Consider the following 115,343-nt stretch of genomic DNA (forward strand, 5'->3'; position numbering starts at 1 on the left):
GCCTGAAGAACTCCCATCATCGCAGGTCACAAGGCACTTCCTCGTTTCAAGAAGACTTATCCACAGACATCGAATCGGTGGATCAAGGCTAAGGCTGCGACCACTGCGGTCACCGTTGGGCTGTTGAGAAACGACACGGCACCAGTTTGACGAATGTCGGAGGTCGGCGGAACGGCTTTGGGCTGGAGCTGCCTTGGCGCGAGTGATCATGGCCCCTTACGCTGGCCCGCGGATCGGGCAGGCTTGTGGACCTGCCCGTTAGTGCCCGATGTGGGGCCATGATCTTCGAGGCTCGCGCCAAGGTGGCTGCCTAAAGCCGTGGAGCCGACCGCCCCAGCCACGACGTGTTCTGACCTCATGCACTCTGTGCCTGCCTTTTGGGCGGGAGCGGGCGGCCGGCGGTGCCGAGCGGGGCGGAGACATGAGCGCGGGCGCCGCCGGCCGCCCGCGCCCGCCCGGAGGAGCGGTAGCGACGACGGGTGCTTGATGAGGTAGAGAAACCCGTAACAGGCTTTAGCTTGTCCGGGCCAGAGCGGTCAGGTGATCGAGGTATTCACGGCCAGTCGGCTCGGCGGCGAAGTCCCGATTGACGATGGCTGCAAGCTCGCGACTGACCATGAGCAGGGACGGCAGAGACTGCCGGTCGCCCTTCAAGGCCCACTCGCCGTAGTTCACGGCCTGGTCCAAGTCGCCCTGCCTAGCTGCCACCACGCCGAGAGTGATCCTCGCCTCCGCCATGCGCATTGGTGATCGCTCGGACCCGTCAAAGTCTGTGCCCGCCCGGATCACCTCGTGGGCAAGGTTCTCAGCGAACCGGTCCTCGCCAAGCAGCCGGTAGCAGTCCATGGCATAGAAGTCGAACTTCGCCGGGTCCACCACGAAGTGGTGATCGAGGTTTTCGGGGTACGGCATTCCCTCGAGGAGCTTTCGGCCTCGGTCTAGCGCCACCTCGGTCTGTCGCCGGTCACCCAGCCTGGCCCACCCCTTCGCCTCCTGGGCGGCGAGCTGTACGGCTACGCCATGCGAGGGAGCCGCCTCCGTACCGGCCTGCGAGGCAGCGAGGATTCCGCGGTAGTCGCCCGTCGTCAGTGCGAACCAGGCTCGCATCTCGTGAGCCCAACCGGCGATCTCTGAGTTACCGGCTTCATGGGCTAAAGACAGGGCCGCCTTTCGCGTGCTTTCGGCTGCCGCCCGGTCGCCCATGTCGTACTCGACGCACCCGATCAGGAGCGCGAGCCAACCAGACAGGGTGAGAACTTCGCGGTGCTGTGCGAGCGTGAGCCGCTGGGACTGGAGCCCGGCGACTCGCTTGAGCCACTGCCTGCCCTCGGCGGCGAGCTGGTCGCCTGGCAGGTACGGGTACTCGGAGCACAGTCGATCGGTCGTGATCCGGAGTGCCTCAAGCGTGGCGTTGTCGACGTCGGACGCCTGCAACCTGCTGATGATGTCGAGCGTTTCCATGCCGCTGACAGCAACGATCTCGGCGTTCCCGTCTCGCTGCCCGGCTACCGGGAAGATCGCGTGAGTGACGGTGCCGAAGGTGGCGGCGATGATCGGCTTGTAGAAATCGCTCGGCATGACCTCGCCGGACTCCCAGCGCTTCCACTGCCGCACCATGCTGGGGCCTTCCGGCAGGGGTTTCGGCGCGTGTGCCCGCAGCGCGGCCACCACTTCGGCCTGCGACCACTGCCGGGCCTCGCGCTCTGAGGAAAGCCGCCGTGCCCATGCTGGCCGTTCGTCACTCATGTGCTGCCCTCCCGTCGGGTGCCTGCCTTCGAGTCTGGCATTTAGACAGCTGGTGACACGGGGGGTGACAGGGGGTTGGCACCAAGGCTGTCCCCCGTTGACACCACGCCTGTCCCTAGTGCATCCAAGGCTCGCCACGCATGGTGGATCACCAGTCAGGCACTGCTCGGGAACTGGGCGCGCTTCTCCAACTCGGCTACTCGGGCAGCAAGTTGCTGAATCTCGGAGTGGATAGCGTTGATCTCATCTCGGTTAATCGGCCCGTCGGCATTCTGCCCGGCTTCGCCAGCACTCGGCGGGGACTGCACGAAGTACCCCCGAGTCGGAACCGAGACGATCACGCCCTCATCAGCGAGCACCTTGAGCGCGTTGCCCACCGTCACCGTGGTGACCTTGAACCGGTCGGCCAGCTCGCGCAACGAAGCTAGCCGGTGCCCCGCTGGCAGCGCTGCGATCTCTTCGCGCAGGGCGTCGGCGATCTGCACTTTCTTGGGCCTGGGGTCGTGGGCTTCAACCGTCATGCGCCGAGAGTACCGAGCATGGCGACATAGCACAGCCTATGACGCACTATCTCTTGTGATCTAGTCTGCTATATAGCAAGCTAAGTCATGCGGCCAACGGCCGTACTCCGGAGGGCGACGCACCTACCGCCAAGCAAGCCGCCGCCCTCCTTCGTCCCCGAAGGGAGCCTCCATCATGCCTGCGACGACCGCTGAGCACACGTCGCCTCTCGTCCCGGCTTTAACGCCGTCCGACCCGTTGACTTCTTCCGACCCGGTCGCGCACCTCTCGAATCAGGAACGGGCCGTGGCGCTGTATGCCTCGGACATGCCGCTCCGCTTCCTGATGCGCCGCGGTGACGAAACCACGGTGCTGGCCTGGATCCTCCAGGGCGTCGCCCGGCTCGGCCTCGCTGAGGTCCACCGCTCGGCCGCCTACGCCTACGGCTACCGGCTGCTCTGGCTGGCCGACTTGACCACGCAGGAACAGGACCAGGCCCACCAGCGCCGGTTCCCCAACCAGCGACGGTGGGACCGCGCCGAACGCCTCGCCTCGTGCTTCACGGTCTGGACCGATTACCCCATGACCCAGGCCGCCAAGGATCGGGCGCGCCACCCGGACGTGGAGGGCGCCTGCCGCTGCGGTGGTACTGGCTGGATCGGCGAGTGCCTCGACCCGGACGACCCGACCACGCGCATGGCGCGCAACTGCCCCGGACACAACCCTGAGGGGCGTGTCGTCCCGCGTCCGGGGGTGGCCCGATGAGTGCCGCCGCTGTCGTGCCGCTGACTGATCGTCCCCGTCCTGCTGCGCAGCCTCCGGCGAAGTGCTCGGATAGGTCACCGCTGGCCCAGACTCGGGCGGCGCGGGGTTGGTCTCAGCTTCAGGTGATCCGGTCACTGGCGCTGCTGGCTGAGCACTGGGGCTGGCAGATCGCCTCCGAAGGCTCGTTGAAGGTCCAGCTCTCCCGCTGGGAGAACGGCGCCAATGAGCCGAGTCCGACCTATCAGGTGCTGCTCTGCGCGGTGCTGCGGGCCACCCCGGCAGAGCTGGGCTTTGGTCGTGCTGCTCGCCCGGCGGCTCCGCTTCCCGGTGAGGACGTGGCCTCACTCGCTGACCGCGTACAGGCCCTGGAAGCCCTGGTAGTCCAGCTCTCCGTTCGGCTTGGGGCGGTGAGCGCGTGACGGTCTTCCCCGTCCCCCCGGAGGCCGTGGCCGGTGCTGCGGCCTCCATGGGCACCGACCCGCTGACCCTGGCCGACCTGCTGCGGGTCGCGAACGCGCCCGGTTTTGACCGCTGGCAGGAACAGATCCGGCGTACTGGAGGCTGCGCGAACCCCATCCGCTTGATGGGCCAGACGGTCACCAGGGACGCCCGGACCGGTGACGTCCTGTACTCCTACTCGACCGAGCACGAGCCGGGCGGATGCCTCCGGGTGGCCTGCGGCAACCGGCGTGCCTCCCGCTGCCCGGCCTGCGCCTGGACCTACGCCGGGGACGTCTACCACCTGATCCGCGCCGGGATCACCGGTGATCCCCGCATGGGCATCCCCGGCGAGATCCGCCAGCACCCCGGCGTGTTCGCCACCCTCACCGCGCCCTCGTTCGGCCCGGTCCACAACCGCCCCGACACCGGGCGCTGCCGCTGCGGCACCCAGCACGCTCCCGACGACCCGGCCCTGGGAACCGCGCTGGATCCGGAGCGGTACGACTACGCCGGGGCGGTGCTGTGGAACAACCACGCCGGGGACCTGTGGCGGCGCTTCACCATCTACCTGCGCCGTGAGATCGCTGCCCGTGCGGGCCTGACCCAGACGGCCATGAAGGAGGTGTGCCGGGTCTCCTTCGGCAAGGTCGCCGAGTTCCAGAAGCGGGGCGCGGTGCACTTCCACGCCGTGATCCGCCTGGACGGTCCGGCCGGACCCGAGGATGCGCCCCCGGCCTGGGCGACAGTCGCTCTCCTGGACGACGCGATCCGTGCCGCCGCCGCTCGGGTCGCCGTACCGGTGCCCGCCGCCGGCACTTTCCCCGCGCGGGTCCTGCGCTGGGGTTCCCAAGTTGACGTGCAGGCCATCGGCGGCATGGACGGTGTCGAGCTGACCGATCAGGCGGTGGCCTCCTACGTCGCCAAGTACGCCACTAAAGCGGCCGAGACGACCGAGACGGTAGACCGCCGCATCGGGGAGCTCTCGGAGCTGGACAAGCTGAACATGCCCCCGCACACCCGTCGCCTGATCGAAGCCTGCCGGGCGCTCGATGACGCCTACCCCGACCGGCTGCTGTGGCGGTGGGCTCACATGCTCGGCTTCCGCGGCCACTTCATGACCAAGTCACGGGCCTACTCCACCACCCTGACCGAACGGCGCCAGGTCCGCGCCGACTACCGCGCCCGGCAAGAACGCCGCGAACGCGGGCTTCCGGAAGACCTCGACGACACGGAGGGCACCACGCTGGTTCTCGCTCATTGGACGTACGCCGGACAGGGTCACACCCCCGGCGAATCCTGGCTCGCCGCATCCATCGCCCGGGAGCTCCGCCTCAACCGCGAGACGGCCCGCGAAGCCCTCGCCGACTGGCCCGAGCAGGACGACTGGGAGGTGTGCGCATGAGGCGCTTGCCTGACCAGTACCTGACCCCGGAAGACCTCGTGGTCATGCTCCGCCTGCCCAGCGTCGAGACCGTCTATCAGTGGCGGCGTAAGGGCATCGGCCCCCGTGGCTTCCGCGTGGGGCGACACCTCCGCTTCGACCCCGAGGACGTTCGCGCCTGGGTCGAGTCCTTGATGGAAGGGGTCGCCTGATGGCCGGACACATCCAAGATCGCTGGTACAAGACCGAGGCTGGGCCGGACGGCAAGCCGCGCAAGGTCAAGACCGACCGCCACGGCGTCGGGTTGCGCTATCGCGCTCGCTACGTCGGCCCGGACGGTACCGAGAAGTCCAAGAGCTTCCCGGACAAGCAGAAGCGCAAGGCGGAACAGTGGCTGGCCAACGTCGAGGCCGACATGTCGCGCGGCGACTACGTCGACCCCGACGCAGGCAAGGTCACCTTTGAGCAGTACGCGACGGAGTGGATGACCACGCAGATCACGGACCCTCTGACACGGGAGTCCGTGGAGAGCCGCCTACGGCTTCACGCGATCCCGTACCTGGGCACGCGACCCATGGGTTCGTTCACGCCCTCGCATCTGCGGCTCTGGCTGCGGACCCTGGAAGACCGGGGGCTCTCTGCTGGCTACCGGCGCGGCATCTTCGCGCACGTCTCAACGGTCTTCACGGCTGCGGTGGAGGATCGGATCATCCGTACGAACCCGTGCAGTGCCCGCTCCGTGCGGGCACCCCGTCTGGAGCCTCGCAAGGTCAAACCCTGGCCAGCGGAACGGGTCAAGGCGGTTCGCTCGGAGCTGCCGGAGCGCTACCAGGCCCTCGTGAACGTTGCCGCCGGATGCGGCCTGCGTCAGGGCGAGGTCTTCGGCCTGGCCGTGGAAGACGTGGACTTCCTCGGGGGAGTGGTGCACGTTGTACGGCAGGTCAAGCTGCTGCGGTTACATCGGCCAGTGTTCGCGCCACCGAAGGGAGGCAAGGAGCGTGATGTTCCTCTGCCTGAGTCCGTCGCCTTCGCGCTGGCCGGTCACCTGAAGCGGTACCCGGCCACAAGGATCACGTTGCCCTGGAAGACGCTCGACGGTCCGCCCGTCACCGCATCCTTGATCTTCACCGGTCCCATGGGCCTGGCCCTGGACCGGAACCGCTTCAACGACCGCGTATGGCGGCCAGCACTTCGAGCTGCGGGCGTCGAGACCGGGCGGGACAACGGCATGCACGCCCTGAGGCACTTCTATGCCTCGGTGCTCCTGGACGCGGGGGAGAGCGTCAAGGCGCTCAGTGAGTACCTGGGCCACCACGACCCCGGCTTCACGCTGCGTACGTACACGCACCTCATGCCGTCGAGTGAGACCCGAACCCGGGCCGCCGTTGACCGCGTCTTCGAGGATGATGCACCTGCGGACGACGGCCCAGAGACGGCCCAGGGAGGTTCCTAGGTCCCTGACCTGCGGTTATCTCAGTAGCCGAAGTCCTGCGTCCACCAGGGGCCGCCGGAGCCGAAGTGCACTCCGACGCCCAGCGTCGTGAAGTCGCAGTTCAGTATGTTCGCCCGGTGGCCGGGGCTGTTCATCCAGGCGTCCATGACGTCCTGCGGGCTCGCCTGGCCGCGGGCTATGTTCTCGCCGCCCAGGTCCGTTATGCCGAGCACGGCCGCCCGCTGCCACGGATCCTTGCCGTCGGGGTCGGTGTGGTCGAAGAAGTTCCGCGCGGCCATGTCCTCGCTGAACGCCTCCGCCAGCTTGCGCAGCGGGCCGTTCGGGGTCACCGGTGAGCAGCCCACCTTGGCCCGCTCCTGGTTGACCAGCTTGATCACCTCGGCCGCGGCGGCGGCCTCGGAGGTCACCTTCTGGGACGGGATCGTCACCGGCGCCGTCGTGGGCTCCTGTGAGGGCGGCGCGGCCGTGGCCGTGGCCCCCGTCGCCGTGGGGGACGGTGTCCGCGGAGGCTGGGTCGTCGGCGCCGAGGAGGATGCCGGGGGAGTGGAGGCAGTCGCGGTCGCGGCCGGCGTGGGCGAGCGGTCGGCGTCACGGCTGGTGGACGAGGACCCGCGGGAGTCCGCGGTGCCGCTGGTGCCGCCCTGCTGGGTGGCGAAGCCCGACGGAGTGGTGCCGCCGGCCTGCACATCACCGGGGTCACCGCTCACCGAGAAGTGGTTGCCACCGGGCAGCACCCCGGTGGCGACCGCCACGGTGCCCAGCGCCACGGCGGCGGAGACGCCCAGCAGGCCCGTGCGCACCGGCGTCGGGGCCTTCTTCCTGCGGTGTGAGCGGGTCGCGCGCCGCTCGGCCTCCAGGACCGCGGCGAAGCCGTAGAGGTTCTCCGGGCCGTAGCGCTCCGGCGGAATGTCGTAGCTCTCTGTGACCCTCTTGGCGCGGCCCCCCGTGGCGGCGCGTCCGGCGGCGGAGCGTCGGTGGCGTCCCATTGCTGGCCTTCCTGGTCTTGCGGTCGGCGCAACTCACACGATCGTGTGAGTTTCACGTGAGAGTTATGGGTGGGGACGGTACCGCATCGCGCACGGGGCGGATGTGCCGGGAGGGACATTGGCCGGTTAGCGTGCACCCATGAACGACGACGCACGGCTGGTCGCGTGGGTGCGCGGACGTGTCCAAGGGGTGGGTTTCCGCTGGTTCACCCGGGCCAAGGCGCTGGAGATCGGCGACCTGAGTGGTTTTGCTCTCAATCTGGACGACGGACGGGTCCAGGTGGTCGCCGAGGGGCCCCGGAAGGGGTGCGAGCGCCTGCTGGAGTGGCTCCGGGGCGACGACACACCCGGGCGTGTGGACGGAGTCACTGAGATTTGGGACACGCCTCGCGGCGGCTACGACGGCTTCGCGATCCGCTGAGCCGGGCCCCGAAGACCCCCGCCGTGGAGGGCAGGGACGTGCCACCGGCATCTGCCCGGAGCGGAAAGGTGCTGGTGGTTGCCAAGAACCGCTTGCCGTGGCAGGCTCCGCGGGTAAGAGTGATCTCCACGCCCGCAGGGGCCCGCAGGAGCCGCAGCGCCGCCCGTTCAGGGCCGCGCGCCCCCGGGTTGCCCGCCATCGCAGGGCGTGATCGTGTTGACCGTCAAACTTTTTGGTGAGACGCTGAAAGCCCCGCGCACCTTAGCTGTTTGGCATGGAAGAACGGCGTAGAACTCACCATGCCGGGCACCGCGGGTGCGAAAATCCCTCACGACCCACACCGCATCGGTCGGTCACTCAGTGTGGAGGACCATCCATCATGGCAAAGGCGCTTCTCGGTTACGTCGGCGGCTCCGACCCGCGACTCCTCGCCGAGATGCGACGGCTTCAGCAGCGCGTCCAGGAACTCGAAGCCGAGCTCGTACGGATCCAGGCGGAGAACGACGCGCTGTCGACGGCTGCCGCTCACGAAAGGCTCATGGAGAGCGTCGACGCACACCAGGCGGAGCCTGCGCTCACCTGATCACTGCATCACGCCACGGCACCAGCAGTGGTCGGGCTGCCCGTACCCACCGCTGAAGTTGTCAGAGTTGCAAGGGACGCTTCGGCGTCCCTTCTTTCTTGCCCCCGCGTCGTTCGCGCCCCCGCGCACCCCCTCGCTGTCTTTAACGGATGGTGTGCCCTGCCCGTTCAGGGGCGAAACCGCGGGTTCATGGAGTGAGACAGAGGCGGGCGGTAGAGTCCGGCGGCGTGCACCTCAAGGCCCTGACCCTCCGCGGCTTCAAGTCGTTCGCCTCGGCGACCACGCTCCGGTTCGAGCCGGGCATCACGTGCGTCGTCGGCCCGAACGGCTCGGGCAAGTCCAATGTCGTGGACGCGCTCAGCTGGGTCATGGGCGAACAGGGAGCCAAGTCGCTGCGCGGCGGCAAGATGGAGGACGTCATCTTCGCCGGCACCACCGGGCGCCCGCCGCTCGGCCGCGCCGAGGTGTCCCTGACCATCGACAACTCCGACGGTGCCCTCCCGATCGAGTACTCCGAGGTCACCATCACGCGGATCATGTTCCGCAACGGCGGCAGCGAGTACCAGATCAACGGCGACACCTGCCGCCTCCTCGACATCCAGGAACTCCTGTCCGACTCCGGCATCGGCCGCGAGATGCACGTGATCGTGGGCCAGGGCCAGCTCGACTCCGTGCTGCACGCCGACCCCATGGGCCGCCGCGCCTTCATCGAGGAGGCCGCGGGCGTCCTCAAGCACCGCAAGCGCAAGGAGAAGGCGCTCAGGAAGCTGGACGCCATGCAGGCGAACCTCGCCCGCGTCCAGGACCTCGCCGACGAACTGCGCCGCCAGCTGAAACCGCTGGGCCGGCAGGCGGCGGTGGCCCGCCGGGCGGCCGTGATCCAGGCGGACCTGCGCGACGCCCGGCTGCGCCTGCTGGCCGACGACCTCGTACGGTTCCGGGAGGCACTCAAGGCCGAGATCGCCGACGAGGCCGCGCTCAAGGAACGCAAGGAGGCCGCCGAGGCCGAGCTGAAGAGGGCACTGCAGCGTGAGGCGCTCCTGGAGGACGAGGTACGCCGGCTGACGCCGCGTCTGCAGCGGGCCCAGCAGACCTGGTACGAGCTGTCACAGCTCGCGGAGCGGGTGCGCGGCACCGTCTCGCTGGCCGACGCCCGGGTCAAGAGCGCCACCACGCAGCCCCCGGAGGAGCGGCGCGGACGCGATCCCGAGGACATGGAGCGCGAGGCCGCCCGCATCCGCGAGCAGGAGGCCGAGCTGGAGGCGGCCCTGGAGGCCGCCGAGCGCGCACTGGAGGACACGGTCGCGCACCGGGCCGAGCTGGAGCGCGAACTGGCGCTCGAGGAACGGCGCCTGAAGGACGTGGCGCGCGCCATCGCGGACCGGCGTGAAGGGCTCGCCCGGCTCAGCGGCCAGGTGGGCGCCGCCCGTTCACGCGCGGCCGCCGCCCAGGCCGAGATCGACCGGCTGGCCGCCGCGCGCGACGAGGCACAGCAGCGCGCCGTCGCCGCCCAGGAGGAGTACGAGACTCTCAAGGCCGAGGTCGACGGGCTGGACGCGGGCGACGCGGACCTGGCCGAGCGGCACGAGACGGCCAAGGCCGCGCTCGCCGAGGCGGAGGCCGCCCTCACGGCCGCACGCGAGGCGATCACGGCGGCGGAACGGGCGCGCGCCGCGACCCAGGCCCGGCATGACGCCCTGGCCATGGGCCTGCGCCGCAAGGACGGCACGGGCGCCCTGCTGGAGGCGAAGGGCCGCCTGGCCGGCCTGCTCGGTCCGGCCGCGGAACTGCTGACCGTGACCCCGGGCCATGAGGCCGCCCTCGCGGCGGCCTTCGGCACGGCGGCGGACGCCCTCGCGGTGACGGACCCGGCCTCGGCGGCCGACGCCCTTCGCCTGCTGCGCAAGCAGGACGGGGGACGGGCGGCGCTGCTGGTCGCGGGGGCACCTCAGGAGCCGGCGGGCGTGGGTGACAGCGGCGGTGCCGACGGGCACCCCTTCGCCGCCGATCTCGTCCGCGGCCCCGCCGGCCTGATGCCCGCCGTACGCCGGCTGCTGCGCGGCATCGTCGTCGTGGGCACGCTGGAGGACGCCGAGGAGCTGGTCGGGGTGCGCCCCGAGCTGACGGCCGTCACCGCCGAGGGCGATCTCCTCGGAGCGCACTTCGCGCACGGGGGGTCCGCCGGGGCGCCCAGCCTGCTGGAGGTGCAGGCCTCCGTCGACGAGGCCGCCGCCGAGCTGGAGGAACTCGCCGCGCGGTGCGAGGAGTTGGCCGAGGCGCAGCGGCTCGCGGGGGAGCGGCGCAAGGAGTGTGCCGCGCGCGTCGAGGAGCTGGGGGAGCGGCGGCGGGCGGCCGAGCGGGAGAAGTCCCAGGTCGCCCAGCAGCTGGGCCGGCTCGCCGGGCAGGCGCGGGGGGCCGCCGGGGAGGCCGAGCGCAGCGTCGCCGCCGCCGCGCGCGCCCAGGAGGCGCTCGAGGTGGCCCTGCAGGAGGTCGAGGAACTCGCCGAGCGGCTCGCCGTCGCCGAGGAGATGCCGGCCGAGGAGGAGCCCGACACCTCCGTACGCGACCGCCTCGCCGCCGACGGCGCCAACGCGCGGCAGACCGAGATGGAGGCCCGCCTCCAGGTCCGCACCCACGAGGAACGCGTCAAGGGACTGGCCGGACGCGCCGACTCCCTGGACCGGGCCGCCCGCGCCGAACGTGAGGCACGCGCGCGTGCCGAGCAGCGGCGGGCCCGGCTGCGCCACGAGGCGGCCGTCGCCGAGGCCGTCGCCTCCGGCGCCCGGCAGCTCCTCGCCCATGTCGAGGTCTCCCTCAGCCGGGCGGAGGCCGAGCGAGCCGCCGCCGAGGCGGTCAAGGCACGCCGGGAGGAGGAGCTGGCGGCGGCCCGCACGCACGGCCGCGACCTCAAGGCCGAGTTGGACAAGCTCACCGACTCCGTCCACCGCGGCGAGGTGCTCGGCGCCGAGAAGCGGCTGCGCATAGAGCAGCTGGAGAGCAGGGCGCTGGAGGAGCTGGGCGTCGAGCCGACGGTCCTGGTCACCGAGTACGGCCCCGACCAGCTCGTACCGCCGTCCCCGCCTGCGGAGGGCGAACAACTGCCCGAGGACCCTGACCATCCGCGCAACCGGCCCCGCCCGTTCGTGCGCGCCGAGCAGGAGAAGCGGCTCAAGGCCGCCGAACGCGCCTACCAGCAGCTCGGCAAGGTCAACCCGCTCGCCCTGGAGGAGTTCGCCGCGCTGGAGGAGCGCCACAAGTTCCTCAGTGAGCAGCTCGACGACCTGAAGAAGACCCGCGCCGACCTGCTTCAGGTGGTGAAGGAGGTCGACGAGCGCGTCGAGCAGGTGTTCACCGAGGCCTATCGGGACACGGCCCGCGAGTTCGAGGGCGTCTTCAGCAGGCTGTTCCCCGGCGGCGAGGGCCGGCTGCTCCTGACCGACCCGGACAACATGCTCACCACGGGCGTGGACGTCGAGGCGCGGCCCCCGGGCAAGAAGGTCAAGCGGCTCTCCCTGCTCTCCGGCGGAGAGCGGTCGCTGACGGCCGTCGCCCTGCTGGTGTCGATCTTCAAGGCCCGGCCCAGCCCGTTCTACGTGATGGACGAGGTCGAGGCGGCACTCGACGACACCAACCTGCAGCGGTTGATCCGCATCATGCAGGAGCTGCAGGAGACCTCACAGCTCATCGTGATCACGCACCAGAAGCGGACGATGGAGGTCGCCGACGCGCTGTACGGCGTCTCCATGCAGGGCGACGGTGTGTCGAAGGTCATCTCTCAGCGGCTCCGCTAGGCGACTGCCCTCTACACCAGTTGCTACCTGCACGTCTTCACATCTTCAACACTTGAACACAATCCTTCGTTCGCATGCCTCCTACGTCACAGACTCGCGCTATTGACTTCGAAACTTGAAGGCATAGTCTCTGCAACGTTGCTTTTACCTTCAGATATGAGCGGCGTTAACGAGTGCTCCCCGGGTACTTGACACGCCACCCATACCCGAAAGGGCCCAGCCCACCCCCGGCAGCGTTGCCGGTGGCCCGAGGAGTTACACGTTGACCAGCACAGCGCAGGCATCAAGGACAGGAGCCGGTACGGCTCACCCCGATCATCTCGGGCACGTCATCTTCATCGCGGCGGCGGCCGCGATGGGCGGCTTCCTCTTCGGCTACGACAGCTCCGTGATCAACGGCGCCGTCGAGGCCATCCGGGACCGCTACGACATCGGCTCCGCAGCGCTGGCCCAGGTCATCGCCATCGCCCTGATCGGCTGTGCCGTCGGCGCCGCCACCGCCGGGCGCATAGCCGACCGCCTCGGCCGCATCCGGGTGATGCAGATCGCGGCGGTTCTCTTCGTCGTCAGCGCGGTCGGCTCCGCTCTGCCTTTCGCGCTGTGGGACTTCGCCCTCTGGCGCGTCATCGGCGGCTTCGCCATCGGCATGGCCTCCGTGATCGGCCCCGCCTACATCGCCGAGGTCGCCCCGCCCGCCTACCGCGGCCGGCTCGGCTCCTTCCAGCAGGCCGCGATCGTCGTAGGCATCGCCATCTCCCAGCTGGTCAACTGGGGCCTGCTCAACGCCGCCGGCGGCGACCAGCGCGGCAAGCTGATGGGCCTGGAGGCCTGGCAGGTCATGCTCGGCGTCATGGTCGTGCCGGCCGTCCTGTACGGCCTGCTCTCCTTCGCCATCCCCGAGTCCCCCCGCTTCCTGCTCTCCGTCGGCAAGCGTGAGCGCGCCCGGGAGATCCTCGCCGAGGTCGAGGGCCAGGGCACCGACCTCGACGCCCGCGTCGCCGAGATCGAGCACGCCATGAAGAGCGAGCACAAGTCCAGCTTCAAGGACCTGCTCGGCGGCGGCTTCTTCTTCAAGCCCATCGTCTGGATCGGTATCGGCCTGTCGGTCTTCCAGCAGTTCGTCGGCATCAACGTCGCGTTCTACTACTCCTCGACGCTGTGGCAGTCGGTCGGCGTCGACCCGACGGACTCGTTCTTCTACTCCTTCACCACCTCGATCATCAACATCGTCGGCACCGTGATCGCGATGATCTTCGTGGACCGCGTCGGCCGCAAGCCGCTCGCGCTCATCGGCTCCATCGGCATGGCCGTCGGTCTCGCACTGGAGGCCTGGGCGTTCTCGTTCCACCTGGTCGACGGCAAGCTGCCGAGCACCCAGGGCTGGGTCGCCCTGATCGCCGCCCACGTGTTCGTCCTCTTCTTCGCGCTGTCCTGGGGCGTGGTCGTCTGGGTCATGCTCGGCGAGATGTTCCCGAACCGGATCCGCGCCGCAGCGCTCGGCGTGGCCGCCGCCGCCCAGTGGATCGCCAACTGGGCCATCACCGCGAGCTTCCCCTCGCTGGCCGACTGGAACCTGTCCGGCACCTACGTGATCTACACGGTCTTCGCCGCGCTCTCCATCCCGTTCGTCCTGAAGTTCGTGAAGGAGACGAAGGGCAAGGCGCTGGAGGAGATGGGCTGAGCCTGACAAAGGCTCCTCGAACTCGAGGAGAAGGGCCAAGTCCCCGCTGCCCCTCTCCTCGGACCCTGCCGCCGCCCGGCTCGGCCACTGTCCGAGCCGGGCGGCGGTGTTCTGCCGGCCCCCTGTGCACGAGGCTCAGCTCTCCAGCCCGGGGAGCACCCGCTCGCAGAACAGATGCAGGCTGCGCCAGCCCTCGTCCACCGGCATCCCGCCGGCCAGCGGATGCAGGACGTGGCTGTCCGGCCCCAGGCTCAGGCACTCCTCGGGCGTCACGATCCGGTACACGCCTTCCGCCCGCAGCTCCTCCACCGTCGTGGCCGCCGACCTGACCGCCGAGCGGACGCCACGGCCGCCGGACTGCCAGGACGCGTACGTCCGCGCCTCGTGCAGGAAGTGCCTGCCGTACCGGGCCCACGCCCGGTCCGGATCCTCCGCGAGGTGCAGCAGCGGCGTCCGCTCGGCGGGCATCATCGTCCAGCCCTGCCTGCCGTACTCCGCCAGCCGCTCCCTGTAGTAGGCCTCCAGCTCCGGCAGGTGCGCGCTCGGGAAGAACGGCAGACCCAGCCGGGCCGCGCGGCGGGCCGCCGCCTTCGAGGAGCCGCCGACCAGCAACAGGGGGTGCGGCCGGGTGTACGGGCGCGGGGTGACCCGTACGGTACGGCCCCGGTAGGCGAACTCCTCGCCGGTCCACGCCCTCAGCACCGTCTCCAGCAGCTCGTCCTGGAGCCTTCCGCGCCGCTCGAAGTCGACACCGAAACAGGCGTACTCCTCGGGCCGGTACCCGATCCCGGCGACGGTCACCAGCCGGCCGCCGCTGACCAGGTCGAGAACGGCGATGTCCTCGGCCAGCCGGAGCGGGTCGTGCAGCGGCCCGATCACCGCCGAGACGGTGACCGCGAGCCGCCGGGTCGCGCCGAGCACGGCACCGGCGAAGACGAACGGCGACGGCAGCCAGTTGTTCACCGCCCCGTGGTGCTCCTCCGTCTGCACGGTGGTGATCCCCCGGTCGTCGGCGTACGCGGCCATCTCCACCGCGGCCCGGTATCGGGCACCCAGCGAGACCGGGGTCGCCCCGGGCTCGACGAGGTTGAACCGTACGACCGTGACGGCCATGACAGGGCCCCCTTCGCCTTCGCCGGGCGGGTGTGCGGGGGGACGTTAGCTGAGGGAGCGTCAGACAACCAGGGGCGTGCAGCCCCGGAGCCGCCGCCGAACGGGGCGGTGCCCGGTCGCGCATACTGGACCCGTTATGGAAACCGTCATCCTTGCTGTAGTCATCGCCGTGGTCGTGCTCGGCGCGCTCGGCGGGCTCATCGTCGGCAGCCGGCGCCGGAAGCCGCTGCCCCCGCCGCCCCCGACGACGCCCGACATCACCGCCCCTCCGGCCGAGCCGCACGTCGGCGACGAGGCCGAGACGCCGCGCGACGAAGAGCGCCGGACGATAGAGGAGGTGGATCTTCCGGGCGGTGGTGCTCCCGTCGCCGTCGAGGAGCCGCCCCTCGTCGAGGCGCCCCCGATCGAGATCCCCGAGCCCACCGCTGGCCGTCTGGTCCGCCTGCGCGCCCGTCTGTCCCGTTCGCAGAACGCGCTCGGCAAGGGACTCCTCACCCTCCTGTCCAGGGAGCACCTCGACGACGAGACCTGGGAGGAGATCGAGGACACGCTGCTCACCGCCGACGTCGGCGTGCAGCCCACCCAGGAGCTGGTCGAGCGGCTGCGCGAGCGCGTCAAGGTGCTCGGCACCCGCACGCCCCAGGAGCTGCGCGGTCTGCTGCGCGAGGAGCTGCTCACGCTGGTCGGTACCGACATGGACCGCACCGTCCGCACCGAGCCCGAGTCCAGCAAGCCCGGCATCGTGATGGTCGTGGGCGTCAACGGCACCGGCAAGACCACCACCACCGGCAAGCTGGCCCGGGTTCTGGTGGCCGACGGTCGCACCGTCGTCCTCGGCGCCGCCGACACCTTCCGCGCCGCCGCCGCCGACCAGCTGCAGACCTGGGGCGAGCGGGTCGGCGCCTACACCGTGCGCGGGCCGGAGGGCGGCGACCCGGCCTCCGTGGCGTTCGACGCGGTGAAGGAAGGCAAGGAGATGGGCTACGACGTCGTGCTCATCGACACCGCCGGCCGCCTGCACACCAAGACCGGCCTCATGGACGAGCTCGGCAAGGTCAAGCGCGTCGTGGAGAAGCACGCCCCGCTCGACGAGGTGCTGCTCGTCCTGGACGCCACGACCGGGCAGAACGGTCTCGTCCAGGCCCGCGTCTTCGCCGAGGTCGTGGACATCACCGGCATCGTGCTGACCAAGCTCGACGGCACGGCCAAGGGCGGCATCGTGGTGGCGGTCCAGCGGGAGCTGGGCGTACCGGTGAAGCTGATCGGACTCGGCGAGGGTGCCGACGACCTGGCGCCGTTCGAGCCGGAAGCGTTCGTGGATGCGCTTATCGGGGACTGAGCGCGCCGCCGCACGCGGCGCGTGCGTGACCGTACGGAAGAAGGGCCCCGTTCCAAGGTGCAGCTGGAACGGGGCCCTTCCGTATGGGGGGAGCCCCTCTTCTCCGTATCGGTTTCCCCGTGTCGGTGGAGCCGGGCCCTCTCGAATCGGCCGACCTAGACGCGTGAGCGATGCGCCACATACGCCAGCGTGCCGATCAGCAGGCGCGCCGCCGGGGGTCTCGTCGCCGAATCCAGGGCGGGCGAGCGGAGCCAGCGGACCGGGCCGAGGCCGCCGCGGTCCGAGGGCGGGGCCGTGATGTACGCGCCGGGGCCGAGGGCGTGGAGGTCGAGGGCGGTGTCGTCCCACGCCATCCGGTACAGCAGGTCGGGCAGCTCGGCGGCGGACCCCGGGGTGACGAAGAAGTGCGCGCGGCCCTCCGGCGTCGCCGTGACCGGGCCGAGCGGCAGACCCATGCGCTCCAGCCGGACCAGGGCGCGCCGCCCCGCCGACTCGGCGACCTCGATCACGTCGAACGCCCGGCCGACCGGCAGCATCACCGCGGCGCCCGGCGTCTCGGCCCAGGTCTCGGTCACCTCGTCGAGTGTCGCGCCGGCGCCCACGACGGGCGCGAAGTCCAGTGGGTGCGCGCCGGGCGCGCCGCAGTCCGCCTTGCCGCAGGAGCACTGCCCGGCGACCGCCCGTGCGCCGGGCACCACGTCCCAGCCCCACAGTCCGGTGTACTCGGCCACGGCCGTGCACTCCGACGAGCGGCCCCGGCGCCGCGCACCGGAGCGGATGTCGCGGATGCCCCGCGTGCCGCCGATAGTGAAGCCCATGCCCCCTCCAACGGGTCCAGCGCGCCGATGGTTACGCCATGAGAGCGGAATGTGACTCTGAGTTCCCAGTCGTCGGTCGTCTCCGCGGGGTTCCGCGCAGCGCCCGGTTGCATCCCGGGGTGGTGTGCGGTCCGTGCGCGCCGGTGAGTGCACGCCTCCACCCGATTCCGGCTGTCATGTGTCAAGTGAATCGTGCGGAGCCCGCCCTGGGTTCATTCGAAGGGGTGGCGAATGGTGGCGTTTCTGTGTACGCCATGGCTGGACGGGTGACCGTGAGACTACTTTGAGTGCACGGTTCCTGGGAATGGATGCGCTCGTGGGTATGCCGGAGGCAAGTCGGTTCCCGTCCGACGGCTGAGAACCGACGGACGCGGGGCCGTGGGCACCGGCATTCTGGTAGTGCTTGGCGCGCACAGCGACAAGTGGTCTGAGGGATGGGGGCGTTCCAGTGGGCGGCAGTGACGGAAGCGCAGCGAACGCTGACAAGCGCCCCAATGAGCTGCTCACCTCGTGGTTCGTGCGCAGCGGCTGGTCGAAGGGTGAGCTGGCGCGTCAAGTGAACCGCCGGGCACGCCAGTTGGGAGCGAACCACATCTCCACGGACACCTCCCGGGTGCGCCGCTGGCTCGACGGGGAGAACCCGCGCGAGCCGATCCCGCGGATCCTGTCGGAGTTGTTCTCCGAGCGCTTCGGCTGCGTCGTCGCGGTCGAGGACCTCGGACTGCGCCCCGCCCACCAGTCACCCTCGGTGTCCGGGATCGACCTGCCCTGGACGGGCCCGCAGACCGTGGCCATGATCAGCGAGTTCTCGCGCAGCGACCTGATGCTGGCGCGGCGCGGCTTCCTCGGAACCTCGCTGGTCCTGTCCGCGGGCCCGTCCCTCATCGAGCCCGTGCAGCGCTGGCTGGTGCCGAGCCCCACCTCCCCGCGCGAGGGCACCCCGCCCGCCTCGCCGTCCGGGCGCGCCCGCGGCCGGCTCTCCCAGCCCGAGCTGGACCTCCTCGAGGCCACCACCGTGATGTTCCGCAAGTGGGACGCCCAGTGCGGCGGCGGGCTGCGCCGCAAGGCGGTCGTCGGCCAGTTGCACGAGGTCACCGACCTGCTGCAGGAACCGCAGCCCGAGGCCACCGCCAAGCGCCTGTTCAAGGTCGCCGCCGAACTGGCCGAACTGGCCGGTTGGATGAGCTACGACGTCGGACTGCAGCCCACCGCGCAGAAGTACTTCGTGCTCGCCCTGCACGCCGCCAAGGAGGCGGGCGACAAGCCGCTCGGCTCGTACGTCCTCTCCAGCATGAGCCGCCAGATGATCCACCTGGGCCGGCCCGAGGACGCCCTGGAACTCATCCACCTCGCCCAGTACGGCAGCCGTGACTGCGCGAGCCCGCGCACCCAGGCGATGCTGTATGCGATGGAGGCACGCGCCTACGCCAACATGGGGCAGCCCGGCAGGTGCAAGCGTGCCGTCCGGATGGCCGAGGACACCTTCGCCGACGCCGAGGACTGGGACGAGCCGGAGCCCGACTGGATCCGCTTCTTCTCCGAGGCCGAGCTGTACGCGGAGAACTCCCACTCCTTCCGTGACCTCGCCTACGTCGCGGGCCGCAGTCCCACCTACGCCTCCCTGGCCGAACCCCTGATGCGGAAGGCCGTCGACCGGTTCGCCGAGGACACCGAGCATCAGCGGTCGTACGCGCTCAATCTCATCGGCATGGCCACCGTGCATCTCCTCCAGCGTGAACCCGAGCAGAGCGCGGTGCTCACCAAGCGGGCCCTGGAGGTCGCCAAAAAGGTGCGCTCGGAACGTGTCAACACTCGTATTCGAAAAACCGTCGACACGGCTGTACGCGATTTCGGTGATCTCACGGAGATCGTCGAACTCACCGACCACCTCGCCACCCACCTGCCCGAGACCGCCGAAGCGGTCTGAACCCTCCCAGGGCCCCAGGATCCCAGAGGCCAAGGGGCCCCGAGGACTCCGGCCGCGGCCGCCATCCCGAACCGCCCGACTCGGCTCCCCCCATGCCAGGTCATCGGATGGCTGCCGCGGCCGGGCTGTTTTTTGCGCCTGAACCGGCGCCGCTCTAGTGGCGGTGGTTGCTCGCCGTGGGGGTTGCTCAATTGACGGTCGCGGGTTCATTCGGCCGATGGTTGCGGCGCCCATCATCTGAAGGTTGCGCCACGATAACGATCAGCGCGACCGACATCCGGCGGTTCATCAACGCGTAACACGCCGGGCGCCTTCGTCACTGCGGTGAAACATCGAGGGGCTTCCACCGAAACGGCGCTGCGTCAATCTCGTGGCCCATAACCCCCACGCCCTCATGACCGGACCGCTCTCCGGCTTCGCCCGCACGGGGCCGTACCAACCGACTAGGAGACGCCGATGGCACCAGCCGCCATCACGCTTGCGGCGGACGCACCCAAGCTGTCGTCCGCCAACACAGGTTTCATGCTCATCGCTTCCGCCCTGGTGCTGATCATGACCCCGGGCCTGGCCTTCTTCTACGGAGGCATGGTCCGCGTCAAGAGCACCCTGAACATGCTGATGATGAGCTTCATCAGCATGGGCATCATCACCATTCTGTGGGTGCTCTACGGCTTCTCCCTCGCCTTCGGTACGAACAACAGCTTCATCGGCTGGGACTCCGACTGGTTCGGCCTCCACAAGATCGGTCTGACGGAACTCTGGCCCGGCTACACCATCCCGATCTTCGTGTTCATGGTCTTCCAGATGATGTTCGCGATCATCACGCCGGCCCTGATAAGCGGCGCCCTCGCCGACCGTGTGAAGTTCTCGGCCTGGTCGCTCTTCATCGCGCTGTGGCTCACGATCGTCTACGTCCCGGTCGCCCACTGGGTCTGGGGCTCCGACGGCTGGGCCTTCAAGCTCGGTGTGATCGACTTCGCCGGTGGTACCGCGGTCCACATCAACGCCGGTGCGGCGGCGCTCGGCGTGATCCTCGTCATCGGCAAGCGCGTCGGCTTCAAGAAGGACCCGATGCGTCCGCACAGCCTTCCGCTGGTCATGCTCGGCGCGGGTCTGCTGTGGTTCGGCTGGTTCGGCTTCAACGCGGGCTCCTGGCTCGGCAACGACGACGGCGTCGGCGCGCTGATGTTCGTCAACACGCAGGTCGCGACGGCCGCCGCCATGCTGGCCTGGCTCGCCTACGAGAAGATCCGCCACGGCGCGTTCACCACGCTGGGAGCCGCCTCCGGCGCGGTCGCCGGTCTGGTGGCGATCACCCCGTCCGGTGGTGCGGTCTCCCCGCTCGGCGCGATCGCCGTCGGTGCCATCGCCGGTGTCGCCTGCGCCGCGGCCGTGGGCCTGAAGTTCAAGTTCGGCTACGACGACTCCCTCGATGTCGTCGGCGTCCACATGGTCGGCGGCATCATCGGCTCCCTGCTGATCGGCTTCTTCGCCACCGGCAAGGGCCAGTCCACCGCCACGGGCGTCTTCTACGGGGACCACAGCTTCACCCAGCTGTGGAAGCAGTGCGCCGGTGTCGGCGCGGTCCTCGCCTACTCCCTGGTCGTCTCCGCGGTCCTCGCCTTCCTCCTCGACAAGACGATCGGTATGCGGGTCACCGAGGACGAGGAGGTCTCGGGCATCGACCAGGCCGAGCACGCCGAGACCGCATACGACTTCAGCGGCGCTGGTGGCGGTGTCATGGGGACCGCCGCCTCGGCTCTGGCCGCCACGGAGACCAGGAAGGTGGACGCATGAGGCTCATCACCGCCGTCGTCAAGCCGCACCGGCTCGACGAGATCAAGGAGGCCCTGCAGGCCTTCGGGGTCCATGGACTGACGGTCACGGAAGCGAGCGGCTACGGTCGGCAGCGGGGACACACCGAGGTCTACCGCGGCGCCGAGTACACGGTCGACCTGGTACCCAAGATCCGTATCGAGGTGCTGGCCGAGGACGACGACGCCGAACAGCTCATCGAGGTCATCGTCAAGGCGGCCCGCACCGGCAAGATCGGTGACGGCAAGGTCTGGTCCATCCCGGTCGAGACGGCCGTACGGGTCCGGACCGGCGAGCGCGGACCCGACGCGCTCTAGACACGCACGGAACAGGAGTCGCTGGGTGACGAGTACGGACGTACGTACGGAAGCAGAGGGCTCGGGACCCAGCGGCTACGCGGCGGCCCGGCTGCGCCTCCTCACGGAGGGGGTGCAGTCCGGGCCGCCGCGCCGTGCCGCCCTGTCCGACCTGACGGACGGCTGGCTCGCGGAGCTGTTCGCCGCGGGCGCCGAGGGAGTGCGCGGCGTGTCCCTGGTCGCCGTCGGCGGTTACGGCCGCGGCGAGCTGTCCCCGCGCAGCGACCTCGACCTGCTCCTGCTGCACGACGGGAGCGACAGCAAGGCGGTCGCCGCCCTCGCCGACCGCATCTGGTACCCCGTGTGGGACCTCGGCCTGGCCCTCGACCACTCCGTGCGCACCCCGGCGGAGGCCCGCAAGACCGCCGGCGAGGACCTCAAGGTGCAGCTCGGCCTGCTGGACGCCCGGCACCTGGCGGGCGACCTCGGGCTCACCGCGGGACTGAGGACGGCCGTGCTGGCCGACTGGCGCAACCAGGCGCCCAAACGTCTCCCCGAACTCCAGCAGCTGTGCGCCGAGCGGGCCGAGCGGCAGGGTGAGCTGCAGTACCTGCTGGAACCGGACCTCAAGGAGGCCCGGGGCGGGCTGCGCGACGCAACGGCCCTGCGCGCGGTCGCCGCCTCCTGGCTCGCGGACGCCCCGCGCGAGGGACTGGCCGAGGCCCGGCGCCGGCTCCTCGACGTACGCGACGCGCTGCATCTGACCACCGGGCGCGCCACCGACCGGCTGGCCCTCCAGGAGCAGGACCAGGTCGCCACCGAGCTGGGCCTGCTGGACGCCGACACGCTGCTGCGGCAGGTGTACGAGGCGGCGCGCCTGATCTCGTACGCCAGTGATGTCACCTGGCGTGAAGTGGGGCGCGTGCTGCGTTCGCGCGCCGTGCGGCCGAGGCTGCGCGCCATGCTCGGTGGCGGAAAACCGGTCGCCGAGCGGTCCCCCCTGGCCGAGGGCGTGGTGGAACAGGACGGCGAAGTCGTCCTCGCGCGCGCCGCACGCCCCGAACGCGACCCCGTGCTCCCGCTGCGCGCCGCCGCTGCCGCCGCCCAGGCGGGCCTCCCGCTCTCCCTGCACGCCGTACGGCGCATGGCCACCAACGTGCGCCCCCTTCCCACGCCCTGGCCCGCCGAGGCGCGCGAACAGCTCGTGACCCTGCTGGGCTCCGGCCGTCCCACCGTCGAGGTCTGGGAGGCCCTGGAGGCCGAGGGACTGATCACCCGTCTGCTGCCCGACTGGGAGCGGGTGCGCTGCCGTCCCCAGCGCAACGCCGTGCACCTGTGGACCGTCGACCGGCACCTGATCGAGACGGCCGTACGCGCCTCGGAGCTGACCCGCCGCGTGGGCCGCCCCGACCTCCTCCTGGTCGCCGCCCTCCTGCACGACATCGGCAAGGGCTGGCCCGGCGACCACTCCGTCGCAGGCGAGATCATCGCGCGCGACGTGGCCGGGCGCATCGGCTTCGACCGCGACGACGTCGCCGTCCTCGCCACCCTCGTACGCCACCACCTGCTCCTCGTCGAGACCGCGACCCGGCGCGACCTGGAGGACCCGGCCACCGTCAGTTCGGTCGCCGAAGCCGTCGGCTCACAGAGCACCCTGGAGCTGCTGCACGCCCTCACCGAGGCCGACGCACTCGCCACCGGGCCCGCGGCCTGGTCGACCTGGCGCAGCGCGCTCGTGACCGACCTGGTGAAACGGGTCTCCGCGGTGCTGGCCGGCGACGAGCCCGACGACCCCGAGGCCGCCACGCCCACCGCCGAGCAGGAACGGCTCGCCGTCGAGGCGTACCGCACCGGCGGTCCGGTCCTGGCACTGCGCGCACAGACCGAGCCGCCCGCCGAGGAACCGTCCGGCGAACCCGAACCCCTCGGTGTGGAACTCCTCATCGCCGTACCGGACCAGCCGGGCGTGCTGCCCGCCGTGTCCGGGGTGCTCGCCGTGCACCGCCTCACCGTCCGCACCGCCGAGCTGCGCGCCCTGGACCTGCCGGACGGCATGGACGGCTCGGTGCTGCTGCTCGACTGGAGGGTCGCGGCGGAGTACGGCTCCCTGCCCCAGGCGGCCCGGCTGCGCGCCGACCTCGTACGCGCCCTGGACGGCTCCCTGGACATCTCGGCCCGCCTCGCGGAACGCGACGCGGCCTACCCGCGCCGTCGGGGCGTGGTGCCCCCGCCGCCGCGCGTGACGGTCGCCTCCGCGGCCTCCCGCCACGCCACGGTGATCGAGGTCCGTGCCCAGGACGCACCGGGGCTGCTGTTCCGGATCGGGCGGGCACTGGAGAAGGCGGGGGTGCGGGTGCGCAGCGCCCACGTCTCCACGCTGGGGGCCAACGCCGTGGACGCCTTCTACGTGACGACGGGCACGGGCGCACCGTTGCCGGCGCAGGACGCGGTGTCGGTGGCACGGGCCCTGGAGGAGACGCTGCGGGGGTGAGGCCGGCGGGCGGGGACGTTTTCCTCGCGCGGCCGGATACCCTGGAGGGCAGCCCAAGACGACCCCGACCCCGAGGACCGACGCCGCCGTGTTCGACACCCTCTCCGACCGCCTTAGCGCGACTTTCAAAAGCCTCCGCGGAAAAGGCAGGCTCTCCGAGGCGGACATCGACGCCACGGCGCGTGAGATCCGCATCGCGCTCCTCGAAGCCGACGTGGCCCTGCCCGTGGTCCGCTCCTTCATCAAGAACGTCAAGGAGCGCGCCCTCGGCGCCGAGGTCTCCCGGGCGCTGAACCCCGCCCAGCAGGTCCTCAAGATCGTCAACGACGAGCTGGTCACCATCCTCGGCGGCGAGACCCGCCGCCTCCGCTTCGCCAAGCAGCCCCCGACCGTCATCATGCTCGCGGGTCTGCAGGGTGCCGGTAAGACCACGCTCGCGGGCAAGCTCGGCAAGTGGCTCAAGGAGCAGGGGCACTCCCCGCTCCTGGTCGCCGCCGACCTCCAGCGCCCGAACGCGGTCAACCAGCTCAGCGTCGTCGCCGAGCGTGCCGGCGTCGCGGTCTACGCACCGGAGCCGGGCAACGGCGTCGGCGACCCGGTCAAGGTCGCCAAGGACTCCATCGACCACGCCAAGCAGAAGGTCCACGACATCGTGATCGTGGACACCGCGGGCCGCCTCGGCATCGACCAGGAGATGATGCAGCAGGCCGCGGACATCCGGGACGCGGTCTCGCCGGACGAGATCCTGTTCGTCGTCGACGCCATGATCGGTCAGGACGCCGTGAACACCGCGGAGGCCTTCCGCGACGGCGTCGGCTTCGACGGCGTGGTGCTCTCCAAGCTCGACGGTGACGCCCGTGGCGGTGCGGCCCTGTCGATCCGGCAGATCACCGGCAAGCCGATCATGTTCGCGTCGAACGGCGAGAAGCTCGACGACTTCGACGCCTTCCACCCGGACCGGATGGCCTCCCGCATCCTCGACATGGGTGACCTGCTCACCCTGATCGAGCAGGCGGAGAAGACGTTCAGCCAGGAAGAGGCCGAGAAGATGGCCTCCAAGCTGGCGTCCAAGAAGGGCCAGGACTTCACCCTGGACGACTTCCTGGCCCAGATGGAGCAGGTCAGGAAGATGGGCTCCATCTCCAAGCTGCTCGGGATGCTGCCGGGCATGGGCCAGATCAAGGACCAGATCAACAGCATCGACGAGCGCGACGTCGACCGCACCGCCGCGATCATCAAGTCGATGACCCCGGGCGAGCGCCAGGACCCGACCATCATCAACGGCTCGCGCCGCGCCCGTATCGCCAAGGGTTCCGGTGTCGAGGTCAGCGCGGTGAAGAACCTCGTCGAGCGGTTCTTCGAGGCCCGCAAGATGATGTCCCGCATGGCCCAGGGCGGCGGTATGCCCGGCATGCCGGGGATCCCGGGCATGGGCGGCGGCCCCGGCCGCGCCAAGAAGCAGCAGAAGAAGGCCAAGGGCAAGCAGCGCTCCGGCAACCCGATGAAGCGCAAGCAGCAGGAACAGGAGGAGGCCGCACGCCGCGCCGCCGCGGCGCAGAGCGGGGGCGCCTTCGGCCTGCCGCAGCAGAGCGGCCAGGAGTTCGAGCTGCCGGACGAGTTCAAGAAGTTCATGGGCTGACCCGCGTTCGACGCGTACGCCGGGGCGCCCCTCCGAGGAGGGGCGCCCCGGCGTCGTCTAGGGGATGCGGGCGATCAGGTAGCGGAAGACGTTCGGCATCCACACCGTGCCGTCCGCACGCCGGTGCGGATGCAGCGCCTCCGCCAGCTCCTTGTCGACCTGCTCCTGATCCGTCGCGTCGATCGCGGCGTCGAACAACCCCGTCGACAGCATCCCCCGCAGCGCGCTGCCCATGTCGGCGTACCCGAACGGGCATGCGACCCGCCCCGACCCGTCCGGCCTGAGCCCGCAGCGCCACGCGGCCTCCTCCAGGTCGTCGCGCCGGGCCGGCCGCCAACGGCCCCCGCCGCGTTCCGGATCGGCCAGTTTGGCGGCGACCCGCAGGACGGACGCGGTGCTGCACCGCTCCGGCGGACCCCATCCGGCGAGCACCACGGGCGTCCCGCGCTCCGTGAACGGCGCCACCGCCACCAACTGCTCCTCGAGGGTCTCGGCGTCACCGGCCGCACAGCCGATCGGCTCGAACGCGGTCACCAGGTTGTACGCCGGCTCATCGGGTGCGGGCGCCGCGTCCCGTGGGCGGCCCTCCACGATCCGGGCACCGGCACACGCGCGCGTGCCCCACGGCGCGGGCCCCAGCCGCTCGCGCGCGAGCGCCAGCCGTTCGCACGCCCCGCAGTCCACGCCGGTGACCGACGCGCCCCGGGAGGCGGCCATCAGCAGGGCCAGACCCGTACCGCAGCCGAGCCCCAGCAGCCGCGTCCCGGAACCCACTTCCAGCCGCTCGTAGACGGCCTCGTAGAGCGGCACCAGCATCCGCTCCTGAATCTCCGCCCAGTCACGCGCGCGTGCACCCCGGTCCACGCGAGGAACCGCGCCCGCGTGGGAAAGGTGCTGCCGCACGGGCGTAGGTGTCATCGAAAGCGCCCCAATCCGCCGTGAGTTGCCGCTGTCTGACGATGCCGTCCCCCGTGACGTGCCCTCGCACTCGGCCCCCGTGGCCCCCGTATGGCCTCCGTATGCCAGGAAACTCCGCGCCCGTCGTGGCGTCCAGGGGTCGTGGGGTACTCGGTGCGCGCCGTCCGCGCGCCCCTGGTCCGCCCCCGGGCGAGAAATATTCACCCGGCACACGGGTGCCCCCGTACCATCGCGCCACGGCAAGGGCACCCGTTCTCACGCCCCGTGTCGAGGACTTTCCCCGTTGGTATCAGGACGTCGTGAACAAGGCCGAACTGGCGGACAACGGGCCGGTGCGCGGGACCATGGTGATCCGACCGTACGGGTAACGGCTGTGGGAGCGGATGCAGCAGGAGATGGCCGTGCTCGGGGAGGACGGCGAGGCGGGGCTGGCCGAGCACTCGGTGACCGTACGGTGTCTGGTCGCCCGAGGACGGGTCGGTTCCCGACGCCGACGACGCACCCGGTAACGTCGCCGTCGTGGCGCGCGCTTATTGAGATGACCGGTCGGTGGGTCAAGAGCGGCCGAAACGCCTCTTGCGCATTCGAGGACCACAGCAGCCCCGGCGTGCGGAGTTCCTCTACGCGCCGGGCCGTAGGCGTCGCTACGCACCACCTTGGGATGAGCTGTGAGGCTTCTCCGCAGTTCGGCGCACCCGCCCTCGTCAGGACGCATCAGCGGCAACTGACGGGTACGTGCAAATTATTTGGGATGCCCCGGAATAGGAACACGGGGGGCCTCAGGCTCGTTGTCATTACGTGAGCACGACACCACCTGTTCTCGCCGCAGAGCTGGCGCAGGCGTGGGCCGACATTCAGCGGTACCACCCCGAGCTGCCCGATCTTGCCGCGCCCGAGTCACTGATCGGGGAGTCGTCGTCCGCCTGCGGGCACGAACTCTCCTTCGAACGACTGCTGCATGAGGCAGTCCACGGCATCGCCGCCGCGCGCGGAGTACGCGACACCTCCCGTGCCGGCCGCTACCACAACCGCAGATTCCTCGCGATCGCCGAGGAGCTGGGCCTGGACCACCCCGAGGAGCCGCACCCGAGCAGCGGCTTCTCCCTGGTCACGCTCAACCCCGAGGCGAAGCGGCGCTACCGCCCGACGATCGAGCGGCTCCAGCGCGCGCTCAAGGCCCACTCGCAGGCGACGGCCGCCGACACGGCCCGCACGTTCCGGGGCCCGGCCGCCCGCCACGGCTCCTCCGGGGGCGGCGTCCGCGTCAAGGCGGTCTGCGACTGCGGGCGCAACGTGCGAGTGGTCCCCTCGGTCCTGGCCCAGGCCCCGATCGTGTGCGGCGGCTGCGGAAAACCGTTCCGCATCCCGGAGCCGGTGGGAGCGGCGGCAAGCTGAGCCGACGGCTGCTCGTGGCGGCCGTACCTCACTTGCCCGCAGGCATCCGTGAGCGCCGGGTGGTGTGACCAACGCCCGGGGGACCCCGGCGCCGGGTGCCTCTTCGGCATGCCCGCGCACGTGCACACCGCCCCCTCGGCCATGAGCGACCCGCCGGGTATGGCACAATGGCTAGCTGTACTCGACAGCCGCACAGGACCCCTCTCTCCTCCGGCTGACGCGTCCATCGGGCACTCGGGTACCGCAACCCCACGCGGCCACTTCGCCGTGCCCAACCACGTCAAATCCAGGAGAACCCACTCCCGTGGCAGTCAAGATCAAGCTGAAGCGTCTGGGCAAGATCCGTTCGCCTCACTACCGCATCGTCGTCGCCGACTCCCGCACCCGCCGTGACGGCCGGGCGATCGAGGAGATCGGCAAGTACCACCCGACGTACAACCCGTCGGTGATCGAGGTCGACGCCGAGCGCGCGGCGTACTGGCTCTCCGTCGGCGCTCAGCCGACCGAGCCCGTGCTCGCCATCCTCAAGAAGACCGGCGACTGGCAGAAGTTCAAGGGCGAGCCCGCCCCGGCGCCGCTGCTGCAGCCGGAGACCAAGGCCGCGCGTCCGTCGTTCGAGGCCATCAGCGGCGAGGACGAGGGCAAGGGCGAGGCGATCACCCAGAAGAAGAAGGCCGAGAAGAAGGACGAGGCCCCGGCCGAGTCCTCTGCGTCTGAGTCGACCGAGGCCTGAGCATGCTCGAGGAGGCTCTCGAGCACCTCGTGAAGGGCATCGTCGACAACCCTGACGATGTGCAGGTGGCCTCGCGCAACCTGCGTCGCGGGCGTGTGCTCGAGGTCCGGGTCCACCCCGACGACCTCGGCAAGGTGATCGGCCGCAACGGCCGCACCGCACGTGCTCTGCGCACCGTCGTGGGCGCCATCGGCGGCCGCGGCGTCCGGGTCGACCTCGTCGACGTGGACAACGTCCGCTGAACCAACGCAGCACCGGCTCGGGCCGGGGAGGGCCACTGGGCCGTCCCCGGCCCGTAGTCGTATGACAGGAGATCAAGCACAGTGCAGCTGGTAGTCGCACGGATCGGCCGCGCCCACGGGGTCAGGGGCGAGGTCACCGTGGAGGTCCGTACCGATGAGCCGGAACTCAGGCTCGCACCCGGCGCCGTACTGGCCACCGACCCCGCCTCCGCCGGGCCGCTGACCATCGAGACGGGCCGGGTCCACAGCGGCCGCCTGCTCCTGCGCTTCGAGGGCGTGAGGGACCGCAACGCCGCAGAGGCGCTGCGCAACACCCTGCTGATCGCGGAGGTCGACCCCGACGAACTGCCCGAGGGCGAGGACGAGTACTACGACCACCAGCTCATCGACCTGGACGTGGTGACCGAGGACGGCGTCGAGGTCGGCCGCATCACCGAGATCTCGCACCTGCCCACGCAGGACCTGTTCGTGGTGGAGCGTGCGGACGGGACCGAGGTGCTCATCCCGTTCGTGTCGGAGATCGTCACCGAGATCGACCTCGAGGAGCAGCGGGCGATCATCGATCCGCCGCCGGGACTGATCGACGACAGGGCCGAGATCGTGTCCTCCCGAGAAGAGGCGTAATGCGGCTCGACGTCGTCACGATCTTCCCCGAGTACCTGGAACCGCTGAACGTCTCCCTCGTCGGCAAGGCGCGCGCGCGTGGGCAGCTCGACGTCCATGTGCACGACCTGCGGTCCTGGACGTACGACCGGCACAACACCGTCGACGACACGCCGTACGGCGGCGGCCCCGGCATGGTGATGAAGACCGAGCCCTGGGGCGATGCCCTGGACGAGATACTCGCCGACGGCTACGAGACCGGCTCCCACGAGCCCGCGCTGATCGTGCCGACCCCCAGCGGCCGCCCCTTCGCCCAGAAGCTCGCCGTCGAACTCTCCGAGCGCCCGTGGCTGATCTTCACTCCCGCCCGCTACGAGGGCATCGACCGCCGCGTCGTCGACGAGTACGCCACCCGGATGCCGGTGTACGAGGTGTCCATCGGCGACTACGTCCTCGCCGGCGGCGAGGCGGCCGTCCTCGTCATCACCGAGGCGGTGGCCCGGCTGCTGCCCGGCGTCCTCGGCAACGCCGAGTCCCACCGGGACGACTCCTTCGCGCCCGGCGCGATGGCCAACCTCCTCGAGGGCCCCGTCTACACCAAGCCGCCCGCCTGGCGCGACCGGAGCATCCCCGAGGTGCTGCTCAGCGGCCATCACGGGAAGATCGCCCGCTGGCGCCGCGACGAGGCCCTGAAGCGCACGACGGCCAACCGGCCCGACCTGATCGAGCGCTGCGACCCCGCCGCCTTCGACAAGAAGGACCGCGAGATGCTGTCCATCCTGGGCTGGGCACCGGACCCGGACGGCAAGCCCTACGGCCGATTTTGGCGCAGGCCGGACGGCATGGAAGAATAGTGCGCTGTTGCCCGCCGTCCGGCGTGCGCCCCTGCCACAGGGGGACACGACGCCCGCCCCGACGACGGCCACCACTCTCTTACCGAAAAACTACGTACCGCCGATGACCTGTGGCATCGGCGAAGAAAGCAGACGAAATGTCTCACCTGCTCGACACCGTCGACGCCGCGTCGCTGCGCTCCGACATCCCGGCCTTCCGTCCCGGCGACACGGTCAACGTCCACGTCCGCGTCATCGAGGGCAACCGCTCCCGTGTGCAGCAGTTCAAGGGCGTCGTGATCCGCCGCCAGGGCTCCGGCGTGCGCGAGACCTTCACGGTCCGCAAGGTCTCCTTCTCCGTCGGCGTCGAGCGCACCTTCCCGGTGCACACCCCGATCGTCGAGAAGATCGAGCTCGTCACCAAGGGTGACGTCCGTCGCGCCAAGCTGTACTACCTGCGCGACCTGCGCGGCAAGGCCGCGAAGATCAAGGAGAAGCGCGAGAACTGAGCGCCTGAGGGAGTTCACAAGCGGGCCGGATAGCATCTGGCCCCGATGGACACCGAAGCACAGCAGGAGCGCGGCCGCTCCTCCCACCCCGCTCAGCCCGAGGAGACCTCGGACACAGGGGGGCCGGAGGAGCGGTCGCGCTTTGCGTTGCTGTCCCGGGTCGCCGACCGGCTGCCCGGTGGCCGGATCACCCTCACCGTGCTGGTCTGCCTGCTGTTCCTCCTCACCCTCGGCACGTTTGTGACGCAGCCGTTCGACATACCGAGCGGTTCCATGGAGCGCGGATTGAGGATCGGGGACCGCGTTCTCGTAAACAAGTTGGCGTACCGTTTCGGATCCGAACCGCAGCGGGGAGACGTCGTCGTGTTCGACGGCACCGGATACTTCGGGAACGCCGACTACGTCAAACGGGTAGTAGGTGTAGGGGGAGACCACGTGGTCTGCTGCGACAAGGAGGGGAGGCTCGAGGTGAACGGCCGGTCGGTCGACGAGTCGTCGTTTCTGTACCCCGGCAACAGCCCGTCGGACGTCCCCTTCGACGTCGTCGTGCCCGACGGCGCGCTCTTCGTCCTGGGCGACCACCGCAGGGACTCCAGCGACTCCCGGGACCACCTCGGCTCGCCGGGCGGCGGCATGGTCCCCGTCGGCTCCGTGATCGGCCGTGCCGACTGGGTGATCTGGCCCTCCGCGCACTTCAGGCACATCACCCGCCCCGGCGCGTACGCGCGCGTGCCCGCGTCCGGCGCGAGCGCCCCCGGAACGAACGCCCTGAAGGCAGCGGGCGGTGCGCATGGGTAACCGCGGCAAACCGCGCGGTGTGCCGTCCGACACCGCCACGCAGAACCTGCTGCCCACCGGCGCGCGACGCGCTGCCGGCGGGGCCCCCACCGGACGCAGCCGTGCCGAGCGGCGCAAGCTCCAGCGCAAGGTGAAGCGCAAGAGGAGGCGTTCCGCCGTCAAGGAGATACCGCTCCTCGTCGGTGTCGCCGTCCTCATAGCGCTGGTTCTGAAGACCTTCCTCGTGCAGGCGTTCGTCATCCCGTCGGGCTCCATGGAGAACACGATCCAGATCGGCGACCGCGTCCTCGTCGACAAGCTGACCCCGTGGTTCGGCTCCAAGCCGCAGCGCGGTGACGTCGTCGTGTTCCGGGACCCCGGCGACTGGCTCGCGGGCGAGAAGACGCCCCAGAAGAACGACCCCATCGTCGTCAAGCAGGTCAAGGAAGGGCTCACCTGGATCGGCCTGCTGCCGTCCGACAACGACAAGGACCTCATCAAACGGGTCGTCGCGGTCGGCGGAGACACCGTCAAGTGCTGCGACACGCAAGGGCGGGTCACGGTCAACGGCGTACCGCTGAACGAGCCGTACATTCACCCGGGGAACAAACCTTCGGACTTCTCGTTCTCGGAGACCGTGCCACCGGGCCGTCTGTGGGTGATGGGCGACCACCGGGCCAACTCGGCCGACTCCCGCTACCACCGCAACGAGCCGTACGGCGGTACTGTCTCGGAGGAGTCCGTCGTGGGCCGCGCCATGGTTATCGCCTGGCCCATCGGGCACTGGACCCGATTGAAGGAGCCGGACACTTACGCGTCGGTGTCGGGCGGTGCCACCAGCGCAGTCGGTCCGTCGCATAGGGTGGCCTCCGCGGATCGATACGGATTGATCCCCCTCCCGAGCCCTGCGGAACTCCCGCTCGTTATGGGAGTGGTTGGCCTGCGTCGACAGGGGCGCCGGCGGCGGTACGGAGTGAGGAGTGGATGTGGGGGATTTGGCGGTCGGCGCACGGTCCGGACACGAGGGTCCCGAGGAGAGGCCGGAGCGACCCGACGAGGCGGCTGCCCCCGCCGCGGAAGAGCACGCCGGCACCGGGAGTGACTCCACGGCGCACGGCGCGCGGGAGAGCGGCGGACAGGGCGGCGGCCCCAGGAAGCAGCGCTCCTTCTGGAAGGAACTTCCGCTCCTCATCGGCATCGCGCTGGTGCTCGCGCTGCTGATCAAGACGTTCCTGGTGCAGGCGTTCTCGATCCCCTCGGACTCGATGCAGAACACCCTCCAGCAGGGCGACCGCGTCCTCGTCGACAAGCTGACCCCGTGGTTCGGCTCCAAGCCCTCGCGCGGCGAGGTCGTGGTCTTCCACGACCCGGACAACTGGCTGGCGGGCGAGCCCACCACCACGCCGAACGCCCTGCAGACGGCGCTGAGCTGGATCGGCCTGATGCCGTCCGCCGAGGAGAAGGACCTCATCAAGCGGGTCGTCGGCGTCGCCGGCGACACCATCGAGTGCAGGAACACCGGCCCCCTGCTGGTCAACGGCAAGCCGCTCAACGAGCCGTACGTGTACCCGGGCAACACCCCGTGCAGCGTCGACGACCAGGGCGGCCAGTTCAAGGTGACGGTTCCCCCCGGCAAAATCTGGGTCATGGGCGACCACCGGCAGAACTCGCTCGACTCGCGCTACCACCAGCAGGACAAGTACCGGGGCTTCGTGCCCGTGGGGAACGTCGTGGGCCGCGCCATCGTGATCGCCTGGCCGCCCACCCGCTGGGACACGCTGCCCATCCCCGACACCTTCGACCAGGGCCTGAACACGGTGGCCCCCTCGGCCCTCGGCCTGATCGGCGCCGTGCCGCTGGTGATGTGGCGCAGGCGCCGCCTCACCGCGCGCCTTACCGACGGAAACCCGCGGGTTTCCGGCAGCGGTACCGCCGGGTAGGGTGCCGTCCCAGATCGCCGATCTTCCGCGGCCCGGCTGTGGCCACGGGATCGATTCTCCGACCTGGGAGCTGTGGGGATGAGCGGGACTGCTCGTGCGGACAAGGGCCGCGGACGGCTCGGCAGCAGGCTGTCGGGGCTGGCCGTGGCCCTCGGCTGTGTGCTCTTCCTCGGCGGGTTCGTCTGGGGTGCGATCGTCTACCAGCCCTACACCGTGCCCACCAACTCCATGTCGCCCACCATCGCCGCCGGTGACCGGGTCCTCGCCCAGCGCGTCCACGGCGCCGACGTCAAGCGCGGCGACGTCGTCGTCTTCCGCCAGACGACCTGGGGCAACATGCCGCTGGTCAAGCGCGTGGTGGCGGTCGGCGGCGACACCGTCGGCTGCTGCACCGACGGCAAGCTGACCGTCAACGGCAAGCAGATCGACGAGACCTACCTGGCCAAGGGCGAGCCCGCCGAGTTCAAGACGATCCCCACGATCACGGTCCCCAAGGACCGGCTGTTCGTGCTCGGCGACGAGCGCAGCGGCTCCCTGGACTCCTCCGCCCACCTCACGGAGGCCTTCAACGGCACGGTGCCGCGCAACGCGGTGGACGCCCGTGTGGACGCCGTGGTGTGGCCGATGCACGGCATGCTGGCCCGCCCGACGGGCTTCGAGGCACTGGGCCCCCTCTCGTCGCCCGGGCCGCTGCGGCTGATCCTCGGCGTGATCGTGGCGGGCGCGGTGCTGGTGCTGGGAGGCGCCGCCTACGGGCCGATCGCGGGTCTCGCGCGACGGGGGAGCGGCACCGCGGTGCGGACGGAACCGGCCCGTGCCCGCTGATCCCTCCCCGCCCGCGCCCCCGACGCCGGAGGTGCCGGGCACCGACGCGCCGCGCAAGGTGGCCCGGGTGGTGCTGCTGGACCCCGACGAACGCATCCTGCTGCTCCACGGCCACGAGCCGGAGGACCCGGCGGACGACTGGTGGTTCACCCCCGGCGGCGGCGTCGAGGGCGACGAGACACGCGAGCAGGCCGCGCTGCGGGAAGTGGCCGAGGAAACCGGTATCACGCAGGTCGAGCTGGGCCCCGTGCTGTGGCGGCGCAGGTGCTCGTTCCCGTTCGCGGGCCGCCGCTGGGACCAGGACGAGTGGTACTACCTGGCCCGTACGACCCAGACGGCCACGGCCTCGCCGAACCTCACGGAACTGGAAAAGCTCAGCGTCGCGGGAGCACGGTGGTGGACGTGCGGAGAACTGGCCGCGGCACATGAGACGGTGTATCCGAAGAGACTCGCCGAGCTGCTGCGCACACTGCTCGACGAAGGTCCCCCCGCCGAACCTGTGACCCTGGACACGGAAATCGTCTAGGGCCTCACAGGAGTGGCGCACAATGGGGGGATCGCACGGCTGAAGGGGAACATGCCATGAGCGCCGAGGACCTCGAGAAGTACGAGACCGAGATGGAGCTCAAGCTCTACCGGGAGTACCGCGATGTCGTCGGTCTGTTCAAATATGTGATCGAGACCGAACGGCGCTTCTACCTCACCAACGACTACGAGATGCAGGTGCACTCGGTCCAGGGCGAGGTGTTCTTCGAGGTGTCCATGGCGGATGCCTGGGTGTGGGACATGTATCGCCCCGCCCGTTTCGTGAAGCAGGTACGAGTCCTCACATTCAAGGACGTGAACATCGAGGAGCTGAACAAGAGCGACCTGGAGCTGCCGGGCGGCTGAGCACCGCGCCCGTGACCGCACCCGTGTGGGTGACGGACTTTTCCACAACCGCCGAGTAGTCCACCAAGATCCAACCGGTGGAGCCCGATGCGTGACGGTTGGCGCCGGAGGTGGTGCCGACATGAACACACACCAGGCACGCAACGCACTCGGCAGGTACGGAGAGAACCTGGCCGCCCGGCGCCTCACGGCCGCCGGAATGACCATCCTGCAGCGCAACTGGCGCGACGGCAGAAGCGGCGAGATCGACATCGTCGCCAGGGACGGCGACGTCCTGGTCCTGTGCGAGGTCAAGACCCGCAGGGGTGGATCCTTCGAGCACCCGATGGCCGCCGTGACCCCCCAGAAGGCGCAGCGGCTGCGCGACCTAGCCGAACGCTGGATCCAGGCCCACGGCGGCGCCCCACCGGGAGGCGTCCGCATCGACCTGATCGGCGTCCTGCTCCCGCAGCGCGGCGCACCCGCAGTCCAGCACGCGCGGGGGGTGGCCTGACATGGGCTTCGCGCGCACATGCTCCGTCGCACTGGTCGGCGTCGAAGGCGTGGTCGTCGAGGTCCAGGCCGACCTCGAACCAGGCGTCGCGGCATTCACCCTCGTGGGCCTGCCCGACAAGAGCCTGACGGAGAGCCGGGACCGGGTCCGGGCCGCCGTGGTCAACTCGGGCGGCGAATGGCCACAGAAGAAGCTCACCGTCGGACTCAGCCCCGCCTCCGTGCCCAAGGCCGGCAGCGGGTTCGACCTCGCCGTCGCCTGCGCCGTACTCGGCGCCGCCGAACGCATCGACCCCAGGGTGCTCGCCGACATCGTCATGATCGGCGAACTCGGCCTCGACGGACGAGTCCGTCCCGTCCGCGGCATCCTGCCCGCGGTCCTGGCCGCCGCGGACGCGGGCTACGAACAGGTGGTCGTGCCGGAATGCGCCGCCGCCGAGGCCACACTCGTCCCCGGCGTCTCCGTACTCGGCGTCCGCAGCCTCCGGCAACTGATCGCCGTCCTCGCCGACGAGCCCGTACCCGACGAGGAGCCGGACGCGCAGGGCCGCCCCGATCCCCTCCTCGCCGGCCTGCGCTTACCGGGCACCGGGGCCGCCACCGGGATGCACAGCGTCGGCGCCGCCCAGCACGACACCGGCCACGACCTCGCCGACGTCGTGGGCCAGCACTCGGCGCGCACCGCGGTCGAGGTGGCCGCGGCCGGCGGCCACCACCTCTTCCTCGAAGGCCCGCCCGGCGCCGGCAAGACCATGCTCGCCGAACGGCTGCCCGCCATCCTGCCCAGACTCAGCAGGCAGGAGTCGCTGGAAGTCACAGCGGTGCACTCGGTCGCCGGCCTGCTCCCACCCGGCAAACCCCTGATCGACATCGCCCCCTACTGCGCCCCCCACCACTCGGCCACCATGCAGGCCCTCGTCGGAGGCGGCCCCGGCGTCGCCCGGCCCGGCGCCGTCTCACTCGCCCACCGAGGGGTCCTCTTCCTGGACGAAACTCCCGAGTTCAGCAGCCACGCCCTCGACGCCCTGCGACAGCCCCTGGAGTCCGGGCACGTCGTGATCGCCCGCAGCGCCGGTGTCGTCAGGTTCCCCGCGAAGTTCCTCATGGTGCTCGCCGCCAACCCCTGCCCGTGCGGACGCTTCTCCCAGCGCGACACCCACTGCGACTGCCCGCCCTCGGCGATCCGCCGCTACCAGGCCCGGCTCTCCGGCCCCCTCCTCGACCGGGTCGACCTGCGCGTCGAGGTCGACCCCGTCACCCGGGCCGAACTCACCGACCGCGGCGCCCGCGGCGAGACCACCGCGACCGTCACCGACCGGGTCCGCGCCGCCAGGCAGCGAGCCGCAGCACGCCTGGCGGACACCCCCTGGCGGACCAACAGCGAAGTGCCGGGACGCGAACTGCGCAGCCGCTGGCACGCGGCGCCCGGCGCCATGGACGAGGCCGAACGCAGCCTGGAACGGGGCGTGCTCACCGCCCGGGGACTCGACCGCGTGCTGCGCGTGGCCTGGACGGTCGCCGACCTCGTGGGCCACGACCGGCCCAACGCCACGGACGTCGCCCTGGCACTGCAACTGCGCACCGGCGTGCCGCGGGGCGTGCCCATGACGATCGGAGCATCGGCATGAGCGTGGACGGCACCCTCGACGCCGCATCCCTCGCCCGGATCTTCCTCACCCGGGTCATCGAGCCCGGAGACGAGACGGCCGGCCGCTGGCTGCGGGAACGCGGCCCCGAAGAGCTGGCCCGACGACTGCGCGAAGGCGGCAGGCGGCTGCCGGGGGCGACCCACAAACGCTGGGCAGGTCTGCTCGCGCGGGCCGCACGAGCCGAGCCGGAGCAGGACTGGGCCGCCGCCCGAGATGCCGGCATGAGGTTCGTCTGCCCCGGGACAGCCGACTGGCCGGCCCAGCTCGACGACCTCGGTGACGCACGCCCTATCGGGCTGTGGGTGCGAGGGCGCCCCAGTCTGCGGATGTGGGCCCTGAAGTCCGTCGCGCTCGTCGGCGCACGGGCCTGCACGGAGTACGGCGCACACGTCGCGGCCACCCTCGCCGCCGACCTCGCCGAACGCGGCTGGGTCGTCGTGTCGGGCGGCGCCTACGGCGTCGACGGCGCCGCCCACCGAGGCGCCCTCGGGGCCGGCGGTGCCACCGTCGCCGTCCTCGCCTGCGGCGTCGACCAGCCCTACCCACGCGGCCACAGCCGGCTGATCGGCAGGATCGCGGAACAGGGACTGCTCGTGGGGGAACTGCCGCCCGGAGAACACCCGACACCCAGCCGGTTCATCCTCCGCAACAGGGTCATCGCCGCACTCACCCGCGGCACCGTCGTCGTCGAGGCCGCCCACCGCAGCGGCTCCCTGGTCACCGCGCGTGCCGCTGCGCGGCTCGGCCGCCTCGTCATGGGCGTCCCCGGACCCGTCACCAGCGGTCTCTCGGCAGGCGTGCATGAACTGCTGCGCGGCGAAGCCATACTCGTCACCGACGCAGCGGACGTCGTGGAACTGGTCGGCGACATGGGCGAACTGGCCCCGGACCGACGCGGCCCCGTCCTGCCCCGCGACCTGCTGGAACCCGCCGCCCGACGGATCCTGGCCGCCCTGCCCGCACGCGGCACAGCGTCCCCGGCCGAGATCGCCCGCGGCGCGCAGACGACCCAGGACGACGCGGTCGGGAGACTGTACGAACTCCGATCACTTGGATTCGTCGAACGACACGGCGATGGCTGGAAGTTGACACGCCAGGCCATCACAGCCGGTCGACAAGATCACCTCCGATGCTGACCGAGCGCGTGTCGGCCGTCCGGGCGACCCCCGACAGCCTTGACGTTTCCCGCAGTTGACCCTTTCCGGCGATCACAGACGGCTACCACTGCACCCGCGGCAACCGCCCCACACGGCCCGTTCGCGCACGGGTGATCCGTTGTCCTTCGCACACTGCGACACCACAGTCACGCTACGCTCACGAGGTTCCGACTCAGACAGGCCATCTCGGCACCAGACCGACAGCTCACCCAGGCATCACCAGTTCACAGCAGAACGGCACAAGGCGACGAATGCCCCAGCACACCTCCGGGTCCGACCGGGCGGCGCTTCCCCCAGCCGCCCGTGACGGCGGCAGCGTGCGCCCGCCCGCTCCCTCGACGCTCGACGAGTTGTGGCGGTCGTACAAGGAGACGGGGGACGAGCGGTTGCGGGAGCAGCTGATCCTGCACTACTCGCCGTTGGTGAAGTACGTGGCCGGCCGGGTGAGCGTCGGCCTGCCGGCCAACGTGGACCAGGCCGACTTCGTGTCATCGGGGGTCTTCGGGCTGATCGACGCGATCGAGAAGTTCGACATCGACCGGGAGATCAAGTTCGAGACCTACGCGATCACCCGGATCCGGGGCGCCATGATCGACGAACTGCGGGCGCTGGACTGGATCCCGCGATCGGTACGGCAGAAGGCACGCAGCGTGGAGCGGGCGTACGCGACCCTGGAGGCGCGCCTGAGGCGGACCCCGACCGAGGCGGAGGTGGCCGCGGAAATGGGCATCGGCGTGGAAGAGCTCCATGCCGTCTTCAGCCAGTTGTCACTCGCGAACGTCGTGGCCCTCGAGGAACTGCTGCACGTGGGCGGTGAGGACGGCGACGGGCTGAGCTTCATGGACACACTGGAGGACACCGCCGCCGACAACCCGGTCGAGGTCGCCGAGGACCGGGAGCTGCGGAGGTTCCTGGCACGAGCCATCAACACGCTGCCCGAGCGGGAGAAGACCGTGGTCACGCTCTACTACTACGAGGGGCTCACGCTCGCCGAGATCGGCAACGTGCTCGGCGTGACCGAGAGCCGGGTGAGCCAGATCCACACGAAGTCGGTCCTGCAGCTGCGGGCCAAGCTGGCCGCCTTCGGCCGCTGAGGCGAAATCCCGTCACCGGCGCGTGTGGCCCGAGTGACTGCCGTCGCCGACGGTCCGTCCGTACAGTGGGGGACGTGCCAAGGATTCGAGCGGCCTCCGTGGCCGAGCACCGGTCGATGCAGCGAGCCGCCCTGCTGGACGCGGCACGGTCCCTGCTGTCCGAGGGGGGCACGGAGGCACTGACCTTCCCGGCCCTCGCCGAGCGCACGGGCCTCGCCCGCTCCTCCGTCTACGAGTACTTCCGCTCCCGCGCGGCCGTCGTCGAGGAACTCTGCGCCGTCGACTTCCCCGTGTGGGCGGCGGAGGTCGAAGCCGCGATGGCGGCGGCGGAAGGCCCCGAGGCCAAGATCGAGGCGTACGTACGACGGCAGCTCGCCCTCGTGGGGGACCGCCGGCACCGGGCCGTGGTGGCCATCTCGGCCAGCGAACTCGACGCCGGGGCCCGCGAGAAGATCAGGGCGGCGCACGGCGGACTCGTCGGGATGATCGTCGAAGCCCTGCGCGACATGGGCCACCGCGAACCCGGACTTGCCGCGATGCTGCTCCAGGGCGTGGTCGACGCGGCGGTACGGCGGATCGAACTGGGCGCGGCTGAGGATCCGGCGGCGATCACGGAAGTGGCGGTGGCGATGGCGCTGCGCGGCGTCCGGGGCTGAATTCACTCCCCGGGGCCCCTCCCCTCCCCCCTCCCCGCCCCCACCCCCACTCAAGCCAAGCCAAACCCCCGCCTACGGCACCGACACAAACACCGATTCCGGCACAGGCACCCCCTCCACCGCCAGCAACCGGGACGGCCCCGCACGCAGCAGCCACGGTGGCAGGAGCGACAGCGGGTCCAGGTACGTGTCTCCTCGGCGCAGGCCCCAGTGCAGGCAGGGGCCCGGGCAGTGGGCCGTCGACGGTTCCAGTGCGCCCAGGACGTCGCCCGGGGCCACCTCGTCCCCTTCCCGTACCGACGCGCGTACCGGCTCGTATGTCGTACGCAGCGGTGGGTCGCCGCTGCCCGTCAGGTCGACCGAGACGACGCCCCGTCCCGCCACCCGGCCCGCGAACGTCACCCGTCCGGCGGCGACCGCCCGTACCGGATCGCCCGCGGCTGCCGCCAGGTCCACGCCGCGGTGGCCCGGGCCGTACGGAGTCGCCGGGGGTTCCCAGCCCCGTAGCACCGTGGGGCGCACACCCACCGGCCACAGACGCCCCACGGCCGGCACCGAACCGTCAGGGTCCGGCGCGGGCGTCCCCGGCGAAGGCCCCCGGGCCGCCGCGGGCACCGCTGTCGACGGCCCCCGGGCCGCCATCGGCACCGCCGCCGAAGGCCAGCCGCCCGCCCACGCCGCCGAGACCGGGGCCCCCGCCGTGACCAGCAGGAGTGCCGTCGGCCAGGTCTGCACACATCGTTTCGTTCGCATGGGAGTACCGTGCCGGACGGCGGGCCGAGGCCGCCGGGACCTGTGGACAACTGCCCGGTTGTGGACAGCGGCGTCACCCGCCGCCCCGGCGGTCCCGTACACTTCTTGTGGCGATCCGGGTCACCGGGTCGACTTCGCACGCCCCGACAACGGGCCCTCGCGGGCCGGTGTCAGCGCCTCCTCGGTCCTTCGCGGCACGGCGCACGCGGGCGTCAGGGACAACCGAGAAAACACAAGGAGAACGGCCATGGCCGTCGTCACGATGCGGGAGCTGCTGGAGAGCGGCGTCCACTTCGGTCACCAGACCCGTCGCTGGAACCCGAAGATGAAGCGCTTCATCTTCACCGAGCGCAACGGCATCTACATCATCGACCTGCTCCAGTCGCTGTCGTACATCGACCGCGCCTACGAGTTCGTCAAGGAGACCGTCGCCCACGGCGGCACGGTCATGTTCGTCGGCACGAAGAAGCAGGCGCAGGAGGCCATCGCCGAGCAGGCCACCCGCGTCGGCATGCCGTACGTCAACCAGCGCTGGCTGGGCGGCATGCTCACCAACTTCTCGACCGTCTACAAGCGTCTGCAGCGCCTGAAGGAGCTCGAGCAGATCGACTTCGAGGACGTCGCGTCCTCCGGTCTGACCAAGAAGGAGCTCCTGGTCCTCTCCCGCGAGAAGGCCAAGCTGGAGAAGACCCTCGGCGGTATCCGCGAGATGCAGAAGGTGCCGAGCGCCGTCTGGATCGTGGACACCAAGAAGGAGCACATCGCGGTCGGTGAGGCCCGGAAGCTCAACATCCCGGTCGTCGCCATCCTCGACACCAACTGCGACCCCGACGAGGTCGACTACAAGATCCCGGGCAACGACGACGCGATCCGCTCCGTCACCCTGCTCACCCGTGTGATCGCCGACGCCGTCGCCGAGGGCCTCATCGCCCGTTCCGGCGTGGCCGCCGAGGGCAAGGGCGAGAAGGCCGCCGGCGAGCCGCTCGCCGAGTGGGAGCGTGACCTGCTCGAGGGCGAGAAGAAGGCCGAGGAGGCCCCCGCCGCCGAGGTCGAGAAGCCGGCCGAGGCTCCGGCTGAGGCTCCGGCCGCCGAGGGCGAGCAGGCCTGACCTTCAGGGCCGTTCGGCTGATGTGAGGGCGGGCGGCGCCGTGAGCGCCACCCGCCGTTCACCCGCAGCCCTTAGATCTGCATCAGGGCGAGGGATCCGCATCGGCGGATCTTCACCGGCAGCAGATCTTCGTAGCCCCAGATCTTCGGCGGCCGACCGTCCCCGGGTCGGCGGCCGCCGCTTCGAGACTTCGAACTCCGAGAAGAGATTCACAGAATCATGGCGAACTACACCGCCGCCGACGTCAAGAAGCTCCGCGAGCTCACCGGCGCCGGCATGATGGACTGCAAGAAGGCGCTGGACGAGGCCGAGGGCAACGTCGACAAGGCCGTCGAGGCGCTCCGCATCAAGGGCCAGAAGGGCGTCGCCAAGCGCGAGGGCCGCTCCGCCGAGAACGGCGCCGTGGTCTCCATCATCGCCGACGACAACTCCTCCGGTGTCCTCGTCGAGCTGAAGTGCGAGACCGACTTCGTCGCCAAGGGCGAGAAGTTCCAGGCCGTCGCCCAGGCGATCGCCGAGCACGTCGCCAAGACCTCCCCGGCCGACCTCGAGGCCCTGCTCGCCTCCGAGATCGAGCCCGGCAAGACCGTGCAGGCGTACGTCGACGAGGCCAACGCCAACCTCGGCGAGAAGATCGTCCTCGACCGCTTCGCGCAGTTCGCCGACGGCTACGTGTCGGCGTACATGCACCGCACGATGCCCGACCTGCCGTTCCAGATCGGTGTGCTCGTCGAGCTCGACAAGCCGAACGCCGAGGTCGCCAAGGGCGTCGCCCAGCACATCGCCGCCTTCGCGCCGAAGTACCTCTCCAAGGAGGACGTCCCGGCCGAGGTCGTCGAGTCCGAGCGCCGCATCGCCGAGGAGACCACCCGCGCCGAGGGTAAGCCCGAGGCCGCCCTGCCGAAGATCGTCGAGGGTCGCCTCAACGGGTTCTTCAAGGACGCCACGCTGCTCGGCCAGCCCTACGCGCTGGACAACAAGAAGTCCGTCCAGAAGGTCCTCGAAGAGGCCGGTGTCACCCTGAAGCGCTTCACGCGCATCAAGGTCGGCATCTGAGTCCGGACCGCGATCGACGCGCGACCCCGGTAGGGTCGAAAGCAGTCGTCTGCGCGCTTGCGTAGGCCGACCCGCACACGCGTGTGGCGGACGACAGCAGATCTGACGAGGAGGCCATTGCCGCGCATGGGATGCGAAACACGCCCCACCGGCAATGGCCTTCTTCGTATGTGCACCACGAGGAGATCTCCATGACCACCAAGGCCGAGAAGAGCGACGACGGCAAAGTTCGCGGCCGGTTTCTGCTGAAGCTGTCCGGAGAGGCGTTCTCCGGCGGCACCGGACTGGGCGTCGACCCGGACGTGGTGCACGCCATCGCCCGGGAGATCGCGGCCGTGGTGCGCGACGGATCCCAGATCGCCGTCGTCATCGGCGGTGGCAACTTCTTCCGCGGCGCGGAACTCCAGCAGCGCGGCATGGACCGGGCCCGCTCCGACTACATGGGCATGCTGGGCACGGTCATGAACTGCCTCGCCCTCCAGGACTTCCTGGAGAAGGAGGGCATCGACTCGCGTGTGCAGACCGCCATCACCATGGGCCAGGTCGCCGAGCCGTACATCCCGCTGCGCGCCGTGCGCCACCTGGAGAAGGGCCGCGTGGTCATCTTCGGTGCCGGTATGGGCATGCCGTACTTCTCCACCGACACCACCGCCGCCCAGCGCGCCCTCGAGATCGACGCCGAGGCGCTGCTGATGGGTAAGAACGGTGTGGACGGGGTCTACGACTCCGATCCGAAGACCAACCCCGAGGCCGTCAAGTTCGACTCGCTCAGCTACGGCGAGGTCATCACCCGCGACCTGAAGGTCGCCGACATGACCGCGATCACGCTGTGCCGGGACAACAAGCTGCCCATCCTCGTCTTCGAGCTGCTGGCGGAGGGCAATATCGCCCGGGCCGTCAAGGGTGAGAAGATCGGCACACTCGTGGGTGACCAGGGCGGCCGGGAGTGACCGGAGGCAGACCCGTCGGGGGCGGACCCCGTCCGGGCGACGGACCCTGACCGGGGGATGGACAATGTCCTGCCGGTCGGGAACCGTGCAGGAAGAAGACGCGACGCAGCCGGCCGCAGACCGATGAGGACCGTTGCCGGGCCTACTCAAGACACGCAGGAGCAAGTGGTGATCGAAGAGACCCTCCTCGAGGCCGAGGAGAAGATGGAGAAGGCCGTCGTGGTCGCCAAGGAGGACTTCGCCGCGATCCGCACCGGTCGTGCGCACCCGGCGATGTTCAACAAGATCGTGGCCGACTACTACGGCGCACCGACGCCGATCAACCAGCTGGCCTCGTTCTCGGTGCCGGAACCGCGTATGGCCGTGGTGACGCCGTTCGACAAGAGCGCGCTGCGCAACATCGAGCAGGCGATCCGCGACTCCGACCTGGGCGTCAACCCGAGCAATGACGGCAACATCATCCGTGTGGTGTTCCCCGAGCTCACCGAGGAGCGGCGCCGCGAGTACATCAAGGTCGCCAAGGGCAAGGGCGAGGACGCCAAGGTCTCGATCCGCTCCGTGCGCCGCAAGGCGAAGGACGCCATCGACAAGCTCGTCAAGGACGGCGAGGTCGGCGAGGACGAGGGCCGCCGTGCGGAGAAGGAGCTCGACGACACCACCGCGAAGTACGTCGCACAGGTGGACGAGCTGCTCAAGCACAAGGAAGCGGAGCTGCTCGAGGTCTGATGAACGACTCTTCCTGGGGGACGCCGCCACAGGCCGGGTACTGGGGGCCCACCGAACAGGGGCCTGGCCAGGGCGTCGGCCCGGCGGGTCCCGCGTACGATGCGCATGACGCCCAGCAGACTCGCCCCATGCCCATCGTGCCCGAGGTACCCGCGCCCGGCGGAGACCAGGATGACGACCGGGGGGTCGCCGCCCGTCGACGCGGCCCCTTGTTCCGCGACGAGACGCCGCAGGTGCCGTCCCCGTGGGCGGCGCCGCAGAATACGGAACCGATGCCCGACGCCCCGCAGCCGGCACCCGCACCGCAGAAGAAGAGTGCGGGCCGTGACCTGGGCGCGGCCATAGGGGTCGGCGTCGGGCTCGGCGTCGTGATCGTCGCCTCGTTGTTCATCGTCAAGGCCGTGTTCGTCGGCGTCATAGCGGTCGCCGTCGTGGTGGGCCTGTGGGAGTTGACGAAGCGCCTGGAGGAACGCAAGGGCATCAAGGCGCCGCTGGTACCGCTCGCGGTCGGCGGCGCGGCGATGGTCGTCGCCGGGTATGTGCGGGGCGCCGAGGGAGCCTGGGTGGCGATGGCGCTGACCGCGCTCGCGGCCCTGGTGTGGCGTATGACGGAACCGCCGGACGGCTACCTCCGGGACGTCACGGCAGGCGTCTTCGCAGCCTTCTACGTGCCGTTCCTGGCCACGTTCGTCGCCATGATGCTCACCGCCGACGACGGCCCGCAGCGCGTGCTGACCTTCCTGCTCCTGACGGTCGTCAGTGACACGGGCGCGTACGCGATCGGCTGGCGCTTCGGCCGGCACAAGCTGGCCCCGCGCATCAGTCCCGGCAAGACCCGAGAGGGTCTCATGGGAGCGGTCACCTTCGCGATGGGCGCGGGCGCCCTGTGCATGCAGTTCCTGATCGACGGCGGTGCCTGGTGGCAGGGCCTGCTGCTGGGGCTCGCGGTCGCGGCCAGCGCCACCCTCGGCGACCTGGGCGAGTCCATGATCAAACGAGACCTCGGCATCAAGGACATGGGCACGCTGCTGCCGGGCCACGGGGGCATCATGGACCGCCTCGACTCCTTGCTGCCGACGGCGCCGGTGGTGTGGCTGCTGATGGTGATCTTCGTCGGGTCGGCCTGACCTGCGCTGTCCTCGCCGAGGGGCTCGTCGTCCACAAGGTGGCGGTGGGCCCCTCTGCCGCGTCGACACCCGGCAGATGCGCTCACCTGTGAAGGTCTGCCGATGAAGGGTCGGGTTTTCTGACCAGGCCTTGCGGGCGCGGTCGCCCTGACATAACTACATGCTTCATGAATCTTTTCGGCCGCAGCTCTCCACTCCGACGCGCGACGGCTCCCGCCGCAGCCGTGGCCCCCGGTGCCCCGTCGAGGCCCGCCGCCCCGGCGCACAGCGGTGTCGGCGTTCTGCCTGATCCCGCTCTGCAGGCGCTCACCGGCGAGTGGATGATCGACCCCGCGCACAGCAGGATCGGGTTCTCCGTGCGGCACGCCATGGTGACGACGGTGCGCGGCGCCTTCACGCAGTACGACAGCCGCCTCTACTTCGACGGCCGCGACCCGGCCCGCTCCCGTGCCGACATAGCGCTGTTCACCGCCAGCGTCGACACCGGTGTCGAGCAGCGCGACGCGCACCTGGTCGGCCGCGACTTCCTGGACTCCGCGACCTATCCACGGATGATCTTCACCAGCACCGCTGTGCGCCTCGTGGGCGAGGACGTCTACCGCATGACAGGTGACCTCACCATCAAGGACACCACCCGTCCCGTCGACCTGGAACTCACCTACATCGGCCATGTGACGGACCCGTTCGGTTACGAGCGCGTCGGTTTCGACGGCACCACCACGATCAACCGTTCCGACTGGGGCCTGACCTACAACGCCAGGCTGGCCGAGGGCGGCGCCATGGTGAGCGAGAAGGTCCGCCTCCAGTTCGACATCGCGGCCATCCGCGCCACCGCCACCGCCTGACGGAGCACGCGGGCTGCGCCGACGGGGGACCGAACCGGACTTCGCGGCCCGGTGAATCCTCGGCCGCGGGCCATTCCAGTGGATCTGAGACACTGGGAGGACCATGCCCAAGCCCGGAGAACTCACTTTCGTCGCGCCGCGCGGAGCCAAGACGCCGCCGCGGCATCTCGCTGATCTCTCGCCCGCCGAGCGCAAGGAGGCGGTCGTCGCGGTCGGCGAGAAGCCGTTCCGCGCCAAGCAGCTCTCGCAGCACTACTTCGCGCGGTTCGCGCACGACCCGGAGCAGTGGACCGACATTCCCGCGCCCTCCCGTGGCAAGCTCCGGGAGGCGCTGCTCCCGGAGCTGATGACGGTCGTCCGGCATCTGGCGACGGACCAGGGCACCACCCGTAAGACGCTGTGGCGGCTGTTCGACGGCACGCTCGTCGAGTCCGTGCTGATGCGCTACCCCGACCGGGTCACCATGTGCATCAGCTCGCAGGCGGGTTGCGGCATGAACTGCCCGTTCTGCGCCACCGGCCAGGCGGGCCTGGACCGCAACCTGTCGACCGCCGAGATCGTGCACCAGATCGTGGACGGCATGCGGGCGCTGCGCGACGGCGAGATTCCCGGCGGCCCGGCGCGGCTGTCCAACATCGTCTTCATGGGCATGGGCGAGCCCCTCGCCAACTACAAGCGCGTCGTGGGTGCGATCCGGGCCCTCACCGATCCCGCGCCGGACGGGCTCGGCCTCTCGCAGCGCGGCATCACCGTCTCCACCGTGGGACTGGTGCCGGCCATCCACCGGTTCGCCGACGAGGGCTTCAAGTGCCGTCTCGCCATCTCCCTGCACGCCCCGGACGACGAGCTGCGCGACACCCTCGTCCCCGTCAACACGCGGTGGAAGGTGCGCGAGGTCCTCGACGCCGGGTTCGACTACGTCGAGAAGTCCGGACGCCGGCTGTCCATCGAGTACGCCCTCATCCGGGACATCAACGACCAGGCCTGGCGCGGTGATCTGCTGGGCCGGCTGCTCAAGGGCAAGCCCGTGCACGTCAACCTGATCCCGCTGAACCCGACGCCCGGCTCCAAGTGGACCGCCTCCCGCCCCGAGGACGAGAAGGCGTTCGTCGAGGCGATCGCCGCCCACGGTGTGCCGGTGACGATCCGGGACACCCGGGGTCAGGAGATCGACGGGGCGTGCGGTCAGCTCGCCGCCACCGAGCGGTAGTCTGAGGGCTGGTCCGTCAGTACGTACATCTTCATATTCCGACAGGGGAGCGCCACAGCGCTGAGAGTGCGGTAGCGACCGCAGACCCTCTGAACCTCGCCCAGGTCATTCTGGGTAGGGAGTTCGGTCTTCACTCGAGCTGTTGCGCCCTGCCCCCGGACCCTCGGAGGTCCGGGGCAGGGCCGCGTCTCTTCCTGGTCACCCCCAGGAGGAATCCAGTTGAGCATCACCGGTAAGCAGTGGGCGGCCGTGGCCGTCGGGCTGGGCATGGTCACGCTGTCCGCGTGCGGGTCGTCCGGTTCCGGAAGTGGGAACGGCAGCGGCGACTCCAAGACCGTGACCCTCGTCAGCCACGACTCGTGGGCCGCCTCGAAGAGCGTCATCGCGGCGTTCGAGAAGGAGTCCGGCTACACCGTCAAGGTCCTCAAGGACGGCGACGCGGGCCAGGCCGTCAACAAGGCGATCCTCACCAAGGACAACCCGCAGGGCGACGTCTTCTTCGGCGTCGACAACACCCTGCTGTCCAGGGCGCTGGACAACGGCCTTTTCCAGCCGTACGAGGCCAAGGGCCTCGACCAGGTCGGTGCCCCGTACCGGCTGGACGGGGACAAGCACCGGGTCACACCCATCGACTACGGCGACATCTGCGTCAACTACGACAAGAAGTACTTCGCCGACCACAAGCTGACCCCGCCGGCCTCCTTCGACGACCTCGTCAAGCCCGAGTACAAGAACCTCCTCGTCACCGAGAACGCCGCCACCTCCTCACCCGGCCTCGGCTTCCTGCTGGGCACCGCCGCGAAGTACGGCGACGGGGGGTGGCCGGACTACTGGAAGAAGCTCAAGGCCAACGGCGTGAAGGTGGTCGACGGCTGGGAGCAGGCCTACAACGAGGAGTTCTCCGGCTCCGCCGGCGGAAAGAAGGCCAAGGGCGACCGGCCGCTCGTCGTCTCCTACGCCTCCTCGCCGCCCGCCGAGGTCGTCTACGCCGACCCCCGGCCCAAGACCGCGCCGACCGGTGTCGCCACCGGCACCTGCTTCCGCCAGATCGAGTTCGCCGGTCTGCTGAGCAACGCGCACAACACCAAGGGCGGCAAGGCGTTCCTCGACTTCCTGATCAGCAGGAGGTTCCAGGAGGACATGCCGCTCAACATGTTCGTCTACCCGGTGGTCGGGGGAGCGAAGGTGCCCGCGGAGTTCACCGAGTACGGGCCCGCGGCCAAGGACCCCGAGACCATGGCCCCCACGAAGATCGCCGCCAACCGTGACCAGTGGGTCAAGTCGTGGACGTCGCTCGTACTGAAGTGACCCCACGCAGGCGGGGTGACGCGACGCGGCTGGGGCTGATGGCCCTGCCCGTCGCGTTCTTCGCGGTCTTCTTCGCCTACCCCGTCGCCGCGATCGTCGCACGCGGTCTGAAGGCGGACGGGGTGTGGCGGTTCGGGCGCGTCGTGGATGTGCTCGCGCAGCCGGACATCCGGCACGTGCTGTGGTTCACGACCTGGCAGGCGCTGGCCTCGACCGCCCTCACCCTGCTGATCGCGCTGCCCGGCGCGTATGTCTTCGCGCGCTACGACTTCCCGGGCAGGCAGCTGCTGCGCGCCGTCGTCACCGTCCCGTTCGTGCTGCCCACGGTGGTCGTCGGCACCGCATTCCTGGCGCTGGTAGGGCGTGGCGGACTCCTCGACGACCTGTGGGGCGTACGGCTCGACACCACCGTGTGGGCCATCCTGCTCGCCCACGTCTTCTTCAACTACGCCGTCGTCGTCCGCACGGTCGGCGGACTGTGGGCGCAGCTCGACCCCCGCCAGGAGGAGGCCGCGCGCGTGCTCGGCGCCTCCCGGCTCACGGCCTGGCGGACGGTGACGCTGCCCGCGCTCGCGCCGGCGGTGGCCGCCGCCGCGCTGATGGTGTTCCTGTTCACCTTCACCTCCTTCGGCGTGGTGCAGATCCTCGGCGGCCCCACCTTCTCCACTCTCGAGGTGGAGATCTACCGGCAGACCTCGGAGATCTTCGACCTGTCCACCGCCGCCGTGCTGACGATCGTCCAGTTCGCCGCGGTGTGCGCGATCCTCGGGGTGCACTCCTGGACGGTGCGCCGCCGGGAGAGCGCGCTGAAGCTGGTCGACCCGTCGCGCACGGCGCGCAGGCCGCGCGGGACCGCACAGTGGGCGCTGCTCGGCGCGGTCCTCGCGACCATCGCCCTCCTGCTCGTCCTGCCGCTCGCCGTCCTCGTCCAGCGCTCGCTCGACGCGCCCGGGTTCGCCTACTACAAGGCACTGACCCGCACCGATGACAGCACCTTCCTCGTCCCGCCCGTCGACGCCATTGTGAACTCCCTCCAGTACGCCGTCGCGGCCACCCTCATCGCGGTACTGATCGGATCGCTCGCCGCCGCGGCCCTCGCCCGCAGGGACGCCGGCCGGCTCGTACGGGGCTTCGACGCGCTGCTGATGCTGCCGCTCGGCGTGTCCGCGGTGACCGTCGGCTTCGGCTTCCTCATCGCGCTCGACAAGCCGCCGCTGGACCTGCGCGGCTCCTGGATCCTGGTGCCGCTCGCGCAGGCGCTGGTGGGCGCACCCTTCGTCGTGCGCACCATGCTGCCGGTGCTGCGGGCCGTGGACGAACGGCTGCGGGAGGCGGCCGCCGTGCTCGGGGCGTCGCCGTGGCGGGTGTGGCGCGAGGTCGATCTGCCGATCGTACGGCGGGCGTTGCTGATCGCCGCCGGGTTCGCGTTCGCCGTGTCGCTGGGCGAGTTCGGGGCGACCGTGTTCATCGCGCGGCCCGACAACCCGACGCTGCCGGTGGCCGTGGCGCGGCTGCTCGCCCGGCCCGGCGACCTCAACTACGGGCAGGCGATGGCCCTGTCGACGATTCTGATGGTGGTGTGCGCCGTGGCGCTGGGCGTCCTGGAGAGGCTGCGGACCGATCGGACGGGGGAGTTCTGACGATGCTCACGCTGCAGGGCGCGACCGTGCGCTTCGACGGGTGGGCCGCGCTCGACCGAGTGGACCTCGAGGTCGCCGAGCAGGAGATCGTGTGCGTGCTCGGGCCGAGCGGCAGCGGCAAGTCGACGCTGCTGCGAACGGTGGCCGGGCTGCAACCCCTCGACGCGGGGCGGCTGTTCCTCGACGGCCGTGACCTTGACGGGGTGCCCGCGCACCGGCGCGGGGTGGGCCTGATGTTCCAGGACCACCAGCTCTTCCCGCAGCGGGACGTCGGTGGGAACGTCGCCTTCGGGCTGCGTATGCACAAAACCGCGCGGGCCGAACGGGAGGCACGGGTGGCGGAGTTGCTCGGCCTGGTCGGGCTTCCGGGGGCCGCGCGCAGGGCGGTGTCGGAGCTGTCCGGCGGCGAACAGCAGCGGGTCGCCCTCGCCCGTGCCCTCGCGCCCAGGCCACGGCTGCTGATGCTGGACGAGCCGCTGGGCCAGCTCGACCGGTCGCTACGCGAGCGACTCGTCATCGAACTGCGCGACCTGTTCGGCCGTTTGGGCACCACCGTGCTCGCCGTCACCCACGACCAGGGCGAGGCCTTCGCGCTCGCCGACCGGGTCGTGGTGATGCGCGACGGGCGGATCGCCCAGTCGGGCACGCCGCTTCAGGTGTGGCAGCGGCCCGCGAACGAGTTCGTGGCGCGTTTCCTCGGTTTCGACAACGTGGTGGAGGCGACCGTCGCCGGCGAGGCAGCGGACACCCCGTGGGGCAAGCTCCCGGTCCCGGAAGGCTCCCCGCAGGGACCCGGCAGCCTGCTGGTCCGCCCGGCGGGCGTACGGTTGACGGCGGCCACCGAGGGCCTGCGCTGCACCGTGACCGCCCGCACCTTCCGCGGCACCCACGTCGCCGTGCGCCTGCAACCGGAGGGGGCACCCGCACTGGAGGCGGCCTGCCCGCTGCGGTCGGCCCCGGAGCCCGGGGACGAGGTCGGGGTCGTGTTCGACGCAGCGGAAATCATGGTGCTCGGCGGCGCGTCCGCCACCTAGGGTGGCGATCATGGCGGACTGGGATATTCGCCCGGCGTCGGTGTCGGACGTCGAGGCAGTGGCCGAGTTGCGTGCCGTGGTGCTGCGGGCGGATCTGGAACGGCTCGGGCGGTATGACGAGCAGCGGGTGCGGCAGCGGCTGCGGGACGGATTCGACCCGGCCCACACATGGGTGATCGAGGCGGGCGGTGCGTTCGCCGGCTGCGTGGCGCTGCGACCGGCCGAGGACGCCCACTGGCTGGAGCACTTCTACCTGGCCCGCATCGTCAGGGCGGCGGTATCGGTTCGGGTGTGCTGAGCGAGCTGCTGGAGCGGTGTGACCGCAGCGGTGTCCTCGTCCGGCTGAACGTGCTACAGGGCAGTCCCGCCCGGCGGCTCTACGAGCGGCACGGATTCACAGTGGAGTCCGAGGACTCGGTGGACGTGTTCATGGTTCGCAAGCCGGCCTGATGTGCGGCACGCGCGACGGCCCGCCCCGGTGAAGGGGCGGGCCGTCGGTTCGTACGGGCGCGGATGCGTCAGTTGCTCTTCGACGCGCTGCCGCGGCGGCGCATGCCGAAGAACACCGCGCCGCCACCGATGACGACCAGGCCGCCGGCGATACCGGCGATCATGGGCGTGTTGGAGCTGGCGCCGGTCTCGGCGAGGTTGGAGCTGCCCGCCGCGGGCGAGGGGGAGTTGTCCCCGGCCGTGGCGGGGGCCGTGCTCTCCGCCTGCGACGGCGTGGCCGACGGGGATGCGGAGGAGGACGGGGTCGGGGCCGGCGTGTCGGACGGCTTGGGGGTCTCGGAGGCCGGCGGGGTGGTCTGCGACGTCGCGCAGGCCTTGGACGGGGTGGTCAGGGGCGAGAGGTCCTCGTTGACCTGGCCGCCGTTGGCGTTGATGTGGACCCGGTACTGGGCGCCGGCGGCCCAGTCCTCCGAGAACGTGACGATCGCGCCGTCCTTGGTGCCGGTGACCGTCTTCTCACCGACCTTCTTCGCGTCCGCGCCGTTCTCTTCCAGGTAGACGCTGACGGTCGCCTCCTTGCCCGAGGCGTCCTTGTCGGTGACGGTGATGATGCCCTTCCCGCTGTCGCAGGAGGCGACGGCCGAGAAGTCACGGATGTTGCAGGCGAGCGCGTTGCCGGCGACGCCGAGCGCGAGCGCGGCGGAGGCCGAGGCGACGCCGAGGATGCGCACCGTTCGAGCGGTGCGGGAGGATATGGACACGATTGCCCTTCACGGGATGCGCAACTGCGGGGGGTTCAGGGGATGTTGCGCTGCAATCACAACATCCCCGGGAGGCTCACAGGTTTATAAGCGTCAGCTAAGTGCTGTCAACGCCGATGTCCGGCATGACGGCCGTCTTTGCCTGCTCATTAACCGCCCATGCGTTTGAAATCCGCAGAACCGTTCCCAACTCCCCGCCGGGGCACAGCCGTTCACCTGCGCGTGCTCAGCCCTGCACCGCCGCCGGGTCCATCCACATGACCTCCCAGGTGTGGCCGTCCGGGTCGTCGTAGGCACGGCCGTACATGTGGCCGTAGTCCTGCGCCTCGCCGGACACCGTGCCGCCCGCGGCGACCGCCCGGTCGACCAACTCGTCGACCTTCTCGCGGCTCTCGGCGCTCAGGCACAGCAGCACCTCGCTGGTCCTGGTGGCGTCCGCGATCTCCTTCTTGGTGAAGTTGGCGTAGTGCTGGTGGCTCAGCAGCATCGCGATGATGGTGTCGCTGATCACGACGCAGGCGCAGTCGTCCGTCGTGAACTGCGGGTTGATCGTGTAGCCCAGCTCCGTGAAGAACTTCTTCGACGTCTCGACGTCGGCGACGGGCAGGTTCACGAAGATCATCTGCTGGTACATGGGCGGCCTCTCTTTCGATGTGGCGGACGAGCCGTACGCAGAGATGGACCGCGCGCCGGTGCGAAACTCATCGCCGGTCGCGAAAAAACCTTCCCGGACGTTCTCAGCCCGTCAGCGGCATCGCCGCCAGCTCCGCCACGACCCAGGTCAGCGGTGTGAGCACCACCGCCAGAGCGCCCGCGCGCAGCAGTGCCGCGGTGCGCAGCACGGTGGCCGGGGCGCCGAGCCGCACCAGCACGGCGACCGTGTCGGTGCGCGCCTGCCTCGCCTCGACCGCGGCCGTCGCCAGTGCCGCGACCGCGCAGCCCCCCACCACCGCCGCGCCCAGCGTCGTCAGCGGTCCCGGGGACGGGCGCGTGTCGGCGTACAGCGCCGCCATGGCGTAGAAGCCCGAGGCCACAGCGCACAGCACCCCGAGTGGCCGGCCGATCCGCCGTGCCTCCTCCTGCAGACCGCGCCCGGCCAGCAGCCGCACGGCACCCGGGCGCACCGCCTGCAGCAGCCACCCGCACAGATGCGTCAGCGCGGGCCCGGCCAGCGCGAGCCCCAGCGCGGTCAGCGCCCAGCCCGCGAGCACCGCCACGGGCCCGCCCGTGAGTCCGCCGGGCAGCGGAGCACTCGGCGCCGGGCCAGGCCGGCTCGCGTGTGCCTCGACGGCGAACCCCGCGGCGAGTGCGGCCACACCCCAGGGCAGGCCGCCGGGGACGGGCCGGAAGTCGGCGGGAGGCTCCGGCGCCGGATCCTCGGCCGACGCCTCGAGGGAGACGTCGGCGCCGGGGTCGGCGTCGCCGCCGCGCGCCGGCCGTTCGCCCCGCGGGCGCAGCGCCACCGCGGTCGCCACGGACGCCGTGACCGGGACCAGCGCCAGCAGCGTGAGCGCCGCGGGCACGGGCAGTGGCTGGTCGGCGGCGAGGAGGTCCGCCGCCGCGCCGTCGAACGGCATCCCCGTCGGGTCGCCGCGCAGATGCAGGAAGCCCAGCAGTGCGAGCAGCGAGCCGAGCGAGGTCGTGAAGGCCGTGGTGGCCGCCGAAAGGGCCATCAGCCGGGCCGGGCCGAGGCCGATCGCCGCCAGACCGGACCGTGGACGGGTGCCCGGGTCGGTGCGGGCGACGGCGACCGCGAGGTACACGGTGGCCGCGATCGGCGCGAGGCACCAGGCCAGCCGCAGCGTCGAGCTGTCCGCCGCCTCCGGGTGCCCCAGCGCGTACCCGAGCGTGAACAGCAGCAGGAAGCCCGTGCCCGCCGAGGCCGCGACGACCAGGAGCCGGCGGAGCTGGACCAGGGGGCGCGCCCCGCGGGCTAGGCGGAGAGCGAGCACGTCTGGCGGCCTTCCGTCTCGGACACCGGTGGCAGATGGACGGTGTTCACGTGCCGCCCGTCCAGCAGGGACACCGTCCGGTCGGCGAGGCCCGCGGCCTGGGCCGGGTGGGTTGCGATGACGACGGTGATGCCGTGCGAGCGGGCCGCCGTGGTGAGCGTGCGCAGCACCTGGGCGCCGTCGGCGCGGTGCAGGGACGCGGTGGGCTCGTCCGCGAAGAGCACGGTCGGGCAGGTGGCGAGCGCCCGGGCGACGGCGATCCGCTGCCGCTGCGCCTGGGTCAGTTCGTGGGGGCGCTTGCGGGAGCTGTCGCCGACGTCGAGGCGTTCCAGCCACTCCAGCGCGGCGGTCTTGGCGCGGCGGCGGCTCGTGCCGCGCAGCATCAGCGGCAGCGCCGCGTTCTCCCAGGCGTTCAGCTCGGGGACCAGCATCGGCACCGGGTCGATCCAGCCGAACCGGTCGCGCCGCAGCCTCTCGCGGGTGAGCGGGCCCATGGTGTGCACGGGCGTGCTGTTGAACCAGACCTCGCCCTGCTGGGCGGGGAGCAGCCCCGCCAGGCACTGCAGCAGGGTCGTCTTGCCGCTGCCGCGCGGGCCGGTGACGGCCAGGATCTCGCCCTCGCGCACCCCCAGGGAGACGCCGCGCAGTGCGGGTGAGCCGTTGTGCTGGTAGTGCAGGGCGCGTGCCCAGAGCACGTCGTTGTCCGGCGGGGCCACCATCGCGTACACCTCGGTTCTGATCCGTTTTCCCGTGCCGATCCCCGTCCGGGGGACCCGTTCGGGCGAACGATGGCAAGGGCGATCGGTCACCTCGCACGCTAAGCAGGCGGCACCCGTGTGCCCGGACAGCGAACGACCCCGGACCCCCGTTTCTCACTCGAACGGGTGGCCAGGGGCCGTTGCTGATCATCCGGGAGGACGAACCCCGCAACCATGGGTCACAGCTTGGTCCATGCCTCCGTGAGGGTGGCGCGCAGGATCTGCTCGATCTCGTCGAAGGTCTCCTGGTTCGAGATCAGCGGCGGGGCGAGCTGGACGACCGGGTCGCCGCGGTCGTCGGCGCGGCAGTACAGGCCGTTGTCGAAGAGCGCCTTGGACAGGAAGCCGTACAGGACGCGCTCGGTCTCCTCCTCGTCGAAGGACTCCTTGGTCGCCTTGTCCTTGACGAGCTCGATGCCGTAGAAGAAGCCGTTGCCGCGGACGTCGCCGACGATCGGCAGGTCGTGCAGCTTCTGCAGGGTGGAGAGGAAGGCGGCCTCGTTGTCCAGCACGTGCTGGTTCAGGCCCTCGCGTTCGAACAGGTCGAGGTTGGCCAGGCCCACCGCCGCGGAGACCGGGTGGCCGCCGAAGGTGTAGCCGTGCAGGAATGTGTTGTCGCCCTTGTAGAAGGGCTCGGCGAGGCGGTCGGAGACGACGCACGCGCCGATCGGGGAGTAGCCCGAGGTCATGCCCTTGGCGCAGGTGATCATGTCCGGGACGTAGCCGAACTTGTCGCACGCGAACATCGTGCCGAGGCGGCCGAAGGCGCAGATGACCTCGTCCGAGACCAGCAGTACGTCGTACTGGTCGCAGATCTCGCGCACCCGCTGGAAGTAGCCGGGCGGCGGCGGGAAGCAGCCGCCGGCGTTCTGCACCGGCTCCAGGAAAACCGCGGCGACCGTGTCCGGGCCCTCGAAGAGGATCTGCTGCTCGATCTGGTCGGCGGCCCAGCGGCCGAAGGCCTCCGGGTCGTCGCCGAAGATCGGGGCACGGTAGATGTTGGTGTTGGGGACCTTGTGCGCGCCCGGCACCAGGGGCTCGAAGGGGGCCTTCAGGCCCGGCAGGCCGGTGATGGACAGGGCGCCCTGCGGGGTGCCGTGGTAGGCGACCGCGCGGGATATGACCTTGTGCTTGGTGGGCTTGCCGACCAGCTTGAAGTACTGCTTGGCGAGCTTCCAGGCGGTCTCCACCGCCTCGCCGCCGCCCGTGGTGAAGAAGACCTTGTTCAGGTCGCCCGGGGCGTGGTGGGCGAGCCGCTCGGCGAGCTCGACGGCCTTGGGGTGGGCGTAGGACCACACCGGGAAGAACGCCAGTTCCTGGGCCTGCTTGAACGCCGTCTCCGCCAGCTCCGTGCGTCCGTGGCCCGCCTGGACCACGAAGAGACCGGCGAGACCGTCGAGGTAGCGCTTGCCCTTGTCGTCGTAGATGTAGGTGCCCTCGCCCCGGACGATGGTGGGGACGGGAGCGTTCTCGTACGAGGACATGCGGGTGAAGTGCATCCACAGGTGGTCGTACGCGGTCTTGCTGAGGTCCTTGGTACTCACGGCTATCGGGTTCCCCACATGTAGGTCTGCTTCTTCAGCTTGAGGTAGACGAAGCTCTCGGTGGAGCGCACTCCGGGGACGGCCCGGATGCGTTTGTTGATGACTTCCAGGAGGTGGTCGTCGTCCTCGCAGACGATCTCCACCAGGAGGTCGAAGGAGCCCGCGGTCATCACGACGTACTCGCATTCGTCCATCGCGGCCAGCGCGTCGGCCGCGGACTCCACGTCGCCCTCGACGTTCACCCCGACCATCGCCTGCCGGCGGAAGCCCACGGTGAGCGGGTCCGTGACGGCGACGATCTGCATCACGCCCTGGTCGAGCAGTTTCTGGACGCGCTGGCGTACCGCCGCCTCCGACAGGCCGACGGCCTTGCCGATCGCGGCGTACGGCCGGCGGCCGTCCTCCTGGAGCTGTTCGACGATGGCGAGGGAGACGGCGTCCAGCTGGGGTGTGCCGTTCTTGGACTCGCGGGAGTCCCTCTGGTCTGCGCTTCGACTGGCCACGACCTCACTGTGCACGACGTATCGACAGTTCCGCAAGGCGTGATCGATGAAATTCGTTGTTTCGGTGATCTAACTCTGCGGATTTCGCAGTGGTGGCGCAATGAAGGGTGTTGAAAACGTCGGCCTACGGACTAGGGTGGGTGTCTCAGCGATTGGACACCCGAACTTGGAGGGCCCGCAGTGAGCACCGAGCTGCGTCGTCTGCGCAACTACATCGACGGCGAATACCGCGACGCCGCCGACGGACGGACCACTCAGGTGGTCAACCCCGCGACAGGTGAGGCGTACGCGACCGCCCCGCTGTCCGGGCAGGCGGACGTCGACGCCGCGATGGCGGCCGCCGCGGCGGCCTTCCCCGGCTGGCGCGACACCACGCCCGCCGAGCGACAGAAGGCCCTGCTGAAGATCGCTGACGCGTTCGAGGAGCGTGCCGAGGAACTGATCGCGGCCGAGGTCGAGAACACGGGCAAGCCGATCGGGCTGACCCGGTCGGAGGAGATCCCGCCGATGATCGACCAGATCCGCTTCTTCGCGGGCGCGGCCCGGATGCTCGAGGGCCGCTCGGCCGGCGAGTACATGGAGGGGATGACCTCGATCATCCGCCGCGAGCCGGTCGGCGTCTGTGCGCAGGTCGCGCCGTGGAACTACCCGATGATGATGGCCGTGTGGAAGTTCGCCCCGGCGATCGCGGCGGGCAACACCGTCGTGCTGAAGCCGTCGGACACCACCCCGGCGTCCACGGTCCTCATCGCCGACATCATCGGCTCGATCCTGCCCAAGGGCGTCTTCAACGTCATCTGCGGCGACCGCGAGACCGGCCGCATGATGGTGGAGCACCCGACCCCGGCGATGGCCTCCATCACCGGCTCCGTCCGCGCCGGCATGTCCGTCGCCGAGTCCGCCTCCAAGGATCTCAAGCGGGTCCACCTGGAGCTGGGCGGCAAGGCGCCGGTCGTCGTCTTCGAGGACACCGACATCGCCAAGGCCGTCGAGGACATCTCGGTCGCGGGCTTCTTCAACGCCGGCCAGGACTGCACGGCCGCCACCCGTGTCCTCGTCCACGAGTCGATCCACGACGAGTTCGTGGCCGCGCTCGCCAAGGCCGCCTCCGAGACGAAGACGGGGCAGCCTGACGACGAGGACGTGCTCTACGGCCCGCTGAACAACCCGAACCAGCTCAAGCAGGTCACCGGCTTCATCGAGCGCCTGCCCGCCCACGCGAAGGTCGAGGCCGGCGGCCACCCGGTCGGCGACAAGGGCTACTTCTACGCCCCGACCGTCGTCTCGGGCCTCAAGCAGGACGACGAGATCATCCAGAACGAGGTCTTCGGCCCGGTCATCACCGTGCAGTCGTTCTCCGACGAGGAGCAGGCCGTCCAGTACGCCAACGGCGTCGACTACGCCCTCGCCTCCTCGGTGTGGACCAAGGACCACGCCCGCGCGATGCGCATGTCCAAGGCTCTCGACTTCGGCTGTGTGTGGATCAACACGCACATCCCGCTGGTCGCGGAGATGCCGCACGGCGGCTTCAAGAAGTCCGGCTACGGCAAGGACCTGTCGGCGTACGGCTTCGACGACTACACGCGCATCAAGCACGTGATGACGTCGCTCGACGCGTAGCCGACGTCGCTCGACGCGTGGCCCTCGGGGGCGGCGCGAGCAACGCGGCCCCGGGCGGGAGTCGTTCCGCCCGGGGCCGTGGTGTGCCCGGGGTGCGCGCAGTGGGCGGCGCTCCGTCGCCCGACACGCCGGCCCGGGCCGAACGTCAGCGGTTGAACGCGGGGAACCCGAACCGCTGCGCGACAGCCGCGCCGTCGCCCTTCGCGTCGGTGGCGTCGACGGAGTAGACGAGGGTCCGGGACAGGTCACGGGTGGCGGCGATCACCGTGGCGTAGCCGGGGCGGGAGCCCGTCTTGCCCCAGATCACCCTGCCGTTCAGCTCGAACCGCTCCAGCGCCGCCCCGTACCGCGCCCCGGGCACGTCGGGGAGTGTGAACATCTCCTTCAGCTGCGGCTCGGGCACGACCCGGCCGCGGAACAGCGCCACCAGCAGCCGTTCCAGGTCGGCGGTGGTCGAGATCATGTCGCCGGCCGCCCACCGGTCGGACATGTTCCAGTCGGTCACGTCGACCAGCCTGCCGTCGATCCAGTCGTATCCGCGGTTGTGCGGACCGTGGATGCGCGGATCGGACCCCTTGGGGAACGAGGTGTCCCGCATGCCGAGCGGCCGGAAGACCCGTACGGCCGCCTGGTGCGCGTACGAGTCGCCGGTGATCTTCTCGATCAGCATGCCGAGGACGGTGTAGTGGATGTTGGCGTAGTCCTGCTGCGTGCCGGGCGCTGACTCCGGGCCCTTGGCGACCGAGGCCGCCACGACCTGACGTGGTGTCAGCGTCTCGAAGCGGTGCGCGTACCCCTCCTCGACCGTCTCCCCGAGGGACGCTCCCGGCTGCAGTCCGCTCGTGTAGTTGAGCAACTGCCGTACGGTGATGGGCTGGAAGTTCTTGGTCAGCAGCCCGGGCAGATACTGCTGCACGGTGCCGTCCAGGCTGATCCGCCCCTCGGCGGCGAGTTGCAGCACGATCGCCGCGGTCACCACCTTGGTCACCGAACCGGCCCGGAAGCGGGCGTTGTCCAACGCCGGCGCCCCCGTCCGGACGTCACGCACCCCCGCGACGCCGCGCCAACCGCCCTGGCCGCCCACCCGGATGAGCGCGGCGGTGGCGTCGTGGTCGGGCAGCCCGGCGATCGCGGCGCGCAGGGCCTCGGTGTCGGGTCCCCCGGTCGCGGACGGCGGGGTCGTCCGTGCCGTGGACGAGGGGGCCGCGGAGTGCGCGGAGGCGACTCCCGCCAGGGGGAGGGCGGTCAGGCTCAGGGTGAGGGCGGTGGCGAGGGCGACGGCGGCCGGACGTAACTGCATGGGATGCTCCCTGATCGAGGGGATGTCGGTGATCATCCTGCTGACCGTCCCGGCCGCGGCGGATCCTCTCGAAGGAGGGCGCGGCCCCGGGCATGGGACCGAGGGTCGCCCCTAGGGGACGGAGCCGTCCCGTCACGGACGCGTGTGGTCCGCGTCGCGCACGAAAAACTGTTATCCCGGCCCCCGCCCCTCCGTCTCCCTCTGCGCCCCCTGATCCCGACGCACAGGAGCGAAACGCGTGAGGCATGGGCACGGCGACCGCACCCGCCCGCAGCGCCGGCCACGGCGGAGGATCCGTCCCGGTGTCGACGGATGTCCGGCGTTCCGCCGTGAGCCGTCGTGGACCGCCCGCCCCATGCATTGCGACCGTGGCTGAGACTGTACGTCCGCAGGGCGGTACGACGACCAGGGAGAGGACGCACGTGGACACCCGGCAGTGGCGTTCCACCATCGCGGCGGCGCAGGCCGGTGACCGGCATGCGCTGGACGAGCTGGTCGCGGGCTGGCTGCCGCTCGTCTACAACATCGTCGGCCGCGCGCTCAACGGCCATGCCGACGTCGACGACGTCGTGCAGGAGACGATGCTGCGCGCCATCGGCAACCTCGGCGCCCTGCGCGATCCGGACAGCTTCCGCTCCTGGCTGGTGGCCATCGCCATGCGGCAGATACGGGACCGGGCGCGCCGCCGGACGTCCGAGCCGCTGGCCGGGGACGCGGGCGACCGGGCCGCCGACTTCGCCGAACTCACCGTGCTGCGACTGCAGTTGGAGGGCCAGCGGCGCGAGGTCGCGGAAGCGGTGCGCTGGCTCGACGACGAGGACCGGCAGCTGCTGTCGCTGTGGTGGCTGGAGGTCGCGGGCGAACTCACCCGCCGGGAGCTGGCCGCCGCCGTCGGCATCAGCCGCCAGTACGCCGCCGTCCGGGTGCAGCGGATGAAGGAGCGTCTGGAGGTGGCGCGCGGCATCGTACGGGCACTGGAGGGGTCCTGTCCCGAGCTGGCCGCCGTCACCGCCCGCTGGGACGGCCGGCCCGGCTCCGTGTGGCGCAAGCGGCTGGCCCGGCACATCCGCGACTGCCCGGTCTGCACCGGGGCCGAGAAGGCGGTCGTGCCCGCCGAACGGCTGCTCGCCGGGATCGCGCTCGTCCCCGTCCCGGCCGGCTTCGCCCTCTCGCTGGCGCTCGGCGGCAAGACGTCCGCTGCGGCCGTCTCCGTCGGCTGGTCCGCCAAGGTGCTCGGCGCCCTCACCAAGCCCGCCGTCGTGGTCACGGCGGGCGCGACGATCGTCGCGGGCGGCGCGTACGTCGTGACCCGAACGCCACAGACACCCCCCGCCCGGGAGATCACGCCCACGGCGGCGAGCACGGCCCGCCCGCCCGCGCACACCCCGCCGAGCCTCCTGCCCTCCCCCTCGACGGCGAGCCCCTCACCCTCGAGTACCGCTGACCTGTACGGCACGGTCGTCGACTCCGTCGACAGCGCGCCTCCCGCGAACACCCCGCCGGGGCCGCTGCCGCACCGCCCCGAGTCCGGGATCACCAGCAGCGGCGGCCCGAGGACCGTCCTGCAGCACCGCGGGGAGAGCGTCACCCTCAGGGGCCAGGGCTACGCCCTGGTGCGCTGGTACATCGCGCCGAAGAACCGGCCGGGCAACCTGGTCATGCCGGCCTGGACCGGCCTGAAGGGAAAGCTGTTCCACGTGGCGTCCGGCGGCGGCCGCCGGATGGACGACGCTCTCGCCGGCAGCCCGGGCGGCTACGCCACCGGCATGGGGGGACCGACCATCGGATACGCCGTGCTGCCGGCCGGCACCCAGCAGATGTGGCAGAACGAGTACTTCTACCTGGACGGCTCCGTCACCCTCACCATGAACGAGCGAGGCTGCGACTACGGCATCACCGTCTTCCCGTCGAACTGGGACGCCGTGAACAAGGACATCCGCACCGGCCCCGCGCAGGGCGCGATCCGCTACGGCATGGTCCGCGACAACGGCAAGGACACCGCGCCGGTGCCGCAGTACGTCACCCGAGCCACCCCGGCCGATCCGGCTACCGTCCCTCAGCGCTCCGAGGTGTAGCCGTTCAGCGGTCCGCGCAGCGTACACAGTGCGTCGATGCGGTTCGTCGTGATCGAGTCCACGCCCGCCTCCAGCAGCCGCCGCATCGACCGGCGGGTGTCCGGCGTCCACACGGACAGCAGATGGCCGCCCCGGTGCACCCGGGCCGCCAGGTCCCGGTCGACCAGGCCGAAGCGGTAGTTGAGCCAGCGCGGGCGCACCGCGTCGAGCAGCGCGGGCCGCGGCGGGGCGAGGGTCGTCCAGGTCAGGGCGATCTCCGCCGCGGGGTCGGCGGCGCGCACCGCCAGCATGGTCTCGGCTCCCGCGCAGTAGTACACGCGCTCGGCGGCCCCGCAGTCCCGGACGATGCCGACGATCCGGCGTACGGCCCGGGAGGAGGGGCCGCCCGGAAGGTCGATCATCACCCGGCTGCCGTCGGTCGTCGCTAGCGCGTCCGTCAGCGTCGGCACGCCGCCCGCCGTCAGGCCCCGCACCTCGTTGGAGGAGAGCGCCGCGAGCGGGCGATCCTGCTCCCACAGACGCTTCAGCGTCCTGTCGTGCAGCAGCACGGGCACACCGTCCCGGGTGAGCCGTACGTCGATCTCCACCGCGTCCGCGCCACGCCGGAGCGCGGAACGCAGCGAGTCGATCGTGTTCTCACGGTGGCGGTAGGGGTCGCCCCGATGGGCCACGGCGGTCACGGTACGCATGGGCATCATTGTGACGGTGCGGAGCCGCGCAGCGGCCCGCCGGGGTGGTGGCGGGCGATGGGCCGGCCGTCAGGGCGCGAGCCAGGCGGTGGTGTACGCGTCGATCTCGGCCGACAGTGCCGCCTTGCCGGCGTCGTCGAGGAACGACGCCTCGACCGCGTTCCTGGCGAGCGCGGCCAGACCCCGCTCGTCGAGGTCGAGGAGCCGCGCGGCGACCGCGTACTCGCTGTTGAGGTCGGTGCCGAACATCGGCGGGTCGTCGGAGTTGACGGTGACGAGGACCCCGGCGCGCATGAACTCCTTGATGGGGTGCTCGTCGAGCGAGCGGACCGCGCGGGTGGCGATGTTGGAGGTCGGGCACACCTCCAGCGGGATGCGGTGCTCGGCGAGGTGGGCCAGCAGCTTCGGGTCGCGGGCGGAACTGGTGCCGTGCCCGATGCGCTCGGCCCGCAGCTCGTTCAGCGCGTCCCAGACCGTCTCGGGCCCGGTCGTCTCGCCCGCGTGCGGAACGGAGCGCAGGCCCGCCGCTATGGCCCGGTCGAAGTAGGGCTTGAACTGCGGCCGCGGTACGCCGACCTCGGGACCGCCGAGCCCGAACGAGACGAGCCCCTCGGGACGCAGCCGGTCGTCGGTGGCGAGCCGGACCGTCTCCTCGGCCGAGACGAGCCCCGCCTCGCCCGGGATGTCGAAGCACCAGCGCAGCACGGTCCCGAACTCGGCCTCTGCGGCCTTGCGGGCGTCCTCGATGGCGTCCATGAACGCGCGCTCGTCGATACCGCGGCGGGTGGACGAGTACGGGGTGATGGTCAGCTCCGCGTAGCGGACCTGCTGGCGGGCCATGTCACGGGCGACCTCGTACGTCAGCAGGCGGACGTCCTCGGGGGTGCGGATCAGGTCGACGACCGACAGGTACACCTCGATGAAGTGGGCGAAGTCCGTGAACGTGAAGTAGTCCGCCAGGGCCTCGGGGTCGGTGGGGACCTTGGAGTCGGGGTGGCGGGCGGCCAGTTCCGAGACGATGCGGGGGGAGGCGGAGCCGACGTGGTGCACGTGCAGTTCGGCCTTGGGCAGTCCGGCGATGAAGGCGTGCAGGTCGCGCACGGCGGGAGCGTCGCGGTGGTCGGTCAAGGTTCCTCCCCGGGAACGGCGTCCCGGCGCCGGGGCACGGCTCGGGCGGGACGCGGGTGATCGGCTGATCGGTGACGTGCGGGATCATCGTAGGGCGAGGGCCGCGTCGGGGAGACGCGGCCGTAGCATGACGGAACATCCGACAGAGGGGGACCCACGCATGTCCGACGACGCCCGGCGCCCGGGAACACCTCAGGACGCGGCTGCGGACGGGTGGGCCCTCCCGGGCCACGGGACGGACGGGGCGGCGGGCGGACAGGCACCGGGCGCCCCGGACGGTGGGGGCGGCCCCATACCGGGTGCGCCCGCCGACCGGCCCTTCGGAGTGCGGTTCGACAAGCCCGCCGCCGACCCGTGGGCGCCCCCCGCCGACCCCCGGGGCACCGTGGCCACCGGCGGCGGCAGCCCCTCCGTGCACCACCGGCCCACGGCAGTCCCGCCCCCGGGTCCCGCTCTGCAGGGCACCCCCCAGGGGCCCTGGGCCGGCCCGTACGCCGCTCCGGGCCCCGGCGTCGCAGCCCCCGGCACCCCCTTCGCTCCTTCGCCCGCCGTCCAGGGCGGGCCCGTGCCGCCGCCCCCCATCGGGCCCGAGGGCCCTGGGCAGGTGCCGTACGGCTATCCCCCGTACTCCGGGTATTCGGGGTACGGCGCGCCCTACGGCTCCCGGGGCGCCGGCTACGGCTGGCCCGGTATGCCGCTCCCGCCGAGCAACGGCATGGGGATCGCCTCGCTCGTGCTCGGCGTCATCTCCCTCGTCCTGTTCTGCCTCTGGCCGGTGGCCATGATCGTCGGCGTGCTCGCCGTGGTCTTCGGCATCATCACCCGCCGCAAGGTGCGCCGGGGCGAGGCGACGAACGGGGGCATGGCTCTGGCCGGCGTGATCTGCGGAGCGATCGGCCTCGTCCTGAGCGCCGTCCTGCTGATCGTCCTCCTCGCCATCCCGGACGACAGCAGCGACGGCCCGTGGACGGGCACCGACGACGGCTACTCGACCTCACTGGTGACGGGCGCCGCCGGCTGATCCACCGCAGGCCCCTGACCCGCGGCCAGCCGCTCCCGCGCCTCCATCAGCGCGAACCCCAGCAGGTTCGGCCCCCGCCACCGCTGCGGATCCGCCGCCCGTTCGTCGTCCGCCGCGAGCCCGATGCCCCACACCCGGTCCAGCGGATCTTCTCCATGCCGCCGAGTCCGGCACGCGCCACTGACATTCCGTCCCCCCTTTACGGCCGCACTCGACACCTGGTCGACAGATTCCGTCGCGTAACCAAAAGGCAACAACGGAATCACTTGTTGGCCTCCCCTCCCTCTGTCAGGATCGGCACTCACATCGAGCCGAAGCTACGCCGGCCTCCGCAGCGCACGCGGGCCGGCGGCGGAGGAGAACGACATGCAGAACCCCGGCAACGCCGGCGACGCCGACACCCGCCTGACGACGCGGGACGACGTACGGGAACGTTTCGCGGACGGTGCGCAGTACATCGCGGGCCGGCCCGCCACGGGCACCTCGGGCCGTAAGCACTCGGTGATCGATCCGTCGACCGGCACCGAGGTGTACACCTACGAACTGGCCGGCACCGACGACGTCGACCGCGCCGTGGCCGCCGCCCGCGCCGCCTTCCCCGAGTGGTCCGCGGCGACGCCGGGCGAACGCTCCGACGCGCTGCACCGTTTCGCCGCCGTCCTCGCCGACCGCGCCGAGGACGTGGCCCGCGTCGAGACGCTCCAGTGCGGCAAACCGCTCAAGCTCACGCGGGAGTTCGACGTGCCCGGCACGATCGACAACACCGCCTTCTTCGCCGGCGCCGCCCGCCACCTCCAGGGGCAGTCCGCCGGTGAGTACTCCGGCGACCACACCTCCTACGTCCGCCGCGAACCCATCGGCGTCATCGGCTCCATCGCGCCCTGGAACTACCCCCTCCAGATGGCCGCCTGGAAGATCCTCCCGGCGATCGCCGCGGGCAACACGATCGTCCTGAAACCGGCGGAGCTGACCCCGCTGACCTCCCTGCTCTTCGCGCGGGCCGCCACGTACGCCGGCATCCCGGACGGTGTCATCAACGTCGTGACCGGCACCGGCAAGGAGGCCGGCGAGCATCTGGTCGGCCACCCCGACGTGGCCATGACCTCGTTCACCGGTTCGACCACGGTCGGCAGGCGCGTCGCCGAGATCGCCACCGCGACCGTCAAGCGCCTCCACCTGGAACTCGGCGGAAAGGCCCCCTTCGTCGTGTTCGACGACGCGGACCTGGAGGCCGCCGTGCAGGGCGCGGTCGCGGGCGCCCTCATCAACACCGGCCAGGACTGCACGGCTGCCACGCGCGCATACGTGCAGCGGCCCCTGTACGAGGAGTTCGTCGCACGGACCGCCGCCCTCATGGAGACCGTCCGGCTCGGCGACCCCTTCGCCCCCGGCACCGACCTCGGTCCGCTGATCTCGCACATCCAGCGGGACCGGGTGGCCGGCTTCGTCGACCGGGCGCGTGCCTACGCGCGCGTGGTGACCGGTGGGGAGGCCCCCGAGGGCGACCTCAAGGACGGCGCCTACTATCGGCCCACCCTGATCGCCGGCGCACCCCAGGACAGTGAGATCGTCCAGTCCGAGATCTTCGGGCCCGTGCTGGTCGTCCTGCCCTTCGACAGCGACGACGACGGCATCCGGCTCGCCAACGACACCCCCTACGGCCTCGCCGCCTCCGCCTGGACCCGGGACGTCTACCGGGCGAACCGCGCGACCCGCGAGATCAGGTCCGGCTGCGTCTGGGTCAACGACCACATCCCGATCATCAGCGAGATGCCCCACGGCGGCTTCAGGGCGTCCGGGTTCGGCAAGGACATGTCCGCCTACTCCTTCGAGGAATACACGCAGATCAAGCACGTCATGTTCGACAACACGGCGGTGGCCCGCAAGGACTGGCACCGCACGATCTTCGGGGACCGCTGACAGACGGGCCGCCCGACCCGCGGCCGCACACCCTCCCGAAAGGGCACCACCTCCGAAAGGGCACCACGCGCATGGAGCAGTACGAGCCCGACCGCCTGACCCCGGCCCGAGCGGCCGCCATGCGGCGCAGTTTCCGCGGCGGCCGGGCCGCCCTGACCCGCCGTTCGCTGCTGCGCGCCTCCGCGGGCGGTGTGCTCGCCGTGGGCGGACTGGGGGCGCTGAGCGCCTGCGGCATCCCGCCGGCCGGCAAGACACAGGGCGGCACGTCCACCCAGGACTTCTCGGCGAAGGAGAAGGTCGTCAACTTCTCCAACTGGCCCGAGTACATCGACGTGGACGACAGCGGCAAGCACCACCCGACGCTCGACACGTTCGCCCGCCGGACCGGGATCAAGGTCAAGTACACCGAGGACATCAACGACAACAACGAGTTCTTCGGCAAGATCAAGCCGCAGCTCGCCGCCGGCCAGGACACCGGCCGCGACCTCATCGTCCTCACCGACTGGCTGGCCGCCCGGCTCATCCGCCTCGGCTGGGTGCAGAAACTGGACCCGTCGAACCTGCCGCACGCCTTCGCCAACCTGTCGGCCCAGTTCCGCAGCCCCGACTGGGACCCCGGCCGCGCCTACTCCTACCCCTGGCAGGGCATCGACACGGTCATCGCGTTCAACAAGAAGGCCCTCGACGGCGTCGAGGTCAGGTCGGTCTCGGACCTGCTCGACAACCCCAAGCTCAAGGGCCGCGTGGGTTTCCTGTCGGAGATGCGCGACAGCGTCGGCATGACGTTGCTCGACATGGGCAAGGACCCCGCGAAGTTCACCGACGACGACTTCGACGCGGCGATGGCGCGCCTGCAGAAGGCCGTCGACAAGGGCCAGATCCGCCGCTTCACCGGGAACGACTACACGTCCGACCTCACCAAGGGCGACCTGGCCGCCTGCGTCGCCTGGGGCGGCGACGTCGTCCAGCTCAAGGCCGACAGCCCGGACGTCGACTACGTCATCCCGGACAGCGGCTACTTGACGTCGACCGACAACCTGCTGATCCCCAACAAGGCGCGCCACAAGACCAACGCCGAGAGGCTCATCGACTTCTACTACGAGCCCGAGCAGGCCGCCGCGCTCGCCGCCTACATCAACTACGTGTCTCCCGTCGACGGCGTGAAGGACCACCTCGCGAAGATCGACAAGTCGGCGGCGAACAACCCGCTGATCATTCCCGACAAGACCATGGCCGCCAAGTCCCACGCCTTCCGTTCGCTGACGCAGAAGGAAGAGACGGCCTACGAAGCGAAGTTCGCGAAGCTCACAGGGGCGTGACGACGATGACCACCACGACAGACACCGGCGCCGACGTCCGCCTGACGGGCATCAGCAAGACCTACGGCTCCTTCACCGCCGTGCACCCGCTCGACCTGACCGTGCCCCAGGGGTCCTTCTTCGCCCTGCTCGGCGCCTCCGGCTGCGGCAAGACCACCACCCTGCGCATGATCGCCGGCCTGGAGGAACCCACGAGCGGCGCCGTCCGCCTCGGCGACCAGGACGTCACGCACCTGCCGCCGTACAAACGCCCGGTGAACACGGTCTTCCAGTCCTACGCCCTCTTCCCGCACCTGGACATCTTCGAGAACGTCGCCTTCGGCCTGCGCCGGCGCGGCATCAAGTCGGTGAAGAAGCAGGTCGAGGACATGCTGGAGCTGGTGCAGCTCGGCGAGCAGGCGCGCAAGAAGCCGCACCAGCTCTCCGGCGGGCAGCAGCAGCGCGTCGCCGTGGCCCGTGCGCTGATCAACCACCCCAAGGTGCTCCTCCTGGACGAACCGCTCGGCGCGCTCGACCTCAAGCTGCGCCGCCAGATGCAACTGGAGCTCAAGCGGATCCAGACCGAGGTCGGCATCACCTTCATCCATGTCACGCACGACCAGGAGGAGGCCATGACGATGGCCGACACGGTCGCCGTGATGAACGCGGGCCGGGTCGAGCAACTCGGCTCGCCCACCGACCTGTACGAGAACCCGCGGACGACGTTCGTCGCCAACTTCCTCGGCACCTCCAACCTGATCGAGGCCGAGGTCGACTCCAGATACGGCGAGGAGATCGTCCTCAAGGCGGGCGGCGGCAAGCTGACCCTGCCCGAGGCGCGCTGCTCCGCGCAGACGAAACCCGGCGGCAAGGTCCTGGTCGGGGTGCGCCCGGAGAAGATCTCCCTCACCCACGCCGACGACGCGGGCGAGGTCCCCGAGGGCCGCAACCGCATCTCCGGCAGGATCGCCGACGCGAGTTTCATCGGCGTCTCCACCCAGTACGTCGTCGACAGCCCGGTCTGCCCGGAGTTCGCGGTCTACGCCCAGAACATCGACCGCGACCCCCGTCTGGTGCCCGGCGCGGAAGTCGTCCTGCACTGGAGCCCGGCCCACACCTTCGGCCTCGACGCGGCTCAGGACATCGACGCCGGCGTCGGGACCGTGGAGCCGGAAGAGGGGGTGGCCGCCTGATGGCCGCCGTCACCGAGGCGCCCCCGCCCCTCGCACCCACCGCCCCCCGGCAGCAGAAGCCCCCGCGCAGACGGGGCCGCCTCACGCCGTACTGGCTGCTGCTGCCGGGCATCCTGTGGCTGCTGGTCTTCTTCGCGCTGCCGATGATCTACCAGGCGTCCACGTCGGTGCAGACCGGCTCTCTGGAGCAGGGTTACAAGGTCACCTGGCACTTCGCCACCTACTGGGACGCGCTGTCCGCGTACTGGCCGCAGTTCGTGCGGTCGGTCCTCTACGCGGCCGCCGCGACGCTGCTGTGTCTGCTCCTCGGGTACCCGCTCGCGTACCTCATCGCGTTCCGCGCGGGCCGCTGGCGGAACCTGATCATGATCCTGGTGATCGCGCCGTTCTTCACCAGCTTCCTGATCCGTACGCTCGCCTGGAAGACGATCCTCGCGGACGGCGGCCCGGTCGTCGGCGCCCTCAACACCCTGCACGTCCTGGACGTCACCAACTGGCTCGGCTGGACCTCCGGCGACCGCGTGCTCGCCACCCCGCTCGCGGTGGTGTGCGGACTGACGTACAACTTCCTGCCGTTCATGATCCTGCCGCTGTACACCTCGCTGGAGCGCATCGACCCGCGCCTGCACGAGGCGGCGGGCGATCTGTACGCCCAGCCCTTCACCACCTTCCGGAAGGTCACCTTCCCGCTGTCGATGCCAGGTGTGGTCTCCGGCACCCTGCTGACCTTCATCCCGGCGGCAGGCGACTACGTGAACGCCGACCTGCTCGGCTCCACGGACACCCGCATGGTGGGCAACGTCATCCAGACACAGTTCCTGACCGTCCTCGACTATCCGAAGGCCGCCGCCCTCTCCTTCATCCTGATGGCCGCGATCCTCGTCATGGTCACGGTCTACATCCGCAGGTCCGGCACGGAGGATCTGGTTTAAAGATGACCTTCCTCAACTGGCTCAAGCGCCATCTCGTCGTCATCGCCGGACTGCTGACGCTCGGATATCTCCTGCTTCCGAACGTCGTCGTCACGGTGTTCTCCTTCAACAAGCCGACCGGCCGCTTCAATTACGAGTGGCAGCAGTTCTCCATGGACGCCTGGAAGGATCCGTGCGGCGTCGCCGGAATGTGCGGCTCGCTGGCGGTCAGCCTCCAGATCGCCGTGTGGGCGACGCTCGGCGCCACGGTCCTCGGCACGATGATCGCCTTCGCGCTGGTCCGCTACCGCTTCCGCGCGCGCGGCGCCGTGAACTCACTGATCTTCCTGCCGATGGCGATGCCCGAGGTCGTCATGGCGGCCTCGCTGCTCACCCTGTTCCTCAACATGGGCGCATCGCTCGGCTTCTGGACCATCCTGATCGCGCACATCATGTTCTGCCTCAGCTTCGTCGTCACCGCGGTCAAGGCGCGCGTGATGTCGATGGACCCGAGGCTGGAACAGGCCGCGCAGGACCTGTACGCGGGTCCGGCGCAGACGTTCCTCAGGGTCACGCTTCCCATCGCCGCCCCCGGAATCGCCGCCGGCGCGCTGCTCGCCTTCGCGCTGTCCTTCGACGATTTCATCATCACCAATTTCAACGCGGGCGCCACCGTCACCTTCCCCATGTTCGTGTGGGGGTCGGCGCAGCGCGGAACGCCCGTCCAGATCAATGTCATCGGCACGACGATGTTCGTCGTCGCCGTCCTGTTCGTGCTGGCGTCCATGGCCGCCGGCAACCGCAGAAAGCGCCGGAAGGCATAGTCTTCCGGTCCTTGGAATTCCGTAGGGAGTTGACATCATGGCCCCGAGCGCCATGACCCGTTGGACGAAATCCCTTTCCGAAGCCCGGCCGGTCCCGTACTGGCTGGACGACCCCGCAAGGCCCCGCCCCGAGCCCGCGCTCACCGGCGCCGACACCTGCGACCTGCTGGTCGTGGGCGGCGGCTACAGCGGACTGTGGACCGCACTGATCGCCAAGGAGCGCGACCCCGCGCGGGACGTGGTGCTGGTGGAGGGCCGTGAGGTGGGCTGGGCCGCCTCCGGCCGCAACGGAGGGTTCTGCGCCGCATCCCTCACCCACGGCCTGCCCAACGGGCTTTCCCGCTGGCCGGACGAGATCCACAAGCTGCAGGAGCTGGGCGCCCGCAACCTCGACGAGATCGAGAAGGCGGTCGCCCGCCACGCGCTGGACTGCGACTTCGAGCGCTCCGGCGAGATCGACGTGGCCACCGAGACGTACCAGGCGTGGGAACTGAAGGACTGGTACGAGGAGATGGAACGCCGGGGCCTCGCCGACGGCGTCGAGTACCTGGACGCGGACGCGGTGAGGGAACAGGTCGACTCGCCGACCTTCCTGGCGGGCCTGTACGACCGCCGGGGTGTGGCCCTGGTGCACCCGGCGAAGCTCGCCTGGGGCCTCAAGCGGGCCTGCCTGCGGCTCGGCGTCCGCATCCACGAGCACACGCCCGCCCTCACCCTGAAGCCGTACGGCGCCGGCATGGCCGTCCGCACCCCGTACGGCGAGGTGCGCGCGCGGCGCGTCGCGCTCGGTACGAACGTCTTCCCGAACCTGGTGCGGCGTGTCCGCTCGTACACGATCCCGGTCTACGACTACGCGCTGATGACCGAGCCGCTCACCGCAGACCAGCTGGCCTCGATCGGCTGGAAGAACCGCCAGGGCCTCGGGGACTCGGCGAACCAGTTCCACTACTTCCGGCTCTCGGCCGACAACCGCGTCCTGTGGGGCGGCTACGACGCGATCTACCCGTACGGCGGCCGGGTGCGCGCCGAGTACGACGACCGCCCGGAGACCTACGCCAAGCTCGCCGGGCACTTCTTCACCTGCTTCCCGCAGCTGGAGGGGGTCCGCTTCACCCACGCGTGGGGCGGGGCGATCGACACCTGCTCGCGCTTCTCGGCGTTCTTCGGCACGGCCCACCAGGGGCGGGTGACGTACGCGGCCGGTTACACGGGCCTCGGCGTGGGCGCGACCCGTTTCGGCGCGGAGGTGATGCTGGACCTGCTGGCGGGGGAGCGCACGGAGCGTACGGAACTCCGGATGGTCCGCAGGAAGCCACTGCCGTTCCCGCCGGAGCCGTTCGCCTGGACGGGCATCGCGCTGACGAAGTGGTCGCTGGCGCGGGCGGACGCGCACGCGGGGCGGCGCAACCTGTGGCTGAGGACCATGGACAGACTGGGTCTGGGCTTCGACAGCTGAGGGCCTGGCGCCGGCCCTACGGCCGGTAGCCCCGGCCGAGGAACACCGCGAGGCCGGTCAGCGGCACGGCGCACAGGCACCAGCCGGCCACGACGTCCAGGGGCCAGTGATAGCCGTGGCGGACCAGGCCGAAGGCCACGCCGAGGTTGAGGGCGAGGCAGGCGAGGAGCACGCCGCGGCGGGCGTACGACGTGCGCAGCCAGGGCCACAGGACGAGGGCCGCCGAACCGTAGGCGATGGCGGCGGTGGCCGTGTGGCCGGAGGGAAAGAAGCCGGTGGCCGGGCCCATCACGGGTGGGCCCGGCCGGGCGACGAGGTCCTTGAGCGGGACGACGACCACCGGGACGACGGCCATCAGGACGGCCGCGGCGACGGACGGCAGCCACCATCGCCGCATTCCGGCGCGCCGGGCACGCCAGGCGACGCACATGAGCACCACGGCGAGGACCGGCACGGCGACGGACACGTTCCCCAGGTCGGCGAGAACCCCGGAGACCCGGTCGGGACGGACCAGGTCACCGCTCAGCCGCCGGTCGGCCCGCGCGAGCGGCCCCTGAACGACGACCTGCCAGGTGAGGAGGAGGAACAGGAGGACGGAGGCGGCCAGGACACAGGCCGGCCACCTGCGGTGGGGGGCGGGTTCTCGGGACGACGACACGTCGGACAGCTTCACACCGGCCGGCCGGGCCGCCGTGGCCGGGTCCCGCCCGGGTGTCGGTGGCGGCGGTTAGTGTGGGGCAGCACTTGAGTGGGGGAGGCTGGAATGGCCGATGCGCCGATCGACCTGATGCGCCTGGAAGGCGAGGGCAACAGCGTCGTGCTCCGGATCACGGGCGTGGAGCCTCGGAAGGATCCGGACGCGACCCGGGTACTGGCCGGGGAGTTCCTGGTGGACACCCCCTTCGTGCGGGGCAGTGTCGCCGCCCGGCTCCTGCCCGAGGACCTGCGGCAGTGGCAGCAGGCCCTGGACGCGCTGGACGCCGGTCGGGACATCGCCTGGCGTGAGGGCACACGGGGCCCCCGGCTGTTCGTCGAACGCGACGAGGACGGCGAACGGTGCCGCGTCACCGTCGAGGACGCCTCGACGTCCTTGACCACGGTGACCGTGACGGTTCCCCTGAAGGACGAGTGGTTCGACGACGCGTACCACCGCCTGGACCTCGTCTGGGAGGCCTGGCCCCTGAACGGGTGAGGCGGAACGCGGGGACGGCCGCCCCTGAACGGGTGAGGCAGAACGCGGGACGGCCGCCCCGGAACAGGGGGGGTGGTTCCGAGGCGGCCGTAGTGATCGGGGTGCCGCCCGCCCCGGGGGGTTTGGGGCGTGCGGCCGTCCGATCATGAGGAGATCCGGAGCCGAAGGCTCCTTGTGTGCGCGAGGGCACGACCAGGTCGAAGCTGGGGAGGCCCCGGCCCAGTGCCGCCCACAGTCCCCTGTGAGCGGGTGTATCTCTCATCTGGGTAGAACCTACGGCAGGGAAAACCGCTCCGACAGCCGGAATCGCGTCCCGCCATCCACCTCGCACACCTTCTTCACACCCTCTGACGTTGGCGGTCAGATGCGCGAGAAAGCCTGCTCGATGATGTCCAGGCCCTCGTTCAGCAGGTCCTGGCCGATCACCAGCGGCGGCAGGAAGCGCAGCACGTTGCCGTAGGTGCCACAGGTCAGGACCAGCAGGCCCTCCTGGTGGCAGGCCTTGGCGAGCGCCGAGGTCGCCTCCGGGTTCGGCTCCTTCGTCGTACGGTCCTTCACCAGCTCGATCGCGATCATCGCGCCGCGGCCGCGCACGTCGCCGATCACGTCGAACTTCTCGGCCATCGCCGTCAGGCGGGCCTTCATGGTCGCCTCGATCTCCTTCGCCCGGGCGTTGAGGTCGAGTTCCTTCATCGTCTCGATGGCGCCGAGCGCGCCCGCGCAGGCGACCGGGTTGCCGCCGTAGGTGCCGCCCAGACCGCCCGCGTGCGCGGCGTCCATGATCTCGGCGCGGCCGGTGACAGCCGCGAGCGGGAGGCCGCCCGCGATGCCCTTGGCGGTGGTGATCAGGTCCGGGACGATGCCCTCGTCCTCGCACGCGAACCACTGCCCGGTGCGGCAGAAGCCCGACTGGATCTCGTCGGCGACGAAGACGATGCCGTTGTCCGTGGCGAACTGGCGCAGCGCGGGCAGGAAGCCCTTCGCCGGCTCGATGAAGCCGCCCTCCCCGAGCACCGGCTCGATGATGATCGCGGCCACGTTGTCCGCGCCGACCTGCTTCGTGATCTGGTCGATGGCCTGCGCGGCGGCCTCGGGACCGCAGTGCTCCGGGCCGGTCGGCCAGCGGTAGGCGTACGCCATCGGCATCCGGTAGACCTCCGGCGCGAACGGACCGAAGCCGTGCTTGTACGGCATGTTCTTCGCCGTCAGCGCCATCGTGAGGTTCGTGCGGCCGTGGTAGCCGTGGTCGAAGACGACGACCGCCTGGCGCTTGGTGTACGCGCGGGCGATCTTGACCGCGTTCTCGACGGCCTCGGCGCCCGAGTTGAACAGCGCCGACTTCTTGGCGTGGTCACCCGGCGTGAGCTCGGCCAGCGCCTCGGCGACGGCCACATAGCCCTCGTACGGCGTGACCATGAAACAGGTGTGCGTGAAGTCCTGAAGCTGTGCCGACGCCCGGCGTACGACGGCCTCGGCGGAGGCGCCCACGGACGTCACGGCGATACCGGATCCGAAGTCGATCAGCCGGTTGCCGTCGACGTCCTCGATGATCCCGCCGCCCGCGCGCGTGGTGAAGACCGGCAGCACGGAGCCCACGCCCTGCGCTACCGCGGCGGTGCGACGGGCCTGCAGCTCGAGCGACTTCGGGCCGGGGATGGCGGTGACGACGCGGCGCTCCTGCGGAAGTGCGGTCATGGGGGCTCCCTGATGATCTTGCGTTCGGCATGTCGACGGATCGTGTCGACGAAGGTGTTTTTCGGACGCTTGCCTTCTTTTCCCGCAGGCTAAGACGGGCCGCGGAGGGTGGGCATGCTCCATGTGGGCGCCTTGCGCGCGCCCGCTTGTCCGCCGTGGACATAGCGGTGGACACCACGGAAGGGGACGCCTCACCGGACACCCGGTCGCGTATGCGGTGAACTCCCCTTGCGAGGACGTTAGATTGACTCGCTGATGGTGGACGGAGCGGCTGGTCAGGGGGCAACGGCGATGGACAGCGACGGAACGCAGGACGCACGGAGCACACGGGCCAATCCCGTGCCGCGTCCGGCGGGACCGCCCCCGGTGCCGCCCCGCCCGGCGCACGCCCCCGGGCTGCCGCCGCGGCCGGACGGCTCGGCGTTCCTGGCCTGGCTGCGGGCGCCACGGCCGCCCGCGCTGCCCGGCGTGTGGCGCTTCGGGCACCGGCCGCGCCCCGAGCAGGAACCGGAGCGGATCCCGACACGGCAGCTGCTCAGCGGAGCGCTGATCGCCTTCCTGGTCGGCTGGCTGATCTGGTCGCTGCTGTGGAACGGCTACCTCGGCGGCTGGTGGGTGGTACCGCTGGAGCTGTTCACCCCCGACTCCTGGCGGCACAGCAACGACCGCGTCGGCAACGCGGTCCTCTGGTACGGCTACTACACGGTGATCGCCCTCGCCATCATGCTCACGGTCGGCAAGCTCGGCCGCTGGGGCGAGGTCTGGCGCCGCTTCGGACCGCCCGCCTGGCGCGCCGCCGTCCCCGTGGCCGAGAAGCCCCCGGCGCCCGAGGACGACCCCGCCCGGTTCAACCAGCTCCGCGCCGCCGGGGCGCACGAGGCCGCCGACCGGCTCGCCGCCGACGCGCACGCCGGGCTGATGCGCGACGTCGACCACGCCCGCATCACCCGCGCCTGGCAGGGCGTGCTCAGCGGGCGGCACGACCTGACGACGTTCACCGGCGCGGTCCTCAAGGACGGCGCCGCCGCCTGCCCGCACCCGTCCGGGGAGCGGGACCTGCCCGCCCGGCTCGCCCGCCACGACTTGTTCACCGGTCAGGTCCGGCTCGGCACCACCGTCGACGACCCCCGCAACCCCTACGCATACCGCGGCAGCGGACTCGCCCTCGGCCCAGACCTGCTCGCCACCTCCCTGGTCGCCGTGGGGCCCGCCGGGTCGGGCAAGACCAGCTCGCTGGTGTGGCCGCTCGCCGAGTCGCTGTGCCTGCACGCGCTCACCGGGCGGGCCGCCGTCGTCGTGGTCGGGGCGGCCGGCGCCGGGCTCGGACCGGTGGACGCCTACGACGTCGTCGTACGCGTCGGACACCCCGAATCCGTCTACGACCTGGACCTGTACGGCGGGACCACCGACCCGGACGAGGCGGCGTCCGTGCTCGCCGAGGCGCTCGTCGGCGACCTCGCCGACCCGCACCCCGGCGGGGACAGCCGCCGCTCCGCCACCGTCCTCGCCCAGCTCCTCGGGCCCTTCCGGGCCGTCCACGGCCGCTTCCCGTCCGTACCGGAGCTGCGTCAGCTCCTCGACGGCGCACCCGGGCCCCTCGCCGCCCTGCGCAAGGCCCTGCAGGACACCGGACAGGACGCCCTGCTGCGCGAACTGGACGCCCGGGAGCGGCAGTCCCGGCACCCCGGCGACGTCGGCGGCGTCCTCGCCGACCGGGTCGCGCTGCTCGACCGGCCCGCCTTCGCACAGTTCTTCGACACTTCCGGGCAGACCCGGCCGTTCTCGCTGCGTGCCCTCGACCACCCGGTGCGGGTCCGCATCGACCTGCCCGAGCGCGGTCACGCCGACGCCTCGCGGATCCTCGCTCGACTGGTGCTCGCCCAGTTCACGGCCAGTGTGGCCGCCCGTGAGGACCGGTCGCTGTTCGCCTGCCTGCTCCTCGACGACGCGAGCGGGGTCGTCACGCCCGAGGCCGTCCGCGGCATCCAGCGGCTCAGGTCCGCGAACGCCGGTGCCGTCCTCACCCTGCGCACCCTGGACGACGTGCCCCGGCCGCTGCGCGGGCCCCTGCTCGGCGCCACCGGGTGCCGGATGGCGCTGTCCGGCCTCACCCCCTGGGACGGCCAGGACTTCGCCGAGGTGTGGGGCAAGGAGTGGACCGAGACCCGGGACGTCACCGACCGGCAGATCATCGCCGAGACCCCGGCGGGCAAGGCCCTGCACATGCTGCGCCGTGTGATCACCGGCCACGCGCCGACCGCGCGCGCGGTGACCGTCCGCCAGGTCGAGCGCGAGCGGTGGTCGGCCTCCGAACTGGCGCACGCCGTGCCGCCGGGGCACGCGGTGCTCTCCCTGACGAATGTGAAGGGCGAGCACGCCCCGCCGCTGCTGGTGGATCTACGGAACTGACGGGGATCAGGGCACGCGCCGACCGTACGGTGAGGCAGAATCGGCATAGGTCGTTCATACGCGGCGGCCAAAGGATCACGACGATCACACGATGATCGCAACGATCGCAGAGATCACACAGGACCGAAGGCCCCATGCCCCTCACCCTCGCCTCGCTCGTCCACCACTCCGCGCTCAAGCTGGCCGTGCGCGCGGGCGAGGACCGCCTGGACGTCCCGGTCCGCTGGGCACACGTCAGCGAACTCGCCGACCCCGTGCCCTACATGGAGGGCGGCGAACTGCTCCTGATCACCGCGCTGAAGCTGGACGCGGAGGATCCGGAGGCCATGCGCCGCTATGTGAAGCGGCTGGTGGGCGCGGGCGTGGTCGGCCTCGGTTTCGCCGTCGGCGTCAACTACGACGAGGTCCCCAAAGCCCTCGTGGACGCGGCCCGCGAGGAGGGGCTCCCGCTCCTCGAGGTGCCGCGCCGCACCCCGTTCCTCGCCATCAGCAAGGCCGTCTCCGCCGCGATCGCCGCCGACCAGTACCGGGCCGTGACCGCGGGGTTCGCCGCGCAGCGCGAGCTGACCAGGCAGGCCCTCAGCGACGGACCCGAGGGACTGCTCGCCGCGCTCGCCGCCCAGGTCGACGGCTGGGCCGCCCTGTACGACGCCTCCGGCGCCGTCGTCGCCGCCGCGCCCGAGTGGGCGGGACGGCGCGCGGCACGGCTCACCGCCGACGTCGAGCGCCTGCGGGAGCGGCCCGCGCCGGCCACCTCCGTGGTCGGCGGGTCGAACGGAGAGGCGAACGGAGAGGACCGGGTCGAACTGCACTCCCTCGGCACCGGACGGCGCCCGCGCGCCGCGCTCGCCGTGGGCACGGCCGCCCCGCTGGGCACCGCCGAGCGGTACGCCGTGCACTCGGCCATCGCCCTGCTCACCCTCACCACCGAACGCTCCCGGTCCCTGCAAGCCGCCGAGCAGCGGATCGGCGGGGCCGTGCTGCGGATGCTGCTGGCCGGGCAACCGGACCACGCCCGCGCCGTGTCCGGGGACCTGTACGGCGACCTCCTGGACGCCCCCTTCCGGGTGATCGTCGCCGAGTCGGCGTCCGCGTCGGCCGCCCGGGCGCACGCGGACGGGCACGCGCGCGTGGTGACCGCGCAGCCGACCGCCGCCGCGCTCGCTGCGGCCGACACGGACGGCGACCCCCTGGAGGGGCTCGCGGAGACCGTCGAGTCCGCCGCCGCCCGCTCCGGCGAGGCCGTGCTCGTCGTGCCGGAGGGGAAGGCCCGGCTCGTGATCCTCGCCGTCGACGGGGGCGCAGCCGTCGCCGCCTGCCAGGAGTACGCGCCGGCGGTCCAGGCGGCCCGGGCCGCCGCCCGCGAGCAGTCGGCCACCGACGAGGACGAACTGGTGGTCGGGATGTCGGCGCCTGCCGGGCCGATCGCCGCGGCAGCCGCCTACAAACAGGCCGAACAGGCGCTCTCGGTGGCCCGGCGGCGCGGCCGGGCGCTGGTCGAGCACGAGGAACTGGCGACCGGATCGGTGCTGCCGCTGCTCCAGGACGACGCCGTACGCGCCTTCGCGGACGGACTGCTGCGCGCCCTGCGCGAACACGACGCGACGGGCCGAGGCGACCTGGTCGCCTCGCTGCGGGCCTGGCTGTCCCGTCACGGCCAGTGGGACGCGGCGGCGGCCGACCTCGGCGTCCACCGCCATACGCTGCGCTACCGGATGCGCCGGGTCGAGGAGATCCTGGGCCGCTCCCTGGACGACCCGGACGTCCGGATGGAACTGTGGCTCGCGCTCAAGGCCACGGCAGCGGCGGGGGAGTGACGCCGACGCCTCTGTACGCGGCGTCCAAGCCCGGCCGGGCACTGCGACTGCCCGGACAAACGACCCGTCGCCGCCCCGGCCCTACCGTGGAGCACGCAACCCCAAGCACCAGCCAACCTCGGAAGGGCCGGGACTGAACGCTATGACTTCCACCCACGCCTTCTGGCTCGCCGGCCGCCAGGCCACCGGCGAGACCACCTTCGACGTCACCTCCCCGTGGGACGGCCGGCTCGTCGGAAAGGTCAGTGTCCCGACCGAGGCGCAGGTCGAGGAGGCCGTGGCCGCCGCGTACGCGGTGCGCGACGAGTTCGCCGCCACCCCGGCCCACGTCCGCGCCGCCGCCCTCGACCACGTCTCGAAGCGGCTCGCGGAGCGCACCGAGGAGATAGCGCAGCTGATCTCCGCCGAGAACGGCAAGCCCGTCAAGTGGGCGCGCGGCGAGGTCGGCCGTGCCGTCTCCGTGTTCCGCTTCGCCGCCGAGGAGGCCCGCCGCTTCAACGGCGGCGAGGCCCAGCGCCTGGACACCGACGCCGGCGGCCAGGGCCGTCTGGCGCTGACCCGCCGCTTCCCCAAGGGCGTCGTCCTCGGCATCGCGCCGTTCAACTTCCCGCTGAACCTGTGCGCCCACAAGGTCGCCCCGGCCATCGCCGCCGGCGCCCCGATCATCCTCAAGCCCGCCCCGGCCACCCCGCTGTCCGGCCTGATCATCGGCGAGCTGCTCGCCGAGACCGAGCTGCCCGCCGGCTCCTGGTCGATCCTTCCGGTCCCCAACGACCGCATGCCCGCCCTCGTCCAGGACGAGCGCCTGCCGGTCATCTCCTTCACCGGCTCCGAGAAGGTCGGCTACGCGATCATGGACTCGGTGCCGCGCAAGCACTGCACGCTGGAACTGGGCGGCAACGGCGCGGCCGTCGTGCTCGCCGACTACGCGAGCGACGAGGACCTGGACTGGGCCGCGAACCGCATCGCCACCTTCTCCAACTACCAGGGCGGCCAGTCCTGCATCTCCGTGCAGCGCGTGATCGCCGACGCCTCGGTGTACGACCGGCTGCTGCCGCGCATCGTCGCCGCCGTCGAGGCACAGGTCACCGGCGACCCCTCCGACGCCGCGACCGATGTCGGCCCGCTGGTCAGCGAGGACGCCGCCAAGCGCGTGGAGTCCTGGGTCGACGAGGCGGTGAACGCGGGCGCCACGCTGCTCACCGGCGGCAAGCGGGACGGCGCCTCCTACGCGCCGACCGTCCTCACCGACGTCCCCGCCGATGTGACCATCTCCTGCGAGGAGGTCTTCGGGCCCGTCCTCACCGTGCAGAAGGTGGACGGCGAGGCCGAGGCGTTCGACGCGGTCAACGACTCCAAGTACGGCCTCCAGGCGGGCGTGTTCACCCACGACCTCCAGGTCGCCTTCCGCGCCCACCGTGCCCTCGAGGTCGGCGGCGTGGTCATCGGCGACGTGCCGTCCTACCGCGCCGACCAGATGCCCTACGGCGGCGCCAAGCTGTCCGGTGTCGGACGCGAGGGCGTGAAGTTCGCGATGGACGACTACACCTACGAGCGGGTGCTGGTCCTGACGGGCCTCGCCCTCTGATCCCACCCGCAGAACGACGGCCGGAGCCCGCTGTGCGGGGGCTCCGGCCGTCGGTGCGTCGGCCTGGTCCGGACCCTCAACCGGAGAAGCCGACGCGCGCGAGCCGCAGCGGGCCGCGCAGCCTGAGACGGACGTCGTGCACACCGGAGGCGGTGAACGCGGCGTCCACGGTGGTGTAGTCGTACGGGCCGGTGGGGACGGCGAGGGTGAGCACGGCCGGCGGATCGCCTCCGTCCAGCAGGACCTCGAGGACCCCCTCGCCCGCGAGCTGCGCCGACACGCCCGTGACGCCGTCCCCGAAGTCGCAGCACCGGAAGAGCAGTTCGCCCGTCCCGCCCTCCACCGGTGCCACGGAGTCCCCCGACACCTTCGTACGGTCGACGATCACCGTGCCCCGCTGCTCGTCGAAGTCGGCGGCCTGAAGGCCCCGTTCACGCACCGGGCGCGGTCCGGCCGGCTCACCGGGCGGCTCGAACGTCGTCCGCAGCCGGATGTCCTCGCTCGACGCGCCCACCAGGATCTCGTGCGGGCCCGGCTCGATCCGCCACCGCCCGTGCGCCACGTCCCAGAACTCCAGGGCGCTGAGCGGCACCTCGAAGGCCAGCTCCGCCGAGGCGCCGGGCGCCAGGTGCACGCGCCGGTGGGCGACCAGCTCGCGGCGCGGACGCGGTACCGACGGATCGACCGCCCGGGCGTACACCTGGGCGACCTCGTCGGCAGCTCGCGTGCTCGTGTTGGTCACGGTGAAGGAGACCGCCACCCGCCCGTCCACCACCCGGGCGGCGAGGTCGCCGTAGGCGAAGGACGCGTAGGACAGTCCGTGCCCGAACGGGAACAGCGGCGTTCCCTCGAAGTACAGATACGTCTGGCGGCTGCCGATCACGTCGTAGTCGAGCAGATCGGGCAGGTCCGCGTCGTCCGCGTACCAGGTCTGCGGCAGGCGGCCCGCGGGGGAGACGTCGCCGGACAGCACCCGGGCCAGCGCGGTGCCCGCGGCCTGGCCGCCGTGCGCGGTCCACAGCACGGCCGGGAGGTCCGCCGGGTCGACCGCGTACGGGTAGGCGGAGACCAGGACCAGCGCCGTGCGCGGGTTCGCGACACAGGCCGCGCGCAGCAGGCGCTCCTGGTGATCGGGCAGGCGCAGTGTCGTACGGTCCTCGGTCTCGCGGCCGTTCAGGTGCGGGTCGTTGCCCGCGAAGACGAGCACCACGTCCGCTCCGGCGGCCGCGCGGGTGACCGCGTCCTCGCCGCGCTCGATCACCTCCAGTTCGAAGACTTCCCTCTGGTCGTCGGCAACCTTCACGCCGTCGGCGGCGACCGACACGTACCCGCCCGTCCCGACATGCTTCAGGAGGTGGCCGCTGCCGTGGGGTTCCAGGCGGAACGTCTCCTGGACGACCCAGCCGCCGGGCTGGTCCGCGGACGCGCGGACGTACCCGTCGTCGGCGACCGAGAGGTACCGCCCGTCGGGGGCGCGGAAGGTCAGCAGGCCCTCGCCCCAGTCGATCAGCGCGAGTTCGCTGCCGCGGGCGTCGGCGGTGAGCGGCGGCAGGTCCGTGCGGCCCTGGAGCAGCGCCGGGTCCAGGGCGCCCTCGGCGCCGCGCACCACGTCGTCGGCCTCGGCCGCGGGCACCCGCAGATATGCGCCGGCGGAGGTCTTCAGACGTACCCGGTCCACACCCTCCGCGAAGTCCACGTGATCGGGGCCGAAGCGTTCGTACAGGCCCTCCAGAGGTGTGGACCGGTGGATCAGCGTGCCGCTGTACCAGTCGAGCTTGCACTCGTCGGCGAGCAGCCCGACCGCCGCGACGCGCACGTCGTCGGCGAGCGGCAGCAGGCCGTCGTTCTTCAGCAGCACGACCGCCTGCTCCGCGGCCTCCTGGGCGAGCGCCCGGTGGGCCGGGGTGTCGAAGTCCCCCGTCCCCGCATGCGGGTCGAGGCGCGGGTCGAACTCGCCGAGCCGGAACCGCACCGAGAGCTGCCGGCGCACCGCCTGGTCGACGTCGTCCTCGCTGAGAAGCCCCTGCACCAGTGCGCCCTTGATCCGCGCGACGATCGTCGAGCTGTCCGTGCCGTGGTCGGTGAAGCTGTCGACGCCGGCCTGGATCGCCGCGGCCGTCGCCTCCTCGTGCGTGTCGAAGTAGTGCTCGGAGTCGACCAGGTTGGACGGCGCGCTCGCGTCCGAGCAGACCAGCAGCTCCTGGTCGCTCCAGCGGCGCAGGTGCTCGCGCAGATACGGCGAGACATGGTTGGGGCGGCCGTTGACCAGGTTGTACGCGGGCATCACCCCGGCCACCGAGCCCGCCTGGACCGCCTCGCGGAACGCCCGCAGGTCGTACTCGTGCAGCACCCGCGGGCGGACCGAGGAGGAGGTGGTGTCGCGGTTCGTCTCGTTGTTGTGGGCGAGCCAGTGCTTGAGGACCGGGGCGGTGCGCCAGTACGTCGGATGGTCGCCTCGCAGACCGCGCGTGTACGCCGTCGCGATCGCCGAGGTCAGCTGCGGGTCCTCCGAGTAGCCCTCCTCGTTGCGGCCCCACAGCGGGTGGCGCAGCAGGTTGACCGTGGGCGACCAGACGTTGAGACCGACGCGCTCGTCGCGGGCGCGCATCGCGCGGACCTCCTTGGAGACCGCCTCGCCGACCCGGCGCACCAGGTCCTCGTTCCAGGTCGCGCCGAACCCGACGGCCTGCGGGAACACCGTCGCCGGGCCCATCCACGCCACTCCGTGCAGCGCCTCCTGGCCGGTGCGGAACGCGGCGATGCCGAGGCGCTCGACGGCGGGCACGAACTGGTGCAGGAACGCGATCTTCTCATCGAGCGTCAGCCGCGCCAGCAGGTCGTCGATGCGCTTCGCGAACGGCAGCTGCGGATCACGGAAAGGGGGCGCGGGCGGCGTCTGTGCGGTCACGTGGTGATCCTTCGGAGTCGAACGGCGGGGCACTTTCGAAGCGCTTCGATGCTCAATGGACCCTGGGCGGGTGTCAAGACACCCAGACGCGACAACTCCGTTTCCTCACCGTCATTCCAAGCCTTTCCAACCCGCTCGACCGGTGTCTCCGCGCCTGGGAGGAATCTTGGAAGCGACCCTTGTGCGCCCCCAGGTGTTCACTTAACCTCGCAGCAACATCGAAGCGCTTCGACTGCGGTTGGCCCGCTCAGCGTGCTCACCATTCCCCCTCCGCCGTCACCGCCGCTTCAGCTCAGCCAAGTTCCACTCGAGACACCGCAGCCGACGGCTCTTCCGCCGGGTGTCCTGGTGCGCCACGAAGGGTTGACGCAATGACGCCGAACTTCGCTACCGCCTCTTCCGGGCCCAGCCGGAGAAGCTTCCTCGCCTCCACGGCGGTCGCCACCGCAGCTGTGGCCGGTGGGATGCCGCTGCTGGCCGCCTGCGGCGGTTCGGACAGCGGCTCGCGTGAGGGCACTACGTCACGCAAGACCGCGGACAAGATGCTCCCGACGTACGTCGCCAGCACGGTCGCCAAGCCGGACATTCCGTCGAAGAACGGGTCGGCCGCCGGTTTCACCAGCAAGATCGATCTGGCGTCCCTTGCCACGTCGGTCCCGGACAAGCTCGGCACCGGCGCCGCCTTCACGATCATGTCCCCGCTCTGGGGCACCCCGCCGAAACCTGATTGCGCGTACTACAAGGCACTCGACGCGGCGGCGGGCACCAAGATCACGTGGCAGAACCAGGACGGCAACACCTACGGTGAGAAGCTCGGCGCCGTGCTCGCCTCCAGCTCCATACCGGACATGGTGGTCGTGCCCAGCTGGGAACTGGTCGGCAAGATTCCGAGCGCGGTCAGCGCGAAGTTCATGGACCTGGGCCCCTACCTGGCGGGCGACAAGGTCAAGAAGTACCCGAACCTGGCCGCGATACCGTCCGATTCCTGGCGCATGAGCATCTTCGGCGGCGCGCTGCGCGGCATCCCGATGCCCGCCGCCCCCGTGCCCAACATCGTGCCCTTCTACCGCAAGGACATCTTCGACAAGAAGGGCTACACCGTTCCCAAGTCGGCCGACGAGTTCCTCAGCTGGGCCAAGGAGGCCACCAGCGCCAAGGCCAAGGTGTGGGCCTGTGGCGACATGAGGTGGAGTGCGGCGGGCATCTTCGGTGTCCTCCCCGCCGGGCCGCTGGGCTGGAACATCGGGGCCGACGGCAAGCTGACGTACCGCATCGAGCACCCCGAGTACCTCGAACACCTGGAGTGGGTCCGCAAGCTGTTCGACGCGGGCGTGGTCCATCCCGACGACAAGGCGAACACGGGAGACGCCAGCCAGCGGTTCACCGCCGGGCAGATCCTGGTCTTCAACAACGACATGTCCGGCTGGTACGGCCTGACCGCCGAACAGGCCAAGTCCAACCCCGGCTTCCAGATCGACGGCATGGACTACTTCGCCGCCGCCGGCGGCAGCCCGACGCTGTACGCCGCCCCGCCCGCCAGCATCTGGTCGATGATCCGCAAGGGCGCCTCCAAGGACACGATCGAGAACGCGCTGGCCGCCGCCAACTTCGCGGCAGCCCCCTACGGCACCAAGGAGCGGATGTTCGTCGACTACGGCGTCGAGGGCACCCACTACACGGTCAAGAACGGCGTGCCGGTCAAGAACGACCTGGGTAACCAGGAGGTGAACAACGCCTGGGTGATGCTGGCGGCTCCGGCTCCCTACCTCGCCCACCCCGACTTCCCCGAGGTCGCCCGCAAGCAGGTCGAGTGGCAGCAGCGGCAGGGTGCCTTCGTGAAGAAGACGTCCACCTACGGCATGAACATCATCGAGCCGAGCCGCTACGCCAACCTCTCCAGCCAGTTCGAGCAACTGGAGATCGACTACGTGCGCGGCAACAAGAAGCTGTCCGACGTACAGCAGGCCATCTCCACCTGGAAGTCCTCCGGCGGCGACAAGCTGCGCGACTGGTACAAGCAGCTCCTCGACAAGAACGGCAGTGGCAACTGATGTCCCTCACGGCCGGGAGCAGGCCTGACGGGACACGTCCCCCCGCGGCCGTCGAGGAACCGACGGCCGCGGTCGCCGCAGCCACCGTGACGAAGAGCGTGCCGCGCGGGGCCGGCAGGGCCGGCAAGGTTCCCTTCCGGGTCCGGTTGCGCCGCGACCGCGCGCTCATCCTGATGACGCTGCCCGTCATCGTCCTGCTCCTGATCTTCAACTACGTCCCGCTGCTCGGCAACGTCGTCGCCTTCCAGGACTACGACCCGTACGCCTCGAGCAACGGCGCCACAGCGATCTTCCACAGCCCCTGGGTCGGCGTGGAACAGTTCTCGCGGATGATCGACGACCCGCTCTTCTGGGGCGCCGCGAAGAACACCATCGTGCTGTTCGTGCTGCAACTGGTGCTGTTCTTCCCGATCCCCATCGCCCTCGCGCTGGTCATCAACAGCGTGATCCGGCCCCGGGTGCGGGCCGTGGCGCAGGCGATCATGTATCTGCCGCACTTCTTCTCGTGGGTCCTCGTGGTCACCGTCTTCCAGCAGATCTTCGGCGGCGCGGGCATCATCGCGCAGACCCTGGAGAATCACGGGTGGAGCGGCTTCGACCTGATGACCAACGCGAGCGTGTTCAAGTACATGGTCATCGCGCAGGCCGTGTGGAAGGACGCCGGCTGGGGGATCATCGTCTTCCTCGCCGCGCTGGCCGCCGTCAGCACCGATCTGTACGAGGCCGCCGCCATGGACGGCGCGGGGCGCTGGCGACGCATGTGGCACGTGACGCTGCCCGCGCTGCGCCCGGTGGTCGCGCTGCTGCTGGTCCTGCGGGTGGGCGACGCGCTGAGCGTCGGCTTCGAGCAGTTCCTGCTCCAGCGAAACGCGGTCGGTGCCGGGGCCAGCGAGGTCCTCGACACCTACGTGTGGAACATCGGCATCCAGAACGGCGACTTCAGCTACGCGGCCGCGGCCGGCCTCGCCAAGGGAGTCATCGGAGTGTGTCTCGTCCTGGGCGCGAACAAGGTCGCGCATCTGCTCGGTGAGCAGGGGGTGTACAAGAAGTGAGTCTCAACACGACGCTCATCCGCAGCCTCAAGGCACCCGCGCGCCCCGTGTGGGAGGAGCCCCCCAGCAAGGCCGGACTCACCGCCAAGGGCGGATTCCTTCTCCTGTGCTGTCTGGGGGTTCTCGGTCCGCTGTGGATCGTGATCGTCACCAGCCTCTCGCCCAAACCGGTGATCGACCGGGTCGGCGGTCTGGTCGTGATTCCCCAGGGCATCACCTTCGTCAACTACACGGAACTGCTCAGCGGCGGCCAGGTCAGCCAGGCGATCATGGTCTCGGTCGGCGTCACGCTCTTCGGCACGCTGTTCTCGATGACGGTGTCGGTCCTGGCGGCCTACGGTCTGTCCCGGCGGGGCACTCTGGGCCATCGGTTCTTCCTGATGACCATGATGGCGACCATGTTCTTCAGGGCCGGCCTCATCCCGACGTACCTTCTGGTGCAGTCACTGGGGCTCACCGACACCTACCTGTCGCTGATCCTGCCCAGCGCGGTCAGTGTCTTCAACATCCTCGTACTACGGGCCTTCTTCATGGGGATCTCCCCCGAACTCACCGAGTCCGCCCGCATCGACGGGGCCGGTGACCTGCGCATCCTGCTGACCATCATCATGCCGCTGTCGCGCGCGGTACTGGCCGTCATCTCGCTGTTCTACGCGGTCGGCTACTGGAGCGCCTGGTTCAACGCCTCCATCTACCTCACCGACCAGCAGATGATGCCGCTGCAGAACGTCCTCATCCAGCTGGTCCAGAAGAACACCGAGGCCCCCACCGGCCTCCAGCAGGCGGTCCGCACCGGTCAACTCTCCGCACTCGGACTGCAGATGGCCGTCATGGTCCTCGCCCTGATCCCCGTCGCGGTCGCCTCACCCTTCGTCCAGCGGCACTTCAAGAAGGGCATGCTCACCGGAGCCATCAAGGGCTGACGCCCGGCGCTCCTCAGTCCCGCCGTGGCCGATCTGTTCCTGCCCCGCAGCCGGCCACGGCGCCCCAACGCCTCACTTCCGCCCTCCTCCGGGATGTCCCCGAGCGCACACAACGAGGTAAGTCATGCCCACCTCTCCCCTGAGTCGACGTGCCGTTCGCCCCGGGACCGCGGCCGCTGCCGCCCCCACCACCGTCCCCGCCCTGCCGGGCCACGCGCACGCCGCGGAACCGGCCCTCGGTGAGGCCGACACCGGCGACCCCGCCGTGTACGGCCTCGTCCACCTCGCGACCAACGGGCGGGGCCTCCAGTACAGGGAGTCCGTCTGATGGCCGACGGCGCACGACCCGCCCTCGCGGACGCCACCCGCGGCCGCATCCTCTTCGGCGGCGACTACAACCCCGAGCAGTGGCCCGAGGAGACCTGGCACGAGGACGTCCGGCTGATGAAGGACGCCGGGGTCAACTCCGTGACGCTCGGTGTCTTCGCCTGGGCGAAGCTCGAACCCCACCCGGGGGCACGGGAGTTCGGCTGGCTGGACACGCTGATGGACCTGATGCACGACAACGGCATCGGCGTCGTCCTCGCCACGCCCACCTCCTCGCCCCCGCCCTGGATGGGCCGGCTGCACCCGGAGACCCTGCCCCGCGGCGACGACGGCCGCATCGAGTGGTGGGGCGGCCGTCAGCACTTCTCGCACTCCAGCGCCGCCTACCGGCGCTACGCCGCCGCCATCACCGAGGACCTGGCCGCCCGCTACGCCGGCCACCCGGCCCTCACGATGTGGCACATCAACAACGAGTACTGCACCTTCGACTACGGCGACGAGGCGGCCGCGGCGTTCCGCCGCTGGCTGCGTGCGAAGTACGGCACGCTGGAGGCGCTCAACACCGCCTGGGGCACGGCCTTCTGGAGCCAGGGCTACGACAGCTGGGACGGCATCCTGCCGCCCCGGCAGCCCCACTACATGAAGAACCCCACCCAGGTGCTGGACTTCCGGCGCTTCACCTCCGACATGCTGCTGGAGTGCTACGTCGCCGAGCGTGACATCGTCCGCCGGCACACCCCGCACATCCCGGTCACCACCAACTTCATGCCGCTGTGGTTCGGGCAGGACGCCTGGCGCTGGGCCGAGGAGGAGGACGTCGTCTCCATCGACCTCTACCCCGACCCGCGCGATCCGCTGGGCGCCCAGCACGGCGCGCTCGTCCAGGACCTGACCCGCTCCCAGGCCCGCGGACCCTGGATGCTGATGGAGCAGGCGGCCGGTCCCGTCAACTGGCGTGGCGTCAACCACCCCAAGCCGGCGGGCCTCAACCGCCTCTGGTCCCTCCAGGCCGTCGCCCGGGGCGCCGACGCCGTCTGCTACTTCCAGTGGCGGCAGTCCCGGCAGGGCGCGGAGAAGTTCCACTCGGGCATGGTCAGCCACGCCGGCGAGCAGGGCCGCACGTTCCAGGAGGTCAAGCGGCTCGGCGCCGAGCTGGCCCGGCTCGGTCCGGAGGTGACGGGCAGTCGCCTCGAGGCCGATGTGGCGATCGTCCACGACTGGCACTCCTGGTGGGCGGCCGCGCAGGACGGACGCCCCTCCACAGAGATCGACCACTCCGCCGTCCTCCACGCCTGGCATCGCGCCCTCTGGGACGCCCACCTCACCGCCGACTTCGCCCACCCCGAGCACGACCTGTCCGCGTACCGTCTCGTCGTCGTCCCACAGCTCTACCTCCTCACGGACGCCGCGATCGAGAACCTCCTGGGCTACGTCCGCGCTGGCGGCACCCTCGTCTGCGGCTTCCTGACCGGTGTCGCCGACGGGGACGACCGGATACGGCCCGGTGGCATGGACCCACGGCTGCGGCACCTCTTCGGTATCGGCACCCTGCACGAGTGGTGGCCGCTGGACGCCGGGGAGACCGTCGAGTGCGACGGCCCCCGAGGCGGCTTCCGCGGCACGCTGTGGTCCGAGGAACTCCAGGCCGCACATCCGGACGCCGTGGCCGCCCGCTACAAGGGCGGCGAACTCGACGGACTCCCCGCCGTCCTGCGCACCGGCCGCGCCTGGTACCTCTCCACGCTCCCCGAACCGGACGCGCTGCGCGACCTGCTCGCGGGCATCGCCGCCGAGGCGGGCGCACGGCCCGTGCTCGACGATCTGCCCACCGGGGTCGAGGCCGTCCGGCGCGGCGACCTGCTCTTCGTGCTCAACCACCGGCGCGAGCCGGTCCAGGTCTCGGTGCCGGGCCCCCACCACGACCTGCTCACCGGCGGGACGGTCACGGACACCCTCGCCCTCGGCCGATACGGAGTGGCGGTGCTGCGCCCATGACCGGCGGAGTCATGCACGGAACCTGGGAGCCCCGTCCCGCCGCCCGCTGGGAGGACGCCTTCCTGAGCGGCAACGGCCGACATGGCGCCATGACGTTCGGTGATCCGAACGACGACCGGGTCATCGTCACGCATCACGCCCTCGTACGCCCCAACGGCAGCGAACACGCACGGCCGCCCGAGCTGGCCTCCCGGCTCGAAGACCTCCGGGACCGGCTGCTCGCGGGCGAGACCGCCGCCGCTGAACACTTCACCGACGGGCGGGAGCTGCAGTGGGTGCAGCCGTTGCACCCGGCGTTCCAGACGCGGCTGCGGCGGCCCGCGGGGGAGGGACGCGACTACCGGCGGTCGGTGGACTTCGCCACGGGCGTCACGACGGCCGCGTGCGCGGGGTGGAGCAGCCGGGTCTTCGTCTCGCGCGCGGACGACGTGATCGTGCAGTACGTGACCGTCCCCGGACCGGTACTCGAGCTGTCCCTCGATCACCGGCTGCCCGGCGCCCCACGCGACCTGGCCGTCGGCCACGGCACCGCTCTCACCGCCGAGGGCGCCCTCCTCACCCTGCGCGCCCGCTACCCGGGCAGCGACCGCGCCTACACCGGCGTGACGCTGGCCGTCGTCAGCGGCGGCACGACCGCCCTCGCCCCGCACGGCGTACGCATCACCGACGCCGAGTCGGTCCTGCTGCTGACCCGGGTGCACCGGCACACCGGCGAACTGGACGCCCACGCGGAGGCACGGGCCCTGCGCGCCCTGCTGCCCTCCGAGGAACCCTTCGCCGGGCTCCTCGACCGCCATCAGGCGCTCCACCGCCCGGCCTACCTCCGCGCCACCCTCGATCTCGACGCGGACGCCGCCGAACGCGCCCTGCCCGGCAGCGAGCTCCCCCGGCACCCCACGAGTGCCGCCCTTCTGGAGCGGCTCTTCGCCGCCGGCCGCTACCACCTGCTCAGCTCCAGCGGCATGCTCCCGCCCCGCCTGACCGGCCTGTGGACCGGCGACTGGAACACGGCGTGGTCCGGTGCGTTCACCACCGACGCCAACCTGAACCTGCAGACCGCCTCCGCGTCGGCCGGCGCCCTGCCCGAGGTCACAGAAGCCCACGCGGCGCTGGTCCACGGCCAAGTCGACCACTGGCGGGAGAACGCCCGCGCCGTCTACGGCGCCCGGGGTGTCGTCGCCCCCGCGCACACCGACGGCGAGTCCGGGTACGCGTACCACTTCAGCCGGGAGTACCCGCTGCACCTGTGGACCGCGGGCGCCGACTGGCTGCTCAAGCCGCTCGTCGACCACGACGAGACCTACGGCGAGCGAGACCCGCGCACCGCCGCCGTCCTCGCCGAAGTCGCCACGTTCTACGAGGACTTCCTCACCCGCACCGACGGGGACGGACGGCTCGTCGTCGTCCCCTCCTACTCGCCCGAGAACCGCCCCGCGAACGCGAGCTGGGGCACGGTCAACGCCGCCATGGACCTCTCGGCGGCCCGGCACGCGCTGCTCACGGCCGCCGCCTACCACCCGGACCGGGCGGAGGACTGGCGCGCCCTCGCCGACCGCCTCCCGCCGCACCGCGTCAACGCCGACGGCGCCCTCGCCGAATGGGCGTGGCACGGCCTGGAAGACACCTACGAGCACCGTCATCTCAGCCACCTCTACGGCGTGTGGCCGCTCGACGAGATCAACCCCTATGACACGCCCGACCTCGCCGCGGCCGCCCACCGGGCGCTCGAACTGCGCGGCGCCGAGAACGACTCGGCGCACGGGCACCTGCACCACGCGCTCGTCGCCGCGCGTCTGCGCGACGCGGACCGGGTCGCGCACGCCCTCGGCCAGGTACTGGAAGGCGACTACTTCCACCTCTCCCTGATGAGCGCGCACTACCCGCACCTCGACGTCTACAACGCCGACGCGGCCCACGCGCTCCCGGCCGTGCTCATCGAAGCGCTCGTCCAGTCGACGCCCGGCCGGCTGGTACTGCTGCCCGCGCTGCCCGCCGCGTACCCCCGGGGCCGGCTCCTCGGCGTCCGCACCCGGTTCGGCGCCGAACTCGACCTCACCTGGAGCCCCGAGCGGACGACAGCCGTACTGCGCCCCACCCGCAGCTGCCGCGTCGACCTCAGGACTTCCGCCGGCGCAACCCCGCTCGACCTCGTCGCCGGCGAAGACTGCGTCCTCACCCCGGGGCCGCAGGATCAGCAGCAATTCCCCCCACCCATGGAAGGGACACCATGGCAATACGCACGCTGAACAGGCTGACCAAGGCGCTGATCGCCCCCGCACTCGCGCTCGGCGCCACCGTCGGCATCGCCTCCGCCCCCGCCCAGGCCGCCGTGTGGAACTCCTGCGACCAGTGGGGCAGCACCACACTGAACGGCTACACGCTCTACAACAACATCTGGGGCTCCGGCGCCGGCAGCCAGTGCATCTGGGCCAACTCCGGCACCAGCTGGGGTGTGTGGGCGAACCACCCCGACACCGGCGGCATCAAGTCCTACCCGAACGCCAAGAAGGTGATCAACAAGCCGATCACCTCGCTCTCCTCGCTGTCCAGCAGCTACAACGTCACGGTGCCGTCCTCAGGCGTGTACAACACGTCGTACGACATCTGGGACACCGGCCACAAGTACGAGATCATGCTCTGGGTCAACAGGACCGGGGCCGTCGGGCCGCTCGGCACCTCGCAGGGCAACGTGACGGTGGGCGGTCACACCTGGACCGTCTACAAGGGCAACAACGGCTCGAACGACGTCTTCTCGTTCGTCCGCACCTCCAACTCCAGCTCCGGCACCGTCGACATCCTGCCGATCCTCAAGTGGATCAAGGACACCAAGGGCTGGTTCGGCAACGTGACCATCGGGGACCTGCAGTTCGGCTTCGAGATCACGTCCTCGTCCGGCGGTCTGAACTTCACCACCAACAGCGAGAGCGTCAGCAGCAGCTGAGCCGGAGGTGCACATAGAGCGTGCGGCCGGCCCCTGCGGGACCGGCCGCACGTTCGTCACCCGGCCCTCACTCCGCGATCGGCAGCTCGGCCCCGTCCCGCAGGAACAACGGGATGCGGTCCAGCGGTGCGTCGACCGTGACGGACGCGCCGCCCTCGTACGTCTCGCCCGTCCAGGCGTCCTTCCAGCGGGCACCGGCCGGGAGGTACGTCGTCCACGTCGTCGCACCCGGCGCCAGCACCGGGGCGACCAGCAGGTCCGGCCCGAACAGGTAGGCGTCGGCCACCTGCCAGGCGCGCTCGTCCCCGGGGAACTCCAGGAACAGCGGCCGCATCACCGGCAGACCCTCCTCGTGGGCCTGCCGCATGACCTTCAGGACGTACGGCTTCAGGCGCTCGCGCAGCCGCAGGTACCTCTCCAGGATCGCGCCGGCCTCCTCTCCGTACGACCAGACCTCGTTGGGCCCGCCGGTCATCTCGGGGCCCAGCGGCATACCCGGGTCGCGGAAGCCGTGCAGGCGCATCAGCGGGGACAGCGCACCGAACTGGAACCAGCGGACCATCACCTCGCGGTAGCCCTCGTCGTCCGGGTCGCCGCCGTGGAAGCCGCCGATGTCCGTGTTCCACCACGGGATGCCGGACAGCGCGGTGTTCAGGCCGGCCGCGATCTGGCGGCGCAGGGTCGCGAAGTCGGTGCCGATGTCGCCGGACCACAGGGCGGCGCCGTAGCGCTGACTGCCCGCCCACGCCGAGCGGTTGAGGGTGACGACGTCCGTCTCACCGGCCGCGAGCATGCCCTCGTAGAAGGTGCGGGCGTTCTCGGCGGGGTAGATGTTGCCGACCTCCAGGCCCGGTCCCGCCCAGTAGCGCAGGTTCTCCTGGAAGCCGGGCTTCAGTTCCGGCTCGCAGGCGTCCAGCCAGAACGCCCTGATGCCGTAGGCGTCGAGGTAGTTCTCCTTCACCCGCGACCACACGAACTCCCGGGCGTCCGGGTTCGTGGCGTCGTAGAAGGCGACCTGCACGGTCGAGGCGACCTCCTTGTCCGGCCAGTCGGCGTGCGCCGTCGGGCCGTACTGGGTGCCGATGAAGTAGCCGCGCTGCTCCATCACCGGGTGGTTCTCGCTCAGCGGCGACACGGACGGCCAGACGCTCACGACCAGCTTGATGCCGAGCTCGTCCAGCTCCCGCACCATCGCCGCCGGGTCCGGCCACTCCTTCGGGTCGAACTTCCACTCGCCCAGGTGCGTCCAGTGGAAGAAGTCGCACACGATCGCGTCGATCGGCAGACCGCGCCGCTTGTACTCCCGGGCCACAGCGAGGAGTTCGTCCTGGGTGCGGTAGCGCAGCTTGCACTGCCAGAAGCCCGCCGCCCACTCGGGCAGCATCGGGGTGCGGCCGGTGACCGCGCTGTACGCGCGCTGCGCCTCGGCCGGGGCGCCCGCGGTGATCCAGTAGTCGATCTGGCGCGCCGAGTCCGCCACCCAGCGGGTGCCGTTGCCCGCCAGCTCCACCCGGCCGATCGCCGGGTTGTTCCACAGCAGGGTGTAGCCGCGGCTGGAGGTCAGCACCGGGACGGAGACCTCGGCGTTGCGCTGGACGAGATCGACGACCAGCCCCTTCTGGTCCAGCCGCCCGTGCTGGTGCTGGCCCAGGCCGTACAGCCTCTCGTCGTCGTACGCGGCGAAACGCTGCTCCAGGCGGTGGTGGCCGTTGCCGACGGCCGTGTACAGACGCGGGCCCGGCCACCAGAAGTGGGCGCGCTCCTCGGCCAGCAGCTCGACGCCGTCCTCCGTGCGCAGGAAGCGGATCAGGCCCTCGGCGTCCACGTCGACCGTGAGCGCGCCGACCGTGAGCCGCCCGCGCCCCTGCTCGATCTTGACGCTGCTTCCGGCGGCCGGCGGCTCGTCGAGCAGCGCGCCCGGCAGCCCGTCGAGGACCGGACCGCCGAGCCGGGCCCGCACGCGCACGGCGTCCGGCCCCCACGGCTCGATGCGCACGGTCTCCTGACGGCCGCTCCACTCCAGCGCACCGTCCCGCTCGCGGAAGGTGCCCACGGTGGGGGAGGACTGGGCGAGGCTGACCTCGGGCTGGCTTTCGGCAGGCTGATTCACGGTGGGTGCTCCTGGAGGGGTGCAGACAGGAAGGTGCCTGGGACTTCGGGCGCCGGGAACGGGAGGCGCCTGCGAGGAGTACGCGTGGGGTGCCCGGCGGGCACCGGCGCGGGGTGCGGTGCCGGCCGCGGTGTCAGGGTGCGGACGGCGCCGGGCCGGTGCTCGCCCGTACCGTGAGCTCCGGTGCGAGCAGCACCACTTCGTCCGTGCCGTGGCCGTCCAGCTTGGCGACGAGCAGTTCGACCGCGCGCCGGCCCATCTCCTGCGCGGGGATGGCGACGGACGTCAGCCGCACCGACGCCTGGGTGGCGACCTGGTCCGGGCACACGGCGATCACCGAGACGTCCTCGGGGACGGCCCGGCCCTGCTGGCGCAGCAGCGCGAGCAGCGGCTCGACCGCGGACTCGTTCTGCACGACGAACCCGGTGGTCCCCGGCCGCTCGTCCAGGATCCGGGCCAGCGTCACGGCCATCGCGTCGTACCCGCCCTCGCAGGGGCGGTGCAGCACCCTGAGGCCGAGCTCCCGGGAGCGGGACCTGAGGCCGTCGAGGGTGCGCTCCGCGAAGCCGGTGTGCCGTTCGTAGACGGCGGGCGCCTCGCCGATGACAGCGATGTCACGGTGGCCGAGGACCGCGAGGTGCTCGGCGCACAGCGCGCCCGTCGCCCCGAAGTCGAGGTCCACACAGGTCAGTCCGGAGGTACTGGCGGGCAGGCCGATGAGCACCGACGGCTGGTCCGTCTCGCGCAGCAGGGGCAGCCGCTCGTCGTCCAGTTCGACGTCCATGAGGATCATGGCGTCCGCGAGGCCGCTGCCCGTGACCCGGCGCACCGCGTCCGGGCCCTCCTCGCCGGTGAGCAGCAGGACGTCGTACCCGTGAGCGCGCGCGGTGGTCGCCACGGCGATGGCGATCTCCATCATCACCGGCACGTACATGTCGGTGCGGAGCGGGATCATCAGCGCGATGATGTTCGACTTGTTGCTCGCCAGGGCGCGCGCCCCGGCGTTCGGGTGGTAGCCGAGCTCCTGGATGCTCCGCTCGACCCGCTGCCGGGTGGTCGCGGAGATGGACCGCTTGCCGCTGAGGACATAGCTCACCGTGCTCGCCGACACTCCGGCGTGCTGGGCGACCTCGGCGAGGGTGACCATCCGCTCTCCAAGCGTGAGTGAAGCGCTTCGACAGTGCGCGCGTCGTGGAACAGGGAAGTGTGAGGGTGGATCGACAGTAGCTCGGCGTGAGTGGGCTGTCCATAGGCTGTCGAAGCGCTTCGACAGCAAAACGAAATTCAGGGGACGGTCATGGCGGGCTCACGGGCTCCTGGGCGGCCACTGAACGGGCGTAACCGAACCGTCCCCCCGGAAGGCCCCCCGGCGCAAGGACTTCGGGGGTGCCGGGCGACTTGCACCGAGCCGTACCCGGTTTGACAGCGAGGCGTGCCCGGTGGGCGTCGACTGAGCGTATTTCCGCGGCCGGTCGCTGCGCGAGGACTGGTGACCTTGCCCGGATCGGGGTACCAACGATCGAGTAGCACCGGTCAGTAACGTACGCCCGCAAGATCGCCGTACGGCACCCTTGGTCACCGTGCGGCGCCTTGAGCGGTGTACGCCCCAAACATCCCGACTCGCGGCGAGGTGAGCCTCATGACCGCACCAACAGCCCCCACTCCCAAGCCGACGGTCACCGAGCGTGAGGCCCGCCAGGTCGCGGAGGCCGCGCGCGAGCAGGACTGGCGCAAGCCCAGCTTCGCCAAGGAACTGTTCCTCGGCCGCTTCCGGCTCGACCTCATCCACCCCCACCCGACGCCCGCCGACGAGGCCGTGCAGCGCGGTGAGGAGTTCCTCGCCAAGCTGCGCGACTTCTGCGAGACGCACATCGACGGCGCCCGTATCGAGCGCGACGCCCGGATCCCCGACGAGACGATCACCGGGCTCAAGGAGCTCGGCGCCTTCGGCATGAAGATCGACACGAAGTACGGCGGTCTCGGCCTCACCCAGGTGTACTACAACAAGGCACTCGCCCTCGTCGGCTCCGCGAGCCCCGCGATCGGCGCGCTGCTGTCCGCGCATCAGTCGATCGGAGTACCGCAGCCGCTGAAGTTGTTCGGCACGCAGGAGCAGAAGGAGACGTTCCTGCCGCGCTGCGCCCGCACCGACATCTCCGCGTTCCTGCTCACCGAGCCGGACGTGGGCTCCGACCCGGCCCGCCTGGCCACCACGGCCGTCCCCGACGGCGACGACTACGTCCTCGACGGGGTGAAGCTGTGGACCACCAACGGCGTAGTCGCCGACCTGCTGGTCGTCATGGCCCGGGTGCCGAAGTCCGAGGGCCACCGGGGCGGCATCACCGCGTTCGTCGTCGAGTCGGCCTCCGAGGGCATCACCGTCGAGAACCGCAACGCCTTCATGGGTCTGCGGGGCCTGGAGAACGGCGTGACCCGCTTCCACCGCGTGCGCGTCCCGGCGGCCAACCGCATCGGCGAGGAGGGCCAGGGTCTCAAGATCGCCCTGACCACGCTGAACACCGGCCGGCTCTCCCTGCCCGCGATGTGCGTGGGCGCGGGCAAGTGGTGCCTGAAGATCGCCCGCGAATGGTCGGCGGCCCGGGAGCAGTGGGGCAAACCGGTCGCGCTGCACGAGGCGGTCGGCGCGAAGATCTCCTTCATCGCGGCGACCACCTTCGCCCTGGAGGCCGTCGTCGACCTGTCGTCCCAGATGGCCGACGAGGACCGCAACGACATCCGCATCGAGGCCGCCCTCGCCAAGCTGTACGGCTCCGAGATGGCCTGGCTGATGGCCGACGAACTGGTCCAGATCCGCGGCGGGCGCGGCTTCGAGACGGCGGAATCCCTCCGGGCCCGCGGCGAGCGGGGCGTCCCGGCCGAGCAGATGCTGCGCGACCTGCGCATCAACCGCATCTTCGAGGGCTCCACGGAGATCATGCACCTGCTCATCGCGCGGGAGGCGGTCGACGCCCACCTGTCGGTGGCCGGGGACCTGATCGATCCGGAGAAGTCCCTGTCCGACAAGGCGAGGGCGGGCGCGAACGCGGGCGTCTTCTACGCCAAGTGGCTGCCGAAGCTGCTCGCCGGACAGGGACAGGTCCCCGGTGCGTTCGGGGAGTTCCGCCGGGACGTGGACCTCTCGGGGCACCTGCGCTACGTCGAGCGCAGCGCCCGCAAGCTGGCCCGTTCCACCTTCTACGGCATGTCCCGCTGGCAGGGCCGCATGGAGACCAAGCAGGGCTTCCTGGGCCGGGTCGTGGACATCGGTGCCGAGCTGTTCGCGATGGCCGCGGCCTGCGTACGCGCCGAGCATCTGCGCAGGACCGGGGACCACGGCCGCGAGGCCTACCAGCTGGCCGACGCCTTCTGCCGGCAGTCCCGCATCCGTGTCGACGAACTGTTCGACCGCCTGTGGACCAACACGGACGACCTGGACCGCAAGGTGGTCAAGGGCGTGCTGACCGGCACGTACGAGTGGCTGGAGCAGGGGATCATCGACCCGTCCGGAGACGGCCCCTGGATCGCGGAGGCGACGCCGGGTCCGTCGGAACGGGAGAACGTGCACCGGCCGATCCGGTGACGGACGGCTCCGGGCTGCCTGGGGGGCATCAGCCACCGGGCAGCCCGGCCGGGGACCGACGCGCTGGTCTCCGAGCCGCTGTCGCAGCGCAGCACGGTCGCCCCCGCAGCTCGGCGGTGTCGCGGCGAGAGGCAGACCGACCGCACCCGCCGAGCGGTTCCGGCCCGCACACGCCGAACGAGGCAACCCCGGGGGGCACCCTGTCCTCCCCGCCCCGCCGTACCGCAACAATGGAGGGATGAGCGACAGCCCAGCCCCTCTTGCCGACCCCCATCTCGTCTTCGACCGCGTGGACGGAGTGCGGGACGTCGTGATCCTCGGCTCCACCGGCTCGATCGGCACCCAGGCCATCGACCTCGTGCTGCGCAACCCCGACCGGTTCCGCGTCACCGGGCTCTCCGCCAACGGCGGCCGCGTCGGACTGCTCGCCGAGCAGGCCCACCGCCTGCGCGTGCGCACGGTCGCGGTCGCCCGCGAGGACGTCGTACCGGCCCTGACGGAGGCTCTGAGCGCACGGTACGGGCCGGGGGAGGCGCTCCCCGAGATACTCGCCGGACCCGAGGCGGCCACCCAGCTCGCCGGCTCCGACTGCCACACCGTCCTGAACGGCATCACCGGTTCCATCGGCCTCGCACCCACCCTCGCCGCCCTCGAGGCGGGCCGCACGCTCGCGCTCGCCAACAAGGAGTCGCTCATCGTCGGCGGCCCGCTGGTGAAGGCCCTGGCCAAGCCCGGCCAGATCATCCCGGTGGACTCCGAGCACGCCGCCCTGTTCCAGGCCCTCGCCTCCGGCACCCGGGCCGACGTGCGCAAACTCGTCGTCACCGCCTCCGGCGGGCCGTTCCGCGGCCGCACCAAGGCGGAGCTCGCGAACGTGACGCCCAAGGACGCGCTCGCCCACCCCACGTGGGCCATGGGCCCGGTCATCACGGTCAACTCCGCGACCCTCGTCAACAAGGGCCTGGAAGTCATCGAGGCGCACCTGCTGTACGACATTCCCTTCGATCGCATTGAGGTTGTCGTACACCCGCAGTCGTATGTCCACTCGATGGTGGAATTCACGGATGGATCGACCCTGGCGCAGGCGACGCCCCCCGACATGCGGGGGCCGATCGCCATCGGACTCGGCTGGCCCGAACGGGTGCCCGACGCAGCACCCGCCTTCGACTGGAGCAAGGCGTCGACCTGGGAGTTCTTCCCGCTCGACACCGAGGCGTTCCCGTCGGTGGGACTCGCCCGGCACGTCGGGCAGCTCGCGGGCACGGCCCCGGCCGTGTTCAATGCGGCCAACGAGGAGTGCGTGGACGCGTTCCTGAACGGCGGCCTGCCGTATCTCGGAATCATGGATACGGTCACACGGGTGGTCGAGGAGCACGGCACACCTCGTCGGGGAACTTCCCTGACCGTCGCGGACGTCCTCGAAGCGGAGACCTGGGCGCGCGCCCGGGCCAGGGAACTGACGGCGCAGACGGCAACGGCGGAGGCTCGTGCATGACGACCTTGATGATGATCCTCGGCATAGTCGTCTTCGTGGTCGGCCTGCTGTTCTCGATCGCGTGGCACGAGCTCGGGCATCTGTCGACGGCCAAGCTCTTCGGCATCCGCGTGCCGCAGTACATGGTCGGCTTCGGCCCGACCATCTGGTCACGGAAGAAGGGCGAGACCGAGTACGGCGTCAAGGCGGTCCCGCTCGGTGGCTACATCCGCATGATCGGCATGTTCCCACCCGGCCCCGACGGCCGGATCGAGGCCCGCTCCACCTCGCCGTGGCGCGGGATGATCGAGGACGCCCGGGCACAGTCCTTCGAGGAGCTGCAGCCCGGTGACGAGACGCGGCTCTTCTACACGCGCAAGCCGTGGAAGCGTGTCATCGTCATGTTCGCGGGTCCCTTCATGAACCTGATCCTCGCCGTGGTGGTCTTCCTCGGCGTGATGATGACCTTCGGCGTCCAGACCCAGACCACCACGGTCTCCAAGATCTCCGACTGCGTCATCCAGCAGAGCGAGAACCGCACCAAGTGCGAGAAGGGCGACCCCGCCGCGCCCGCCCTGGCCGCCGGGCTGAAGCCGGGTGACGAGATCGTCCGGTTCGACGGGAAGCAGGTGAAGGACTGGTCCACCCTCCAGTCCGACATCCGCGCCAACCCCGGCAAGGACGTCACGATCACCGTCGAGCGCAAGGGACGGACGGTCGACCTGCACGCCCACCTGATCAAGAACCAGGTCAGCAAGACGGACGGCAACGGCGGCTATGTCGAGGGCAAGTACGTCTACGCCGGCTTCCTCGGCTTCACCCCGGCCACCGGCATCGTGCAGCAGTCCCTCGACCAGTCCGTGCAGCGCATGGGCGACATGATGGAGAACGGCGTCGAGTCGATCGTCTCCCTGCCCGGCAAGATTCCCGGCCTGTGGGACGCGGCCTTCGGCAACGCCCCGCGCCAGGCGGACTCCCCGATGGGCGTGGTCGGCGCGGCCCGGGTGGGCGGCGAGGTCTTCACCCTCGACATCCCGCCGTCCCAGCAGATCGCGATGATGCTCATGCTCGTCGCGGGCTTCAACCTGTCCCTGTTCCTGTTCAACATGCTGCCGCTGCTCCCGCTGGACGGAGGCCACATCGCGGGCGCCCTGTGGGAGTCGCTGCGCCGCAACCTGGCCAGGCTGCTGCGCCGCCCGGACCCGGGGCCCTTCGACGTGGCGAAGCTGATGCCGGTGGCGTACGTGGTGGCCGGTGTGTTCATCTGCTTCACGATCCTGGTCCTGATCGCGGACGTCGTTAACCCGGTGAAAATCTCGTAGCCACGAGGAGTTCGGGCGGCCGGGAAGACTGTCTTCCCGGCCGCCCCCCATTGGGTGGGTTTACGGACGGTGATGTGCTGGTGTTCGCACCCGTGGCGTAATCTCGGAGCCTGGAGCCCGCCGATTCCGGGACCGGACCTTGATCCACAACTTGGGGTTGCACAGCAGATGACTGCGATTTCACTCGGCATGCCGTCCGTTCCGACCAAGCTCGCCGAGCGCCGGAAGAGCCGGCAGATCCAGGTCGGACCGGTGGCGGTGGGCGGAGACGCACCGGTGTCCGTGCAGTCGATGACGACGACCCGCACGTCGGACATCGGCGCGACGCTCCAGCAGATCGCGGAGCTGACCGCGTCCGGCTGCCAGATCGTCCGCGTGGCGTGCCCCACCCAGGACGACGCCGACGCGCTGGCGACGATCGCGAAGAAGTCGCAGATCCCGGTGATCGCCGACATCCACTTCCAGCCGAAGTACGTCTTCGCCGCGATCGAGGCCGGCTGCGCCGCCGTCCGCGTCAACCCGGGCAACATCAAGCAGTTCGACGACAAGGTCAAGGAGATCGCCAAGGCCGCCAAGGACCACGGCACCCCGATCCGCATCGGCGTCAACGCGGGCTCCCTGGACAGGCGCCTGCTGCAGAAGTACGGCAAGGCGACCCCGGAGGCGCTCGTCGAGTCCGCCCTGTGGGAGGCGTCCCTCTTCGAGGAGCACGACTTCCGGGACATCAAGATCTCCGTCAAGCACAACGACCCGGTCGTGATGATCGAGGCCTATCGGCAGCTCGCCGCCCAGTGCGACTACCCGCTGCACCTGGGCGTCACCGAGGCCGGTCCCGCCTTCCAGGGCACCATCAAGTCGGCGGTCGCCTTCGGTGCGCTGCTGTCGCAGGGCATCGGCGACACCATCCGTGTCTCCCTGTCCGCGCCTCCGGTCGAGGAGGTCAAGGTCGGCATCCAGATCCTGGAGTCCCTCGGCCTGCGCGAGCGCGGCCTGGAGATCGTCTCCTGCCCGTCCTGCGGCCGCGCCCAGGTCGACGTCTACAAGCTGGCCGAGGAGGTCACGGCGGGCCTCACCGGCATGGATGTCCCGCTGCGCGTCGCCGTCATGGGCTGCGTCGTCAACGGCCCCGGCGAGGCACGCGAGGCCGACCTCGGCGTCGCCTCCGGCAACGGCAAGGGCCAGATCTTCGTCAAGGGCGAGGTCATCAAGACCGTCCCCGAGTCGAAGATCGTGGAGACGCTGATCGAGGAGGCCATGAAGCTCGCCGAGCAGATGCAGAAGGACGGCGCGGCCTCCGGAGAGCCGTCGGTGTCGGTCGCGGGCTGACGCTCGCGCCCGTTCGACCGGAGCCCCGTCACCGCTCGGTGACGGGGCTCCGGCACGAGAACGCTCACCCTCCCGCCTGCGGAACGACAGGCGTCCCACAGTTCCAGGTCGAGGACACCCCGATCATGGACATGGTGTCCCACGAGCAGAAGACCGGGATGACCCCGCCGTACGACCAGCCCTCGGCTATCTGGACCCCGATGCCGCGCCTGGCGGAATCCTGCTACAAGGTCCCCGACACGGGCAGTTGGTGGTACGACGGCCAGGACCGGCCGGTGTCGACCGGACTCAACGTCGACCGGTACGTCGCCGACGCGGGCAGCTCGGTGCTGTCCCTCATGGATTTCACCGCCATGGTCGACGGCAGGTTCCCGCCGCAGCAGGAGAAGTTCATCGACCTGCTGAAGGACTACCTCCCACCCGTCTGGGAGTCCCTGCACGGCGTGTACGGCGGCGGTTTCACGTACGGCGGCATGCAGCCCGGCACTTGGAACGACGGCGCCTACGGCTACATCACGGTCAGCCGCTCCCGCCCCGCGACCACGCAGTACATCCACGTGACCACGCGGCCCACCTCCGGTGACGAGGTCCGCATCCGCGACAACGGTTACCGCATCGAGCAGATCACCGACCTGCGGACGGGCAGGAGGCTGCACTTCGACCAGGGGGGCGTGACGCTCACCGTCAAGGGCATCACCGACTGGGACCCGTACGACACCGTGTTCAAGGTGACGACGGCCGCACACCGCCAAGGCGTCTATCCGACGGGACTCGTCAAGGCGAGCGAACCCGCGCTCACCGACGGGGACTTCACCACGTACAGCGACAACAAGGGCGTGCTGCCCGCCGGCTACACGCTCGACCTGGGCCGGATCCGCAAGGCCGCCTTCCTCGGTGTCAACCAGCGTGAGTGGTCGCCCACGCACAACCGGGAGACCTTCGGCCACAAAGAGGACTCGGCGCGGATCAAGGACTACACGGTGTCGGTCAGTGACGACGGCGCCACATGGCGTGAGGTGAAGGCGGGCGTCCTGGAGAGCGCCCGGGGCATCCGGTTCATCGACCTCGGCGACCGCCTGCGCACCCGCTGCATCCGGCCGACGTCTCCACCACCTGGGCCGCGGCCACGGTCCCGGACTTCTACCGGCAGCTCAAGATCGGCGAGATCCAGGTCGGTTACGGCCACCCCCACGGTCACGGCTGACCCGGCCGTCCCACCGCGCCGCTCCCCGGGGGCGGCGCGGTAAGGATCCGGCAGGTACAGTGCGGAGATCAGCAGACCCAAGGGTGAGGCTCCCGCACGTGTTGACGCAGACGACCACCCGGGTCCTCGAACCGAGTGACCTGGACGCCGCGCTCGCCGTCCTCGACCGCGAGCCGGTCGCCAACGCCTTCGTGACGTCCCGCGTCCATGTCGCGGGTCTCGATCCCTGGCGCCTCGGCGGGGAGATGTGGGGCTGGTACGAGGACGGCATGCTGACCTCGCTGTGCTACGCCGGCGCCAACCTCGTACCGATCTGCGCCACCCCGCGCGCGGTGCGGGCCTTCGCCGACCGCGCCCGGCGCACCGGCCGCCGCTGCTCCTCGATCGTCGGCCCCGCCGAACCCACCGCCCAGTTGTGGCGGCTGCTGGAGCCGAGCTGGGGCCCCGCCCGCGAGGTCCGCGCCCACCAGCCGCTCATGGTCACCGACCGCATGCCCGACGACATCGCCCCCGATCCGCACGTCCGCCGCATCCGCAAGGACGAGATGGAGACGATCATGCCGGCGTGCGTGGCGATGTTCACCGAGGAGGTCGGCGTCTCCCCGCTGGCCGGCGACGGAGGGCTGCTCTACCAGGCACGGGTCGCCGAACTCGTAGGCGCGGGCCGCTCCTTCGCCCGCCTCGACGACAGCGGCAGGGTCGTCTTCAAGGCGGAGATCGGCGCCGCGACCCCACTGGCCTGCCAGATCCAGGGGGTGTGGGTGGCTCCCGAGTACCGGGGGACGGGCCTGGCCGCACCGGGTATGGCGGCGGTGCTGCGCTATGCGCTGACCGATGTGGCCCCGGTGGTGAGCCTGTACGTCAACGACTTCAACACCCCCGCGCGGCGGACGTACCACAGGGTGGGCTTCCAGGAGGTCGGGGCGTTCATGAGCGTCCTGTTCTGAGCGCCGCCACAGGTGCTTGGGGCGCTGAAGGGCAAGGCGCACACGGCCCGCAGCCGAACGCCGCCGCGTACCCCTGTAGGCTCACGACCATGCCTCGTACCGTCGACGACGTTGTGATCGGCCCCCTGGACCTGTCCGCCCGCGTCGACGAGGCGCTCGCCGTCCAGGCCCTCGCGTTCGGGCTGGGCGCCGACGAGGTCGCCGTACGCCGCCAGATCGTGCTGCGGCACATGACCTACCCGGGAGCCCGCGCGTTCGGCGCCACCACCGTGGACGGACGGCTCGTCGGGTTCGTGTACGGCATGCCCAACGACCGCGCGCACTGGTGGTCCACCGTCGTGGAACCGTATCTGCGCGCCCAGGGCCACGACGACTGGCTCGACACCTCGTTCGTGATCACCGAGCTGCACGTCCACCCCCGGTACCAGAACCGCGGCATCGGCCGCGCCCTGATCACCACCATCACCGACGGCGCCACCGAGCCCCGCTCGATCCTCTCCGCGATCGACACCGACAGCCCGGCCCGGGGCCTGTACCACTCGCTGGGCTATGTGGATCTCGCGCGTCAGGTCCTCTTCCCGAGCGCGCCGAAACCGTACGCGGTGATGGGCGCCCCGCTGCCCCTGCGACGCCGTTAACCGATTTCCACCCGCACGGCAAGCCCGGCTAACCTCCTAGCCATCACCCTTACGCGGCAGGAGTACCAGAACCATGGCCAACGCACCGGTCCAGCGCATGTCCCAGTTGATGGCGAAGACGCTGCGCGACGACCCGGCCGACGCCGAGGTCCTCAGCCACAAGTTGCTGGTCCGCGCGGGCTACGTCCGCCGCACCGCCGCCGGTGTGTGGACCTGGCTGCCGCTCGGCAAGAAGGTCCTCGCCAACGTGGAGCGGATCGTCCGCGAGGAGATGGACGCCATCGGCGCCCAGGAGGTGCTGCTGCCCGCCCTGCTGCCCCGCGAGCCCTATGACGCGACCGGCCGCTGGGACGAGTACGGCGCCGAGCTGTTCCGCCTGAAGGACCGCAAGGGCGGCGACTACCTGCTCGGTCCCACCCACGAGGAGATCTTCACCCTGCTGGTGAAGGACCAGGCGTCCTCGTACAAGGACCTGCCGGTGATCCTCTACCAGATCCAGACCAAGTTCCGTGACGAGGCCCGGCCCCGGGCGGGCATCCTGCGCGGCCGTGAGTTCCTGATGAAGGACTCGTACTCCTTCGATCTGGAGGACGAGGGCCTCGCCCGCTCCTACGCCCTGCACCGCCAGGCATACCAGCGCGTCTTCGACCGCCTCGGCCTGGACTACCGGATCGTCGCCGCGACCGCGGGCGCCATGGGCGGTTCGAAGTCCGAGGAGTTCCTCGCCCCGGCCGACGCCGGCGAGGACACCTTCGCCGACTGCCCGAACTGCGACTTCGCCGCCAACACCGAGGCGATCACCTACACGCTCCAGCCGGTCGACGCCTCCGGTGTCCCGGCCGCCGAGGAGATCCCCACCCCGGACACCCCCACCATCGAGACCCTCGCCGCCTCCCTCGGCGTCCCGGCCTCGGCCACCCTGAAGAACCTCCTCGTCAAGGTCGACGGCGAGATCGTCGCCGTCGGCGTCCCCGGCGACCGCGAGGTCGACATGGACAAGGTCGAGGCGCACTTCGCCCCGGCCGTCGTCGAGATGGTCACCGAGGCCGACTTCGCGGGCCGGCCCGACCTCGTCCGCGGCTACGTCGGCCCCCAGGGCCTGGGGGAGAAGGTCCGCTACATCGCCGACCCGCGGGTGGCGCCGGGCACCGCGTGGATCACGGGCGCCAACAAGGAGCACACCCACGCGAAGAACGTGGTCGCCGGCCGCGACTTCGAGGTCGACGAGTACGTGGACGTCGTGGTGGTGCAGGAGGGCGACCCCTGCCCGAAGTGCGGCACCGCGCTCAAGCTGGACCGCGCCATCGAGATCGGCCACATCTTCCAGCTCGGCCGCAAGTACGCCGACGCCCTCAAGCTCGACGTCCTCGGCCAGAACGGCAAGCCGGTCCGCGTCACCATGGGCTCCTACGGCATCGGCGTCTCCCGCGCGGTCGCCGCGCTCGCCGAGCAGACCGCCGACGAGCAGGGCCTGTGCTGGCCCAAGGAGGTCGCCCCGGCCGACGTGCACGTCGTGGCAGCCGGCAAGGCCCTGCAGACCGAGGTGGCCCTCGACGTCTCCGAGAAGCTGGCGGCGGCCGGTGTCCGCGTCCTGGTCGACGACCGGGCCGGTGTCTCGCCGGGCGTCAAGTTCACCGACGCCGAGCTGATCGGCGTGCCGCAGATCCTGGTGGCCGGGCGTCGCGCCGGCGAGGGCGTCGTCGAGCTCAAGGACCGCCGGACGGGCGAGCGCGAGGAGCTCACGGTGGACGAGGCGATCGCCCGCCTCACCGCCTGATCCGTGGACCGAGGCTTCTCTCGGAGACCTCTGCGGGGGTGCACGGCCGCCTCACGGAGTTCTCCCAGGCCGTTCCCCGGCCGTAGGGCGTGACAGAACGTCACTGCGGAGGGGAACGGCCAGGACGTCCGGGAACGAGGTGCCGCGGCTACGGTCCGCACAGGGGCGCCCCGGGCCCCGGCGAACGGCGGCGGACCGCCCGGCTCTCCGCGGCTGTCCGGGCAGGGTCCGGGGCCCGTTCCTGCGACGAATGCTTCGCTGTCACAGGAACGCCCCTGAGCTCACGCATCGCCGACCGGCGCTCACCGAGCGCTAGAGCCAGCTCGCGAACTCCAGCAACAGCTCCGCGTCCGCCGGGCGGCCCACCCGGCGTGCCCGCACCCCCGACTCCACCGCCCGGAACAGCGTCCAGCCGCGCAGCCGCTCCTGGTCCAGGTCCAGGGACTCCGCGAGCCGTTTCACCCGGCGGCGGGTGATCGCCGCTCCGGACGGCGTCGCGATCAGGTCCTCCACCCGGTCGCGCACCAGCCGGGCCAGGTCGAACGCGCACTCGCCGACCACCGGGTCCGGCCCCACCGCCAGCCACGGCATCCGCTCCCCGGCGAGGATCTTGCTCTGCCGGAACGTGCCGTGCAGCAGCCGCTCCTCGGGCGGGGCGGCGAGCAGCTGCTCACGGGCCGCCAGCGCCGCCTCGACCAGCGGCGCGGCCTCCGGGTCCGCCTCCGCGCTCCGCCGCATCGCCTCGGCCTGCCGTCCCGTGCGCGCGGCCACCGTCTCGAAGGAGTGAGCGGCGGGCGGTTCGACCCACAGCCGCCGCAGCGTGCCGGCCGCCTCCAGCAGGGCCTTCGCCTCCGGCAGCGAGCGCACGGACATCTCCGGGTGCAGGCGCTCCAGCAGCAGCACGCCCTCCCCGGCGTCCGAGGTGGGGGCGTCCGCGTCCAGGAGCCGTACGGCCCCCAGGCCGTCCCACCGCACGAGCGCGGCACGCTCGCTGCCCGGGCGGGCCCAGGGCGGTACCAGCTTCAGCACGGCCGGCGTCCCGTCGGCCTGCCGCACCAGCAGCACCAGGCTGCTGCGACCGCCCGGCGCCTGCACCCGCTCCACGGTCAACTCGCGTAGACCGACAGCCCGCCGGACCAGCTCCGGGAGCCTGCCCAGCCAGTCGGCGCCACCGTCCCGCTGCGTCTCGCCGAGCGCCCTGACCAGGCGCTGCGGCGGTTCGAAAGCCATGCGCGAGTTGTTCCCTTCCAGGTCGGCTTCGCACGCGTACGGTCGAGCGCGTACGCGTCAGGTTCGCGGTGTCGCCGACGCGGTGGGGGTGGCCGCCGCCCGCTCGGCGAGACCAGGGAAGGCTACGCTCTCGCCGCTCCAGCGCACCGCCCGCACCGCGGCTTCCCGCAGCGCCCCGGCGGCGAAGCCGCGCCGCGCACCCGTCGAGGCCCGCACAAGGTCCGAGTACACCCCGGCCACCCGCTCCTCCAGCTCGGCGGCCAGCCGTACGGCGGCGGCGGAGTCGGGCACCGGGAACGGCAGCGCGTACGCGGCCGCCGCGGCGTCCGGCGTGCCGCCCAGGTCCCGTACCGCCCTGACCAGTTCGTCCCGCCGGGCACGATGGGCGTCGTAGGCGGCATGCGCCTCCGCGCGCCGTGCCTGCTCGATACGGCCGCCGACGACGCCGTAGCCGTAGACGGCGGCGTGCTCGGCGCGCAGGGCGGCCCGCAGGGCCGTCAGCTCGTCGCTCACGGGCGTCGGTGCGCCGGTGCTGATCGTGCTCACTTTCCGCCTTCCGTCAGCAGGTACGCGTGCGCGGCCCCGGCCGCGGCCACGGACGCCATCAGCCGTGCCAGCTCGCCCGGCACCTCCAGCAACGCCCTGACCCGCCGGTCGGCCAGGGCGCGCTCGGCCGCGGCCAGGTCGGCCAGTGCGGACTTCGCGTCCGCCGGTACGGGGGAGGCGGAGGCAGAGGGGGACGCGGACGCGCCGGCCGAGCCGGCGGAGGGGGACGCCGAGGCGCCGGCTCCGCCGCCGAACGCCTGTGCGTGCCGGACGACCTCCGCCCGCAGTGGCCGCAGCCGCGCCGCCAGGTCCGGGTGGGCGTCGATGACGGCCGCGTACCGCGCCGCCAGCGCCTCGCTGTCCCGCGCCGCACGCGCGCGTGCCCGGTCGGCGGCCGCCGGGCTGCCGCCGGTCGCGCCGGAATCGGAGGCGCCGGAGCAGCCCGCCAGCAGCGCGGCACCCGCGGCCGAGGCGAACAGGCTCCTTCTGCGCAGCGGGGCGCGGGCGGGCGGGGGGAGGGGCACGGCAGACCGTCCTCGGAGGCTTCGGTACGAACGGATGGGCGGGAGCCCGACGAATGGGCGGGAGCCCGATGATCACCGTACCCGCGCACCCCGCTCGTGCCGGCCATCGGCTCGGCCGACAGCGCCCACGCACGCGTGGCGCCCGCCGGGACGCCGTTCGCCTCGGTCCGAGGTGGACGGCATCACCCTCCGGGACCGGATACCCTTTGACCTGACAGCGACCATCCCACAACAGCACACGCGGCCGAGGAGTCACCCGGATGAGCACCACCCAGAGCGAGAGGCTGCGAGGACTGCTGGAACCGCTCGTCACATCCCAGGGGCTCGATCTCGAGGAGATCGCGGTGGACTCCGTCGGGCGCAAGCGTGTGCTGCGCGTCGTCGTCGACTCCGACACCGGTGCCGACCTGGACAAGATCGCCGATGTGAGCCGCGCGCTCTCGGCGAAGCTCGACGAGACGGACGCGATGGGCGAGGGCGAATACACCCTCGAGGTCGGAACCCCGGGCGCGGAGCGCCTCCTCAAGGAACACCGGCACTACGTACGGGCCCTGGGCCGGCTGGTGCGGTTCCAGCTGACCGAGGGCGGAGAACTGGTCGCCAGGATTCAGCAGGTCGACGACGACGGTGTCGACCTCGAGGTGCCCGGTGTGAAGGGCCGCAAGGCCACCGCCCGCAGACTCGCCTTCCCGGACATCGCCAGGGCGCGGGTCCAGGTCGAGTTCAACCGCAAGGACATGAGGGACATGAAGGAAGAGGAGGAGGCGTAGCCGTGGACATCGACATGAGTGCCCTCCGGGGCTTGGTGCGGGAGAAGGAGATCTCCTTCGACCTGCTGGTCGAGGCGATCGAGGCGGCCCTCCTCATCGCCTACCACCGCACCGAGGGAAGCCGCCGCCACGCGCGCGTGCAGCTCGACCGGGAGACCGGCCACGTGACCGTGTGGGCGAAGGAGGATCCCGAGGATCTCCAGGACGGCCAGGAGCCACGCGAGTTCGACGACACCCCTTCGGGCTTCGGGCGTATCGCCGCCACCACCGCCAAGCAGGTCATCCTGCAGCGTCTGCGCGACGCCGAGGACGACGCGACGCTCGGCGAGTACGCGGGCCGCGAGGGCGACATCGTCACCGGAGTGGTCCAGCAGGGCCGCGACCCGAAGAACGTGCTCGTCGACATCGGCAAGCTCGAGGCCATCCTGCCGGTGCAGGAGCAGGTGCCGGGAGAGACGTACGAACACGGCAAGCGCATCCGCTCGTACGTCGTCCGGGTGGCGAAGGGCGTGCGCGGTCCGTCCGTCACTCTTTCGCGCACCCACCCCAATCTGGTGAAGAAGCTGTTCGCCCTCGAGGTGCCGGAGATCGCCGACGGCTCGGTGGAGATCGCCGCGATCGCCCGTGAGGCCGGTCACCGTACGAAGATCGCCGTCAGGTCCACCCGTTCGGGCCTGAACGCCAAGGGCGCCTGCATCGGCCCCATGGGCGGCCGTGTGCGCAATGTCATGGGCGAGCTGAACGGCGAGAAGATCGACATCGTCGACTGGTCCGACGACCCGGCCGAGATGGTGGCGAACGCCCTGTCCCCGGCCCGTGTCACCAAGGTGGAGGTGGTGGACCTCGCGGCCCGCTCCGCGCGCGTGACGGTCCCCGATTACCAGCTGTCGCTGGCGATCGGCAAGGAGGGGCAGAACGCCCGTCTGGCGGCCCGGCTGACCGGCTGGCGGATCGACATCCGTCCCGACACCGAACAGCCCGCCGAGAGGCAGGCCTGAGGCGCGTCACCTCGGCCGGGAATAGATCCCGGCCGTGCGACGCTGAGATCACGACAGTTTTGTGTGCAGCAGATGTTCGACTCTTGCCCCGAAGGGGTGAGGTCGGTGCGGGGAGGTAGACTTAACCGTGTCTGGCCGGACGCACACCGGAGCATGCCCTGAACGCACCTGTGTGGGGTGCCGGGAGCGAGCGGCCAAGATCGAACTGCTGCGCACCGTGGTGATCGAGGACGCATGCGTCCCCGATCCTCGCGGTACGCTGCCCGGCCGGGGTGCGTACGTGCACCCCGCACTGTCCTGTTTCGAGCTGGCGGTCCGCCGCCGGGCGTTCCCACGGGCGCTCCGCGTCCCGGGTCCGCTCGACACAAAGGCGTTGCGTCGGCACCTCGAGCAGGAAGAAAGTTGTCAGCAGCACCCAGCTGGGCAGGCAACACCGTAAGACGTGCCGCGCGGATCCCCGTGCGGTCCTGGTACCTCGCGAGTCGAAAGCAGGTCGAGATTGCGATGAGCACTCGATGAGTACGCGATGAGTACGCCCATGAACTAGCGACGGTCCGGCTTCAACCCGGACCTCAAAGGAGCGAAGTGGCTAAGGTCCGGGTCTACGAACTCGCCAAGGAGTTCGGTGTGGAGAGCAAGGTCGTCATGGCCAAGCTCCAGGAACTCGGTGAATTCGTCCGTTCGGCGTCTTCGACCATCGAAGCGCCCGTAGTACGCAAGCTGACCGACGCCCTCCAGCAGGGCAACGGCGGTGGCGCGAAGTCCGCCGCCCCGCGCAAGGCCTCCCCGGCGAAGCCGGCCGCGCCCTCCCCGGCGCAGGCTGGGGGCACCTCCCACGCCGTTAAGGCAGTGGGGGACCGTCCGGCTGCCCCGCGTCCGGCGGCCCCCAAGCCCCCGGCCGCCGAGAAGCCCGCGGCTCCGGCCCCGGGTCCGCGCCCGACGCCGGGCCCGAAGCCCGCGCCGCGGCCCGCCCCGGCGTCCCCCGCCCCGGGTGCGCCCGAGTTCACGGCACCCCCGTCGGCTCCGGCCGCCCCCAGCCCGCGTCCGGCTGCCCGTCCCGGCGCCCCCAAGCCCGGCGCACGTCCGGCCGCGCCCGGTCAGGGGCAGGGCCAGGGCGGTGCCCAGGGTGCGCGTCCCGGCGCCCCGCGTCCGGGTGGCCCCGGCGCACGTCCGGGTGCCCGTCCGGCCGGTCCCCGTCCGGGCAACAACCCCTTCACCTCCGGTGGCTCCACCGGCATGGCGCGCCCGCAGGCGCCCCGTCCGCAGGGCCCGCGTCCGGGTGGTCCCGGTGCTCCGGGCGGTCCGCGTCCGCAGGCCGCGGGCCAGGGTGGTCCGCGTCCGCAGGGTGCGGCCGGTGGCGGCCCGCGTCCGCAGGCTCCGGGCGGTCCGCGCCCGACCCCGGGCTCGATGCCGCGTCCGCAGGGCGGTCCGCGTCCCGGCGGCGGCCCCGCCGGTCCGCGGCCGAACCCGGGCATGATGCCGCAGCGTCCTGCTGCCGGCCCGCGTCCCGGTGGCGGTGGCCCCGGTGGCCGCGGTCCCGGTGGCGGCGGTCGTCCCGGTGGCGGCGGTCGTCCGGGTGGCGGCGGCTTCGCCGGCCGTCCCGGCGGCGGTGGCGGTGGCGGCTTCGCAGGTCGTCCCGGTGGTCCCGGTGCCGGTGGCGGTGGCGGTTTCGCAGGTCGTCCCGGTGGTCCCGGCGGCGGTGGCGGTGGCCGTCCCGGCTTCGGTGGCCGTCCCGGTGGTCCCGGTGGCCGTGGTGGCACGCAGGGCGCCTTCGGCCGTCCCGGCGGTCCCGCGCGCCGTGGCCGCAAGTCGAAGCGGCAGAGGCGCCAGGAGTACGAGGCCATGCAGGCCCCGAGCGTCGGCGGCGTGATGCTGCCGCGCGGCAACGGCGAGACCATCCGTCTCTCCCGCGGCGCGTCGCTCACCGACTTCGCGGAGAAGATCAACGCCAACCCGGCGTCCCTCGTCGCGGTCATGATGAACCTCGGCGAGATGGTCACGGCCACGCAGTCCGTCTCCGACGAGACGCTGCAGCTCCTCGCCGACGAGATGAACTACGCGGTTCAGATCGTCAGCCCGGAGGAGGAGGACCGCGAGCTGCTCGAGTCCTTCGACATCGAGTTCGGCGAGGACGAGGGCTCCGAGGAGGACCTGGTCGTCCGTCCGCCGGTGGTGACCGTCATGGGTCACGTCGACCACGGTAAGACCCGACTGCTCGACGCGATCCGCAAGACGAACGTCATCGCGGGCGAGGCCGGCGGCATCACCCAGCACATCGGTGCCTACCAGGTCGCGACCGAGGTCAACGGCGAAGAGCGCAAGATCACCTTCATCGACACCCCGGGTCACGAGGCGTTCACCGCCATGCGTGCCCGTGGTGCGAAGTCGACCGACATCGCGATCCTGGTCGTCGCGGCCAACGACGGCGTCATGCCGCAGACGGTCGAGGCGCTCAACCACGCCAAGGCGGCCGACGTGCCGATCGTGGTCGCGGTCAACAAGATCGACGTCGAGGGTGCCGACCCGACCAAGGTGCGCGGTCAGCTGACCGAGTACGGCCTGGTGGCCGAGGAGTACGGCGGCGACACCATGTTCGTCGACATCTCCGCCAAGCAGGGTCTGCACATCGACTCGCTGCTGGAGGCCGTGATCCTCACGGCCGACGCCTCGCTCGACCTGCGGGCCAACCCGCACCAGGACGCGCAGGGCATCTCGATCGAGTCCCGCCTCGACCGCGGCCGTGGTGCCGTGGCGACGGTCCTCGTCCAGCGAGGCACGCTGCGGGTCGGCGACACGATGGTCGTGGGCGACGCCTACGGCCGAGTCCGCGCCATGCTCGACGACAACGGCAACAACGTCGCCGAGGCCGGCCCGTCGACGCCGGTCCAGGTCCTGGGCCTGACCAACGTCCCGGGTGCGGGTGACAACTTCCTGGTGG

General features: G+C 70.9%; 97 protein-coding genes, 4 pseudogenes and 1 riboswitch (1 of these 102 running past the window's edge). Of the genes and pseudogenes, 76 read left to right on the forward strand and 25 right to left on the reverse strand.

Translation table 11 applies throughout. From position 1 onward, the window contains the following. Positions 1-513: 513 nt before the first annotated feature. A complete protein-coding gene (locus tag ACFYZE_RS25100) occupies positions 514-1,746 on the reverse strand; it encodes an XRE family transcriptional regulator (RefSeq protein ID WP_388998229.1) in 1,233 nt (410 codons plus the stop codon). Positions 1,747-1,901: 155 nt separating this feature from the next. Continuing rightward, complete coding sequence (locus ACFYZE_RS25105; RefSeq protein ID WP_388998232.1) at positions 1,902-2,267, reverse strand: GntR family transcriptional regulator; 366 nt, start codon at positions 2,265-2,267, stop codon at positions 1,902-1,904. A 286-nt stretch (positions 2,268-2,553) separates the two neighbouring features. Between ACFYZE_RS25105 and ACFYZE_RS25110 the strand changes: the two genes are divergently transcribed. The 5 genes from ACFYZE_RS25110 to ACFYZE_RS25130 all read left to right on the forward strand — a co-directional run bounded on the left by ACFYZE_RS25110 (position 2,554) and on the right by ACFYZE_RS25130 (position 6,287). Next, positions 2,554-3,012: a hypothetical protein gene (locus ACFYZE_RS25110; protein ID WP_388998235.1), complete on the forward strand. Its 459-nt coding sequence runs from the start codon at positions 2,554-2,556 to the stop codon at positions 3,010-3,012. A gap of 122 nt (positions 3,013-3,134) precedes the next feature. Further along, a complete protein-coding gene (locus ACFYZE_RS25115) occupies positions 3,135-3,431 on the forward strand; it encodes a hypothetical protein (protein ID WP_388998238.1) in 297 nt (98 codons plus the stop codon). Between the two features lie 47 nt (positions 3,432-3,478). Next, positions 3,479-4,855 carry a replication initiator protein RepSA gene (repSA, locus tag ACFYZE_RS25120; protein WP_388998623.1) on the forward strand — a complete coding sequence of 459 codons (1,377 nt, stop codon included), beginning with the start codon at positions 3,479-3,481 and terminating at the stop codon, positions 4,853-4,855. Further along, entirely contained in the window at positions 4,852-5,046 is a 195-nt protein-coding gene (locus ACFYZE_RS25125; RefSeq protein WP_388998241.1) for a helix-turn-helix transcriptional regulator, read from the forward strand. The genes repSA and ACFYZE_RS25125 overlap by 4 nt, the downstream gene beginning before the upstream one ends. Further along, a complete protein-coding gene (locus tag ACFYZE_RS25130; RefSeq protein WP_388998244.1) occupies positions 5,046-6,287 on the forward strand; it encodes a tyrosine-type recombinase/integrase in 1,242 nt (413 codons plus the stop codon). Before ACFYZE_RS25125 ends, ACFYZE_RS25130 begins: the two co-directional genes overlap by 1 nt. Before the next feature lie 20 nt (positions 6,288-6,307). On the opposite strand, the gene ACFYZE_RS25135 is transcribed toward ACFYZE_RS25130, so the two are convergent. Next, positions 6,308-7,273 (reverse strand): CAP domain-containing protein, encoded by a 966-nt coding sequence (locus ACFYZE_RS25135; protein WP_388998247.1) that lies wholly within the window; start codon positions 7,271-7,273, stop codon positions 6,308-6,310. A gap of 139 nt (positions 7,274-7,412) precedes the next feature. Here ACFYZE_RS25135 and ACFYZE_RS25140 point away from each other — a divergent pair, with 139 nt between their 5' ends. The 4 genes from ACFYZE_RS25140 to ACFYZE_RS25155 all read left to right on the forward strand — a co-directional run bounded on the left by ACFYZE_RS25140 (position 7,413) and on the right by ACFYZE_RS25155 (position 13,749). Next, the gene (locus ACFYZE_RS25140; RefSeq protein ID WP_263232273.1) at positions 7,413-7,694 is read left to right on the forward strand and encodes an acylphosphatase; all 282 of its coding nucleotides are present in this window, start codon (positions 7,413-7,415) and stop codon (positions 7,692-7,694) included. Between the two features lie 379 nt (positions 7,695-8,073). Continuing rightward, positions 8,074-8,277: a hypothetical protein gene (locus ACFYZE_RS25145; protein ID WP_388998250.1), complete on the forward strand. Its 204-nt coding sequence runs from the start codon at positions 8,074-8,076 to the stop codon at positions 8,275-8,277. A gap of 227 nt (positions 8,278-8,504) precedes the next feature. Beyond that, the gene (smc, locus tag ACFYZE_RS25150) at positions 8,505-12,068 is read left to right on the forward strand and encodes a chromosome segregation protein SMC (RefSeq protein ID WP_388998253.1); all 3,564 of its coding nucleotides are present in this window, start codon (positions 8,505-8,507) and stop codon (positions 12,066-12,068) included. A 262-nt stretch (positions 12,069-12,330) separates the two neighbouring features. Then, on the forward strand, positions 12,331-13,749 hold the full coding sequence (locus ACFYZE_RS25155; RefSeq protein ID WP_388998256.1) for a sugar porter family MFS transporter: 1,419 nt from the start codon (positions 12,331-12,333) through the stop codon (positions 13,747-13,749). A gap of 135 nt (positions 13,750-13,884) precedes the next feature. On the opposite strand, the gene ACFYZE_RS25160 is transcribed toward ACFYZE_RS25155, so the two are convergent. Next, entirely contained in the window at positions 13,885-14,862 is a 978-nt protein-coding gene (locus tag ACFYZE_RS25160; RefSeq protein ID WP_388998259.1) for an LLM class flavin-dependent oxidoreductase, read from the reverse strand. Positions 14,863-14,998: 136 nt separating this feature from the next. Here ACFYZE_RS25160 and ftsY point away from each other — a divergent pair, with 136 nt between their 5' ends. Then, positions 14,999-16,201 (forward strand): signal recognition particle-docking protein FtsY, encoded by a 1,203-nt coding sequence (gene ftsY / locus ACFYZE_RS25165; RefSeq protein ID WP_388998262.1) that lies wholly within the window; start codon positions 14,999-15,001, stop codon positions 16,199-16,201. Positions 16,202-16,356: 155 nt separating this feature from the next. Here the strand turns inward: ftsY and ACFYZE_RS25170 are convergent, their stop codons facing one another. Beyond that, positions 16,357-17,019 (reverse strand): bifunctional DNA primase/polymerase, encoded by a 663-nt coding sequence (locus tag ACFYZE_RS25170; protein WP_388998265.1) that lies wholly within the window; start codon positions 17,017-17,019, stop codon positions 16,357-16,359. Positions 17,020-17,467: 448 nt separating this feature from the next. Between ACFYZE_RS25170 and ACFYZE_RS25175 the strand changes: the two genes are divergently transcribed. The 5 genes from ACFYZE_RS25175 to ffh all read left to right on the forward strand — a co-directional run bounded on the left by ACFYZE_RS25175 (position 17,468) and on the right by ffh (position 25,187). Then, positions 17,468-18,946 (forward strand): hypothetical protein, encoded by a 1,479-nt coding sequence (locus ACFYZE_RS25175; protein WP_388998268.1) that lies wholly within the window; start codon positions 17,468-17,470, stop codon positions 18,944-18,946. A 456-nt stretch (positions 18,947-19,402) separates the two neighbouring features. Next, complete coding sequence (locus ACFYZE_RS25180; RefSeq protein ID WP_388998271.1) at positions 19,403-20,743, forward strand: ammonium transporter; 1,341 nt, start codon at positions 19,403-19,405, stop codon at positions 20,741-20,743. Beyond that, positions 20,740-21,078, forward strand: a complete 339-nt coding sequence (locus ACFYZE_RS25185; protein WP_103839971.1) for a P-II family nitrogen regulator — start codon at positions 20,740-20,742, stop codon at positions 21,076-21,078. Before ACFYZE_RS25180 ends, ACFYZE_RS25185 begins: the two co-directional genes overlap by 4 nt. Before the next feature lie 25 nt (positions 21,079-21,103). Then, complete coding sequence (locus ACFYZE_RS25190; RefSeq protein ID WP_388998274.1) at positions 21,104-23,548, forward strand: [protein-PII] uridylyltransferase; 2,445 nt, start codon at positions 21,104-21,106, stop codon at positions 23,546-23,548. A gap of 88 nt (positions 23,549-23,636) precedes the next feature. Next, positions 23,637-25,187, forward strand: a complete 1,551-nt coding sequence (ffh, locus tag ACFYZE_RS25195; protein ID WP_388998277.1) for a signal recognition particle protein — start codon at positions 23,637-23,639, stop codon at positions 25,185-25,187. Positions 25,188-25,244: 57 nt separating this feature from the next. Here the strand turns inward: ffh and ACFYZE_RS25200 are convergent, their stop codons facing one another. Continuing rightward, positions 25,245-26,105, reverse strand: coding sequence for an SAM-dependent methyltransferase (locus tag ACFYZE_RS25200; RefSeq protein ID WP_388998279.1), 861 nt, complete (start codon positions 26,103-26,105; stop codon positions 25,245-25,247). A 215-nt stretch (positions 26,106-26,320) separates the two neighbouring features. On the opposite strand from ACFYZE_RS25200, the pseudogene ACFYZE_RS25205 reads away from it, so the two are divergent. The 18 genes and pseudogenes from ACFYZE_RS25205 to ACFYZE_RS25290 all read left to right on the forward strand — a co-directional run. Next, positions 26,321-26,470 (forward strand): annotated as a pseudogene (locus ACFYZE_RS25205) (proline--tRNA ligase); the annotation flags it as partial. A gap of 433 nt (positions 26,471-26,903) precedes the next feature. Then, entirely contained in the window at positions 26,904-27,500 is a 597-nt protein-coding gene (locus tag ACFYZE_RS25210; protein ID WP_200422616.1) for a hypothetical protein, read from the forward strand. A gap of 304 nt (positions 27,501-27,804) precedes the next feature. After that, a complete protein-coding gene (gene rpsP / locus ACFYZE_RS25215; protein WP_200422617.1) occupies positions 27,805-28,233 on the forward strand; it encodes a 30S ribosomal protein S16 in 429 nt (142 codons plus the stop codon). A 2-nt stretch (positions 28,234-28,235) separates the two neighbouring features. Then, the gene (locus ACFYZE_RS25220; protein ID WP_029385578.1) at positions 28,236-28,475 is read left to right on the forward strand and encodes an RNA-binding protein; all 240 of its coding nucleotides are present in this window, start codon (positions 28,236-28,238) and stop codon (positions 28,473-28,475) included. A gap of 81 nt (positions 28,476-28,556) precedes the next feature. Continuing rightward, complete coding sequence (gene rimM / locus ACFYZE_RS25225; RefSeq protein WP_388998282.1) at positions 28,557-29,099, forward strand: ribosome maturation factor RimM; 543 nt, start codon at positions 28,557-28,559, stop codon at positions 29,097-29,099. Then, the gene (gene trmD, locus ACFYZE_RS25230) at positions 29,099-29,932 is read left to right on the forward strand and encodes a tRNA (guanosine(37)-N1)-methyltransferase TrmD (RefSeq protein ID WP_388998285.1); all 834 of its coding nucleotides are present in this window, start codon (positions 29,099-29,101) and stop codon (positions 29,930-29,932) included. The genes rimM and trmD overlap by 1 nt, the downstream gene beginning before the upstream one ends. 137 nt (positions 29,933-30,069) lie before the next feature. After that, the gene (gene rplS / locus ACFYZE_RS25235; protein ID WP_067004933.1) at positions 30,070-30,420 is read left to right on the forward strand and encodes a 50S ribosomal protein L19; all 351 of its coding nucleotides are present in this window, start codon (positions 30,070-30,072) and stop codon (positions 30,418-30,420) included. A gap of 45 nt (positions 30,421-30,465) precedes the next feature. Next, a complete protein-coding gene (gene lepB, locus ACFYZE_RS25240) occupies positions 30,466-31,218 on the forward strand; it encodes a signal peptidase I (RefSeq protein WP_388998288.1) in 753 nt (250 codons plus the stop codon). After that, entirely contained in the window at positions 31,211-32,299 is a 1,089-nt protein-coding gene (gene lepB / locus ACFYZE_RS25245; protein WP_388998626.1) for a signal peptidase I, read from the forward strand. The genes lepB (ACFYZE_RS25240) and lepB (ACFYZE_RS25245) overlap by 8 nt, the downstream gene beginning before the upstream one ends. Next, the gene (gene lepB, locus ACFYZE_RS25250) at positions 32,184-33,137 is read left to right on the forward strand and encodes a signal peptidase I (protein ID WP_388998291.1); all 954 of its coding nucleotides are present in this window, start codon (positions 32,184-32,186) and stop codon (positions 33,135-33,137) included. Before lepB (ACFYZE_RS25245) ends, lepB (ACFYZE_RS25250) begins: the two co-directional genes overlap by 116 nt. Before the next feature lie 78 nt (positions 33,138-33,215). After that, on the forward strand, positions 33,216-33,962 hold the full coding sequence (gene lepB, locus ACFYZE_RS25255) for a signal peptidase I (protein WP_388998294.1): 747 nt from the start codon (positions 33,216-33,218) through the stop codon (positions 33,960-33,962). 31 nt (positions 33,963-33,993) lie between these two features. After that, on the forward strand, positions 33,994-34,488 hold the full coding sequence (locus tag ACFYZE_RS25260) for an NUDIX hydrolase (RefSeq protein WP_388998629.1): 495 nt from the start codon (positions 33,994-33,996) through the stop codon (positions 34,486-34,488). A gap of 56 nt (positions 34,489-34,544) precedes the next feature. Beyond that, entirely contained in the window at positions 34,545-34,853 is a 309-nt protein-coding gene (locus tag ACFYZE_RS25265) for a DUF2469 domain-containing protein (protein WP_003965949.1), read from the forward strand. A gap of 91 nt (positions 34,854-34,944) precedes the next feature. Next, a complete protein-coding gene (locus ACFYZE_RS25270; RefSeq protein ID WP_388998297.1) occupies positions 34,945-35,346 on the forward strand; it encodes a YraN family protein in 402 nt (133 codons plus the stop codon). Position 35,347: 1 nt separating this feature from the next. Beyond that, positions 35,348-36,973: a YifB family Mg chelatase-like AAA ATPase gene (locus ACFYZE_RS25275; protein WP_388998300.1), complete on the forward strand. Its 1,626-nt coding sequence runs from the start codon at positions 35,348-35,350 to the stop codon at positions 36,971-36,973. Continuing rightward, positions 36,970-38,130 (forward strand): DNA-processing protein DprA, encoded by a 1,161-nt coding sequence (gene dprA / locus ACFYZE_RS25280; protein WP_388998303.1) that lies wholly within the window; start codon positions 36,970-36,972, stop codon positions 38,128-38,130. Before ACFYZE_RS25275 ends, dprA begins: the two co-directional genes overlap by 4 nt. Positions 38,131-38,402: 272 nt before the next feature. Continuing rightward, entirely contained in the window at positions 38,403-39,245 is an 843-nt protein-coding gene (gene whiG / locus ACFYZE_RS25285) for an RNA polymerase sigma factor WhiG (RefSeq protein ID WP_366027846.1), read from the forward strand. Positions 39,246-39,343: 98 nt separating this feature from the next. Then, positions 39,344-39,901, forward strand: coding sequence for a helix-turn-helix domain-containing protein (locus tag ACFYZE_RS25290; RefSeq protein WP_388998632.1), 558 nt, complete (start codon positions 39,344-39,346; stop codon positions 39,899-39,901). 72 nt (positions 39,902-39,973) lie between these two features. Here ACFYZE_RS25290 and ACFYZE_RS25295 read toward each other — a convergent pair whose 3' ends face one another. Continuing rightward, positions 39,974-40,654, reverse strand: a complete 681-nt coding sequence (locus tag ACFYZE_RS25295; RefSeq protein ID WP_388998306.1) for a M23 family metallopeptidase — start codon at positions 40,652-40,654, stop codon at positions 39,974-39,976. Positions 40,655-40,901: 247 nt separating this feature from the next. On the opposite strand from ACFYZE_RS25295, the gene rpsB reads away from it, so the two are divergent. The 11 genes and pseudogenes from rpsB to ACFYZE_RS25350 all read left to right on the forward strand — a co-directional run bounded on the left by rpsB (position 40,902) and on the right by ACFYZE_RS25350 (position 52,108). Next, positions 40,902-41,762, forward strand: coding sequence for a 30S ribosomal protein S2 (rpsB, locus tag ACFYZE_RS25300; RefSeq protein ID WP_388998309.1), 861 nt, complete (start codon positions 40,902-40,904; stop codon positions 41,760-41,762). Between the two features lie 219 nt (positions 41,763-41,981). Next, the gene (tsf, locus tag ACFYZE_RS25305) at positions 41,982-42,818 is read left to right on the forward strand and encodes a translation elongation factor Ts (RefSeq protein ID WP_388998312.1); all 837 of its coding nucleotides are present in this window, start codon (positions 41,982-41,984) and stop codon (positions 42,816-42,818) included. A gap of 191 nt (positions 42,819-43,009) precedes the next feature. Further along, positions 43,010-43,768: a UMP kinase gene (pyrH, locus tag ACFYZE_RS25310; protein WP_103839950.1), complete on the forward strand. Its 759-nt coding sequence runs from the start codon at positions 43,010-43,012 to the stop codon at positions 43,766-43,768. Positions 43,769-43,936: 168 nt separating this feature from the next. Then, entirely contained in the window at positions 43,937-44,494 is a 558-nt protein-coding gene (frr, locus tag ACFYZE_RS25315) for a ribosome recycling factor (protein ID WP_044388432.1), read from the forward strand. Then, complete coding sequence (locus ACFYZE_RS25320) at positions 44,494-45,621, forward strand: phosphatidate cytidylyltransferase (RefSeq protein ID WP_388998315.1); 1,128 nt, start codon at positions 44,494-44,496, stop codon at positions 45,619-45,621. The genes frr and ACFYZE_RS25320 overlap by 1 nt, the downstream gene beginning before the upstream one ends. Positions 45,622-45,788: 167 nt before the next feature. Beyond that, complete coding sequence (locus ACFYZE_RS25325; RefSeq protein ID WP_388998318.1) at positions 45,789-46,466, forward strand: YceI family protein; 678 nt, start codon at positions 45,789-45,791, stop codon at positions 46,464-46,466. Between the two features lie 103 nt (positions 46,467-46,569). Continuing rightward, positions 46,570-47,676: a 23S rRNA (adenine(2503)-C(2))-methyltransferase RlmN gene (gene rlmN / locus ACFYZE_RS25330; protein ID WP_388998321.1), complete on the forward strand. Its 1,107-nt coding sequence runs from the start codon at positions 46,570-46,572 to the stop codon at positions 47,674-47,676. A 33-nt stretch (positions 47,677-47,709) separates the two neighbouring features. Next, a riboswitch (TPP riboswitch) is annotated at positions 47,710-47,815 on the forward strand. Positions 47,816-47,943: 128 nt separating this feature from the next. Beyond that, the gene (locus tag ACFYZE_RS25335) at positions 47,944-48,984 is read left to right on the forward strand and encodes a thiamine ABC transporter substrate binding subunit (RefSeq protein WP_388998635.1); all 1,041 of its coding nucleotides are present in this window, start codon (positions 47,944-47,946) and stop codon (positions 48,982-48,984) included. Continuing rightward, positions 48,960-50,624, forward strand: coding sequence for an ABC transporter permease (locus tag ACFYZE_RS25340; RefSeq protein ID WP_388998324.1), 1,665 nt, complete (start codon positions 48,960-48,962; stop codon positions 50,622-50,624). The genes ACFYZE_RS25335 and ACFYZE_RS25340 overlap by 25 nt, the downstream gene beginning before the upstream one ends. Positions 50,625-50,626: 2 nt before the next feature. Continuing rightward, a complete protein-coding gene (locus ACFYZE_RS25345; protein WP_388998327.1) occupies positions 50,627-51,658 on the forward strand; it encodes an ABC transporter ATP-binding protein in 1,032 nt (343 codons plus the stop codon). Positions 51,659-51,668: 10 nt separating this feature from the next. Further along, positions 51,669-52,108: pseudogene (locus ACFYZE_RS25350) on the forward strand (GNAT family N-acetyltransferase). 68 nt (positions 52,109-52,176) lie between these two features. Here ACFYZE_RS25350 and ACFYZE_RS25355 read toward each other — a convergent pair. The 6 genes from ACFYZE_RS25355 to ACFYZE_RS25380 form a co-directional block, all read right to left on the reverse strand. Next, positions 52,177-52,869 (reverse strand): LAETG motif-containing sortase-dependent surface protein, encoded by a 693-nt coding sequence (locus ACFYZE_RS25355; protein ID WP_388998330.1) that lies wholly within the window; start codon positions 52,867-52,869, stop codon positions 52,177-52,179. A gap of 226 nt (positions 52,870-53,095) precedes the next feature. Next, entirely contained in the window at positions 53,096-53,503 is a 408-nt protein-coding gene (locus tag ACFYZE_RS25360; protein ID WP_388998333.1) for a VOC family protein, read from the reverse strand. A gap of 103 nt (positions 53,504-53,606) precedes the next feature. Further along, entirely contained in the window at positions 53,607-54,821 is a 1,215-nt protein-coding gene (locus tag ACFYZE_RS25365; RefSeq protein ID WP_388998336.1) for a hypothetical protein, read from the reverse strand. After that, positions 54,803-55,540 (reverse strand): ABC transporter ATP-binding protein, encoded by a 738-nt coding sequence (locus ACFYZE_RS25370; protein WP_388998339.1) that lies wholly within the window; start codon positions 55,538-55,540, stop codon positions 54,803-54,805. Before ACFYZE_RS25370 ends, ACFYZE_RS25365 begins: the two co-directional genes overlap by 19 nt. Before the next feature lie 218 nt (positions 55,541-55,758). Then, positions 55,759-57,141, reverse strand: a complete 1,383-nt coding sequence (locus tag ACFYZE_RS25375; RefSeq protein WP_388998342.1) for an aspartate aminotransferase family protein — start codon at positions 57,139-57,141, stop codon at positions 55,759-55,761. After that, entirely contained in the window at positions 57,126-57,641 is a 516-nt protein-coding gene (locus ACFYZE_RS25380; protein WP_200422641.1) for an Lrp/AsnC family transcriptional regulator, read from the reverse strand. Before ACFYZE_RS25380 ends, ACFYZE_RS25375 begins: the two co-directional genes overlap by 16 nt. 165 nt (positions 57,642-57,806) lie before the next feature. Between ACFYZE_RS25380 and ACFYZE_RS25385 the strand changes: the two genes are divergently transcribed. Continuing rightward, positions 57,807-59,246, forward strand: a complete 1,440-nt coding sequence (locus ACFYZE_RS25385) for a gamma-aminobutyraldehyde dehydrogenase (protein ID WP_388998345.1) — start codon at positions 57,807-57,809, stop codon at positions 59,244-59,246. A gap of 145 nt (positions 59,247-59,391) precedes the next feature. Here ACFYZE_RS25385 and ACFYZE_RS25390 read toward each other — a convergent pair whose 3' ends face one another. Then, a complete protein-coding gene (locus tag ACFYZE_RS25390; RefSeq protein ID WP_388998348.1) occupies positions 59,392-60,546 on the reverse strand; it encodes a serine hydrolase domain-containing protein in 1,155 nt (384 codons plus the stop codon). 422 nt (positions 60,547-60,968) lie between these two features. On the opposite strand from ACFYZE_RS25390, the gene ACFYZE_RS25395 reads away from it, so the two are divergent. After that, the gene (locus ACFYZE_RS25395) at positions 60,969-62,621 is read left to right on the forward strand and encodes an RNA polymerase sigma factor (RefSeq protein ID WP_388998638.1); all 1,653 of its coding nucleotides are present in this window, start codon (positions 60,969-60,971) and stop codon (positions 62,619-62,621) included. On the opposite strand, the gene ACFYZE_RS25400 is transcribed toward ACFYZE_RS25395, so the two are convergent. After that, positions 62,603-63,310, reverse strand: a complete 708-nt coding sequence (locus ACFYZE_RS25400; protein WP_388998351.1) for a glycerophosphodiester phosphodiesterase — start codon at positions 63,308-63,310, stop codon at positions 62,603-62,605. The two genes, ACFYZE_RS25395 and ACFYZE_RS25400, sit on opposite strands and share 19 nt — an antisense overlap. Before the next feature lie 69 nt (positions 63,311-63,379). Beyond that, positions 63,380-64,584 (reverse strand): annotated as a pseudogene (locus ACFYZE_RS25405) (adenosine deaminase). A 14-nt stretch (positions 64,585-64,598) separates the two neighbouring features. Here ACFYZE_RS25405 and ACFYZE_RS25410 point away from each other — a divergent pair. Further along, on the forward strand, positions 64,599-65,459 hold the full coding sequence (locus ACFYZE_RS25410; RefSeq protein ID WP_388998354.1) for a DUF4190 domain-containing protein: 861 nt from the start codon (positions 64,599-64,601) through the stop codon (positions 65,457-65,459). Here the strand turns inward: ACFYZE_RS25410 and ACFYZE_RS25415 are convergent. Beyond that, positions 65,423-65,605, reverse strand: a pseudogene (locus ACFYZE_RS25415) (NADAR domain-containing protein); the annotation flags it as partial. The gene ACFYZE_RS25410 and the pseudogene ACFYZE_RS25415 overlap by 37 nt on opposite strands. Positions 65,606-65,825: 220 nt before the next feature. Here ACFYZE_RS25415 and ACFYZE_RS25420 point away from each other — a divergent pair. The 6 genes from ACFYZE_RS25420 (at position 65,826) to ACFYZE_RS25445 (ending at position 73,061) form a co-directional block, all read left to right on the forward strand. After that, entirely contained in the window at positions 65,826-67,379 is a 1,554-nt protein-coding gene (locus tag ACFYZE_RS25420; protein ID WP_388998357.1) for a gamma-aminobutyraldehyde dehydrogenase, read from the forward strand. A 71-nt stretch (positions 67,380-67,450) separates the two neighbouring features. Further along, complete coding sequence (locus tag ACFYZE_RS25425; RefSeq protein WP_388998360.1) at positions 67,451-68,698, forward strand: spermidine/putrescine ABC transporter substrate-binding protein; 1,248 nt, start codon at positions 67,451-67,453, stop codon at positions 68,696-68,698. Continuing rightward, the gene (locus ACFYZE_RS25430) at positions 68,695-69,870 is read left to right on the forward strand and encodes an ABC transporter ATP-binding protein (protein ID WP_388998363.1); all 1,176 of its coding nucleotides are present in this window, start codon (positions 68,695-68,697) and stop codon (positions 69,868-69,870) included. The genes ACFYZE_RS25425 and ACFYZE_RS25430 overlap by 4 nt, the downstream gene beginning before the upstream one ends. Beyond that, positions 69,870-70,802 (forward strand): ABC transporter permease, encoded by a 933-nt coding sequence (locus ACFYZE_RS25435; RefSeq protein WP_388998366.1) that lies wholly within the window; start codon positions 69,870-69,872, stop codon positions 70,800-70,802. Before ACFYZE_RS25430 ends, ACFYZE_RS25435 begins: the two co-directional genes overlap by 1 nt. Before the next feature lie 2 nt (positions 70,803-70,804). Further along, positions 70,805-71,605: an ABC transporter permease gene (locus tag ACFYZE_RS25440; RefSeq protein WP_388998368.1), complete on the forward strand. Its 801-nt coding sequence runs from the start codon at positions 70,805-70,807 to the stop codon at positions 71,603-71,605. A gap of 37 nt (positions 71,606-71,642) precedes the next feature. After that, on the forward strand, positions 71,643-73,061 hold the full coding sequence (locus tag ACFYZE_RS25445; protein ID WP_388998371.1) for an NAD(P)/FAD-dependent oxidoreductase: 1,419 nt from the start codon (positions 71,643-71,645) through the stop codon (positions 73,059-73,061). Positions 73,062-73,077: 16 nt separating this feature from the next. Here ACFYZE_RS25445 and ACFYZE_RS25450 read toward each other — a convergent pair whose 3' ends face one another. Continuing rightward, on the reverse strand, positions 73,078-73,719 hold the full coding sequence (locus ACFYZE_RS25450) for a phosphatase PAP2 family protein (protein ID WP_388998374.1): 642 nt from the start codon (positions 73,717-73,719) through the stop codon (positions 73,078-73,080). Between the two features lie 105 nt (positions 73,720-73,824). Here ACFYZE_RS25450 and ACFYZE_RS25455 point away from each other — a divergent pair, with 105 nt between their 5' ends. After that, positions 73,825-74,253 (forward strand): DUF5959 family protein, encoded by a 429-nt coding sequence (locus ACFYZE_RS25455; protein WP_388998377.1) that lies wholly within the window; start codon positions 73,825-73,827, stop codon positions 74,251-74,253. A gap of 360 nt (positions 74,254-74,613) precedes the next feature. On the opposite strand, the gene gabT is transcribed toward ACFYZE_RS25455, so the two are convergent. After that, positions 74,614-75,948 carry a 4-aminobutyrate--2-oxoglutarate transaminase gene (gene gabT / locus ACFYZE_RS25460; protein ID WP_388998380.1) on the reverse strand — a complete coding sequence of 445 codons (1,335 nt, stop codon included), beginning with the start codon at positions 75,946-75,948 and terminating at the stop codon, positions 74,614-74,616. A 291-nt stretch (positions 75,949-76,239) separates the two neighbouring features. Between gabT and ACFYZE_RS25465 the strand changes: the two genes are divergently transcribed. The 3 genes from ACFYZE_RS25465 (at position 76,240) to ACFYZE_RS25475 (ending at position 81,762) form a co-directional block, all read left to right on the forward strand. Beyond that, on the forward strand, positions 76,240-78,357 hold the full coding sequence (locus tag ACFYZE_RS25465; RefSeq protein WP_388998383.1) for an ATP-binding protein: 2,118 nt from the start codon (positions 76,240-76,242) through the stop codon (positions 78,355-78,357). Positions 78,358-78,491: 134 nt separating this feature from the next. After that, positions 78,492-80,174, forward strand: a complete 1,683-nt coding sequence (locus ACFYZE_RS25470) for a PucR family transcriptional regulator (RefSeq protein ID WP_388998386.1) — start codon at positions 78,492-78,494, stop codon at positions 80,172-80,174. A gap of 142 nt (positions 80,175-80,316) precedes the next feature. After that, on the forward strand, positions 80,317-81,762 hold the full coding sequence (locus ACFYZE_RS25475) for an aldehyde dehydrogenase family protein (RefSeq protein WP_388998389.1): 1,446 nt from the start codon (positions 80,317-80,319) through the stop codon (positions 81,760-81,762). A gap of 76 nt (positions 81,763-81,838) precedes the next feature. Here the strand turns inward: ACFYZE_RS25475 and ACFYZE_RS25480 are convergent, their stop codons facing one another. Then, positions 81,839-84,670, reverse strand: a complete 2,832-nt coding sequence (locus ACFYZE_RS25480) for a glycoside hydrolase family 3 C-terminal domain-containing protein (RefSeq protein WP_388998392.1) — start codon at positions 84,668-84,670, stop codon at positions 81,839-81,841. Positions 84,671-85,041: 371 nt separating this feature from the next. On the opposite strand from ACFYZE_RS25480, the gene ACFYZE_RS25485 reads away from it, so the two are divergent. The 7 genes from ACFYZE_RS25485 to ACFYZE_RS25515 all read left to right on the forward strand — a co-directional run bounded on the left by ACFYZE_RS25485 (position 85,042) and on the right by ACFYZE_RS25515 (position 93,959). Beyond that, positions 85,042-86,721 (forward strand): extracellular solute-binding protein, encoded by a 1,680-nt coding sequence (locus tag ACFYZE_RS25485; RefSeq protein ID WP_388998395.1) that lies wholly within the window; start codon positions 85,042-85,044, stop codon positions 86,719-86,721. Next, positions 86,721-87,773: an ABC transporter permease gene (locus tag ACFYZE_RS25490; protein ID WP_388998398.1), complete on the forward strand. Its 1,053-nt coding sequence runs from the start codon at positions 86,721-86,723 to the stop codon at positions 87,771-87,773. The genes ACFYZE_RS25485 and ACFYZE_RS25490 overlap by 1 nt, the downstream gene beginning before the upstream one ends. Then, positions 87,770-88,696, forward strand: a complete 927-nt coding sequence (locus tag ACFYZE_RS25495; protein WP_388998401.1) for a carbohydrate ABC transporter permease — start codon at positions 87,770-87,772, stop codon at positions 88,694-88,696. The genes ACFYZE_RS25490 and ACFYZE_RS25495 overlap by 4 nt, the downstream gene beginning before the upstream one ends. Before the next feature lie 124 nt (positions 88,697-88,820). Then, positions 88,821-89,024, forward strand: a complete 204-nt coding sequence (locus ACFYZE_RS25500) for a hypothetical protein (RefSeq protein WP_388998404.1) — start codon at positions 88,821-88,823, stop codon at positions 89,022-89,024. Continuing rightward, positions 89,024-91,018: a beta-galactosidase gene (locus tag ACFYZE_RS25505; protein WP_388998406.1), complete on the forward strand. Its 1,995-nt coding sequence runs from the start codon at positions 89,024-89,026 to the stop codon at positions 91,016-91,018. The genes ACFYZE_RS25500 and ACFYZE_RS25505 overlap by 1 nt, the downstream gene beginning before the upstream one ends. Then, positions 91,015-93,264 carry a glycoside hydrolase N-terminal domain-containing protein gene (locus ACFYZE_RS25510; RefSeq protein ID WP_388998408.1) on the forward strand — a complete coding sequence of 750 codons (2,250 nt, stop codon included), beginning with the start codon at positions 91,015-91,017 and terminating at the stop codon, positions 93,262-93,264. The genes ACFYZE_RS25505 and ACFYZE_RS25510 overlap by 4 nt, the downstream gene beginning before the upstream one ends. Continuing rightward, a complete protein-coding gene (locus ACFYZE_RS25515) occupies positions 93,246-93,959 on the forward strand; it encodes a hypothetical protein (RefSeq protein WP_388998411.1) in 714 nt (237 codons plus the stop codon). Before ACFYZE_RS25510 ends, ACFYZE_RS25515 begins: the two co-directional genes overlap by 19 nt. 67 nt (positions 93,960-94,026) lie before the next feature. Here ACFYZE_RS25515 and ACFYZE_RS25520 read toward each other — a convergent pair whose 3' ends face one another. Both ACFYZE_RS25520 and ACFYZE_RS25525 read right to left on the reverse strand, forming a co-directional pair. Next, entirely contained in the window at positions 94,027-96,069 is a 2,043-nt protein-coding gene (locus ACFYZE_RS25520; protein WP_388998414.1) for a TIM-barrel domain-containing protein, read from the reverse strand. A gap of 133 nt (positions 96,070-96,202) precedes the next feature. Next, positions 96,203-97,216: a LacI family DNA-binding transcriptional regulator gene (locus tag ACFYZE_RS25525; RefSeq protein ID WP_388998417.1), complete on the reverse strand. Its 1,014-nt coding sequence runs from the start codon at positions 97,214-97,216 to the stop codon at positions 96,203-96,205. Positions 97,217-97,708: 492 nt separating this feature from the next. Between ACFYZE_RS25525 and ACFYZE_RS25530 the strand changes: the two genes are divergently transcribed. From ACFYZE_RS25530 to ACFYZE_RS25565, 8 genes are all read left to right on the forward strand, one after another. Beyond that, a complete protein-coding gene (locus tag ACFYZE_RS25530; protein ID WP_388998420.1) occupies positions 97,709-99,649 on the forward strand; it encodes an acyl-CoA dehydrogenase family protein in 1,941 nt (646 codons plus the stop codon). A 238-nt stretch (positions 99,650-99,887) separates the two neighbouring features. Beyond that, entirely contained in the window at positions 99,888-101,144 is a 1,257-nt protein-coding gene (dxr, locus tag ACFYZE_RS25535; RefSeq protein WP_388998422.1) for a 1-deoxy-D-xylulose-5-phosphate reductoisomerase, read from the forward strand. Continuing rightward, positions 101,141-102,445, forward strand: a complete 1,305-nt coding sequence (locus ACFYZE_RS25540; RefSeq protein ID WP_388998425.1) for a M50 family metallopeptidase — start codon at positions 101,141-101,143, stop codon at positions 102,443-102,445. Before dxr ends, ACFYZE_RS25540 begins: the two co-directional genes overlap by 4 nt. Before the next feature lie 168 nt (positions 102,446-102,613). Next, positions 102,614-103,771: a flavodoxin-dependent (E)-4-hydroxy-3-methylbut-2-enyl-diphosphate synthase gene (gene ispG, locus ACFYZE_RS25545; RefSeq protein WP_103845339.1), complete on the forward strand. Its 1,158-nt coding sequence runs from the start codon at positions 102,614-102,616 to the stop codon at positions 103,769-103,771. 125 nt (positions 103,772-103,896) lie between these two features. Continuing rightward, positions 103,897-105,018, forward strand: a complete 1,122-nt coding sequence (locus ACFYZE_RS25550; protein WP_388998428.1) for a hypothetical protein — start codon at positions 103,897-103,899, stop codon at positions 105,016-105,018. Between the two features lie 55 nt (positions 105,019-105,073). Next, positions 105,074-105,922, forward strand: a complete 849-nt coding sequence (locus tag ACFYZE_RS25555; RefSeq protein WP_388998431.1) for a GNAT family N-acetyltransferase — start codon at positions 105,074-105,076, stop codon at positions 105,920-105,922. A gap of 89 nt (positions 105,923-106,011) precedes the next feature. Beyond that, positions 106,012-106,560, forward strand: a complete 549-nt coding sequence (locus ACFYZE_RS25560; RefSeq protein ID WP_388998433.1) for a GNAT family N-acetyltransferase — start codon at positions 106,012-106,014, stop codon at positions 106,558-106,560. Positions 106,561-106,633: 73 nt separating this feature from the next. Continuing rightward, on the forward strand, positions 106,634-108,337 hold the full coding sequence (locus tag ACFYZE_RS25565) for a proline--tRNA ligase (RefSeq protein ID WP_388998436.1): 1,704 nt from the start codon (positions 106,634-106,636) through the stop codon (positions 108,335-108,337). 312 nt (positions 108,338-108,649) lie between these two features. Here ACFYZE_RS25565 and ACFYZE_RS25570 read toward each other — a convergent pair whose 3' ends face one another. From ACFYZE_RS25570 to ACFYZE_RS25580, 3 genes are read right to left on the reverse strand one after another with little or no spacing between them, the layout of a single operon-like run. Then, positions 108,650-109,567: an aminoglycoside phosphotransferase family protein gene (locus ACFYZE_RS25570; protein ID WP_388998439.1), complete on the reverse strand. Its 918-nt coding sequence runs from the start codon at positions 109,565-109,567 to the stop codon at positions 108,650-108,652. A gap of 57 nt (positions 109,568-109,624) precedes the next feature. After that, positions 109,625-110,113: a ferritin-like domain-containing protein gene (locus ACFYZE_RS25575; RefSeq protein WP_388998442.1), complete on the reverse strand. Its 489-nt coding sequence runs from the start codon at positions 110,111-110,113 to the stop codon at positions 109,625-109,627. Then, the gene (locus ACFYZE_RS25580) at positions 110,110-110,637 is read right to left on the reverse strand and encodes a hypothetical protein (protein ID WP_388998445.1); all 528 of its coding nucleotides are present in this window, start codon (positions 110,635-110,637) and stop codon (positions 110,110-110,112) included. Before ACFYZE_RS25580 ends, ACFYZE_RS25575 begins: the two co-directional genes overlap by 4 nt. 260 nt (positions 110,638-110,897) lie before the next feature. Between ACFYZE_RS25580 and rimP the strand changes: the two genes are divergently transcribed. The 4 genes from rimP to infB all read left to right on the forward strand — a co-directional run. After that, complete coding sequence (rimP, locus tag ACFYZE_RS25585; protein WP_388998448.1) at positions 110,898-111,407, forward strand: ribosome maturation factor RimP; 510 nt, start codon at positions 110,898-110,900, stop codon at positions 111,405-111,407. A gap of 2 nt (positions 111,408-111,409) precedes the next feature. Continuing rightward, positions 111,410-112,405: a transcription termination factor NusA gene (gene nusA, locus ACFYZE_RS25590; RefSeq protein ID WP_388998450.1), complete on the forward strand. Its 996-nt coding sequence runs from the start codon at positions 111,410-111,412 to the stop codon at positions 112,403-112,405. 127 nt (positions 112,406-112,532) lie between these two features. Further along, positions 112,533-112,844, forward strand: a complete 312-nt coding sequence (locus ACFYZE_RS25595) for a YlxR family protein (protein ID WP_388998453.1) — start codon at positions 112,533-112,535, stop codon at positions 112,842-112,844. 146 nt (positions 112,845-112,990) lie between these two features. Further along, on the forward strand, positions 112,991-115,343 hold the 5' portion of the coding sequence (gene infB, locus ACFYZE_RS25600; RefSeq protein ID WP_388998455.1) for a translation initiation factor IF-2. Its footprint extends 746 nt past the window's final position; only the first 2,353 of its 3,099 coding nucleotides appear in the window; it begins with the start codon at positions 112,991-112,993; its stop codon lies off the right edge, out of view.

The sequence above is a fragment of the Streptomyces sp. NPDC001796 genome, assembly GCF_042892355.1.
Taxonomy (GTDB): domain Bacteria; phylum Actinomycetota; class Actinomycetes; order Streptomycetales; family Streptomycetaceae; genus Streptomyces.

Bases quoted from the DNA above. Each gene is read 5' to 3' on its own strand.
- ACFYZE_RS25425 (WP_388998360.1), top strand. From the start codon at position 67,451: ATGGAGCAGTACGAGCCCGACCGCCTGACCCCGGCCCGAGCGGCCGCC.
- rplS (WP_067004933.1), top strand. From the start codon at position 30,070: ATGTCTCACCTGCTCGACACCGTCGACGCCGCGTCGCTGCGCTCCGAC.
- ACFYZE_RS25470 (WP_388998386.1), top strand. From the start codon at position 78,492: ATGCCCCTCACCCTCGCCTCGCTCGTCCACCACTCCGCGCTCAAGCTG.
- rpsB (WP_388998309.1), top strand. From the start codon at position 40,902: ATGGCCGTCGTCACGATGCGGGAGCTGCTGGAGAGCGGCGTCCACTTC.
- ACFYZE_RS25100 (WP_388998229.1), bottom strand. From the start codon at position 1,746: ATGAGTGACGAACGGCCAGCATGGGCACGGCGGCTTTCCTCAGAGCGC.
- ACFYZE_RS25485 (WP_388998395.1), top strand. From the start codon at position 85,042: ATGACGCCGAACTTCGCTACCGCCTCTTCCGGGCCCAGCCGGAGAAGC.
- gabT (WP_388998380.1), bottom strand. From the start codon at position 75,948: ATGACCGCACTTCCGCAGGAGCGCCGCGTCGTCACCGCCATCCCCGGC.
- ACFYZE_RS25400 (WP_388998351.1), bottom strand. From the start codon at position 63,310: ATGCGTACCGTGACCGCCGTGGCCCATCGGGGCGACCCCTACCGCCAC.
- ACFYZE_RS25435 (WP_388998366.1), top strand. From the start codon at position 69,870: ATGGCCGCCGTCACCGAGGCGCCCCCGCCCCTCGCACCCACCGCCCCC.
- ACFYZE_RS25455 (WP_388998377.1), top strand. From the start codon at position 73,825: ATGGCCGATGCGCCGATCGACCTGATGCGCCTGGAAGGCGAGGGCAAC.
- whiG (WP_366027846.1), top strand. From the start codon at position 38,403: ATGCCCCAGCACACCTCCGGGTCCGACCGGGCGGCGCTTCCCCCAGCC.
- ispG (WP_103845339.1), top strand. From the start codon at position 102,614: ATGACTGCGATTTCACTCGGCATGCCGTCCGTTCCGACCAAGCTCGCC.
- ACFYZE_RS25490 (WP_388998398.1), top strand. From the start codon at position 86,721: ATGTCCCTCACGGCCGGGAGCAGGCCTGACGGGACACGTCCCCCCGCG.
- ACFYZE_RS25475 (WP_388998389.1), top strand. From the start codon at position 80,317: ATGACTTCCACCCACGCCTTCTGGCTCGCCGGCCGCCAGGCCACCGGC.
- ACFYZE_RS25525 (WP_388998417.1), bottom strand. From the start codon at position 97,216: ATGGTCACCCTCGCCGAGGTCGCCCAGCACGCCGGAGTGTCGGCGAGC.
- ACFYZE_RS25420 (WP_388998357.1), top strand. From the start codon at position 65,826: ATGCAGAACCCCGGCAACGCCGGCGACGCCGACACCCGCCTGACGACG.
- ACFYZE_RS25180 (WP_388998271.1), top strand. From the start codon at position 19,403: ATGGCACCAGCCGCCATCACGCTTGCGGCGGACGCACCCAAGCTGTCG.
- pyrH (WP_103839950.1), top strand. From the start codon at position 43,010: ATGACCACCAAGGCCGAGAAGAGCGACGACGGCAAAGTTCGCGGCCGG.
- ACFYZE_RS25185 (WP_103839971.1), top strand. From the start codon at position 20,740: ATGAGGCTCATCACCGCCGTCGTCAAGCCGCACCGGCTCGACGAGATC.
- ftsY (WP_388998262.1), top strand. From the start codon at position 14,999: ATGGAAACCGTCATCCTTGCTGTAGTCATCGCCGTGGTCGTGCTCGGC.
- ACFYZE_RS25220 (WP_029385578.1), top strand. From the start codon at position 28,236: ATGCTCGAGGAGGCTCTCGAGCACCTCGTGAAGGGCATCGTCGACAAC.
- lepB (WP_388998626.1), top strand. From the start codon at position 31,211: ATGGGTAACCGCGGCAAACCGCGCGGTGTGCCGTCCGACACCGCCACG.
- ACFYZE_RS25410 (WP_388998354.1), top strand. From the start codon at position 64,599: ATGTCCGACGACGCCCGGCGCCCGGGAACACCTCAGGACGCGGCTGCG.
- ACFYZE_RS25500 (WP_388998404.1), top strand. From the start codon at position 88,821: ATGCCCACCTCTCCCCTGAGTCGACGTGCCGTTCGCCCCGGGACCGCG.
- ACFYZE_RS25565 (WP_388998436.1), top strand. From the start codon at position 106,634: ATGGCCAACGCACCGGTCCAGCGCATGTCCCAGTTGATGGCGAAGACG.
- ACFYZE_RS25390 (WP_388998348.1), bottom strand. From the start codon at position 60,546: ATGCAGTTACGTCCGGCCGCCGTCGCCCTCGCCACCGCCCTCACCCTG.
- ACFYZE_RS25505 (WP_388998406.1), top strand. From the start codon at position 89,024: ATGGCCGACGGCGCACGACCCGCCCTCGCGGACGCCACCCGCGGCCGC.
- ACFYZE_RS25125 (WP_388998241.1), top strand. From the start codon at position 4,852: ATGAGGCGCTTGCCTGACCAGTACCTGACCCCGGAAGACCTCGTGGTC.
- ACFYZE_RS25320 (WP_388998315.1), top strand. From the start codon at position 44,494: ATGAACGACTCTTCCTGGGGGACGCCGCCACAGGCCGGGTACTGGGGG.
- ACFYZE_RS25465 (WP_388998383.1), top strand. From the start codon at position 76,240: ATGGACAGCGACGGAACGCAGGACGCACGGAGCACACGGGCCAATCCC.
- ACFYZE_RS25360 (WP_388998333.1), bottom strand. From the start codon at position 53,503: ATGTACCAGCAGATGATCTTCGTGAACCTGCCCGTCGCCGACGTCGAG.
- ACFYZE_RS25445 (WP_388998371.1), top strand. From the start codon at position 71,643: ATGGCCCCGAGCGCCATGACCCGTTGGACGAAATCCCTTTCCGAAGCC.
- ACFYZE_RS25105 (WP_388998232.1), bottom strand. From the start codon at position 2,267: ATGACGGTTGAAGCCCACGACCCCAGGCCCAAGAAAGTGCAGATCGCC.
- repSA (WP_388998623.1), top strand. From the start codon at position 3,479: ATGGGCACCGACCCGCTGACCCTGGCCGACCTGCTGCGGGTCGCGAAC.
- rlmN (WP_388998321.1), top strand. From the start codon at position 46,570: ATGCCCAAGCCCGGAGAACTCACTTTCGTCGCGCCGCGCGGAGCCAAG.
- lepB (WP_388998288.1), top strand. From the start codon at position 30,466: ATGGACACCGAAGCACAGCAGGAGCGCGGCCGCTCCTCCCACCCCGCT.
- dxr (WP_388998422.1), top strand. From the start codon at position 99,888: ATGAGCGACAGCCCAGCCCCTCTTGCCGACCCCCATCTCGTCTTCGAC.
- ACFYZE_RS25370 (WP_388998339.1), bottom strand. From the start codon at position 55,540: ATGGTGGCCCCGCCGGACAACGACGTGCTCTGGGCACGCGCCCTGCAC.
- rimP (WP_388998448.1), top strand. From the start codon at position 110,898: ATGAGCACCACCCAGAGCGAGAGGCTGCGAGGACTGCTGGAACCGCTC.
- ACFYZE_RS25160 (WP_388998259.1), bottom strand. From the start codon at position 14,862: ATGGCCGTCACGGTCGTACGGTTCAACCTCGTCGAGCCCGGGGCGACC.
- ACFYZE_RS25570 (WP_388998439.1), bottom strand. From the start codon at position 109,567: ATGGCTTTCGAACCGCCGCAGCGCCTGGTCAGGGCGCTCGGCGAGACG.
- ACFYZE_RS25145 (WP_388998250.1), top strand. From the start codon at position 8,074: ATGGCAAAGGCGCTTCTCGGTTACGTCGGCGGCTCCGACCCGCGACTC.
- ACFYZE_RS25560 (WP_388998433.1), top strand. From the start codon at position 106,012: ATGCCTCGTACCGTCGACGACGTTGTGATCGGCCCCCTGGACCTGTCC.
- ACFYZE_RS25510 (WP_388998408.1), top strand. From the start codon at position 91,015: ATGACCGGCGGAGTCATGCACGGAACCTGGGAGCCCCGTCCCGCCGCC.
- ACFYZE_RS25275 (WP_388998300.1), top strand. From the start codon at position 35,348: ATGGGCTTCGCGCGCACATGCTCCGTCGCACTGGTCGGCGTCGAAGGC.
- ACFYZE_RS25540 (WP_388998425.1), top strand. From the start codon at position 101,141: ATGACGACCTTGATGATGATCCTCGGCATAGTCGTCTTCGTGGTCGGC.
- ACFYZE_RS25550 (WP_388998428.1), top strand. From the start codon at position 103,897: ATGGACATGGTGTCCCACGAGCAGAAGACCGGGATGACCCCGCCGTAC.
- ACFYZE_RS25440 (WP_388998368.1), top strand. From the start codon at position 70,805: ATGACCTTCCTCAACTGGCTCAAGCGCCATCTCGTCGTCATCGCCGGA.
- lepB (WP_388998294.1), top strand. From the start codon at position 33,216: ATGAGCGGGACTGCTCGTGCGGACAAGGGCCGCGGACGGCTCGGCAGC.
- ACFYZE_RS25530 (WP_388998420.1), top strand. From the start codon at position 97,709: ATGACCGCACCAACAGCCCCCACTCCCAAGCCGACGGTCACCGAGCGT.
- ACFYZE_RS25170 (WP_388998265.1), bottom strand. From the start codon at position 17,019: ATGGGCTTCACTATCGGCGGCACGCGGGGCATCCGCGACATCCGCTCC.
- tsf (WP_388998312.1), top strand. From the start codon at position 41,982: ATGGCGAACTACACCGCCGCCGACGTCAAGAAGCTCCGCGAGCTCACC.
- ACFYZE_RS25295 (WP_388998306.1), bottom strand. From the start codon at position 40,654: ATGCGAACGAAACGATGTGTGCAGACCTGGCCGACGGCACTCCTGCTG.
- ACFYZE_RS25515 (WP_388998411.1), top strand. From the start codon at position 93,246: ATGGCAATACGCACGCTGAACAGGCTGACCAAGGCGCTGATCGCCCCC.
- trmD (WP_388998285.1), top strand. From the start codon at position 29,099: ATGCGGCTCGACGTCGTCACGATCTTCCCCGAGTACCTGGAACCGCTG.
- ACFYZE_RS25200 (WP_388998279.1), bottom strand. From the start codon at position 26,105: ATGACACCTACGCCCGTGCGGCAGCACCTTTCCCACGCGGGCGCGGTT.
- ACFYZE_RS25335 (WP_388998635.1), top strand. From the start codon at position 47,944: ATGGTCACGCTGTCCGCGTGCGGGTCGTCCGGTTCCGGAAGTGGGAAC.
- ACFYZE_RS25135 (WP_388998247.1), bottom strand. From the start codon at position 7,273: ATGGGACGCCACCGACGCTCCGCCGCCGGACGCGCCGCCACGGGGGGC.
- dprA (WP_388998303.1), top strand. From the start codon at position 36,970: ATGAGCGTGGACGGCACCCTCGACGCCGCATCCCTCGCCCGGATCTTC.
- ACFYZE_RS25345 (WP_388998327.1), top strand. From the start codon at position 50,627: ATGCTCACGCTGCAGGGCGCGACCGTGCGCTTCGACGGGTGGGCCGCG.
- ACFYZE_RS25130 (WP_388998244.1), top strand. From the start codon at position 5,046: ATGGCCGGACACATCCAAGATCGCTGGTACAAGACCGAGGCTGGGCCG.
- ACFYZE_RS25265 (WP_003965949.1), top strand. From the start codon at position 34,545: ATGAGCGCCGAGGACCTCGAGAAGTACGAGACCGAGATGGAGCTCAAG.
- ACFYZE_RS25325 (WP_388998318.1), top strand. From the start codon at position 45,789: ATGAATCTTTTCGGCCGCAGCTCTCCACTCCGACGCGCGACGGCTCCC.
- ACFYZE_RS25140 (WP_263232273.1), top strand. From the start codon at position 7,413: ATGAACGACGACGCACGGCTGGTCGCGTGGGTGCGCGGACGTGTCCAA.